General features: G+C 47.5%; 92 protein-coding genes, 2 pseudogenes and 2 riboswitches (2 of these 96 running past the window's edge). Of the genes and pseudogenes, 63 read left to right on the plus strand and 31 right to left on the minus strand.

Annotated features, from left to right (window positions below; all coding sequences use genetic code 11):
* The 7 genes from AB8599_RS08065 to AB8599_RS08095 form a co-directional block, all read right to left on the minus strand.
* Window positions 1–2,193, minus strand: partial view of a DUF4114 domain-containing protein gene (locus AB8599_RS08065; protein WP_407330390.1) — the 5' portion only. It extends 480 nt beyond the left edge of the window; the window shows 2,193 of its 2,673 coding nt (coding positions 1–2,193); it begins with the start codon at window positions 2,191–2,193; its stop codon lies off the left edge, out of view.
* Window positions 2,194–2,218: 25 nt separating this feature from the next.
* Window positions 2,219–2,308, minus strand: a riboswitch (cyclic di-GMP riboswitch).
* 368 nt (window positions 2,309–2,676) lie between these two features.
* Complete coding sequence (locus AB8599_RS08070; protein WP_407330391.1) at window positions 2,677–4,095, minus strand: peptide MFS transporter; 1,419 nt, start codon at window positions 4,093–4,095, stop codon at window positions 2,677–2,679.
* Window positions 4,096–4,387: 292 nt separating this feature from the next.
* Window positions 4,388–5,590, minus strand: a complete 1,203-nt coding sequence (gene emrD / locus AB8599_RS08075; RefSeq protein WP_407330392.1) for a multidrug efflux MFS transporter EmrD — start codon at window positions 5,588–5,590, stop codon at window positions 4,388–4,390.
* A 373-nt stretch (window positions 5,591–5,963) separates the two neighbouring features.
* Entirely contained in the window at window positions 5,964–6,563 is a 600-nt protein-coding gene (ribA, locus tag AB8599_RS08080; RefSeq protein ID WP_407330393.1) for a GTP cyclohydrolase II, read from the minus strand.
* Window positions 6,564–6,709: 146 nt separating this feature from the next.
* On the minus strand, window positions 6,710–7,267 hold the full coding sequence (locus tag AB8599_RS08085; protein WP_407330394.1) for a sugar O-acetyltransferase: 558 nt from the start codon (window positions 7,265–7,267) through the stop codon (window positions 6,710–6,712).
* Between the two features lie 51 nt (window positions 7,268–7,318).
* Window positions 7,319–8,536: a patatin family protein gene (locus AB8599_RS08090; protein WP_407330395.1), complete on the minus strand. Its 1,218-nt coding sequence runs from the start codon at window positions 8,534–8,536 to the stop codon at window positions 7,319–7,321.
* A gap of 86 nt (window positions 8,537–8,622) precedes the next feature.
* Complete coding sequence (locus tag AB8599_RS08095) at window positions 8,623–8,715, minus strand: YnhF family membrane protein (RefSeq protein ID WP_407330396.1); 93 nt, start codon at window positions 8,713–8,715, stop codon at window positions 8,623–8,625.
* A gap of 931 nt (window positions 8,716–9,646) precedes the next feature.
* Here AB8599_RS08095 and AB8599_RS08100 point away from each other — a divergent pair.
* Together AB8599_RS08100 and AB8599_RS08105 are read left to right on the plus strand one after the other, a co-directional pair.
* Complete coding sequence (locus AB8599_RS08100) at window positions 9,647–11,146, plus strand: sodium-dependent transporter (RefSeq protein WP_407330397.1); 1,500 nt, start codon at window positions 9,647–9,649, stop codon at window positions 11,144–11,146.
* The gene (locus AB8599_RS08105) at window positions 11,143–11,241 is read left to right on the plus strand and encodes a MetS family NSS transporter small subunit (protein WP_016958249.1); all 99 of its coding nucleotides are present in this window, start codon (window positions 11,143–11,145) and stop codon (window positions 11,239–11,241) included. Before AB8599_RS08100 ends, AB8599_RS08105 begins: the two co-directional genes overlap by 4 nt.
* A 90-nt stretch (window positions 11,242–11,331) precedes the next feature.
* Here AB8599_RS08105 and AB8599_RS08110 read toward each other — a convergent pair whose 3' ends face one another.
* Window positions 11,332–15,354, minus strand: a complete 4,023-nt coding sequence (locus tag AB8599_RS08110) for a calcium-binding protein (protein ID WP_407330398.1) — start codon at window positions 15,352–15,354, stop codon at window positions 11,332–11,334.
* Window positions 15,355–15,808: 454 nt separating this feature from the next.
* Here AB8599_RS08110 and AB8599_RS08115 point away from each other — a divergent pair, with 454 nt between their 5' ends.
* The 13 genes from AB8599_RS08115 (at window position 15,809) to AB8599_RS08175 (ending at window position 31,063) form a co-directional block, all read left to right on the plus strand.
* Window positions 15,809–16,531 carry a response regulator gene (locus tag AB8599_RS08115; protein WP_407330399.1) on the plus strand — a complete coding sequence of 241 codons (723 nt, stop codon included), beginning with the start codon at window positions 15,809–15,811 and terminating at the stop codon, window positions 16,529–16,531.
* Entirely contained in the window at window positions 16,521–17,963 is a 1,443-nt protein-coding gene (locus tag AB8599_RS08120) for an ATP-binding protein (protein ID WP_407330400.1), read from the plus strand. The genes AB8599_RS08115 and AB8599_RS08120 overlap by 11 nt, the downstream gene beginning before the upstream one ends.
* Window positions 17,960–19,279 carry an ABC transporter substrate-binding protein gene (locus AB8599_RS08125; RefSeq protein WP_407330401.1) on the plus strand — a complete coding sequence of 440 codons (1,320 nt, stop codon included), beginning with the start codon at window positions 17,960–17,962 and terminating at the stop codon, window positions 19,277–19,279. The genes AB8599_RS08120 and AB8599_RS08125 overlap by 4 nt, the downstream gene beginning before the upstream one ends.
* Before the next feature lie 258 nt (window positions 19,280–19,537).
* On the plus strand, window positions 19,538–20,074 hold the full coding sequence (locus AB8599_RS08130) for a hypothetical protein (RefSeq protein WP_407330402.1): 537 nt from the start codon (window positions 19,538–19,540) through the stop codon (window positions 20,072–20,074).
* 164 nt (window positions 20,075–20,238) lie between these two features.
* On the plus strand, window positions 20,239–21,882 hold the full coding sequence (gene panP / locus AB8599_RS08135) for a pyridoxal-dependent aspartate 1-decarboxylase PanP (RefSeq protein WP_407330403.1): 1,644 nt from the start codon (window positions 20,239–20,241) through the stop codon (window positions 21,880–21,882).
* A gap of 148 nt (window positions 21,883–22,030) precedes the next feature.
* Window positions 22,031–23,038 (plus strand): LysR family transcriptional regulator, encoded by a 1,008-nt coding sequence (locus AB8599_RS08140; protein ID WP_407330404.1) that lies wholly within the window; start codon window positions 22,031–22,033, stop codon window positions 23,036–23,038.
* 281 nt (window positions 23,039–23,319) lie between these two features.
* Window positions 23,320–24,690, plus strand: a complete 1,371-nt coding sequence (locus AB8599_RS08145) for a glutamine synthetase family protein (protein WP_407330405.1) — start codon at window positions 23,320–23,322, stop codon at window positions 24,688–24,690.
* Between the two features lie 9 nt (window positions 24,691–24,699).
* Window positions 24,700–26,085, plus strand: coding sequence for an aldehyde dehydrogenase family protein (locus AB8599_RS08150; RefSeq protein ID WP_407330406.1), 1,386 nt, complete (start codon window positions 24,700–24,702; stop codon window positions 26,083–26,085).
* 9 nt (window positions 26,086–26,094) lie between these two features.
* The gene (locus AB8599_RS08155; RefSeq protein ID WP_407330407.1) at window positions 26,095–27,261 is read left to right on the plus strand and encodes an iron-containing alcohol dehydrogenase; all 1,167 of its coding nucleotides are present in this window, start codon (window positions 26,095–26,097) and stop codon (window positions 27,259–27,261) included.
* Between the two features lie 9 nt (window positions 27,262–27,270).
* Window positions 27,271–27,984 carry a glutamine amidotransferase-related protein gene (locus AB8599_RS08160; protein WP_407330408.1) on the plus strand — a complete coding sequence of 238 codons (714 nt, stop codon included), beginning with the start codon at window positions 27,271–27,273 and terminating at the stop codon, window positions 27,982–27,984.
* Window positions 27,985–28,019: 35 nt separating this feature from the next.
* The gene (locus tag AB8599_RS08165) at window positions 28,020–28,607 is read left to right on the plus strand and encodes a TRAP transporter small permease subunit (RefSeq protein ID WP_407330409.1); all 588 of its coding nucleotides are present in this window, start codon (window positions 28,020–28,022) and stop codon (window positions 28,605–28,607) included.
* Complete coding sequence (locus AB8599_RS08170; RefSeq protein WP_407330410.1) at window positions 28,597–29,919, plus strand: TRAP transporter large permease subunit; 1,323 nt, start codon at window positions 28,597–28,599, stop codon at window positions 29,917–29,919. Before AB8599_RS08165 ends, AB8599_RS08170 begins: the two co-directional genes overlap by 11 nt.
* Before the next feature lie 91 nt (window positions 29,920–30,010).
* Entirely contained in the window at window positions 30,011–31,063 is a 1,053-nt protein-coding gene (locus AB8599_RS08175; RefSeq protein ID WP_407330411.1) for a TRAP transporter substrate-binding protein, read from the plus strand.
* 415 nt (window positions 31,064–31,478) lie between these two features.
* On the opposite strand, the gene AB8599_RS08180 is transcribed toward AB8599_RS08175, so the two are convergent.
* Complete coding sequence (locus tag AB8599_RS08180; RefSeq protein WP_407330412.1) at window positions 31,479–31,895, minus strand: hypothetical protein; 417 nt, start codon at window positions 31,893–31,895, stop codon at window positions 31,479–31,481.
* 201 nt (window positions 31,896–32,096) lie between these two features.
* Between AB8599_RS08180 and AB8599_RS08185 the strand changes: the two genes are divergently transcribed.
* Window positions 32,097–33,092 (plus strand): 2-hydroxyacid dehydrogenase, encoded by a 996-nt coding sequence (locus AB8599_RS08185; RefSeq protein ID WP_407330413.1) that lies wholly within the window; start codon window positions 32,097–32,099, stop codon window positions 33,090–33,092.
* 193 nt (window positions 33,093–33,285) lie between these two features.
* Here the strand turns inward: AB8599_RS08185 and AB8599_RS08190 are convergent, their stop codons facing one another.
* Together AB8599_RS08190 and torR are read right to left on the minus strand one after the other, a co-directional pair.
* Window positions 33,286–33,756, minus strand: coding sequence for a DUF2947 domain-containing protein (locus AB8599_RS08190; RefSeq protein ID WP_407330414.1), 471 nt, complete (start codon window positions 33,754–33,756; stop codon window positions 33,286–33,288).
* 24 nt (window positions 33,757–33,780) lie between these two features.
* Window positions 33,781–34,494 (minus strand): two-component system response regulator TorR, encoded by a 714-nt coding sequence (gene torR / locus AB8599_RS08195; protein ID WP_407330415.1) that lies wholly within the window; start codon window positions 34,492–34,494, stop codon window positions 33,781–33,783.
* Between the two features lie 413 nt (window positions 34,495–34,907).
* Here torR and torC point away from each other — a divergent pair, with 413 nt between their 5' ends.
* The 11 genes from torC (at window position 34,908) to AB8599_RS08250 (ending at window position 49,649) form a co-directional block, all read left to right on the plus strand.
* The gene (torC, locus tag AB8599_RS08200) at window positions 34,908–36,071 is read left to right on the plus strand and encodes a pentaheme c-type cytochrome TorC (protein WP_407330416.1); all 1,164 of its coding nucleotides are present in this window, start codon (window positions 34,908–34,910) and stop codon (window positions 36,069–36,071) included.
* Between the two features lie 101 nt (window positions 36,072–36,172).
* A complete protein-coding gene (gene torA / locus AB8599_RS08205; RefSeq protein WP_407330417.1) occupies window positions 36,173–38,701 on the plus strand; it encodes a trimethylamine-N-oxide reductase TorA in 2,529 nt (842 codons plus the stop codon).
* Between the two features lie 99 nt (window positions 38,702–38,800).
* Complete coding sequence (gene torD / locus AB8599_RS08210) at window positions 38,801–39,448, plus strand: molecular chaperone TorD (RefSeq protein WP_407330418.1); 648 nt, start codon at window positions 38,801–38,803, stop codon at window positions 39,446–39,448.
* Window positions 39,449–39,877: 429 nt separating this feature from the next.
* The gene (gene purR, locus AB8599_RS08215) at window positions 39,878–40,888 is read left to right on the plus strand and encodes an HTH-type transcriptional repressor PurR (protein WP_407330419.1); all 1,011 of its coding nucleotides are present in this window, start codon (window positions 39,878–39,880) and stop codon (window positions 40,886–40,888) included.
* Window positions 40,889–41,195: 307 nt separating this feature from the next.
* A riboswitch (cyclic di-GMP riboswitch) is annotated at window positions 41,196–41,294 on the plus strand.
* Between the two features lie 115 nt (window positions 41,295–41,409).
* Window positions 41,410–42,003: a TfoX/Sxy family DNA transformation protein gene (locus AB8599_RS08220; RefSeq protein ID WP_407330420.1), complete on the plus strand. Its 594-nt coding sequence runs from the start codon at window positions 41,410–41,412 to the stop codon at window positions 42,001–42,003.
* Between the two features lie 420 nt (window positions 42,004–42,423).
* Entirely contained in the window at window positions 42,424–42,780 is a 357-nt protein-coding gene (locus AB8599_RS08225; RefSeq protein ID WP_407330421.1) for a hypothetical protein, read from the plus strand.
* A 528-nt stretch (window positions 42,781–43,308) separates the two neighbouring features.
* Entirely contained in the window at window positions 43,309–45,489 is a 2,181-nt protein-coding gene (gene lpdA / locus AB8599_RS08230; RefSeq protein ID WP_407330422.1) for a dihydrolipoyl dehydrogenase, read from the plus strand.
* Between the two features lie 2 nt (window positions 45,490–45,491).
* Window positions 45,492–46,631: an ABC transporter substrate-binding protein gene (locus AB8599_RS08235; protein WP_407330423.1), complete on the plus strand. Its 1,140-nt coding sequence runs from the start codon at window positions 45,492–45,494 to the stop codon at window positions 46,629–46,631.
* 40 nt (window positions 46,632–46,671) lie between these two features.
* Window positions 46,672–48,378 (plus strand): ABC transporter permease, encoded by a 1,707-nt coding sequence (locus AB8599_RS08240; protein WP_407330424.1) that lies wholly within the window; start codon window positions 46,672–46,674, stop codon window positions 48,376–48,378.
* Entirely contained in the window at window positions 48,341–49,039 is a 699-nt protein-coding gene (locus tag AB8599_RS08245; protein WP_407330425.1) for an ATP-binding cassette domain-containing protein, read from the plus strand. Before AB8599_RS08240 ends, AB8599_RS08245 begins: the two co-directional genes overlap by 38 nt.
* Window positions 49,032–49,649: a CDP-alcohol phosphatidyltransferase family protein gene (locus AB8599_RS08250; RefSeq protein ID WP_407330426.1), complete on the plus strand. Its 618-nt coding sequence runs from the start codon at window positions 49,032–49,034 to the stop codon at window positions 49,647–49,649. The genes AB8599_RS08245 and AB8599_RS08250 overlap by 8 nt, the downstream gene beginning before the upstream one ends.
* Window positions 49,650–49,763: 114 nt before the next feature.
* Here the strand turns inward: AB8599_RS08250 and AB8599_RS08255 are convergent, their stop codons facing one another.
* Window positions 49,764–50,624, minus strand: coding sequence for a PA4780 family RIO1-like protein kinase (locus tag AB8599_RS08255; RefSeq protein WP_407330427.1), 861 nt, complete (start codon window positions 50,622–50,624; stop codon window positions 49,764–49,766).
* Between the two features lie 314 nt (window positions 50,625–50,938).
* Here AB8599_RS08255 and AB8599_RS08260 point away from each other — a divergent pair, with 314 nt between their 5' ends.
* Window positions 50,939–51,115, plus strand: a complete 177-nt coding sequence (locus AB8599_RS08260; RefSeq protein WP_407330428.1) for a DUF6435 family protein — start codon at window positions 50,939–50,941, stop codon at window positions 51,113–51,115.
* Window positions 51,116–51,302: 187 nt separating this feature from the next.
* Here the strand turns inward: AB8599_RS08260 and AB8599_RS08265 are convergent, their stop codons facing one another.
* Window positions 51,303–51,449 carry a hypothetical protein gene (locus tag AB8599_RS08265; protein WP_407330430.1) on the minus strand — a complete coding sequence of 49 codons (147 nt, stop codon included), beginning with the start codon at window positions 51,447–51,449 and terminating at the stop codon, window positions 51,303–51,305.
* Window positions 51,450–52,783: 1,334 nt separating this feature from the next.
* On the opposite strand from AB8599_RS08265, the gene AB8599_RS08270 reads away from it, so the two are divergent.
* Window positions 52,784–55,798 carry a hypothetical protein gene (locus AB8599_RS08270; protein WP_407330431.1) on the plus strand — a complete coding sequence of 1,005 codons (3,015 nt, stop codon included), beginning with the start codon at window positions 52,784–52,786 and terminating at the stop codon, window positions 55,796–55,798.
* A gap of 269 nt (window positions 55,799–56,067) precedes the next feature.
* On the opposite strand, the gene AB8599_RS08275 is transcribed toward AB8599_RS08270, so the two are convergent.
* Window positions 56,068–56,487, minus strand: a complete 420-nt coding sequence (locus AB8599_RS08275) for a hypothetical protein (RefSeq protein ID WP_407330432.1) — start codon at window positions 56,485–56,487, stop codon at window positions 56,068–56,070.
* Between the two features lie 457 nt (window positions 56,488–56,944).
* Between AB8599_RS08275 and AB8599_RS08280 the strand changes: the two are divergent.
* The 5 genes and pseudogenes from AB8599_RS08280 to AB8599_RS08300 all read left to right on the plus strand — a co-directional run.
* Window positions 56,945–57,061 (plus strand): annotated as a pseudogene (locus AB8599_RS08280) (alpha-amylase family glycosyl hydrolase); the annotation flags it as partial.
* Window positions 57,062–57,324: 263 nt separating this feature from the next.
* Complete coding sequence (locus tag AB8599_RS08285; RefSeq protein ID WP_407330433.1) at window positions 57,325–57,810, plus strand: hypothetical protein; 486 nt, start codon at window positions 57,325–57,327, stop codon at window positions 57,808–57,810.
* 329 nt (window positions 57,811–58,139) lie between these two features.
* The gene (locus AB8599_RS08290; protein WP_407330434.1) at window positions 58,140–61,199 is read left to right on the plus strand and encodes a hypothetical protein; all 3,060 of its coding nucleotides are present in this window, start codon (window positions 58,140–58,142) and stop codon (window positions 61,197–61,199) included.
* A gap of 181 nt (window positions 61,200–61,380) precedes the next feature.
* Window positions 61,381–62,337, plus strand: a complete 957-nt coding sequence (locus AB8599_RS08295; protein WP_407330435.1) for an AEC family transporter — start codon at window positions 61,381–61,383, stop codon at window positions 62,335–62,337.
* 379 nt (window positions 62,338–62,716) lie between these two features.
* Complete coding sequence (locus AB8599_RS08300) at window positions 62,717–64,915, plus strand: DUF4157 domain-containing protein (protein WP_407330436.1); 2,199 nt, start codon at window positions 62,717–62,719, stop codon at window positions 64,913–64,915.
* Window positions 64,916–64,935: 20 nt separating this feature from the next.
* Here the strand turns inward: AB8599_RS08300 and AB8599_RS08305 are convergent, their stop codons facing one another.
* Window positions 64,936–65,940 (minus strand): LacI family transcriptional regulator, encoded by a 1,005-nt coding sequence (locus AB8599_RS08305; RefSeq protein ID WP_407330437.1) that lies wholly within the window; start codon window positions 65,938–65,940, stop codon window positions 64,936–64,938.
* Between the two features lie 352 nt (window positions 65,941–66,292).
* Here AB8599_RS08305 and AB8599_RS08310 point away from each other — a divergent pair, with 352 nt between their 5' ends.
* The 8 genes from AB8599_RS08310 to AB8599_RS08345 all read left to right on the plus strand — a co-directional run bounded on the left by AB8599_RS08310 (window position 66,293) and on the right by AB8599_RS08345 (window position 74,234).
* The gene (locus AB8599_RS08310; RefSeq protein ID WP_407330438.1) at window positions 66,293–67,333 is read left to right on the plus strand and encodes a sugar ABC transporter substrate-binding protein; all 1,041 of its coding nucleotides are present in this window, start codon (window positions 66,293–66,295) and stop codon (window positions 67,331–67,333) included.
* 86 nt (window positions 67,334–67,419) lie between these two features.
* A complete protein-coding gene (locus AB8599_RS08315; RefSeq protein WP_407330439.1) occupies window positions 67,420–68,226 on the plus strand; it encodes an ATP-binding cassette domain-containing protein in 807 nt (268 codons plus the stop codon).
* A complete protein-coding gene (locus AB8599_RS08320; RefSeq protein ID WP_407330440.1) occupies window positions 68,223–69,479 on the plus strand; it encodes a sugar ABC transporter permease in 1,257 nt (418 codons plus the stop codon). The genes AB8599_RS08315 and AB8599_RS08320 overlap by 4 nt, the downstream gene beginning before the upstream one ends.
* Before the next feature lie 31 nt (window positions 69,480–69,510).
* Window positions 69,511–70,239, plus strand: coding sequence for an SDR family oxidoreductase (locus tag AB8599_RS08325; RefSeq protein WP_407330441.1), 729 nt, complete (start codon window positions 69,511–69,513; stop codon window positions 70,237–70,239).
* A gap of 20 nt (window positions 70,240–70,259) precedes the next feature.
* Window positions 70,260–71,888: an FGGY-family carbohydrate kinase gene (locus AB8599_RS08330; RefSeq protein WP_407330442.1), complete on the plus strand. Its 1,629-nt coding sequence runs from the start codon at window positions 70,260–70,262 to the stop codon at window positions 71,886–71,888.
* 428 nt (window positions 71,889–72,316) lie between these two features.
* Window positions 72,317–72,601, plus strand: coding sequence for a hypothetical protein (locus AB8599_RS08335; protein WP_017004038.1), 285 nt, complete (start codon window positions 72,317–72,319; stop codon window positions 72,599–72,601).
* Between the two features lie 17 nt (window positions 72,602–72,618).
* Window positions 72,619–73,446 (plus strand): DUF692 domain-containing protein, encoded by an 828-nt coding sequence (locus AB8599_RS08340; protein WP_407330443.1) that lies wholly within the window; start codon window positions 72,619–72,621, stop codon window positions 73,444–73,446.
* Window positions 73,443–74,234 (plus strand): putative DNA-binding domain-containing protein, encoded by a 792-nt coding sequence (locus AB8599_RS08345; protein ID WP_407330444.1) that lies wholly within the window; start codon window positions 73,443–73,445, stop codon window positions 74,232–74,234. Before AB8599_RS08340 ends, AB8599_RS08345 begins: the two co-directional genes overlap by 4 nt.
* Window positions 74,235–74,333: 99 nt before the next feature.
* Here AB8599_RS08345 and AB8599_RS08350 read toward each other — a convergent pair whose 3' ends face one another.
* A complete protein-coding gene (locus AB8599_RS08350) occupies window positions 74,334–75,623 on the minus strand; it encodes a DEAD/DEAH box helicase (protein WP_407330445.1) in 1,290 nt (429 codons plus the stop codon).
* A 137-nt stretch (window positions 75,624–75,760) separates the two neighbouring features.
* Here AB8599_RS08350 and AB8599_RS08355 point away from each other — a divergent pair.
* Window positions 75,761–75,973: pseudogene (locus AB8599_RS08355) on the plus strand (type II toxin-antitoxin system RelE/ParE family toxin); the annotation flags it as partial.
* A 47-nt stretch (window positions 75,974–76,020) separates the two neighbouring features.
* Here the strand turns inward: AB8599_RS08355 and AB8599_RS08360 are convergent.
* Complete coding sequence (locus AB8599_RS08360) at window positions 76,021–76,935, minus strand: LysR family transcriptional regulator (protein WP_407330446.1); 915 nt, start codon at window positions 76,933–76,935, stop codon at window positions 76,021–76,023.
* Window positions 76,936–77,081: 146 nt separating this feature from the next.
* On the opposite strand from AB8599_RS08360, the gene AB8599_RS08365 reads away from it, so the two are divergent.
* Window positions 77,082–78,059: an MBL fold metallo-hydrolase gene (locus AB8599_RS08365; RefSeq protein WP_407330447.1), complete on the plus strand. Its 978-nt coding sequence runs from the start codon at window positions 77,082–77,084 to the stop codon at window positions 78,057–78,059.
* Between the two features lie 144 nt (window positions 78,060–78,203).
* Here AB8599_RS08365 and punR read toward each other — a convergent pair whose 3' ends face one another.
* Window positions 78,204–79,106 (minus strand): DNA-binding transcriptional activator PunR, encoded by a 903-nt coding sequence (gene punR / locus AB8599_RS08370; protein ID WP_407330448.1) that lies wholly within the window; start codon window positions 79,104–79,106, stop codon window positions 78,204–78,206.
* Window positions 79,107–79,272: 166 nt separating this feature from the next.
* On the opposite strand from punR, the gene punC reads away from it, so the two are divergent.
* Entirely contained in the window at window positions 79,273–80,484 is a 1,212-nt protein-coding gene (gene punC, locus AB8599_RS08375) for a purine nucleoside transporter PunC (protein ID WP_407330449.1), read from the plus strand.
* A gap of 60 nt (window positions 80,485–80,544) precedes the next feature.
* On the opposite strand, the gene AB8599_RS08380 is transcribed toward punC, so the two are convergent.
* The 6 genes from AB8599_RS08380 to htpX form a co-directional block, all read right to left on the minus strand.
* Window positions 80,545–81,117, minus strand: coding sequence for a class I SAM-dependent DNA methyltransferase (locus AB8599_RS08380; protein ID WP_407330450.1), 573 nt, complete (start codon window positions 81,115–81,117; stop codon window positions 80,545–80,547).
* 196 nt (window positions 81,118–81,313) lie between these two features.
* Window positions 81,314–82,633: a DUF1501 domain-containing protein gene (locus AB8599_RS08385; RefSeq protein WP_407330451.1), complete on the minus strand. Its 1,320-nt coding sequence runs from the start codon at window positions 82,631–82,633 to the stop codon at window positions 81,314–81,316.
* On the minus strand, window positions 82,630–84,156 hold the full coding sequence (locus AB8599_RS08390; protein ID WP_407330452.1) for a DUF1800 family protein: 1,527 nt from the start codon (window positions 84,154–84,156) through the stop codon (window positions 82,630–82,632). Before AB8599_RS08390 ends, AB8599_RS08385 begins: the two co-directional genes overlap by 4 nt.
* Before the next feature lie 629 nt (window positions 84,157–84,785).
* Window positions 84,786–87,086: a penicillin acylase family protein gene (locus AB8599_RS08395; RefSeq protein ID WP_407330453.1), complete on the minus strand. Its 2,301-nt coding sequence runs from the start codon at window positions 87,084–87,086 to the stop codon at window positions 84,786–84,788.
* 199 nt (window positions 87,087–87,285) lie between these two features.
* Window positions 87,286–87,717: a VOC family protein gene (locus AB8599_RS08400; RefSeq protein ID WP_407330454.1), complete on the minus strand. Its 432-nt coding sequence runs from the start codon at window positions 87,715–87,717 to the stop codon at window positions 87,286–87,288.
* A 50-nt stretch (window positions 87,718–87,767) separates the two neighbouring features.
* Entirely contained in the window at window positions 87,768–88,649 is an 882-nt protein-coding gene (htpX, locus tag AB8599_RS08405; RefSeq protein ID WP_407330455.1) for a protease HtpX, read from the minus strand.
* Window positions 88,650–88,930: 281 nt separating this feature from the next.
* Between htpX and AB8599_RS08410 the strand changes: the two genes are divergently transcribed.
* Complete coding sequence (locus tag AB8599_RS08410) at window positions 88,931–89,104, plus strand: hypothetical protein (RefSeq protein ID WP_407330456.1); 174 nt, start codon at window positions 88,931–88,933, stop codon at window positions 89,102–89,104.
* A gap of 119 nt (window positions 89,105–89,223) precedes the next feature.
* Here AB8599_RS08410 and bioD read toward each other — a convergent pair whose 3' ends face one another.
* The 4 genes from bioD to bioB are packed head-to-tail and all read right to left on the minus strand — an operon-like array spanning window position 89,224 to window position 92,978.
* Window positions 89,224–89,904, minus strand: a complete 681-nt coding sequence (gene bioD, locus AB8599_RS08415) for a dethiobiotin synthase (RefSeq protein ID WP_407330457.1) — start codon at window positions 89,902–89,904, stop codon at window positions 89,224–89,226.
* A complete protein-coding gene (gene bioC, locus AB8599_RS08420) occupies window positions 89,897–90,712 on the minus strand; it encodes a malonyl-ACP O-methyltransferase BioC (RefSeq protein ID WP_407330458.1) in 816 nt (271 codons plus the stop codon). The genes bioD and bioC overlap by 8 nt, the downstream gene beginning before the upstream one ends.
* Window positions 90,709–91,911, minus strand: coding sequence for an 8-amino-7-oxononanoate synthase (gene bioF / locus AB8599_RS08425; RefSeq protein WP_407330459.1), 1,203 nt, complete (start codon window positions 91,909–91,911; stop codon window positions 90,709–90,711). Before bioF ends, bioC begins: the two co-directional genes overlap by 4 nt.
* A gap of 14 nt (window positions 91,912–91,925) precedes the next feature.
* Window positions 91,926–92,978, minus strand: a complete 1,053-nt coding sequence (gene bioB, locus AB8599_RS08430; protein ID WP_407330460.1) for a biotin synthase BioB — start codon at window positions 92,976–92,978, stop codon at window positions 91,926–91,928.
* A 126-nt stretch (window positions 92,979–93,104) separates the two neighbouring features.
* Between bioB and bioA the strand changes: the two genes are divergently transcribed.
* The 8 genes from bioA (at window position 93,105) to AB8599_RS08470 (ending at window position 101,345) form a co-directional block, all read left to right on the plus strand.
* Window positions 93,105–94,373: an adenosylmethionine--8-amino-7-oxononanoate transaminase gene (gene bioA / locus AB8599_RS08435; RefSeq protein WP_407330461.1), complete on the plus strand. Its 1,269-nt coding sequence runs from the start codon at window positions 93,105–93,107 to the stop codon at window positions 94,371–94,373.
* Window positions 94,374–94,445: 72 nt separating this feature from the next.
* The gene (locus AB8599_RS08440) at window positions 94,446–95,006 is read left to right on the plus strand and encodes an LON peptidase substrate-binding domain-containing protein (RefSeq protein WP_407330462.1); all 561 of its coding nucleotides are present in this window, start codon (window positions 94,446–94,448) and stop codon (window positions 95,004–95,006) included.
* A 70-nt stretch (window positions 95,007–95,076) separates the two neighbouring features.
* Window positions 95,077–95,709 carry a sigma-70 family RNA polymerase sigma factor gene (locus AB8599_RS08445; protein WP_407330463.1) on the plus strand — a complete coding sequence of 211 codons (633 nt, stop codon included), beginning with the start codon at window positions 95,077–95,079 and terminating at the stop codon, window positions 95,707–95,709.
* Window positions 95,702–96,394 (plus strand): ChrR family anti-sigma-E factor, encoded by a 693-nt coding sequence (locus AB8599_RS08450; RefSeq protein WP_407330464.1) that lies wholly within the window; start codon window positions 95,702–95,704, stop codon window positions 96,392–96,394. Before AB8599_RS08445 ends, AB8599_RS08450 begins: the two co-directional genes overlap by 8 nt.
* Before the next feature lie 332 nt (window positions 96,395–96,726).
* A complete protein-coding gene (sstT, locus tag AB8599_RS08455) occupies window positions 96,727–97,965 on the plus strand; it encodes a serine/threonine transporter SstT (protein ID WP_407330465.1) in 1,239 nt (412 codons plus the stop codon).
* A gap of 292 nt (window positions 97,966–98,257) precedes the next feature.
* Window positions 98,258–98,806 carry an ECF-type riboflavin transporter substrate-binding protein gene (locus AB8599_RS08460; RefSeq protein ID WP_407330466.1) on the plus strand — a complete coding sequence of 183 codons (549 nt, stop codon included), beginning with the start codon at window positions 98,258–98,260 and terminating at the stop codon, window positions 98,804–98,806.
* Window positions 98,807–98,814: 8 nt separating this feature from the next.
* A complete protein-coding gene (locus tag AB8599_RS08465) occupies window positions 98,815–100,509 on the plus strand; it encodes an ABC transporter ATP-binding protein (RefSeq protein WP_407330467.1) in 1,695 nt (564 codons plus the stop codon).
* A complete protein-coding gene (locus AB8599_RS08470; RefSeq protein WP_407330468.1) occupies window positions 100,506–101,345 on the plus strand; it encodes an energy-coupling factor transporter transmembrane component T family protein in 840 nt (279 codons plus the stop codon). The genes AB8599_RS08465 and AB8599_RS08470 overlap by 4 nt, the downstream gene beginning before the upstream one ends.
* A gap of 159 nt (window positions 101,346–101,504) precedes the next feature.
* On the opposite strand, the gene AB8599_RS08475 is transcribed toward AB8599_RS08470, so the two are convergent.
* Window positions 101,505–102,719 carry an ROK family protein gene (locus AB8599_RS08475; RefSeq protein WP_407330469.1) on the minus strand — a complete coding sequence of 405 codons (1,215 nt, stop codon included), beginning with the start codon at window positions 102,717–102,719 and terminating at the stop codon, window positions 101,505–101,507.
* Window positions 102,720–102,977: 258 nt separating this feature from the next.
* Between AB8599_RS08475 and queE the strand changes: the two genes are divergently transcribed.
* Window positions 102,978–103,640: a 7-carboxy-7-deazaguanine synthase QueE gene (gene queE / locus AB8599_RS08480; protein WP_407330470.1), complete on the plus strand. Its 663-nt coding sequence runs from the start codon at window positions 102,978–102,980 to the stop codon at window positions 103,638–103,640.
* A 70-nt stretch (window positions 103,641–103,710) separates the two neighbouring features.
* Here queE and queD read toward each other — a convergent pair whose 3' ends face one another.
* Window positions 103,711–104,073 (minus strand): 6-carboxytetrahydropterin synthase QueD, encoded by a 363-nt coding sequence (queD, locus tag AB8599_RS08485; RefSeq protein ID WP_016959613.1) that lies wholly within the window; start codon window positions 104,071–104,073, stop codon window positions 103,711–103,713.
* A 224-nt stretch (window positions 104,074–104,297) separates the two neighbouring features.
* Here queD and AB8599_RS08490 point away from each other — a divergent pair, with 224 nt between their 5' ends.
* The 3 genes from AB8599_RS08490 to AB8599_RS08500 all read left to right on the plus strand — a co-directional run bounded on the left by AB8599_RS08490 (window position 104,298) and on the right by AB8599_RS08500 (window position 109,233).
* On the plus strand, window positions 104,298–105,917 hold the full coding sequence (locus AB8599_RS08490; protein ID WP_407330471.1) for a methyl-accepting chemotaxis protein: 1,620 nt from the start codon (window positions 104,298–104,300) through the stop codon (window positions 105,915–105,917).
* Between the two features lie 345 nt (window positions 105,918–106,262).
* A complete protein-coding gene (gene asnS, locus AB8599_RS08495) occupies window positions 106,263–107,663 on the plus strand; it encodes an asparagine--tRNA ligase (RefSeq protein WP_407333199.1) in 1,401 nt (466 codons plus the stop codon).
* 376 nt (window positions 107,664–108,039) lie between these two features.
* Window positions 108,040–109,233: an amino acid aminotransferase gene (locus tag AB8599_RS08500; protein ID WP_407330472.1), complete on the plus strand. Its 1,194-nt coding sequence runs from the start codon at window positions 108,040–108,042 to the stop codon at window positions 109,231–109,233.
* A gap of 118 nt (window positions 109,234–109,351) precedes the next feature.
* Here AB8599_RS08500 and folE read toward each other — a convergent pair whose 3' ends face one another.
* Complete coding sequence (gene folE / locus AB8599_RS08505; protein WP_407330473.1) at window positions 109,352–110,008, minus strand: GTP cyclohydrolase I FolE; 657 nt, start codon at window positions 110,006–110,008, stop codon at window positions 109,352–109,354.
* Between the two features lie 221 nt (window positions 110,009–110,229).
* On the opposite strand from folE, the gene moeA reads away from it, so the two are divergent.
* From moeA to pstC, 5 genes are all read left to right on the plus strand, one after another.
* Window positions 110,230–111,465, plus strand: coding sequence for a molybdopterin molybdotransferase MoeA (moeA, locus tag AB8599_RS08510; protein ID WP_407330474.1), 1,236 nt, complete (start codon window positions 110,230–110,232; stop codon window positions 111,463–111,465).
* 76 nt (window positions 111,466–111,541) lie between these two features.
* Entirely contained in the window at window positions 111,542–112,291 is a 750-nt protein-coding gene (gene moeB, locus AB8599_RS08515) for a molybdopterin-synthase adenylyltransferase MoeB (protein WP_407330475.1), read from the plus strand.
* Window positions 112,292–112,423: 132 nt separating this feature from the next.
* On the plus strand, window positions 112,424–114,043 hold the full coding sequence (locus AB8599_RS08520; RefSeq protein ID WP_407330476.1) for a putative bifunctional diguanylate cyclase/phosphodiesterase: 1,620 nt from the start codon (window positions 112,424–112,426) through the stop codon (window positions 114,041–114,043).
* Window positions 114,044–114,291: 248 nt separating this feature from the next.
* Window positions 114,292–115,113 (plus strand): phosphate ABC transporter substrate-binding protein, encoded by an 822-nt coding sequence (locus tag AB8599_RS08525; RefSeq protein WP_407330478.1) that lies wholly within the window; start codon window positions 114,292–114,294, stop codon window positions 115,111–115,113.
* 172 nt (window positions 115,114–115,285) lie between these two features.
* On the plus strand, window positions 115,286–115,343 hold the beginning of the coding sequence (gene pstC / locus AB8599_RS08530; RefSeq protein ID WP_407333200.1) for a phosphate ABC transporter permease subunit PstC. It continues 827 nt past the right edge of the window; only the first 58 of its 885 coding nucleotides appear in the window; its start codon is at window positions 115,286–115,288; the stop codon falls past the right edge of the window.

Here is a 115,343-nt window from a genome sequence, read left to right on the forward strand (position 1 = left end):
GGATTTGTTAACGACTCTGCCAGCAGAATTCGTGACACTCAGGCCAACAAAGTCATCTTCACCGAAGATAAAGACATCGTCACCCGCGCTACCGCGGTATTCATCAACACCTGTACCACCATCGATTTTCACATCGCTGCCAGGGCCGCCATCCAAATAGTCATCACCAGCACCACCATAAAGCTCATCTTTACCTGGACCACCAAAGATTTGGTCGTTACCTTCGCCACCTTCGATGATATCGTCACCATTTTGGCCGTAAAGGATATCGTCACCCACACCGCCCATGATGTGGTCATTGTCATCACCACCGTAAATGGTGTCGTTACCTTCTTCACCATAAATCGTATCGGCATCACTTTCTTCAACGACCTGGGTTGCGCTCACTTTCATCACAACGTCATTAAAGTCTTTGTCGCCAAGGCACCACAGATCTTCCCAGCATGAATTTTCACCAGAATTGATTTCATGATCTTGGCGGTCACCATTTTTACCGGTTTCAGACACATAACCACCAGCAGTCAGGCTACCTTGACCAAACACAGGGCTACCACTGGCAAAGCTCAGCGTAATTTCACCCTCGTTGAAGCCTTTTGTGTCGCCATCTGGAATGATGAATAGGCCGATTTTCGCCGCGCCGTCAACATCGATAACTGCTTGCGCCGCACTATCTAGCTTGGCATTGTCAGCCATCACGAATGCTTTTAACACATTGCCGTTTTCGTCCAGCACATAGTAACCAACACTGTTACTGTATGACGCGCTTGAGGTGATATTAGACAGATCTAACGTAACAGCGTCGCCGTTGCTCACATCCCAGTAACCATCGGCACCACGATCGAGATCAAGTGTTTGGCGACCAATCTGACCGCCATAGATGAGATCATCACCTGTGCCGCCATGAATTTCGTCATCGCCCCATTGACCGTAGATGGTGTCATTACCCGCACCACCGTCAATGTAATCTTCATCATTAGAAATCTGAGTGGTGTCTTCCGAGACAGTGGCGTAATCAATATCATTGATATTGCAGTACGAATTTGGCACCAAAGACAATTGGGTTGAGGCTGTAATTTCTGGCCCTTCCAATTGAAGCAACAAGTTGCCGTTTTCATTCAGATTGTTGTAGTGATGGCCATTACCATCAAGATCAACGTCGATAATCGCAAACTTGTAGACATTGCCTTCGCTATCACAATACTTCAGCGTGTAATCAAGGTTAACGGAATACGTATTGCCATCGATCGTCACTGTTTGCGTCTTGTCGTCGGAATATTCGTTACAGTAGTTGTCGCCGTTTAGCTTTCCATCATCGTCTTGGAAAGTCACTTTGGTTGAACCACCATCAAACGCGAGCTTAGTTGGGAAACAGGAGGTATGGAACTCACCACCAGAAGGCATAGTGAAATCATTCCCCATCTGGAATACGTTTACACATGGGTCAGCATTAAAGTTAGGAGAAGCTGTATTGCCGTAGATAGTATCGTCGCCGTCACCGCCAAACAGTTGATCCTGGCCGTTGTCGCCTTCGATGTAATCGTTACCGCCCTGTCCGTAGACAGTGTCATTTCCATCACCCGCAGTAATGACATCATCGCCACCCACACTTGGGTCTACTGCAGGGTCGGTGATTGATGCGTAATCTAAGCTACTGATGTTGTGATAAGAATTTGGAACCAGAGAAAGCTGAGTGCTACCTGTAATTTCAGGACCATCAAGTTGGATCAGGATTTTGCCGTTCTCACCCACATTGTTGTAGTGATTACCAGACCCGTCTGCATCAATATCAACCACGGCGAAGGTATAAATGTTGCCAGCGGCATCGCAATATTTCAGGCCGTAATCGACATTGACACCAAACTCTTGACCACCAATTTCAACAGTCTGAGATTTGTCGTCAGAATACTCGTTGCACGCGTCATCACCATTGAGTTTTGCATCATCATCGTTAAACGTTACTTGGGTGGCTGAACCAGCGAAATTGAGAGTTGGAGGGAAGTTCCAAGTGTGGAATTCGCCGCTTGTTGCACTAAAGTCATCACCCAAAATGAAAACCGAGCCCGTTGAGCCGTTGCCCGATGAAGAGCCGACATCGCCGTAAATCACATCATCCCCTGCACGACCTTCAATATAGTCATCACCGAGGGTGCCATTGAGTTGATCAACGCCGCCTGTACCTATGATATTCGCCATTATTTATTCCTCTTATTTGCTAGCAAGAGGCAGCACGGCCATCTCTTTCAACGTTAAATCAAAGAGATCCGAAACTTTCCGTCCCCGTCTCACAACAGGTTTGGCTTTTTTCTCCGAATAGGTGTCCTATTGATAGTTTCACGTATGTGAGTATTTAGGTGGGCGCCTACAACATCTCTACCACGACATTCTTAATGCACTTTCTGGATTACGCCTCAGTTACTTCCATGACAGATTGGTAGATCGACTAGTTCGGAGCAAGGCTGGAGGCCGCATTTAATGGGAATATCAGGCCAAGTATTGGCCTTAAATTAACCACCAAGCAGAAAAAGCTGAGACAGCATGAGAAAAGGACGAGCGGAATTTCAGTCTGATGACTGATTTGAGGATGAATGATCCAATATTTGTGACATTTCCCAGTATATGTATGGGAAGGAGGACAGATAGACCATCTAGCAATGACCTATCTGTTCAGCTTAAAGACTACGCGATCATGGCCGGTTTTTCTGTTAACGTTTTGTTTGTTTCTGTCATGGTTTCGTCAATTAGTGCTGACGTACCTTCCGCACCATGCATCCAATTAACAAGCTTGTTCGAGCACAGAATCAGTAACATGCCCGCCACGGCTGACGTGATCGCAATACCACTGAAAATGGCCAACGGACCTGCGTCGCCAACATGGCTTCCAACAAAACCTGCCACGTAGTTTGCCACGGCATTTGCACAGAACCATGTACCCATCATCACCGACATCAACCGCAATGGAGCTAACTTGGTGATCAAAGACAGTCCTATCGGCGACAAACACAGTTCACCAAGTGTATGGAAAAAGTAGGCTCCGACTAACCACCACATTGACGCTTTAATGGACATGTCAGTGCCCTGCTGAAGCGCTGCGCCTATCATGCAAACGAAGCCAAGCGACAAGAAACCCATTGCCATGGCAAATTTAATCGGAGAGCTCGGCTCATTCGCACCGAGTCTGCCCCAAAACATCGCCAATAATGGCGCAAAAACGATGATGAACATTGGATTAAGAGATTGGAACCAAGCGGCTGGCACTTCAAAATTCCCTAGTATTCGATTGGTGTAATCTTGAGAGTAGATGTTCATCAAACCACCGGCTTGCTCAAATCCCGCCCAGAAAATGATCACGAACAGGCTCATCACCACAATGACTTTTAGGCGATCACGTTCTATTTTGGTGAGCGGTTGTTTTTCAATTGAGCCCATCTTACGACGTTGTTCGACTGCCGCAGGCTCAATACCAATCTTACCCAATACGCGGTTAGCAAATAGTAATTGCACCACTAAAGACAGCAACATTCCGACACCAGCACAGAGGAAACCAGCTTTCCATCCATAATGAGTCGATGCCGTACCAGCAATAAGCCCTGCAAGCAGAGAACCCAAGTTGATGCCCATGTAGAAGATGGTGAACGCGCCGTCTCGACGGTTATCCCCCTCTTTATACAGTTGACCAACCATGGTTGAAATATTGGGTTTGAATAAGCCATTCCCCACAATCAAGAAACCCAAACCTACGTAGAAAGCTTGAAGTTCGAACGGGTCTATAACGCTATTTGGCAAGGCAAGTGTGAACTGCCCGATGGCCATCAATGCACCACCAATGATGATTGAACGACGCTGACCGAGAAAGTTATCCGCGAGCCATCCGCCCAATACAGGGGTGAGATAAACTAATCCGGTGTAAATACCGTAGAGATTGAGCGCGTCTTGTGTCGTCCATCCGAGACCGCCGTTGATGGTTTTATCAGTGAGGTAAAGCACCAGAATGGCGCGCATGGCGTAGAAAGAAAAACGTTCCCATAATTCTGTGCCGCACAGAAGGAACAAGCCGCGAGGATGACCAAGCCAATCTGACTGTCTGTTTGAATTCATTGAGTATTTACCGCCTATCTGTTTAACTCAGCGGGATTGAATATGGACCTCCTTTTCCTCTCAGACTCCGCTACAGGGCGTACAGACTGCCCGAATTTGATTTATCTCGCAATTATTTCATGCAAAAAAATCATTTACGTTTGTGTGGTTACTTTTACACAACATTTACGAAGGTCAAAAAAAGCAGGAATCCCATAGGGTGTTCCTGCTTTTTTTCTTGTTACAGACGGTGAAGTCGCTCTGCGAGAAACGCACTGCGTTACTCACGAATGCAGACACATGAACCTGCTGTCTAGGCGGCGAGCGGAAGATCGGGCACCATTTTCTGACGTCGACATAACAACAAGCCTAAGCCTGAGAGCACCGCCATTGTCAGCAAGATCGCACCCAACGAAAACTGGTCGTTGACGTTCATTTTAGCGGCAAGCAAGGTAAAGAAACCCGCGGCCATATTTTGCACGCCCCCTAATACAGCACCAGCGGTGCCCGCATGCCGCGGAAACGGCGACACAGCACCCGTGGTTGCCGCAGGGAACAAGATACCCGCCCCCATAAAGTAAACAAATGCTCCACCAATCAAGGTCTCAATCGTAATAAGACCTTTCAGGCCAGGCAGAAATACGACTAACGCACCAAGCATGAGTAAAACCGAGCCCACCACGAGAGACTTTGTTGCTGACCAACGGCTTTCAATGACACTAGAAAGCCAAGATCCCAGCATAAACCCCGGTAACGGAAGCACGAACAACAGACTCACTGTGGTGGCACTTAGCCCAAGTGTACTGCCAAGTAATACCCCAGCTGCCGCTTCAAAAACGGCAATGCCAGAAAACACCGCAATCAAACAAATCAGATAGCCCTGAAACTGACGGTTACTCATAACATGATGGTAGCTTTTCATCACCGAATCACGGCGACGAACCTCTGGTGGCAACGTTTCTTGGAAGTAGACCGACATGATGAGATACACCACTGCGGCCAGTACAAACAAGAATACATAACTCGCTTGCCACTGGAAGTGAACACTCAAGAAGCCACCCAGCACAGGGGCAATCAGTGGGGAGAAAATCAACCCGACACTGACCAAGCTATTTGCTCGATGTAAACGACTGCCTTCGAAGCAATCTCGGGTTAAGGTGCGCGCCATGGCTCCACCGCTGCCAATACCAGCCCCTTGAATCACACTACCCAGAAGGAAAAGTTCGAATGACGGCGCTGCAAGCGTCACTGCAGTACCAACGAGATAGATGCCAAGACCCGTCAATATAATCGGTTTACGACCAAAGCGATCAGACAATGGACCATAGATGAACTGAGACAGGCCATAAGGGATCAAATAGCACGCCATGACTGCTTGAAGCATTGCAGGCGACACTTGAAAGTCTTCCGCCATTAAAGCCATAGACGGAATGTACATGGTTTGTGTCATCTGACCGACCGCAGCCAGAATGATGATCATCAGTAAAACTTTTGAAATAGGCGTTGTCGCAGACATCACCAACACTCCCCAAAGCAAGCAAAATAAACAAGTTTCTTTTATGCGAAGCGGCGATTTAAGAAGAGACTATTTCACCCGAGTTAACCCAGATTTAAGAGAATACGGTTGCCGACGCTAATTTTGGCAGATAGTAGTGGCGGGAGCGGAATGAAACAACATAAAAAGCGAGTTTCACACACGATAAGAAATCATAGAAAGGATTAGTTTTACTAATGCTTTTATTTTGTCAGCGATGGGCAATATAGCGTTGGGCAGAATCTGACCAAACTCTGTGCAAAAAAAAGCAGCGCCATGCGCTGCTTATTCAAACAAATCCATATACCCGATATATCAATTCACTATTCGGTCATTGTCATTTTCATTAAGCTGCTTAATCAATGGACAGCTTGTGGTGACCGTGTGAAACCTTCGCTTTCAGGTATTTTTTATTGCCATCTTTCAAGTGAGCTTGCGTACCCACAACCGCTTCAAGAGTGATACCGTATTCTTGTATCTCTTTAATCTTTTTCGGGTTGTTGGTAATTAGGCGGACTGTTGTCGAGTCCAACGCCTTTAGCATATCCGCAGCGTCTTCAAAGCTTCTTAAATCATCCGGGAAACCAAGATGATTATTGGCTTGATATGTGTCCATGCCTTGGCTTTGCAGCTCATAGGCATCTAATTTATTGTAAAGCCCGATGCCACGACCTTCTTGGCGGAGATACAGCAAGATACCGCCCTGCTCACCCATTTTCTGGATGGTTTCTTCAAGTTGTTCGCCACAATCGCAGCGTGAAGAATGGAAGACATCGCCAGTAAGACACTCTGAGTGCATTCTGACCAGAGGCGCACTTTGCTGCCGATCAGCGCTATTGAAGATAATCGCGACGTGCTCTTGATCCGAGTTCAGTCCCTCAAATGACAGGATTTCAGCAGGGATATTGCTCCCAACACCAACATTCAAAAAGACTCTTGCTCTAATTTTTGCCATCGACTGTAATTCTCTGTTTTTGTTCGGTGTTAGCCGAATATGTACTGCCCTATACTGCATCACCATCATCCTAGAATTGTTATAATGTAACACTTCAAATGGTGAGGCGGGCAATCGTACCAGAACTCCTACTCACTGCCAACATCTCAGCGCAAGCGCCGAATTACGGCAGCTGGGTTACCAGCAACCACAGCAAAAGGTTCTATATCACCATCAACCACGGAACCTGCTTCAACCACAACACCCTCACCGATCGAAACACCCGCTTTGATGACACTGTTACCACCAATAACGACGTTATTACCAATGATTATAGGCAATGATATTTCATGCTCTCCGTTTTGCACATCAAGCGGCAGTAAGCTTTGGGTGATTGAGTAAATACCAACGCTTGGGCCAATCAGTACATTGTTTCCTATTTCAATATGACCGCTATCAATCAGTGTGCTGTTTGGGCCAATGGCAACATTGTTTCCGATATGAATGTTCATTCCATACGTGCAGGTAAATGGCGCTTCAACGACGAGGCCCTTACCTCGTTTCGCAAATAACTTGGTCACGACCATGTCTTGTGCATCGGTGTCGGCAGGATCAATGCTATTGAGTTGTTGGCAAAGCCTGCGAGAGGCATAACGAAACTGAGTGAGCTCAAGATCAGCTGGGCTATAGGGTTTACCCTGCTGCATTTTTTCAAATTCGGTCAACGTATCTTCCTTGATATCCGCATTACGGCTGATTTTGTTCCCTTTGTAACCTTAGCTTGTGACCGTGGAAACATCATTAAGGACTGACGCATACTCATCAATAAAACGGCGCCCTGCCACCAACCCATCTTGATAATCATGCTCTAGCTGAAATGGCTTGCTCAACAATGCACTGCTTGAAAGTGGTGCGCTCGGGTGGATCTGAATCAGTTCCGCGCGATGAGGCGGATTGGACATAAACTGAATGGCATCTTGATAGCTATGGAAATGCTTCGTCATCATTTCCAGCATATCGCTATTCACCTTTTGTCCGGACATGGCATGTAAACGATAGATCGCATCACCGCCGTAGAGCCATCTACCGCCGTTTTTGTACGCAGTTTTTGGCATCATTTCTTTGAGCTTCGCCCAGATAGGTTCATGTGAATTATCTTTATATCTTTGCTTCAATTCTTCCAAGCGTAAAGAAAGTTGCTGATGAAACTCCGATAAGCGCTCAAACCGGTCATCCATGCTAAGACGCGTGAGATACTCCGGCAGCCTTGTTTCTACCCGGCTACGAATATTTTCAATGAAAGTAGAGCTGATGTGCGTTTTGTCATGAGCAACGGGTTCTGTTCTTATCACGATAATGACATCTGCACCGCGGTTGAACGCTTCTCTCGCGGGAATGGCCCCACTAACACCGCCATCAACATAATATTGATCACTAATTTGCACACTAGACGGGTACAACATAGGAATGGCACAGGTGGCTTTCAATACGTCGATCCAATCATCTTCAAAAAGACGAAAGTAATCGGGTTCTAGCGTTTTCGTATTGGTGACGCAAGCATAGGCATGTCGGTTTGCTAACACAGCCTTCGCTCTCTCGAACGCTAAGCCACTGGGGTGTGTTGGCCCCATGATCTCAAGCGCCCAGTCTAGGTCCATAAACTGTTGTCTTCGGACATATTTGAGTAAGTTGAAAAAGCGATCTTGAGTGGTGTACTCGGTAATAAAGCGATGGCCAAAGCCACGCTGTCGAGTGAGATAAGAAGAGATGTTCAAAGCACCGGCAGAGGTACCGATATAGATTTCGAAGGGATCAAAGCCTGCATCTAGAAAGCTATCAAGGACACCTGCCGTGTAGATACCACGCTGACCACCACCCTGAGCAACAAGAGCAATACGTTTCTTGCGGCCAACTGTGGCCGTAGAGGGGGGACGAATTACATCCATCGAAGACGGAAAAGACGTCTGCAAATCAGTGTCTTTGGGGCTCTGCACAATAACCTCTACAAACAGGCTTAATCAGGTATACGTATTGTACCTACGGCCAATCACACAGAGCCAACTATTTATGGAACTAACCGCTATGAAAACACGATTGCTACAGTAGCAAAAGTGATAATACCGCTAAGTGCCACAAATGCAGTGACGAGTGCAATTTTCAGGTTTGTATCCATTTTACGGCTCCTTGCGAAATTAATCTGGCAACACATGCTTTACACATATTTAATGTAAGGAGTTTAACAGCGCAAGCCAGAATATTCACAACTCCATCTCTGATCGTCTTTCGTATAAGGCTTTCGTTTCATTTTGTGACACAAAGCAAAGCCCTTCACAGACGGGAATAATCAGCATTATCCGCTAACAACCGCCCCATTAAATGACACATTTTGAAATACTCACCCACCTGCATATTTACTTCATTCATGTGACTAAAATGGACTGTATCCTGTGTTAATCTTTGATAAAAACTCAATATAAATACCACCATTCAGATAACATTTCTTTAACTATTCACAATGGTTAATCTTGGAAAATGTATAGATTTTTATCGCTATTATTTAGATAGTTATAGAGTGAACAATATGGGCAAAAATCATTCAGCCACATCAATATCTCTTAAAAATCCCTAGTCTAACCTTGTCATTTGGCCAAAAACTTGCAATTTCGATCCAAACCTCAATTTTTGGTTAAATTTAAACCAATCAAATCACTTTACCAAATAACAACTTTCCACTAACACCAATCAACACAACAGTGTAATGAACTGCCAATGTCATGTTTATATCGTCAATCAACCTAACACACTCCACCTCATTGGAATGATCGGGAGCATATCAGCACAAACATAAAAGATATGCGCTATTGATTTACCTATTACCAATGCTTAGTCTGCCAATAACCTCACTAATAGATGATTATCTTGTCTTTGGTGGAGGGAACAGTTTACAAACACAAGATCGTTGAGACACACCTGCTTGTGGTGCCTTGGGATAATAAACAAGACAAACCATGCCACACCGGCAAGCAACACACCTCCGCATGCTGTCATTCAAAAAGCGATGCATGGGAGATAGGGAAAGGTGTTTTCAACAACAAGGAGATGTTATGAAAAGAGAACAATGGGGTTCACGCGCAGGCTTTATTCTTGCGGCAGTGGGCTCTGCAATCGGACTGGGAAACATTTGGCGTTTCCCGTATATGGCTTATGAAAACGGCGGCGGCGCATTCTTTGTTCCTTACCTTTTTGCGATGCTGACTGCTGGTATTCCCTTTATGATCATGGAGTTTGGTCTTGGCCATAAACTTCGCGGTTCTGCTCCTGTCGTATTTTCAAAGCTAAACACTAAGTTTGAATGGCTAGGCTGGTTTCAAGTCGGTATTGCCGCCACTATCGCGGTGTATTACGTGGCAGTTATCGGTTGGGCCATGTCTTACGTTGGCTTTGCATTCGACCAAAGCTGGGGCACGGATACCAATGCCTTCTTCTTTAGTGAGTACCTAAAACTGGGTGACAATTCGCCGAGTAGCCTAGGTGACTGGCAATTGCACATTGCCTTGCCAATGGCGCTGGCTTGGGCGATCACCTTTGCGGCTGTATTCACAGGCGTGAAAGGCGGTATCGAACGTGCTAGCAAGATCATGATGCCTTTGCTGTTCGTGATGGTTCTGTTACTGGTTCTGCGCGTTGCGTTCCTGCCAGGTGCGGTAGACGGCTTAAACTACTTGTTTACCCCAGACTTCAGCAAATTGACTGACACCAAAGTTTGGTCAGCGGCATACGGCCAGATCTTCTTCACACTGTCTGTTGGTTTCGCCATCATGTTGGCGTACTCAAGCTACCTGCCGAAGAAGTCTGACGTAACAAACAATGCGTTCATGACTGTTCTGATCAACTGTGGTTTCTCCATCCTTGCGGGTGTACTGATCTTCTCTATTCTTGGCTACATGGCGCTTGAACAAGGGAAAGCCGTGACCGAAGTCGTCAGCGGTGGTGTGGGTTTGGCGTTCGTGACATTGCCACAAGCGATTAACCTGTTACCGGCTCCTTACATTCTTGGCCCTGTGTTCTTCCTGGCGCTGGTTGTAGCGGGTCTTAGCTCGCACATCTCTATCATTGAAGCGGTGACCTCTGCCATCATTGATAAACTCAACGTTAGCCGTAAAGTCGCAGCCTCTGCGGTATGTGGTATCGGTGCGGTTATTTCCATGGCGTTTGCAACCAACGGCGGTCTGTTGCTGCTGGATCTGGTCGATTACTTCATGAATAACGTGGCGTTGTTGGCAAGTTGCTTGATTGAGCTGGTGATTATCGGCTGGTTGGTGAAAGTCTCCGACATCCGCGCTTACGTTAATAAGGTATCTGAGTTCTCTGTGGGCGCATGGCTAGAAGTGTGTGTTCGCTTTGTTAGCCCACTGATGCTGGCTTGGATCGTTGGTACAAACCTTGTGAACACGTTCAACGAAGGTTACGGCGGTTACGCACAAAGCGACCTACTGACGTTGGGTTGGGGATTAACGGCGGCACTGGTTGCTGTTGGTGTCATCATCAATATCGTTTCTTCGCCTGCTAAAAATTCAGCAGAAGCACAGGAGGCTAACGCATGACAACAGGTGCAATCATTATGATGCTGATAGGTTTTGGCATCACTTGGGGTGGCGCTGCATGGTGCATTCGTATCGCCATGAAAGCGGACAAGTAACCCCCTCTTAAAAACAAACCCCGGCAGCCTAGCCGGGGTTTTTATTTGTGTCACTATCTCGCTGAACACTTTATTGTTCAGCAGACATATCTAGAAGCTGTTAATGAGGATCTTATTCTCTTCCAGCATATTACTGATCACATCTTGTCCTGTTGAATTCACTGGCATGTCGAACGCATCAGCCAAATCAGCTACCGACAAATTGCTGAAAGTGATTTGTTGATCAACATCTTCACCGTTCGATGCGAGAGACAATGTTGCTTCGTTTTCCTCGTTATTTTCCAAGGCAACAAGGTAACTGCTGAGGTCTTCGCTTTCGATGGTATCGAGTAAGTCACTGAAATCGAGCAGGTCGAGAGACGGCGAATAATCCTTGATGACATCAACAGTCCCCTCACCCCCATCTTGTTTGAGGAAGACGAAGGTATCTGATCCTTCACCACCATACATGCTGTCAGATCCCGCCCCCCCCGAAATCAGGTCGTTGCCCAGGCCACCATCAATTATATCGTTACCTGCCAAACCATTAATCTCATTGTCATCGCTGTTACCCACCAGCAAGTTGCTGCCAGCAGTACCGTCGATGACGGCGTCAAATGCGAGGTCATTGAGGACATCGTCTGCGTCTTCTCCCGCCACGATATCGAAGGTCGCGTCTGTCATATCACCAATATCGTTTTCCAGTTTCAGATCGAAGTGCTCCAGCGCTTCTTCTGCTACGGCACTAGAATTGAGATGGTAGGCGTATTCACCTTCAATGTGACGAGGGTCGTCTTTACCAAACACAGTCAACTCACCATGCTCAGTTTGAATCACGACCGTTGAATCTGACACTTCATAAACGGTGCTATCAAGTTGTATGGATTTAATATGCCAGTGGCCAATCGTATTGTCTTCACTCAGCAGACTACCTGTTGCAAGGAAACTGCCGTCAAGCTGCGCGACAACAGCTTGCTCTTCAACTGCAAGCACACCGTCGACACTGAGCATTTCAGCAAAGTCTTCATCGCTGACAAACTCGATGTTACTTTCGGTGATGTCTTCCACATCGACGTTTTCCAGTCGAAGCGAATAATCACCAATGGTAAGCACGGTATCCGCCCCATCTTGAGCCAAGCCAAGCGCTGCAAGTGACAGCATGCCAATTGAACGAGGTATAACGATTTTGTCATCTCTCGCACTGAAATCGACAACCGTATCATTACCCTTGCCGTCATAGGCGACGACGTTATTGCCGCTGCCTAACTGGATGGCGTTGTTTCCTTCACCACCATAAGCGATATCACTGCCGCTACTGCCAGACAGAACGTCATTGCCGTCACCACCTAGCATCAAGTCGTCACCGCTACCGCCATTAATATCGTCATTACCGCGACCACCGACCAGTGTGTCATTGTCATTAGCGCCAGACAACTTATCGTTGCCATCACCGCCAAAAACAACATCGTCACCTTCACTGCCTGACAAGATATCATCACCTTTGCCACCTTTGACGATGTCGTTGCCAACACCACCGTAAGCAATGTCGTTACCATCTCCACCGGAGATATTGTCGCTTCCTTCCGCGCCGTAGAGCTTGTCATCACCAAGGCCGCCTTTCAGTGTATCGTTTCCTTCACCGCCTTGGAGTTCATCATTGCCACGCCCCCCTAACAAGACATCGTTACCTTCATCACCGTGAATAACGTCATTGCCTCTACCGCCATTTAACGTGTCATTGCCTTCGCCGCCGTCCAATTCATCTGCGCCTTTACCACCAAAAAGCATATCGTCGCCGGATTCGCCAATCAGCAGATCATTACCTAAACCGCCATAGAGGGCATCGTCGCCTGTACCACCTTTCAATTCATCGTTGCCACGGCCACCGTTTAACACATCATCACCAGCATCACCTTTCAGGTAATCACTGCCTTTACCTCCATAAATAGCATCATCGTCAGCACCACCAAAGATCCGGTCAGCGCCGAGGCCACCGTATAGCTGGTCATTGCCGCTACCGCCGTAAACCTCGTCGTTGCCCTGTCCTCCACGGGCAATGTCATCGCCGCTACCGCCTTGAAGCACATCTTTACCTTTGCCGCCATTCAATGTGTCTTTACCATCGCCGCCATAAAGTGCGTCAGCACCTAGGCCACCCTTGAGGAAGTCGTTGCCGAGGCCGCCTTGCAATTCGTCGTTACCACGACCACCGACAAGCAGATCATCCCCAATGCCACCATTCAGGTAATCCGCACCGCGACCGCCGTTTAAAGTGTCATTACCCGTTTCGCCGAAAATAAGGTCATTGCCATTACCACCACTGATAACATCCGCATTGCCAGTGAATTCATAAACAATGCCATCGACCTGGACGGTTTCGTATATTTCAGTAATCGAAATGCCGTCGATGAGAGCGCCGTAGCTGTCCGATTTACCTTCACCTTGCAGCGTAACGGTAATGTTCTCTGTGCCAACTGGCACAACAAATAAGGCGTCGTAAGACACAAAGCTCGCATTTGACTGCGTATTATCAAAATATTGGTTATAAATGACATTGCCACCTTGATCGGTGATCGTCACAGAGAAGGGACTGGTTTCGGTGTCGCCGCCTTTATAGCGATTGGCATAGTCAAAACTCAACTCAAGGGGGATTTCATCATTTTGAGCAATGGATTCAACATTGATTGTCTGCTGCACCGTTGCGTTCTTATTGGTATCTAACTCCATCACCGTGTTGGTGTTGTCATTAGATGGCCCGCCGCCGAAACCGCCTTGTTGCAGTTCCATTTTAACGTTATCTGGCGTACTCCAACCTGCAACGTCTCCATCATTGAACAAACCCCATTTGGCGCCTGCATTGTCACCCCACGCTTCAAAGTCACCATTGAATACTAGATTGTCTCCGCGGGTAGCGTTACCACTGCTGTCGCCATTGTCGCCATAAAGAACGTCATTACCTCTGCCACCGTTCAGCGTGTCGTTGCCGTCGCCACCTTTCATTTCATCTTTGCCATTACCACCGAACAACGCATCATCGCCAGCATCACCTTTGATGTAATCACTACCGTTTCCGCCTCTTACGGTGTCATTGTCGTCACCGCCAAACAGGCGATCTGCACCATTGCCACCATTCAGAATGTCGTCGCCTTGAGCGCCATAAATCTCATCTTGCCCTTTACCACCTGACAAGGTGTCATCGCCATTGCCGCCTTGAAGTAAATCGTTACCTCGACCGCCATTTAAGGTGTCATTACCGTCACCACCAAAAAGGCTATCCGCGCCACGTCCACCGAAGAGTTGATCGTCACCCGTGCCGCCTTGTAATTCGTCACTTCCCCGTCCGCCCTTGAGAACGTCATCACCTGAACCGCCGTTCAGGAGATCATCACCACGTTGTCCAAGCAGCGTATCATCGCCTTCTTCGCCATAAACAACGTCATCACCATCGCCAGCTTTTATGGTGTCGTTGTCCGTGCTAACAACCGCTTGGATAGCGGAAACATCAAACAGAACATCATCATAATCGCGGTCGCCTAAGCCCCATAAGTCTTCCCATCCCGATGTTTCACCATCAAATCGCTCGTGGTCTCCACCATCGCCATTAAGTTCTGAATTGGATACAAAGACATTGGCGCTAACGCCATCTTGAACAACTTGAGGGGGGCTAGAAACAAGATCGAGTTCGACCAATCCGTTGTCAAAGCCAAGGTTGTAGCCATTAGGGACGAGAAACATACCGACAGCATCAGCGTTTAAAGCAGGTGTGATTGTCACCGAAGCGCTTGATACTTCTTTGACATTATCAGCCAAAATTTGTGCTTCAAGTACGAGCCCATTTTCGTCGAGCACGTAGTAACCTATACTACTTTTGAAACCCGCCGAGCTTGCAATACTGCTTAACTCAAGCTTGATGGGCCCATCGCCTTGAATGCTGAATAGGCTGCTGTCATTCGCATGTGATAGCTGAACGTCAGCTGGGGAAGGCGCAGTGTCACTGCCGTTACCCATCACGACATCGTCACCACCACCAGCAGTGATCACGTCATCACCCAAGCCACCATAGATCTTATCGTTGAGCGCAGAGCCTGCAATCACGTCATCAGATTGCGTACCGTAAACAATCTCATCTGCCATTAAAATCACCTAGAGTCATTAACCTTTTTTCCTTGGTTAAAACTTAGACGTAATAGATCGATGCTCCAAATATGCAATATGAGTCTCATTTATGGAATGCGATAACATAAAGAGGCAACTGAAAGTAAGCGTTCTAATTGATTGAAATATTACAAGTAATTTTGAGCAATCTGATGTGTATTGCGAATAGGTCGAATATGACCAGAAATAAAAAATGTTAAAAATATTTTTACGTCGGTTAAAAAATGGGCAAAAGCTTATTTTTGCTAGGCAGCTAGCCATTAAATCTGCCCGTAAAGTCTGCGATTTTTCAGAGCCCATCACCGTTCAGTCATTCATCAAGCCTAATTTGTTTCGTCACTAACTCCTTAATTTGCGCGTTTCGCGCTAGCACTCCCCCTTATTCTCTAAGATAATACGTGGCTTACGCAGAAGAATAAGAGGTACACCTTCAATGGTTAATCAGAAGCGGATCCTAGTGGTGGATGACGATTTAGAAATCCGCGAACTGCTTCAGGAATACTTGTCCAAATCCGGTTATAGCGTCACAACGGCGCAAAACGGACAAGAAATGAAAGCCAAGCTTGCTGTGCAGTATCCCGACCTTATTCTTCTCGATGTCATGCTACCGGGTGACGACGGCTTTACGCTGTGTAAATACGTTCGACAGGATTCCAGTGTCCCGATCATTATGCTGACGGCGGTATCTGATGAAATGGATCAGATCATTGGGCTAGAGCTCGGGGCGGACGATTACATTGCCAAGCCGTTTAGTCCGAGGCAGCTTATCGCGCGAATTCGTGCCTTGCTTCGCCGCACACAGCAGCTACAAGAAACCACCATGTCGAAGCCAAAAGCAATTCGCTTTGCACAATGGCGACTTGACCCTGTCAGTCAACGTCTCAACCATCAAGTCACAGGGCAAGATGTGGAAATGACATCTGCCGATTTTGCACTGCTGATGCTGTTTATCGAAAACCCACACACCATGCTGGATCGCAATGCCATTTCTAATGCAACGCGAGGCCGAGAAGCGCAGCCGCAAGAGCGCGGGATTGATGTGCAAGTCAGTCGTCTTCGCCAACGTCTAAAAGACAACGGTCGTCAATCCACCATCATCAAAACGGTTCGCGGTAACGGCTACATTTTCGTTGCAGATATCACCTATGAATCTTAAACAGTATTTCTGGCCGCGTTCGCTACTCTCGCGAACGCTCATCTTAACGGTTCTGTCGGTGATACTCGCGCAGAGCATTGCCAGCTTCTATTGGTATACCCAGTCTAAACAGCGCGAAGTCGATGGTCTAAAAGCCGCGTCAGAAAGCATGGCGCAGATGTTTGCCTCCACCACCACATTTTTTCAGTCTCTGCCTGTCGAGTACCGTCATATCGCTCTCGATCAGCTCCGAAACATGGGAGGCGCGCGCTTCTTCGTATCGTTTAATACGGAAGAGATCCGCATTGAGCCCGTTGAGGAAAGCTTTGCTAAACGCGAAGCCGTCAAAACCATTGAAGATGTATTGCGAAAAGAACTACCAACGGTCGATGCGATTCATGTTGAATTCTCTCGCCCTGAAACGCTTCGCGTGCTGAATAACAGTTTGTTGCTCTCCGATCTCCCCAAATCGTGGGCACATCATACCTTGAGCATGGAGCCGCTTAATCCGCCGATTTTGGTGGTACAAATTGAGCTCACCAAAGATCAATGGGTGTACATCGCCGCCGTGTTACCTGCGCCGTATATCACGCTCGAAAATGACTTAGTCAACGCCGATCAAATCGTGTTTCTGTTTGCGATCACTACCCTACTGCTCGTGTTCACCTTTACGCTTATCCGCAATCAAACCCGCCCACTTAAACGCTTGGCACAAGCGGCAAACCGTCTGAGCACTGACATAGAACAACCAGAATTAGTAGAAGAAGGCGCAAGCGAAATCACAACTGTGACCCGCGCATTTAACTTGATGCAAAAACGCCTGCAACGTTATATGCATGACCGAGAAAAGTTATTCGGCGCAATTTCTCACGATTTAAAAACCCCAATCACACGGCTACGTCTGCGCGCAGAGTTGATTGATGATGAAGTGCAAGCGGCCAAAATCAACAAAGATTTGGATGAACTCGAAATCATGGTGAAAGGCGCACTACAAACGGTGAAAGACACTGACATCCATGAGAACGTTACCCAAATCGATGTATTGAAAATTATCACTAGCATTGCCGAAATCCACAATCAACAACGCCAACGTGTGATTATTCGTGGCGAACAGAAACAGCCCTTCAGTTGCAAACCGCTCGCGTTCAAGCGCTGTTTAACTAACCTTATCGACAACGGGGTGAAATATGGCGATGAAGTCGTTGTCTACGTTCATGACAGTGACAATTCACTCGACATCACCTTGCTCGACAACGGACCCGGCATTCCAGATGAATTTCTGAAAAAGGTATTTGACCCGTACTTCCGGTTGCATACCGACCTTCATGGCACAGGACTCGGCCTTGGCATTGCCAAAAATATCATTCGTGCACACGGCGGCGAGTTAATCTTGTCTAATCGCGCCAGTGGCGGACTTCAAATTGATATCGCGTTCCCGAAGGTAGACCAATGAAACTTGTGCTTTTCACACTCGCATTAAGTCTCGCTTTACCCGTTGCCGCAGAAAGCATTGGCGATCAACATCCCATCTTTGACGGCGCAAACCGTCCCGAAAACATCAATAAAACAGGTGACAGCAGCAACGAAGTGGAGGTCCTTCACTGGTGGACAAGTGGCGGTGAAGCGCTGTCAGTGAATGCGCTGAAAGAGATGATGGAAGAAAAAGGTCACAAATGGAAAGATTTTGCTGTGGCGGGACGTGCCGGTGAAAGCGCGATCAACACACTTCGAATTCGCGCGTTGTCGGGAAACCCTCCGGATGTGGCACAAATCAAAGGCCCAGAGATTCAAGAGTGGGGAACACTGGGCTTTCTTACCAACATAGATGATGTGGCTGAAGAGCAACGCTGGAGTGAACTCGTTCCCGCACGCGTATCTGATTACTTAAAAGTCGATGGTCACTACGTTGCTGCCCCGTTCAACATTCACCGCGTCAATTGGCTTTGGGCAAACCCTGAAGTATTTGCCAAAGCCGGTGCTAAGCTGCCCCAAACGCTGGACGATTTTTTTGTCGCCGCGGAAAAAATCAAAGCGGCAGGTTTCATTCCACTGGCGTTAGGCAGCGAAGCATGGCAAGAGACCACTTTGTTTGAATCCATTGCCTTAGCGGTGATGGGAACCGATGATTTTCGCAAGGCATTTACTGAGCACAACTCCGATCTACTTACTGGCGAAAAAATGCGAGAAACCCTGCTAACGCTCCGTCGCATGAAGCTTTACACCGACGCCGATAGCCCGGGAAGAAATTGGAGCGATACCACGTCACTGGTCATCGAAGGCAAAGCCGCCATGCAAATGATGGGGGACTGGGCGAAAGGTGAATTTCTCGCAGCCAAAAAGGTGTTCGGCAAAGATTATGTATGTATACCGGCTCCCGGCACTGCCAATCAATTTTCCTTTAATATCGACAGTTTTGTGTTTTTCAAAAACAGTGATCCACAGAAAACGGCATCACAGAAGGAGCTCGCAAAGCTGATTCTAGATCCTGGTTTTCAGCGAGAATTCAACCGAAGCAAAGGATCTATTCCTGTGCGTGTTGATATAGACATGACCAGCTTCGATCCCTGCGCACAAGATGCTATGCAAGCTTTTCTCCGTGCAGCCACAACCGACAACTTGGTCGCCAGTTTGTCGCACAATATGGCGATTGGCCGCGCTTCTCAAGTGGCGCTGTTTGATGTAATTTCACGCTACTACAATAACGATGAAGTCGATATCGATGAAACGATGCGTCATATTCGTGCAGCCGTATTAGCTGACAAACTGTAATGTTTTACGCGAACGTTTCAGACTACATCTAGCTCACACATACTCCGTCGTAAGCTCGCGAGGATATAAACAGATGACGACACACAATAAATGAGCTGTGTCAGCAAACCACAAGCCCTGCCAACGATTGAGCGAGCATTGAAATTTTCTCGATGAAACATGCACCTTGAGGAAATTTGGGTATACCATTACCATGACAACAATAAAAATAAGCCGTTCTTCAACGGCTATTACCTTCGATTAAAAAGGATTTGCGAAATGAGTCGTTCAGCCCTGCTTCTTTTAGCTACTCTTCTTCCTGGAATCGCTGTCGCCAAGGACATCAATCAAATCGATCCATTATGCGCCACTCAGAAATATCATAACTATGTGAACGCTTCGATTGCGTGGTATGAGAGCCTGGTTGATCTGACGATAGAAAAAGATCCTAAGCTAGATGATGTCGCAAATTGGTTCCTCGAAGGCCGTCGCAATCACTTCATGTTGAATGATGCAGCCTTTGATTATTATGTAGAAAATGACCCAAGCAAGCTCAACTTTGACGCGCCGGTAGAATCTTGGTTGAACCTCACCCAAGAAGACATCAAAACACTGAGTAATTCATCAGGTGTACTGGCAGACGCCGCGAAAAAAGTGTTCGAATTCCGCCAAGGACAAGCACACCAAGGTAACTATGACCTTCGTTCTGCATTGGCAGATTTGCTCAGCCATCCCAAAGAAATTGAAGTGCCACTGAATCGCTACAACAGCGAAATGACACAGTTAGCTCAGACTCATTGTGATAAGCAGTCTTAGTCACACCCGATTTTTTAAGGCAGTTCAACGCGAACTGCCTCTTTATGCCCCGCGACGTGAGCAATCCCCGAAACATTGTCTTATCGGAACGCTGTATTGCAGTGTTGCCATCTCGCTCAACGTCGTGTAAACCCGGTCAATCATTCTTCGAGTAAGCATTTCAGATGGTCACTGATACCAAGAAGGCGGAAGCGTCATTAGAAAGCCTTCACCGCATTTTTACTGTGCCAGAAGCACCCCATTCCACGTTAGGCACGATAGAGCAAGCGATCTCGCAGAACCTCAACCGTTTCTTGCAAGATCACATCATTGCTACTGACTACTCGCTCAGTGACATAGAAAAAGATTTCTGCGATGCCAGTGTGCCGGAGCAACCCTCGTTCGTTTCCGACCACACAGAATTTCTGCTAGAAAAGTTGGTCGCGCAGTCGGTGCACACCTCGTCACCTCGCTTTATTGGCCACATGACATCAGCACTCCCCTATTTCCTGATGCCATTGTCTAAGATCATGATTGCACTCAATCAAAACACGGTGAAAATTGAAACCTCCAAGGCATTTACTCCCCTAGAACGCCAAGTTCTAGGTATGCTGCATAACTTGATCTATCAAGGTGACGACGCTTTCTACAACAACTGGATGCACAGCGCTGAACACTCGTTAGGCGCATTTTGTTCTGGCGGAACGATTGCCAACATCACCGCGCTTTGGGTGGCCCGAAACGCCGCACTCAAAGCTCAAGGCGATTTCAAAGGTGTTGCGGAAGAAGGGCTTTTCCGTGCAATGAAGCATTATGGTTACAACGATCTGGCGATTATCGTGTCAGAACGTGGTCACTATTCACTGAAAAAATCAGCGGACGTTTTAGGCATTGGCCGCGAATCACTGATCGCTATCCCAACTGATGAAAACAACCGTATCCGGATCGATAAATTGGAAGAAACGGTTGCGGCGCTGAAAGCCAAAAACATCAAACCCTTTGCACTTGTGGGCGTGGCAGGAACAACAGAAACAGGCAATATCGACCCATTAGACGCTATGGCGGACATTGCTGAGCGTGAAGGCATGCATTTTCACGTTGATGCAGCATGGGGCGGTGCGAGCTTACTGTCGAACAATCAACGTCCAAAATTGAAAGGCATTGAGCGCGCGGATTCCGTCACCATAGACGCGCACAAGCAAATGTACGTGCCTATGGGCGCAGGCATGGTGATATTCAAAGACCCCTCGTTGGTGTCTGCCATTGAACACCATGCCGATTACATCTTACGCAAAGGCTCAAAAGACCTCGGCAGCCACACCTTAGAGGGCTCTCGCGGTGGCATGGCAATGCTGTTATTTGCTAGTTTGAATATTATTGGCCGCCAAGGCTATGAACTGCTGATCGACCAAAGCGTTGAAAAAGCGAGCTACTTCGCTAACTTGATCGCTGAGCAGCCCGATTTTGAAGTGATCAGCGAACCTGAGCTGTGTTTGCTCACCTACCGGTATGTCCCCCAAGACGTCCGCCGAGCTTTTGCTATGGCGACGCCCGCTCAAAAAGAAGCCATTCACGAACAACTTAACGATCTGACGGTTTTCATTCAAAAACGACAACGTGAAGCGGGACAGAATTTTGTGTCGCGTACCACTTTAAAACCGGATCACCTTGACCGACGCCCTACTCATGTATTTCGTGTGGTCTTGGCCAACCCGCTCACCACAAAAGCAATCTTACAAGACGTGCTTGATGAACAGCGCGAAATCGCCAAACAAAGCACCCTCGCCTACCCAGAACTCATCACGATGGTGGAGCGTATTCTTGGTTAATATTGTCGTCGTTTTCAGATACTGACACACTGCCAATTGAATCTAGCCGCCTTGCGCGGCTTTTTCATTTTTGCGATAGCTAACTCACTGAAAAAACACCTTGCTTTCGCCTTGATTGCTACGCTTATACCCAGAAGCACGACAAGGAATGAGTCACACAGGAGAAGTGAAGATGCAGCCACTGGGGTTTGATTTAAAGGCACTGGATGTATTTGTGACAACAGCCAAAAGCGGCAACATGACAGCGGCCGCATCACAGCTTAGCCTTTCACAATCAGCGGTATCACAAATACTGGCGAACCTTGAAACTAACCTTGGTATAAAGCTGCTTGATCGCAGTGTACGTCCGGTGGAACTCACGGTCGCGGGGCGCTACTTTTATGATCAATCGGTACACCTTTTAGAACAGGCGTACAAAACCCAGCATGAAGTCACCAAAGGCAGTTTTGATAGGCTGCATTTGGTCAGAATCGCCATGGTTGATTCACTCGCCGCCACGGTCGGACATCCTTTGATAGAAGTCATCAAAAAGCACACCGAGAACTGGACCATGATGACGGGCTATTCACATCTCCACCAGCAAGGGCTGCTGAGTCGCAGCATTGATATTATTATTTCTGATGATGTGCTTCAAAAACAAGATAACCTCAGACGCTGCCAAATCCTCAAAGAACCCTTCGTTCTAGTCATACCCCGTCATTTCCACGAAAGATTCCCAGACCTATGTACTTCATTGCCCGCCTTGAGCAAGCATTTAGACATGGTGCGATACAGCGAACAAAGCCTTATTAGTCAATCCATTGAGACCTATCTGCATCAGCAGGGGTTAGATGTGCCCGATCGTATGCAACTCGACAACACGTATGCGGTTTTGTCCGCTGTGGCGCAAGGCTTGGGCTGGGCACTCACCACCCCGCTGTGCTTGATGCAGGGTGAACTTTTCAAACAACAAATCTCCTGTTTGCCACTACCCGAAAAAGACACATTTTTCAGATATCTGACACTCATTGCACGTCGCAACGAATTGGGAAATCTGCCTGAAACATTAGCAGATGACAGCTGCAAAATACTTCGCCAACACTATTTGGCCAAAATTCGCCAAGATCACCCCTGGCTGGATGGAAGAATCCGCATTGGTCGTTACTCTTCCGTCTAACGATACCCCCTACTATTAACACTGCTTATAGTACTACCTTAACTAACGTGATTGTTGTGGCAGTTTCTTTGCATCCTCTCCTACCTTAATTTCATTAGTCCGTTACCGAACACCAGACTCTGAACGTAAAGCCTGTGCTTCTGAACGGCTCAACTATCGTTGATCAGTACACGTTTTTAATCAGTCGGCAGCTGCTCAATGAAACGGAGTGATTTATCGAAGAGATGCAGCGATTTATCGAGCTGTTCGGCAAGCATACGATTGAAAAAATAGGAGCGGGAATGGAAGCGCGCGAAGTAAAAACAATGGCGGATGCAAAACGCATTGTTGAAGAAAGAAAACTCACTCATGTCAAAGTGGGACTTTTTGATAACGATGGCGTCATGCGCGGCAAGTATATGTCTAAAGAAAAGTTTTTCTCTTCACTGGACGGCGGTTTCGCGTTTTGCGATGTGGTTTTAGGCTGGGATGTGAAAGACCAGCTTTATGACAACGTGAAATTTACAGGCTGGCACACAGGATACCCAGACGCGCCTGCGCGGATCTTGCCAGAGACCTGCCGTGAAGTGCTCGACGAAGATGGCATGGTGTTATTTATCGCCGAATTTTCGGGCGCGGCTGAAGCAGTGTGCCCTCGCGCGACCCTAAGACGCGTATTGGATAAAGCTGAAGAGATGGGCTTTGACGCTTACGCCGCACTCGAATACGAATTCTTTATCTTTGATGAAACCCCTCAGTCAGTACGAGAAAAAGGCTATCGAAACCTGAAAACCATCACGCCAGATTGGTTCGGCTATTCAATGATCCGTAACTCAACCTACTCAGGGTTGTATAAAGCCATTCTCGCCATGAGTGAATCCATGGATTTCCCCATTGAAGGCATTCACTCTGAAACGGGCCCCGGCGTGATTGAAGCGGCGTTAGCTTATGACTCTGCTCTGAATGCCGCCGACAAAGCAGCATTATTCAAAACTTACATGAAGGTGCTCGCGCAAAAGAACGACATGATGGCGACCTTCATGGCCAAATGGAGTAATGATTATCCCGGCCAAAGCGGACACATCCACATTTCACTGCGAGACAAGGCAAGCGGAAAAAACGCCTTTTATGCGCCAGATGCCGAACTCAACATGAGCGATATCCAGCGCCACTTTTTGGCAGGCCAGCAACGTCTCATGCCACAGTTTCTTTGTATGATTGCCCCCTCCGTTAACAGCTACTCACGCATGATCCCCGGATTTTGGGCACCAACAGATGCAACGTGGGGCGTCGAAAATCGCACCACTTCGCTTCGTGTTATTCCCGGTTCCGAAAAATCTCAACGTATTGAATATCGTTTGGGCGCAGCCGACGCCAACCCATACCTCGCCCTTGCTGCGGCGCTGGCTTCTGGTCTTTATGGTATTGAACACAAACTCGAACCGTATGATCGCATCATCGGCAATGCGTATGAAATGACACACCCACAGGAGCTTCAACTGCCGCGCACCCTGTGGGAAGCCGCACAATCTTTCAAGCAATCAGATGCCGCCAAAGCCATTTTAGGCGAGGCGTTTGTTGAACACTTTGCCGCATCACGTGAATGGGAAGAAAGAGAATTCCGCAAGCACGTGACGGATTGGGAATTAGACCGTTACTTCGAAATTATCTAGGTGCTGAACATGGAACGTTTTCATACAATTACACCCATTGATGGCAGTGTTTATGTCGAGCGTCCTTACGCGACACCTGCTCATATCAACGAGACCTTGGAAAAAGCGCAAACCACACAAAAGCACTGGCAATCGTTGCCGTTAGAAGCCCGACAAGCCATTTGTCATAAAGCCGTCCAATGCTTCGTGGCAAACCAAGATGCTATTGCAGAAGAAATTACTTGGATGATGGGTCGGCCCATTGCCTATACCAAAGGCGAAGTGGCTGGTTTTGAAGAACGCGCTATGCACATGATCAAGATTGCACCCGACGCGCTAGCGCCGATCATGCTCCCCGAAAAACAAGGGTTTCGTCGCTATATTCAACGTGTTCCTCTTGGCACTGTCTTCGTGATTGCGCCTTGGAATTACCCCTATCTCACCGCGGTGAATGCAATTGTGCCTGCGTTACTGGCGGGCAATACCGTTGTGCTCAAGCATTCAGCACAAACACCACTTTGCGCAGAGCGTATGGTCGCCGCTTTTATAGAAGCAGGCATTCCCGAGGGCGTGTTCCAATATTTGCACCTTTCACATGCTGATACCGAAACCGTCATGCAGCAAGAAAGCATTCGTCACATTGCATTTACTGGCTCAGTACCGGGCGGCAAAGTGGTCGAACGCGCAGTGGCGGGAAGGTTTATCAGTACAGGGCTTGAACTGGGTGGCAAAGATCCCGCTTATATTCGCCACGACGCCGATATCAAAAATGCGGTAGACACCGTAATTGATGGCGCTTTCTTTAATTCAGGCCAATCATGCTGTGGCATGGAGCGCTTGTACGTTCATGAAAGTGTTTTTGACGATGTGGTCAGCCAATCCATCGATCTGGTTAAACAGTATCAGCTTGGCCGCCCCGATAACCCAAAAACCAACCTAGGGCCACTTGTCAGAACAGCATCGGCAGATTTTGTGCGCGGACAAACAGCCGAAGCCATTGCCCAAGGTGCGAAAGGGCTAATTGACGCAGCGGGCTTCCCGGCTGACCAATTGGGTACCCCCTATCTTGCCCCTCAGCTGCTCATTAACGTTAATCATTCAATGCGTGTCATGACGGAAGAAACCTTTGGGCCATTGCTTGGCATACAAAAAGTCAAAAACGATGAAGATGCGATTCGCTTAATGAATGACAGTGAATTTGGCTTAACGGCTGCCATTTTTACCCAAGACGAAACGCGTGGTGAACAACTGGCAGATCACGTTGATGCTGGCACTGTATTCCTGAATCGCTGCGACTATCTTGACCCCGCACTTGCGTGGGTTGGCGTGAAAAACAGCGGTCGTGGCTGCACACTGTCGCAAATCGGCTTCGAGCAGCTGACGCGTCCCAAATCTTTCCACTTCAAACGCATTTAGGAGCACGCCATGAGCATTTCTTCTTGGAATTACCCCACAGCGATGGTGACGGGGGAAGGTGCCATCGCCCAATTGCCCGATGCTTGTCAAAATCTGGGGATTCGTCGGCCTTTATTGGTCACCGACCCCGGTATTGCAGCTTTGCCCATGACAAAACAGATCATCGAACTGTGCCAACAATCAGGCGTCGAGCCAACGCTGTTTAGCCATGTACAAGGCAACCCAACAGGTCAGAATGTTGAAGACGGTAATCACGCCTTTGTAGATGGTAAGCATGACGGTGTGATTGCTCTTGGTGGTGGTTCAGCCCTTGATTGTGCCAAAGCGATTGCCTTGTCGGCACAACAATCACGTTCCTTGTGGGATTTTGAGGACGTGGGCGACAACTGGACGCTTGCCAATGAAGACAAAATTGCCCCTGTGATTGCTATTCCTACCACTGCGGGTACGGGTTCAGAGGTGGGTCGCGCATCCGTGATCACCAATGAGCAAGAAAAGCGCAAAATTATCATCTTCCATCCGGCGATGGTGCCGCAAAAAGTCATCCTCGATCCTGCATTAACCGTTGGGCTTCCTGCCCACATCACGGCTGCCACTGGCATGGATGCCCTATCACACAACCTTGAAGCATTATGTTCGCCGTTTTATCACCCAATGGCGGAAGGGATTGCGATTGAAGGCATTCGATTAGTCAAAAACTATTTACCTATCGCGGTTGAGAACGGCGCAGACATCGAAGCGCGTACTCAAATGCTTGTTGCATCCAGCATGGGTGCAACCGCCTTTCAAAAAGGATTAGGCGCGATGCATGCTATCGCACATAGCCTTGGCGCGCTTTATAACAGCCACCATGGTTTGCTTAACGCCATTTTGATGCCCTATGTGCTTAATGCCAACCGTGACCAGATTGAAGAGAAAATGACGCGACTGGCTCACTACCTTGATCTCGACATCCAAGGTTCGGGCACAGATGCCGTCTTGAGTTGGGTATTGGCACTCAGAAAATCGGTCGGCATCCCGCATACCTTGAGTGAAATTGGCATCACTGAGTCCGATGCGGAATTAGTCGGCAACATGGCGCTGCATGACCCATCAGCAAGCGGCAACCCTATTTCATTTACCGCCGCGCAATACAGCCAGTTGTTCTCAGATGCTGTGAATGGAAAAGGCGTATAGCGAGGAATTATGCAGGTAGGCATTTTAGTTTGTGATGATGTAAAGGCCGAACTTCAGCCAGTACATAACAACTACCCGGACATGTTTGCCGCGATTTTACTACGCGCAGACCCCAGTCTTTCGCTGCAGTTTTATCGTGTTATTGATGGTGAATACCCAAACAACATTGATGACTGCGATGGCTACATCATCTCCGGTAGTCGTTATAGCGTTTATGACGACTTGCCGTGGATAAAGACCTTTGAAGCCTTTGTTCGTACCCTTTTTGCGCAAGGAAAGCCAACGGTGGGTATTTGTTTTGGTCATCAAATGATGGCCAGAGCATTAGGCGGAGAAGTCGCACGTTCTGATCGCGGTTGGGGCGTCGGTATTGCCACCAGCGAGCTAAAAACTAAACCAGACTGGATTGAAACCGACACCAAGGATTTTTCCTTGGTGGTCAGCCATCAAGATCAAGTTATCTCTTTGCCTGAACAAGGAAAGAACCTTGCAGGGAATGAATTTTGCCCAATCGGCATGTTCACGGTGGACAATCACTTTCTTGCCATTCAAGGCCACCCAGAATTCAGTCGTGCCTATTCTTTCGACCTCATGGAAGCAAGGCGAGACCGCATTCCCGAAGCTGTCATCGATAATGGTCAGGCGTCACTGACCCAGCTCCCCGACAGCGACAATGTCACCAAATGGCTACTGAACTTCTTGCGCCAAGCGGCGATCAATTAACCCAGTGGCTGATCACCCTCATAAGGACATGATTCATGGACTCTACACGCGAAGATTCCGATGACACGCTAGCGTATCTTCCTTCACCGTTAGCGAGCTATGTGAGATGGGTGGAATCGATCAACTACCACGTGGGTCGGTTCGCCATGTATCTGATTTTCCTGATGCTCGGTATTCTGGTCTATTCATCTGTCACCAAAACCTTTTTCTTCCCCTCCCTTTGGACACTTGAAATGGCGCAGTTTGTGATGGTGGCGTATTACATGCTGGGCGGCCCCTATTCCATGCAGTTAAACAGCCATGTACGGATGGATTTGCTCTATGGAAGCTGGTCACCTCGCACCAAAACACTGGTGGACTGTGTGACCGTTTTGTTTCTCCTCCTCTATCTCGGTATTTTGCTTTATGGCGGCATATCCAGCACAACCTACGCGTTGGAATATACCGAGCGCAGCTACTCCGCATGGCGGCCCTATATGTCCCCCATCAAGATCATCATGTGCGTGAGTATTTTCCTCATGATTCTTCAAGCAACCGCGGTGATGCTCAAAGACATTGCCAAACTGCGTGCCCCCCATAGGCCGCCAACAGATCCTAAGAAGGAGACGCACGATGAGCTATGAATTAATCGCATTGCTGATGTTTTCTTCCATGATGCTGATGCTGCTCACCGGTCAACGCGTGTTCGCGGCCATTGGGTCTGTCGCGGTTATCGCTGCGCTATTTCTTTGGGGCGATGGCGGCTCTGAAATCGCCTTTGGCGCCGCCATGAAGCTCATGAAGTGGTATCCGCTCCTCACGTTGCCACTGTTCATCTACATGGGCTACATGTTGTCAGAGTCCGGTATTGCTGAAGATCTCTATAAAATGTTTCACGTATGGATGGGGCCTATCCACGGCGGGCTGGCAATCGGCACTATTTTGTTGATGGTCGCTATTTCCGCCATGAATGGCCTCAGTGTGGCCGGTATGGCCATCGGTGCCAGTATCGCACTCCCTGAATTGTTGCGGCGGGGCTATGACAAAATCATGGTCACCGGCGTGATTCAAGCCGGCAGTTCACTCGGTATTCTTGTGCCGCCCAGTGTGGTGCTAGTGCTGTACGGCATGATTGCGAGGCAACCCGTTGGGCAGCTTTGGCTAGCAGGCGTTTTCCCGGGCTTACTCATGGCTGCCATGTTCGTGTTGTACATCGTAATCCGCTGCAAACTTCAGCCCCAACTTGGCCCTGCGCTTTCAGAAGAAGAACGCAACGTGCCGATGGCAGAAAAACTCAAGTTACTCCGGGCTGGCATATTGCCTTTGGCCATCTTTTTCTCTATGACGGGATTGTTCTTGATGGGCGTCACCAGTTTGGTAGAGAGCTCTGCAGTGGGGGCGCTGTCAGCCACTGTCGCCGCCATTATCAAGCGTCGAATGACGAAAGAAGTCATGGAAAACACGCTGCGTAAAACCCTCGCCATTAGCTGCATGTTTATGTGGATTATTCTCGCCGCGCTATGTTTTGGTGCCGTATTTGACGGCCTAGGCGCAGTGAAAGCCATTGAGGGTTTATTTGTTGAAAGGATGGGGCTGACACCGTGGGAAATTCTTATCCTGATGCAGCTTTCATATCTCATCATGGGCACGTTCCTTGATGACACCGCCATGCTGGTGATTGTCGCGCCGCTCTACGTGCCTCTGGTGAAACTACTCGGCTTCGATTTGATTTGGTATGGCGTGCTTTACACCATCACTTGTCAGATTGCCTACATGACGCCGCCATTTGGCTACAACCTCTTTTTAATGCGGGCAATGGCGCCTCCAGAGGTATCTCTAACCGATATATATCGTTCCATTGTTCCGTTTGTACTGATCATGATGTGCGCGTTAGTCATTGTGATGATTTTCCCGCAGGTGGCCTTGTGGCTGCCGGAATGGCATTACAGCCGGTAACAGAAACAAGTTCTAAACTCAAAAGTGAGACAAGCAATATGTCACCGAAAACTCAATAACATTTAACTTAGACGTGAAAAAGGACACCACTATGAGCAATAGACGCGATTTCCTAAAAAAAGCCGGGATTGTTGGTGCAGGTAGTGCCACAGCAATATTGGGTGCACCTGCGGTTGTTTCCGCCAAGGAGCCGATTCGTTGGCGCTTGCAAACCTATGCAGGACCAGCACTGGCTGAACACGTTATCAAACCCGCAGTGGATGCTTTTAACATTGCGGCCAATGGCGAAATGGTGATCGAGTTGTATTTCGCCGACCAGCTTGTCCCGACAGGCGAGTTGTTCCGCGCAATGCAAAAAGGAACCATCGACGCCGTTCAAAGTGACGATGACTCGATCGCCGCACCGGTCGACATAGCAGTATTTGGCGGCTATTTTCCTTTCGCTACCCGTTACAGCCTTGATGTGCCGGTATTGTTTGAAGAATATGGCTTGAAGGAAATTTGGAAAGAAGCCTACGACGAAGTCAAAGGCGTGACATGGCTGAGTGCAGGTTCTTGGGATCCGTGCCATTTTGCCACCGTTGAGCCAATCAATAGTCTCGCGGATCTCAAAGGCAAACGGATTTTCACCTTCCCAACAGCAGGCCGCTTCCTAGCACGATTTGGCGTCATTCCGGTCACCCTGCCTTGGGAGGATGTCGAGGTGGCGGTACAAACGGGCGAACTTGACGGCATTGCCTGGTCCGGCATTACCGAAGATTACACTGTAGGCTGGGCTGATGTGACCAACTACTTCTTAACCAACAACATTTCAGGTGCATGGTGTGGCTCGTTTTTCGCTAACTCCGAACGTTGGGATGCCCTGCCAGAACATTTGAAAATCCTGTTCAACATGATGATGGACACGTCCCACTACTATCGTCAGCACTGGTACTGGGGCGGCGAAGCTAAACTCCGCACCCAAGGCACCAAAATGCAGCTCACCACGATTCCAGACGAAGAGTGGCGACAAGTGGAACTTGAAGCTTATAAGTTCTGGGATGAAGTGGCAGAAACCAGCCCACGTAACAAACGCGTGGTCGAGATCTTCAAAGAGTATGCGGGTGTGATGGAGAAGGCTGGGAAGCCGTATCGCTATTCTTAATTTAAGGTATTGAGCAAAAAAGCGGCTGATGATTGCCGCTTTTTCTTTGCCTTCTGCGTCGATACGGAAAATCACAAACCGCAGAAATGAAAAAAACCAGCGTCAATAGGCCAATACCGACACTGGTTTTCCTCGAGTTTTTGCTGGCGGCTTTAGAGTTCCGCCCTCTCATTTATTTCCTTCAGTTTATAAAACCAAAACAGAACGAAATGAAAGTCTTTGTGGTTCAGAATCAGTCGATAAGTGGCGGCCTGCATTACTGACTGATTTTGAACACAGGGCTAATTTAGTACCTGATGAATAAGAAAACTGTGAGGTCAATAATAAAGTTCCCTTAACTATTAGAAGGATACACTAAAAATGCGACACACCTAAAAGGATGGGCACAATATCACACTTAAAAAGCGTTCCAGAACTATCCAGATGTCGCAAAATTGGTGGCACATTCCGCCTGCCCAAGCACATAAACCCGCCTTTCACGAATATCTCTTCGTGTTTCATTCCAGTTTTGAATAACGGCAGCACGATCCGCGCCTCGACCGACGTCGTTGAACATATATCGATCAACGGTGTGGTTGAATGCCTCAAGATCCATTTTTTCTTGGTACACCACACCCATGTATTCGAATGCGCGCGCTTTTTCTTTTGAACTGCCCACCACGGTAAATCGCTGCAAGATATCCAGCGCGGCTTCGTATTGGCAGTCAATGATTTGCTGCTCAGTGGACAAGAGCTTGCCATGTACGCCGTACGTCGGCACATATGTGCAGCCAACCATTATTAGTCCGCCCATCGCTAACAGACCTTTTGAAGCCCCGAATACCCATTTCATGCTAAGTCCTTTTGCTTATTCATCTTTCACCTGCGGCAATGATTTAAACTTTAGCAAATTCCGCGCCAGAAGCAGCCCGCATCTGCCCACTCAGATTGTCGCTAATTGACTGAAATCCCACTATCGAACATTGAAGAGATGACGTGGGTCAGCCATGGTTTCTAAAAGGCATATCGCGAATAGCAAAGAGAGAGTATTACCATGAAAGTGGCTGTTTTTAGTTCCAAATCATATGACAGGCAGTCATTCGATACATGGAACGAAAATTTTCATCATGAAATCAACTACTTTGATTTTAGGTTAACCACACAAACTGCCCAACTTCTCGCCGGATTTGATGCCATCTGCGCCTTTGTGAACGACGATTTAAATGCAGAAATATTGAAAGAACTGGTGAAGCACGGCGTAAAAGTCATCGCCATGCGTTGTGCGGGTTTTGACAAAGTCGACCTGACCGCTGCTAAATTGCTTGGCTTGCAAGTCGTCCGTGTGCCCGCCTATTCCCCTGAATCCATTGCTGAGCATACCGTAGGCTTAATGTTGAGCCTTAACCGTCATATCCATCGCGCCTACCAACGCACACGAGATGCTAACTTTAATCTTGAAGGACTCACGGGCTTTAACTTTCATAACCGTACCGTTGGCGTGGTCGGCACCGGAAAAATCGGCATTGCTACGTTACGCATTCTCAAAGGGTTAGGGATGAAACTGCTAGTTCATGATCCGTTTGAAAACCCAGAAGCCATTGCGCTTGGCGCAACCTATGTGTCGTTAGATGACCTCTACCATGCGGCGGATGTTATTACCCTGCACTGCCCGTTAACAAAAGAAAACTTCCACATGCTGGACCATAAGGCGTTTGCGAAAATGCGTGATGGCGTGATGATCATCAATACCAGTCGCGGTGGCTTATTGAACTCAAAAGACGCCATTGAGGGACTGAAAAGCCGCAGAATTGGTTTTCTGGGCATAGATGTGTACGAAAATGAACAAGATCTGTTTTTCGAAGACAAATCAAATGACGTGATTCAGGATGATATATTCCGTCGCTTATCTGCCTGCCACAACGTCTTGTTCACAGGTCATCAAGCATTCCTAACCGAAGAAGCGTTGGGCAATATCGCGGAAACCACTTTGTCCAATCTGGCACATTTCGAACGAGGAGAGCGATCAGGCAATGAGATTATTGAGTATTAACCAAAGCGGCTAATCATATAATCGTCCATACCCAAACAACCTCAAGATGCTTGGGTATCATTATCAATCGGCGCATATGATTTAGCAGTCAGTGATTCGCCTTCGTAGAAACTAAAAAAGCAGAAGCATTACTGCTTCTGCTTTTTCACGCCATTCACTGACGCAGGCAACAAAGGCCACAGGTTGACGGAAACTAGGGTCTAGTGCCGAGTTTCGCCATACTATTTTGTTCAAACATCGCCACTTGCTTGTTCTTGCGACCGATCAGCAAAGGCTTGTCATCGTAGAACAGGAAGTTCTTCCAATATTTCTTAAACACGCTCCAGCGTGTTTCGATAACGTTATTTTTTTCGTAGCAGAAGTACACCACCACGTTATCTTCCCATGGAAAATGTGCAAGGAACGCATCAGGAAGGTCCGCTTCCTCTTCCCATGGCAGTTGCCAATTCACGGTGTTTTCCCACACACTCTGCGCCGTTGCCCAATCACCTTTTCCAAAATGGTCAGGAGTAGGACTTTCATTACTGACAAAATCACGCCACAACTGCGCGCCACGCGCTTCCGTCATGGGTTTTATTTCGGCGTAGTCTTCTTCCGCGACAGGCATTGACTGATGGGTGAAAATCCACTTACGTTTGTATTCTTCAAAGGGAATGTAATTCATAGCTCTCTCATATCGCAGAAGCGTTTATCGCCCAGCGAACATGTAACCTTCACCATGCACAGTGATAAACAACTGTGGCTTCTTGGGCTCTACTTCGATTTTGTTTCTTAAACGGCGAACCAACACATCAACGGTTCTGTCATTTGGCGCATCAACTCGGTGACTAATCAGGTTCAATATGCGCTCTCGGCTTAGCACTCGATTAGGGTTGGCGGTAAACGCCACCAGCATTTCATACTCAGCCTTGGTCAATTTTACCGCGCCATCTTCTTTGCTAAGTGCACGGCGATCGATGTCGAATGTCCAGCCGTTAAAGTTGACGATTTTATCATTTTCTAGCGGTAAACTCTCTTCGAGAATAGCGGTACGACAGCGAGATATCCGCCAAAGCAGATTTCTGACTCTCACGAGGAGCTCTCTTAGTTCCAGCGGCTTGGTGCAATAGTCATCAGCGCCCATTTCTAAACCCACGATGCGATCAATACTGTCGGTACGCGCCGTGACTAAAATGATACCCACGTCGGATTTGCTACGAAGATCTCGCGTAAGCATTAATCCATCTTCACCCGGTAAGTTGATGTCCAATAGAACAAGGTCAACATGCCGTTCATTCATAATCTTGTGCATTTCCCTGCCGTCAGTGGCCTGACTGACACTATATCCTTGTTTTTCGAAGTATCCGCCTACCATAGTGCGGGTAACCACTTCGTCATCTACGACCAGTATGTGATAACTCAATGCTGTCCTGTTCACAAATCGTCACGAAGGCGTGCACTCTAGCAGCAAAAATAACGCCAAAATTGATTTACCTCATGGTTTATGCATTTTTTTACAATCTCAATCCACCACCAATTCAACATGTTTGTTTTAAATTTTGCGAGTTACCTGTCATTTTCTGCATGTTTAGCACATTTAGAAGCACAGAGTCCCCACATTACTAAAACCAAACCCCTGCTGTTCACAATCTTTCACATCACGATCGAAGCTATTCATTTTGGTGCGTAACCATATTCACATCCAATCGTTACTATGCCCCACTCGAAATAACGCATCAAAAACACGTAGCTACAGTGCGCGGGTTTGCTTTCCCAACTCGGTTCAGGGAATGGCCCATCACTAACTACAAGAACATTATGGGTGTATCCATTTTTATGAAAAAGCTATTGCAGAAGCTGATGAAGCCAAGTCGCAAGTATCCAATCATTGCGCTGGTGCTGGTCGGTGCCGTCATTGCGGTCGCAGGTGTGGTCACGATGAACAAAACCTTTGAGGTGTTCTCGACCACGGAATTCTGTACGTCATGTCACACCATGCAGCAGAACTATGAAGAATATAAACAGTCGATCCACTTCAGCAATGCGAAGGGTATTCGTGCTGAATGCGTTGACTGTCACCAGCCGAAAGATTTCGCGGGTAAAGTCATGCGTAAAATGGGCGCAGTGACAGATCTATATCACCACTTTATCACTGGCAAAATCGATACCCCTGAACAGTTTGAAGAGCATCGCCTCGAACTTGCCCAGAAAGTCTGGGATCGCATGGCTGACGAGAACTACAAAACCTGTACGACTTGTCACTCTTACGACGCAATGGATCACAGCAAGCAATCGGTTAAAGCGATGAAAGAGATGATCCCTGCTGCAAAAGAAAACATGGCGTGTGTTGAGTGTCACAAGGGTATTGCCCATGAACTGCCAAACATGGCAGGCGGTTTCCGCAAAACATTCGAAACCCTCGCAGCGTCTGCTGTTGCCCCCGCTGGCGCGAAAAAACTTTACTCGCTGGAGGAGAAGAGCCTATTCGCTGGCGCAGATGCCAATGGCAAAGTGGAAGGCCAACTGCTGCCTGCTTCTGAAGTTGAAGTGATCGGTGAAGAAGGCGACATGCTGAAAGTGCGCATTCAAGGCTGGATTGAAACCAACGGTAAAGGCCGCGTGATGACCGAGTACATGGGCAAACGTGTGTTCAAAGCAACAGTACGTGGTGACGTAAAAGCCACTGAAACCGTGATTTCAGAAGAAGTTGATGCTGCAACCAATATTGCTTGGAAACAAGTTGCGGTAAATGCCTACATCACCAAAGACGGCATGCTAGAGAGCATTCAACCTGTTTGGGATTACGCTTCAGAAATGTACTCGTCTTCTTGTAACTCTTGTCACGCGGCACCGGCTCCAGGCCACTTCACAGCAAACGGCTGGATTTCAAGCCTGAAGGCGATGAGCGCTTATTACCGCTTGAGCAAAACCGAAGAGCGTACTCTGCTGAAATATCTGCAGAACCATGGTAGCGACACCGGCGGTGCTGGCGCGCACTAATCGGTAAGGACTGTCCACGAACAAGTCCGCAATCAAGAACAAATAATGGACAGGTGTTTCGGCACCTGTCCAACCAACTTTTAAAGAATAAGGATTCCTACATGGCGACTGAAAAACTACAAGGCATTACCCGCCGTCGTTTTCTCTCTGGCATGTTAACCGCCAGTGCAGGTGCTGTTATCGGCGGAAGCTTGCTGGCGCCGCGCTCAGCGATGGCCGCAACTGACGTAAAGACCACGTTCACTGGCGAGGTGATTCACGGTTCTCACTGGGGTGCTTTCCGCGCCAAAGTAGAAAACGGCATCTGGATTGACACCGTACCGTTTGAACACGACCCACACCCAACCGCAATGCTTAACGCGGTTCGCGAAGTGGTCTACAACCCTTCTCGCGTGAAGTACCCAATGGTACGTATCGATTGGCTGAAGCACGGCTGGAAATCTGACACGACACAACGCGGTGACAACCGTTTTGTTCGTGTGCCATGGTCTCAGGCTCTTGATTTCTTCCATCACGAGCTTGAGCGTGTTCAGAACACCTATGGCCCAAGTGCACTGTACGCAGGCAATACTGGCTGGCAATCAGTCGGTAAACTGAACGTTGCGGGCACCATGATGCACCGTGGTATTGGCTTGCATGGCACCTTCTTAGCGAAGATGGGTGACTACTCAACGGGTTCTGCGCAGGTTGTTCTGCCTTACGTAGCTGGCGCAATGGAAGTTTACGAGCAGCAAACATCGTGGCCTGTCGTTCTGGAAAACGCGAAAACTATCGTGATCTGGGGCAACGACCCGGTTAAGAACCTGCAAGTTGGCTGGCAGATCCCAGACCACAGCGTCTACGGTTACTACCAGCAACTGGCTGACAAAGTGAAAGCAGGCGAAATCAACGTTATTCACGTTGACCCTGTGAAAACCTCTTCTTACAAATTCTTCGGTGGCAAGCAGATTGCGGTTAACCCACAAACTGACGTGCCTTTGATGTTAGCGATAGCACACACCCTGTATACCGAGAAGCTGCACGATGAGCAGTTCTTGGCTGACTACACCACAGGTTTCGACAAGTTCCTGCCTTACCTATTGGGTGAGAAAGACGGCGTGGCGAAAACCCCAGAATGGGCAGAGAAAATCTGTGGCATTCAAGCTGATGAAATCCGCGAACTCGCACGTATCATGGCAAGTGGTCGTACACAGATCATGGCGGGTTGGTGTTTGCAGCGCATGCAGCACGGTGAGCAATATGCATGGATGATCGTCGTGGTGTCGGCAATGCTGGGACAAATTGGTCTACCTGGTGGTGGTTTCGGCTTCGGCTGGCACTATAATGATGCTGGTACTGTCACTTCCGCAGGCCCGCTGATGTCTGGCTTCAACTCAGTAACAGGCGTTGAACCTATCCACAACGGTAGCTACAACGGTTACTCTAATTTCATCCCGATTGCGCGCATTGTTGACTGCCTTGAAAACCCAGGCGAGACCATTGATTTCAATGGCCAAAAAGTCAAATTCCCGCACATCAAGATGGCCATTTCTTGTGGTAGTAACCTGTTCCACCAGCACCAAGATCGTAACCGAATGATCAAGGCATGGCGTAACTTGGAAACCTACGTGTCTATTGACCATCAGTGGACTGCGAGCTGCCGTTTTGCTGATATCGTTCTGCCTGCAACGACAACTTACGAGCGTAACGACATCGAGTCATTCGGTAACCACTCAAACAAAGGCATTATTGCGATGAAACAAATCGTAGAGCCAATGTTTGAAGCGAAAGACGATTTCGATATCTTCCGCGAGCTGTGCACCCGTTTTGATCGCGAAGAAGCCTTCACCGGTGGCAAAACCAAAATGGAATGGATCGAAGAGATCTATAACGGTGCACGCCTGCAAGGCCGTGGTATTGGCGTTCGCATGCCAAACTTCGTTAAATTCTGGGAAGAAGAACAGTTTATTGCCTTCCCTCAAGGTACCGAGTGGGTTCGTCACCAAGCATTCCGTAATGAACCTGATCTTGAGCCATTGGGCACAGCATCAGGTCTGATCGAGATTTACTGTAAGACAATCGCAGACATGGGTTACGACGACTGTCAGGGTCACCCTATGTGGTTCGAAAAAGTCGAGCGTAGCCATGGCGGTCCTAAGTCAAATAGCTACCCGCTACATATGCAAAGCTGTCACCCTAACTACCGTCTGCACTCACAATTGTGTTCGTCAGATTCGTTCCGTGACACTTACGCTGTCGCGGGTCGTGAGCCTTGCTACATCAACTCTGCTGACGCAAAAGCACGTGGCATTGTTTCTGGTGATGTGGTTCGTGTATTCAACGAACGTGGTCAGGTCCTTGCGGGCGCCGTCGTGACTGACGACTATAAAGCTGGCGTATGTCGTATTGAAGAAGGTGCTTGGTATGCGCCACTTGAAGGCGGCAAGCCGGGTACACTTTGTACTTACGGCGATCCAAACGTCCTGACTGTAGACATTGGTACTTCTAAGCTAGCGCAAGCAACCTCTGCGCATACCGCGCTGGTTGAAATTGAGAAGTACACGGGTGAAGCGCCAGCAGTAACAGGCTTCAGCGGCCCTATCGAAATTGACGATGTAAACCCACTGTTCCCGGCGATGGATATCGCATAAGAGACAGTGTGAAGAAAAAGGGCAGCTTAGCTGCCCTTTTTTACTCTATGTTAGATACACTTACTAACACGCTTCGTTTCTCTAACTATCGGGATGACAATGCAAGAATTTATTGCCATTAACGAACAACGCGCCGAATTTTACTGGTGGATGTCTTCTTTATTTGCTAACGAATTGACGCAAGAAGACCTCAATAATTATCACGGCGCAGACATGGGTAATTACTTTTCATCGTTAGCGATGACTCAAGAATTAAAAGCGCCGATCGCCGACTTTCGCAATGCACTCGCCGCGCTAAAACTTCGCGAAGATGCGCAGCTCGAGCTAGCGGCTGATTTCTGCGGTTTATTCCTCAGCACGCCCAAAACAGGCGCATTACCTTATGCGTCTATTTATATCGGTGAAACCGGTCTGTTGAACGATAAGCCCGCGCAAGAAATGGGTCAATGGATGGAAAAGTACGGCATTGCTCAACGTAAAGATTTCAATGAACCGTTTGACCATCTAGCGGTTGTGCTCGATTTCATGGGCAACCTCGTGATGTTAGCCAACAAGGAAACCGAGGAAGACCGACAAGAAGCTATGATGCAAGAACAACAAGCATTTTTGGAAACCATGGTGATGCCTTGGCTAGGCAACTTTCAAAAGGCGCTTAACCAATTCGATCAATTCGGTTTTTATAAAGCCGCTGGTGCATTGCTAACCGCATTTATGACATTGGATCTTTTATTCCTGAAAGGCGAATAAACCCGTTTCCCAAAGAGAACATGAAGCCGGGCAAGCCCGGTTTTTTCTTTTTTGAGCACGAAAACCGGAAAAAACCTGCTATTTCCCAAGCTTGATACGCTTCAAGCTTATGCGAGTCGCTTCAATTGATTAATTGCGGGCGCGGTCATGAGCCAGTAAACTGTGAACGCAAGCGATTGGCATTGAGACGTTTCTGTAATTTTGCAAACACCTAGTCAAAATGCCACGCACAGTAACCCCCCCTAACTACCACACTTGATGGAAAGCAAGTTGCTGGCAGTGTCGAGAAAGCATGACGACAAGGGGCTGAGAGTCAGTCTCTCCACCTTTTTAAAACGAATCCATTACGCCGCTTAGCATAGCGGCGTAAACATATTGAGCAGCCTCTATTTTTCAAGCTGCGAATGAAAACGATAAGAAGATTACCCAATGGCAACAATTAAAGATGTCGCACGCATGGCTGGTGTATCTACGACAACCGTTTCACACGTGATCAATAAAACACGTTTTGTCGCAGAAAACACAACCAAGAAAGTATGGGCCGCAGTCGACGACTTAAACTATGCGCCGAGTGCCGTTGCGCGCAGCTTGAAATGCAATTCAACACGCACTATCGGCATGCTGGTGACCAAATCTACCAACCCATTCTTTGCGGAAGTGGTTCATGGCGTTGAAGAATACTGCTATCGAGAAGGTTACACGCTGATCTTATGCAACACCGAAGGTAACCTTGCGAAACAACGCGACTACTTGCGCATGTTGGCAGAGAAGCGCGTTGATGGTCTTTTAGTGATGTGTTCAGACCTGAATGAAGAACTCTTGACGCTGTTGGAGAAAAAGAAAGATCTGCCAATGGTTGTGATGGACTGGGGCACTCAGCACGTGCATACAGACTGCATTCAAGACAATGCGGAAATGGGCGGCTACATTGCAACCAAACACTTCATTGATAACGGCCACACTAAAATTGGCTGTATTTCAGGCCAACTAGATAAGCTGACTTGCCAGACTCGACTAGAAGGCTTCAGAAAAGCGTTGTCAGAAGCAGGTCTTGAAGAGAATCCAAATTGGATTGTTGAAGCTGACTTCGAATGTGACTCTGCCGTTGAAGCTGCTAACATGATTTTGGCTCAGGAAGATCGACCAACGGCGGTGTTCTGTTTCAACGACATTATGGCACTGGCTGCCATCAGTACCTTTCGTCAGGCTGGCTTAGACATTCCTAATGATATATCCATCATTGGCTATGACAATATCGATTTAGCCGCATTTTTCTCTCCGCCACTCACCACCATCCACCAGCCGAAAAATCGACTGGGCAAGACGGCGATCAAATTACTGTTGGAGCGTTTAGCTAACAAAGAAAACCAACAACAAATCTTCGTGATGCAGCCGGAATTAATTGTTCGCAGTTCGGTGAAAAATCTGCGCTCAGAATAACATTTCTCTAAAATCCTCAACACTAAAAAGCTCGGAAATAACCATCTGGGCTTTTTCTTTTCTGGCAAGTTTTCCGACACTTTCAAACACATTTTTGCGACTAACCTCTTAAACACCAAATTGTCTAGTTTTCTAGTGCTACCCTTTATCCCAGTCGGAAAACGACCAATTTGGTCAAAAATGTTTCTATTACAAAGACAACCGAATATTTTCAACCACATCAATAGGATCCTATCTGAACCAAGATCACATTTTTTGAGACCAGCAATAACGACAAAATGATGCGATTCAGTTAATCTAAACGCCGTTAAGAAAAAGGCAAACCACCGCGAAAGCGTGGGACGCAAAGCTTCCGGCCTCTCAACACTGAATTCAATTTCGTGTTAGTGGTAGCGGAGCTACCGATGACGTTAGCATTTCCATATCGGATTCTTCCGGTTGGTTGACAATTCTCTGAATTAGCTTTGCTACGTTGCTCCTTGACCATTCATCCAGGAACGTATTGATTGAGAATAAGTCACATGGATAAACCTACACTAAAAAACACACTAAAATTCTTCGAATGTCTGGGCAAAATCAAATCTCGATCCATGTTTGGGGGGTTTGGCATATTTTGCGATGAGACAATGTTCGCACTGGTCGTCACCGATCAGCTTCACCTTCGTGCCGGTCAAGCGAATGAAGCTGAATTCAAGAAACTAACGATGACGCCTTACGTCTACAAAAAGCGCGGTTTCCCTGTCGTGACTAAGTACTATGCTGTGCCGGACAATTGGTGGGAGCAACCTGACGAGTTGATGGCTTATGCCACCACCGCCCTCGCCATCGCTAGAGACGATCAGCAAGAAAAGAAGACTGCGGCGCCAACGCGTATCAAAGATTTGCCGAACCTACGACTTGCCACAGAACGAATGCTAAAAAAAGCAGGTATCGATTCTGTAGAGCAGTTGCACACTGAAGGCGCCGTGAAAGCCTATCAAGCGTTGCAGAAGTCGCATCAAGACTCGCTAAGTCTTGAGTTACTTTGGGCGTTAGAGGGCGCAATTGAAGGCAAACATTGGTCGGTAATTACTCCTCAACGCCGTGATGAGCTTCTGCAGACGCTACGTCAGTAATTAAAACAAACACATTACCCAACGCTCAGTCGGTATTCGCTCTGTTTCCCCTAGATTTTCCGACTGGGCAGTTCTACAACTGCTATGCCCCTATCTCTTTTACCTTTTCGTTGTTATCTCTCTGATTAAGCACTAATCGCACTTCATACCGTATTCAGTATCAAAAATTCATATTGCCTTGAATGAAACCTTGCTTTTATACCGACTAAACCGAAAAGTACATCATGTTCCATTGCTTATTTGGTGCGGGACGAGTTGACTTTTGAGACAAAAATACACCTTTTTTGAGGTTTCTCTTTTAAACAGCCTCAAACCACTCACAAACCTCTTATTGTGACACTTGTCACATTAATGAGCCAAAATGCACTCAGTTGATTATCAGTTACCCCAAATCTGAGCTAAGCCAAAAAGAGAATATAGATGAATGGCAACAATGAGATGCATTACAGCAAGCCGTTTCCCGACCAAATAGACAGGATTTTTCGTGATCACTTTCGTAAGTGGCCACGCCGATTTAAGTGGGCAGTATTTTTCTGCTTCTTACTGCCGATCTCGTTTTACGCGGCCCTTGCAAAGGGTATGTTTGCCCCCTCTTTTCTCACCATTTTGGTGATCTTCTTCTTCAGTATTAACGCAACAGTGATTATCTGGGGCCTGAGGATGAACAGTGTCGCACAGCGTTATTGGCACCGTAACTACCACATCGGCGGAGCAACAACCCTCGCCATGGTTCCATTAGCGTTACTAGCCATTCAGTATTCCACCTATTGCCTTTAGCCCTTTAGCCCTTTAGCCCTTTAGCCCTTTAGCCCTTTAGCTTAAAAGCGTCCCCTCGATAACTTGGCTTTTCAGTGCCAGCCCCCCACTTCTTTAATATTATCAACGTGTTGAAATTCTTGAACGCTAGCGTTTAGACCCGGACAACTTCACGATGCGTATTCGACAAAATTCGTCCTATGTAGGCAGATCGAGTGCATTCATGTACCCAGTAAATCCATATTACTTATTGAGTTACCGTACACTGTGTTCTGTTCGCAAAGAGACAATACCGCTGTAACATCGAAAAAATTAATGATGCATGCAATTAAACCCATCGCATTCGGGTCTCTATCACCAAGAAAAATCATCAAGCAGCAAGAAGGTCGTTATCGATGAGTGCAAGAGCTATGCTCGGTCACAGAGTTGGGAAATAATTGCGTCATTTCATAAAGATAAAGCGTTCTTTTTGAATCCAGACGCAAACTTTTGCCATAGTTAACGTACGTAATCGCTGTGTTAAACAACGTTATTGAGAAAGGATTTCAGATGAACAAAAAGAAGTTGGGCATTATCTTCGTCATAGCAGCCATATTTGTGACTTGGTTTGCCTTTGATCTAGGTGCGCTATTCACACTCGAAAATGCCAAAGCACAGCATGAAGCACTGAAAGATACGATTTCACAAAACTTTCTTACGGCCAGTTTGGTTTACTTCTTGGTGTACATCACCATGACCGCCCTCTCACTGCCAGGCGCGGCAATCGCTACGTTACTTGGAGCCGCTTTATTTGGTTTTTGGTGGGCGCTACTGCTGGTCTCTTTCGCCAGTTCGATTGGCGCAACACTGGCGTTTTTAGTGAGCCGTTTCTTGTTGAAAGATTCTATTCAGAACAAGTTTGGCAGCAAGCTTTCAACCATTAACGAAGGCATCAAAAATGATGGTCCTTTCTACTTGCTGACACTTCGTTTAATTCCTGTTTTTCCATTTTTCATTATCAACCTGCTGATGGGGCTAACCCCTATCCGCACTCTGACATTTTATGTTGTCAGCCAAATCGGCATGTTGCCGGGCACAGCGGTTTACATCAACGCAGGTACACAGCTAGCCCAAATTGATTCATTGAGTGGCATTGTGTCCCCTGGTGTATTGCTGTCGTTAGTGCTGCTCGGTTTATTCCCAATTATTGCAAAGGTCATTATGAACTTTATTCAAAAACGCCGTGTGTACGCGAAATGGCAAAAGCCCGTCACCTTTGACCGCAACCTGATTGCCATTGGCGCGGGAGCTGGCGGTTTGGTCACGACCTATATCGGCGCAGCAGTTAAAGCCAAAGTTACCTTGATTGAAAAACACAAAATGGGCGGCGACTGCTTAAACACGGGTTGTGTTCCATCCAAAGCTTTGATTCGTGCAGGTCATTCGGTGCACGAGATCAAACGCGCAAATGAGTTTGGGGTGAATGCGGGTGAACCGACGGTCGATTTCAAGCAAGTGATGAGCCGCGTGCATCAAGTGATCGCTGATATCGAACCGCATGATTCTGTCGAGCGTTATTCCAAACTGGGCGTGGAATGTATTCAGGGCGAAGCAAAAATTCTTTCACCGTGGGAAGTTGAGGTAAACGGCGAACGCTTGACCACAAGAAACATTGTTATCGCAACGGGTGCTCGGCCTCTCGTTCCGGGCATCCCAGGCCTACAAGAGGTGAACTATTTGACCTCTGACAATGTGTGGGAGCTACAAGAACTGCCTAAGAAACTACTGGTACTCGGCGGTGGACCTATCGGTGCGGAGCTGGCACAAAGCTTCTCTCGCCTCGGCTCGAACGTCACCTTGGTAGAAATGGCTGATCAACTGCTTATTCGTGAAGACGCGGACGCTGCAGAGTTAGTGGTTAAAGGTCTAACGGAAGATGGTGTCAATATTCTTCTTGGGCACAAAGCGACCCGCTTTGAGAAAGATGGCGACAGGCAACGTGCTTATCTTGATAAGAACGGCGAAGAAGTGGTGGTTGAATTTGACCACGTCATGCTCGCGCTTGGCCGCGTTGCAAACACCAAAGGCTTTGGCCTTGAAGACATTGGCGTTGAACTTAGCGAGCGCGGTACCGTCAAGGTGAACGATTATCTGCAAACCAATTACCCCAACATTTTTGCAGTGGGTGATGTTGCAGGTCCATTCCAGCTAACTCACGCTGCGGGTCACCAAGCATGGTATGCCGCAGTGAATGCTCTGTTCGGTGACTTTAAGAAATTTAAAGCCGATTACTCGGTCATGCCTGCAGCCACCTACACCGCCCCCGAAGTGGCACGTGTTGGTATTAACGAAAAAGAAGCCATTGCCCAAGGGATTGATTATGAGATTGCCCACTACGGCATTGACGATTTGGATCGCGCCATTGCTGACGGTGAAGATCACGGTTTCATCAAGGTGATCACCCCGAAAGGCAAGGACAAAATTCTTGGCGCGACCATTGTCGGTTCACATGCTGGCGACTTGCTCGCAGAATTTACCCTTGCGATGCGACATGGTCTTGGTTTGAACAAGATCCTTGGTACGGTTCACCCTTACCCAACCATGAGTGAAGCCACCAAATACACGGCAGGCGTATGGAAACAAAACAATGCGCCACAAGGTTTGCTAGCATGGGTCGAAAAATTCCACGCTTGGATGCGTAATGAGCCTAAAAACAACCGCGCTGAACCAATGATTAAGGAAGATAAATAACCATGAACTACACATCAATCGTCACTGCATGTGCACTCGCATTTAGCTCGGCCAGCTTTGCCACTGACCCATCTAACTGGGAACAGATTGAGAAAGACGCTAAAGGACAAACGGTTTACTTCAACGCATGGGGCGGTAGCCAAGAGATTAATGCGTATTTGCGATGGGCAGGTGATGAGCTTGAGCAGCGTTACGGTGTCACACTTGAGCATGTTAAAGTGTCTGACATTGCTGAAACCGTCAATCGCTTAGTCGCAGAAAAAGCCGCAGGTAAAACCGAAGGCGGCAGTGTCGACATGGTTTGGATCAACGGTGAAAACTTCAAATCTATGAAGTCCAACGGTTTGTTGTTTGGCCCCTTTACTGAGCAACTCCCTAATTGGACGCTGGTCGACAAAACACTACCGGTAAAAGAAGATTTCACCGAACCGACAGAGGGCTTAGAAGCCCCTTGGGGTGTTGGGCAGCTCGTGTTTATCCATGATGAGAAAATGCTGGCGAATCCACCTACCTCATTTGTCGAAATGCTGAGTCTGGCAAAAGCCAACCCGGGGAAAGTCACCTATCCAAAACCACCTCAATTTCATGGTACAAGCTTTCTAAAAGCGGCCTTGCTTGAGCTGGCCACCGATAGCACCCCGCTGTATCAACCCGTTGATGAAAAGGGTTTTGACGCTATCACAGCGCCACTATGGGCCTACCTAGACGAACTTCACCCTGTTGCGTGGCGTAACGGAAAACAATTCCCTGCTGGCAGTGCAGAAACCATGCAGTTGCTGGATGATCGAGAATTACTGCTTGCTATCACCTTCAACCCAAATGCAGCAGAAACGGCGATTAAAAACGGTACCCTCGCCCCATCGGCAAAAACCTTTGCCTTTGATAGCGGTGCACTGTCAAACATTCACTTTATGGGTATCCCATGGAATGCCAATGCCAAGGAAGGTGCACTGGTTGCGATTAACTTCTTGATGAGTGAAGAAGCACAGTCTCGCAAAGCAAACAGTGACATCTGGGGCGATCCAGCGGTTGTTACGCTAACCAGTGTTGGCAGCAAGCCATTGTTCAAGTCCCAGCCTGAACCGCACCCAAGCTGGCAAGTCGCGCTAGAAAAAGCATGGCTTGAGCGTTACGGTCAGTAACGACAATGTGCCAAACATTATCAATTGCTAAGGGGTAAACATGTTACGTCTGCTGTATCTGATGACGCTGACAGTGTGTTGTTTACCCTTAATTCCAGGGCTAGGTGGCGTGTTGCTTTCTGCCACCAGCTATCTTCCCGTTTTAGGGTTAACCGAACCCAATCTTGATGGCTGGCATGCCATGATGGCTTGGCCGGGCAGCGGGAAAGCCCTGCAACTCACGTTATTTACTGGCGTGACCGCGACCTTGTTAGCGATACTCATTACCTTTCTGATTTTGCAGCGTTGCTGGGGGACATCAGGATGGGGCCGAATTGAAAAATGGCTATCGCCTCTACTTGCCATGCCCCACGTCGCTTTTGCCATTGGCTTTGCCCTCACCTTCGCCCCTTCTGGTTGGTTGTTTCGTTTCTTCGCACTGTTTACGCAAGAAACAACGCCCTACACATGGTCATTAGTGCAAGACAGCAATGGCATTGGTTTGATCATCGCACTCGCCATCAAAGAGGTTCCGTTTCTGCTATTGATGAGCCTGTCGGTACTACGCCAAATGCAGGTCGATCGCTTGCTCGCAGCGTCGCAAAGCTTAGGCTATAACCGAAGCGCAGCGTGGCTAAAAGTGGTATTGCCTCAATGGCTACCCAAAATGCGCTTCCCGATCTACGCCGTGTTGGCTTACGGCTTGTCGGTGGTTGATGTTGCTATGATCCTTGGCCCTTCTTCACCGTCTACGTTCGCTGTGTTGGTGTGGCAATGGTTCAATGACCCCGACCTACTAGAACTCCCCCGCGCAGCCGCAGGGGCGATTACGCTGTTTATATTGTGCTTTGGCACGTTGTCTATATATCGGCTGCTAGAGTTCATATTGATTTTCGGCTGGCAAAACTGGCAATTTAGCGGCAGCAAAACGTTTCATCTACCCGGTAAGCATTTTTTCAAGCTTGTCGCTGTGCTGCCCTTTTTGATGATCCCTATTTTGCTGGTGTGGTCTTTTGCATTGCGCTGGCGCTTTCCGGAAATTTGGCCGACACGTCTTAGCACGCGCTTTTGGGAACAAGAAGCGTCGAACTTATTCGCGCTCGCGGCAAACAGCCTGATCCTTGGTTTAATCTCTGCCACCGTCGCGCTCATCTTTACGGTTGGTTGCTTGGAGTATCGCGACAAATACCATAAATCATTACCACAGCTCGTCATTGCCATTCCCATGTTGATCCCTCAGTTGTCTATCTTGTTTGGTATTCAAATCGCGATCTACATGCTGCCGGGGCAATGGCATGTGCCTGCTACAATTTGGGCACACATTCTGTTTGCCTTCCCCTATGTGTACTTAGCGTTAGATGGTCCATGGCGGTCGTTCGATCAGCGATTAACCCAAACAGCCAGAAGCTTAGGTCACAGCCCAACCAGAGCGTGGTGGTCTGTCAAATTACCGATTGTATTACCAGCCATCTTGCTCGCATGGGCTGTGGGCTTAAGCGTCAGTTTCGCGCAATACTTACCTACACAACTTTTGGGTGCGGGACGTATCACCACCTTAACCACAGAGGCCGTTAGCCTCGCCAGTGGACAAGATCGCCGCATCAGTGCGGTTTATGGCTTAATTCAAGCTTTTCTGCCACTCGTATTTTTTGGCCTTGCACTCGCTGCCAGCCGATTCGCCGACCCTCGTCGTCGCCTTGCAAAGCAAGAACAAACAAGAGACACAATCAATGAGTTTGTCCGTACAAAACCTGACTATAAAATCTAAGCAATCCACATTGCTTCAAGCCATGTCTTTTGACGTCGAGAACGGCGACATTCTCTCGATCATGGGCCCAAGTGGGTGCGGTAAATCAACGTTACTCAGCGCCGTTGCAGGCCATCTTTCACCTGAATTCAGTTGTCAGGGCGATATTCGCGTTAACGACAAAAGCATTTTGGCTTTGCCCGCGGAAAAGCGCGCCGTCGGTATTCTGTTTCAAGATGACCTGCTTTTCCCGCACCTCAGCGTGTGGCAGAACTTGGCGTTTGGTTTACCTGATACCATGAGCGCCACAGAGAAAAAAGAACGCGCCCTCGCGACGCTAGAAGAAATCGAACTGGGAGATATCGCCTTCAAAGCGCCCGACCAGATTTCCGGCGGTCAACGCGCGCGAATCAGCCTAATGCGTACTCTGCTATCACACCCAAAAGTTATCCTGCTGGATGAGCCTTTCAGCAAACTCGACAAACCGCTTCGCAAATCGTTTCGCGCCTTCGTGTTTAAACAAATTAAGAATAGAAACATCGCGGCAGTGATGGTCACGCACGATGAAGATGATGTACCTATGGAAAGCACATTGCTGAATTGGCCCGTTGCGCCTGAAAACGCACCGTCTACATCATCCCATCGCGTTGGCTTCCTTCGACCGGAGCAAAAACATGCTTGATCGTTATGCCATTACCCTTATTCGCTGGCCTCTCAAACAAGCCGCCAAGCTGCCTGACAAGATTGGCCTAACCGCCAATCAAGTTACCGTATCCGGCTTTCTGATCGGCATGCTAGCACTCCCCGCTATTGCGATGGAGCACTATTGGTTAGGGCTTTTGTTTATTGTGCTAAACCGGATATTTGATGGGCTCGATGGTGCGCTAGCGCGTCGCAAAGGCATTACCGATGCAGGCGGGTTTCTTGATATCACGCTCGATTTTCTGTTTTATTCCATGATCCCGTTTGCATTCGCCTTGGCAAACCCTGAGCAAAACGCTGTCGCCGCTACTTTTCTTGTTTTTTCGTTTATGGGAACAGGTTCGAGCTTTCTGGCGTTTGCCATCATGGCGAGCAAGCGAAACATCGAAAACCCCGTTTATAAAAGCAAATCGCTTTATTACATTGGTGGGCTAACTGAAGGCACAGAAACCATTGCGTGCTTCGTTCTGTTTTGTCTTTTCCCGAGCTATTTTGCGGAAATTGCTTGGACGTTTGGTGCCCTCTGTTGGGTAACAACAGCGACCCGAATTTGGGCGGGTTACAACACGCTAAACGCGCGTGCTGATTAAGCAAAAAAATAGCTGTCTCAAAGAACACATCACTTTGGTGATCATGCTTTGACTAGCAGAAAAAATGACCAGCACAAAGGCTGGTCTATTAAATATTCAAAACAGAGAAAAAGATTACTCTTGGTCAGATTCCGCTTCCAGCCGACGCTCTTTTCGTAATCTCGCTTCTTCCATCACAGCATTAATTTCGGCCATCAAACCATCAACGTCGGCGTCCTCGCCATCGTCTTCATATACACCCGTTAACTCGGTATTTGGCGTGAGATCGCCAGCTTCATACAAAGCCCACATCTCTTTCGCGTATTGCGTACCGATAAGCTCAGGCGCATATTGGCCATAGTAGTTCGTCATGTTATTCACATCACGTTCTAGCATCCATTTCGCATTGTTGTTTGCTGATGCGTCAACTGCTTGTGGCAAGTCAATAATGACAGGCCCAATATGATCAACCAGCACATTAAATTCCGATAAATCACCATGAATAATGCCTTCACAAAGCATACGAACAACATCTTGGATCACGGTACCGTGATCCCTCAACGCTTGCTCTTTCGATAAGGTGACATCATTCAGGCGTGGTGCAACGCTGCCTTGGTCATCAGTGACCAGTTCCATCAATAGCACGCCGTCAATGCAACCGTACGGCGTAGGAACACGAACACCTGCTGCGGACAGTGCATACAGCGCATCCACTTCTGCGTTTTGCCATACTTTTTCTGCTTCTTCTCGGCCAAATTTAGAGCCTTTAGACATCGCCCTCTCACGGCGACTATCACGGACTTTGCGTCCTTCACGATACGCGGCGGCTTTCTTGAAGCTACGCTGATCGATCTCTTTATACACCTTGGCGCAGCAAATGTTTCCGTTGCTTGAAACAACAAAAACGTCAGCTTCTTTGCCACTCATTAGCTGAGAAATCACTTCATCAACCATGCCATCCTCAACCAATGGCAATAATCTTGTCGGTATCTTCATTCCACCTTCGTACGTGAATAACCCCGTAAACATGCTTTTCACTTGGGGCGACAGTGATTGAGGCACAATAGTGGGACAGACGAAAGAAGTAAAGAACCAACACCAATCAAGCGCAATTAGACGTTTAAAATACCCAATATACCCAAACATAAAAACACCATTCATCGATGACGCGTGCCATTTGCCCAATTAGCCAATCACATTCATCAAACCGTCGCATTGCGATGCATATCATGACTACACTGATCGTAAGGTGATCTTGTTAGGGATGGCAGACGTAGCCACTCTTAATCATGCAAGGAAAAAGTGTACCTATGTTTTCACTATTTAAAAAAGACCCAACAAAAAAACTACGTGTAAAGTACAACGCGACCTTAGAACGCGCCATGCAGGCCCAACGCAACGGAGACATGCATTCTTACGCATTTATTACGTCTGAAGCAGAAGCACTTTGGAAAGAAATTGAACGCATTGAAAGCGAAACCAAGTAGTTGTCGTTCATTTTATGCTGTGTCGTTTTAGGTCGCTTTCTACCCTGTTGAGGACTTAATGGTTTTCGCAGACATTTCAGGTTTATAAAACGCACGTAAAAACCGAGGTTTGTGTCGTACTCGGTTTTCCCTATTGTCTAACTGCTATTTCTGCTTCCACTCACTCGTTCTCAGAGCGGGCTGCGAATTAGATACCAACCAAAGACTTTTTGAGTGCTTCAATGTATTGAACGCCAAGGTTTGTGCTCACCCAACTAAACCCATCTTCTTCGAATCGAGGAAATATGTGCAAGTGATAATGCCCAAGATCGTTAAACACCCCATTATTCTGCATGAAGGTAATACCATCAGCTGAATACAAGTCCTCGATGCGTTGGTAGAAGTCTTATGCCACACGTTGAATTTCTTCGTTTACCTGTTCAGGTAATTCAATAAACGTTTGGTAAGGTAATAGCGGGGACATAGACGAATAGCGGGAACAGGCACTTTAAGAAAAGCACAATATTATCAATTCCATGTGATTAGCGCCTTCAAGCTCAAAGACACCGAGCAAAGATGAATGCTTGGTGTTAGATCGATACCCTTCTATGTCTCAGTGTCCCCATTAAGTCATTGGCTATTTTGTCTGATAATCTGAAATTACTCCTATTTACAGTGCTCTATGTCCTTACTGTTTGGATAGGCGTCACTGTGGGCAACACGTTGTTTAATGGGTTTGAGGCGGTATTGGCGGCATTTGGCACTGGACTTTTCGTTGGCTTTTGTTTGTATCAGCGAAAAGACCCACTCAAGTTTTACACCAAATCTGATGATGACAGGCACTTTTTTAGAAGACAAAAACCGCATTTGTACGCATGCCTATTCCTTCTTTTCATAGGATCGCTTTCTCTCTACACACCAACAAGTGAACCATTTGAAGTCATTGTCCCCATTGAAGATAAGCGCACGAGCGTATTCAGTAGAGGGCAATCGCACATATTGCACTTGAAGCATGAATCGTTTGGCACGCTCAGAATGGCAGTACCAAAACGAATATGGACAGCACAGGATCAAGGCGACTTGATGCTGATAGCATAAATTCAACTATCCACGTATCAAACGAACAATTGTCGACAGGTTTTAAATGCACGTTGCGGGACGTACCAAGAAACATCGTTTCGTTGCTTAGTGTTCACAAGGATGAATATTCGTGAAGAAGTACATTTCTCCAACCACTAATGAATCCTTAGTTCGGTTCTTGGTTCAACATCATCGAGCCGAAGAAGTAATCAGCACTTCGAACTGGATAGCCCCCAACAAGCGTATTGAACTCTTCCTCGATGACGAAGGGGCGCTTTTTTGTCCAATTCGACGATGATTCGTCGATATGTTCTCGTCTCACTCAACCGTTAACCATCATCAAACTGTAAAAACAAAGCCCGTACCTCTCTCACACAATGTTGCATAAGCGCCCTACTCACCATACGCCCCTTTTTTTACTTTATTTTGTGAACTTAAGTGGCGCTGACCCACGCTTGTCTAACAGATAGGACAGATTTCATCCCCTTCTTTGCTTCTAATACGCGCAGTGGCACACAACAAATATTAGCCACTTTTTCAGGGCCAATGTCCGCGTCGGTTACAAAAACGCATTCAAAACCATGCGGTAAACATTATTTGGAGAAAGGTATGGAAATCAACCAAGATCTATCTGAGCCAAATTCACTCTCACTGACGTTCGATGAGCAGCAGAACGACGTCATTAGCGCGGCCTCAACAACCCATGCTACTTCAGACATAATCGGCACTGACCAAAACGACATCCTGCATGGAGACGATAGCAACAACCGAATCTATGGGCTGGATTACAACGACACACTCTATGGCCATGGTGGCGATGACGAGCTTTATGGTGGTTCGCGCTCTGATACGCTGTACGGTGGTGATGGTAACGACAAACTCTACGGCATGACCGATACCGCCCCCACCAGCCCATACTATGGATTTAATCGTCTCTATGGCGAGAGCGGAAACGATGAGCTCTATGGCAGTTTAGGAATTGATCATCTCTACGGCGGCCTGCACAACGATGTGCTTTACGGCGACCAAGGCAATGACAGTTTGTATGGTGAACAAGGCCACGATACCTTGCATGGCGGAGACGGTGCAGATCGCTTATATGGCGACGGAGGCAATGACACGCTCCATGGTGAAGATGGCATTGACAAGCTTTATGGTGGCGCTGGCGACGATTTTCTTTCCGGCGGTGAAGGCAACGATGAGATCTCTGGCGATGCTGGAGACGACCAGCTTGAGGGGGATTCAGGTGATGACGAGCTCACTGGCGGCGCTGGCAATGACATCCTAAATGGCGGTGATGGCGATGATACCCTCCTTGCCAATGTAGGAAATGATACCCTATATGGTGGCGAAGGTAACGATAAGCTTTATGGTAACGAAGGCGACGACACGCTCAATGGTCAAAACGGTAATGACACGCTCTTCGGCGACCAAGGCGATGACACACTCTTCGGTGGGAATGGCAATAATTCGCTAGATGGTGGCTCTGGCTATGATCGCGCTTATGGCGCTTCCGGTGACGATACGATCATTGACAGCGAACTGGCCATCGGTGCCGGTGGCAAGGATATTATTTTCGCCAATGCACACACTGCCGATGTTGCCATTGGCGGCGCAGGCAATGATTGGGTTGAAGGCTTTGGCGGTGACCTGGTTAGTGGCGGAAGCGGTAATGATGTGCTGGTGAGCTTTGGTAAAAACGACACGTTGCAAGGTGGCACAGGCGATGACGTTTTACTTATCGAAGGCTCGACTGCAGACAGCACACGTCTTTTCGGCGGCGCGGGTGACGATTACTTGTCAGGAAATGGCAAAGACCAGCTTCTGATTGGCGGAAGCGGCGCAGATATATTTCATTTTGGGCATTCGATTTTACGCAGCGAAGATGTCATCCCTAATGAGACCCCTTCCATTGGTCATGACCGCATTGTTGATTTTGAAATAGGTGTCGATACCATCAGCATCGACACAAGCCTCGCTAACAGCATTGACGATCTGATCATCGAGCAGCATGGCATCACAACACGTATAACCCTGTCAGATGGCTCGACCATTATTCTAAACAAGGTCCAAGCGACCGATCTCAGTACTTCAGATTTTGCTTTTACGAGCGCAAACACCTACTCAGACAGACTTGGTGATTGGCAGAGTTATGCCGATAGCTACTGGCGCTTTTCTACTGCTTCGAACAACGACACCATCAACATAAAGAAAATCGGTAACAATACGAATAACGCTGAATACTTCGATGGCGGTGCGGGTGATGACACCCTAACGTCCAGGGGCGGTAACGACATATTGGCGGGTGGAGATGGTAATGACACTTTCGAACTACGACAAGAAATCCGTTTTTCTAGCACCGATACCTCTACTGATATTCAAACTGTGCAGATTGAAGATTTCACCGTTGGCACAGACACATTGACCATCTCCTTTAACTCTTACAATCTAAGCGGCTTTGATTTATCGATGATTACCGCGAAGCAAGTAGGCTCTGCAGCTGTATTAGAACTTAATGAATATTTCCAGGTTGTCCTGAAAAATTTCGACGCTACCTCGTTTGAAAGCGAGCAAGTTTCCTATGTCATTCGTGGCAACAATGGCAACGAAACGTTACTTGGCGATGATGCAAATAACACAATTTCAGGAGAAATAGGCAACGACATCATCGAAGGTAACGGCGGTGACGACACACTCGATGGCGGCGCAGGCAACGACGCAGTTTCTGGTGGAAACGGTAACGATAAACTCTGGGGAGGAGGAGGTAGTGACACGCTATTCGGTAACGAGGGTAACGATAAACTCTATGCCGAGGGCGGCAACGACCAACTAGACGGCGGCGCGGGTGATGATCTGCTCGTTGCAGAAATTGGCAACAATATACTCACGGGTGGTTCAGGTGAAGATACGTTTAAAGCCGGAGACTATGAAAAAAATGGCAGTCAAAATAGCCAATATCACAATACAGTGACTGACTTTGAAATAGATAAAGACAGTGTGGAAATCACTCATGCGCTAGATAGTTTGAGTCTTCATCACCTCGATGATGATGGGATCTATAGCGTGAGCGACTTCTTTTCACAAGTCGGCAGTGACGTGCTGATAGAAGGTTCTCGCCAAGCTTCAGTCACGCTAGAAAACATCAATCTCGCCGATCTCAATGGTGGCCAATTTCACTTCACGTTGATTGGTCGCAACAGCGCCGATCACATTGTGGGGGGCGATGGCAATGACACCCTTATTGGCCGAAAAGGCAATGACACACTAGAAGGTGGAGCTGGAAACGACTGGCTTGAAGGTGGCGTTGGCTTCGACACGCTGACAGGCGGTCAAGGCGCGGACACCTTTGTTGTTGATGATGATCAGGTTGATTTCAGCATCGTAGAAACGGATACGATTTCCGATTTCGAAGTTGGCATCGATAAGGTACTTTTCTCTCATTACAATGCCGATAAAATTGATTTTGATGATTTCATCGTCACACAGCAAGGCAGCGACACCCTAGTACAACTGATCCGTCCGTACTCGATTGACGAAAGAGAATACGTTGATGACTACGTGAATGTCTTGTTTAAAAACACCAATGTGTCTGATATCACTGCGGATGACTTTGTCTTTGTGTAAAGCGGGTCTTTAATTCACTCGGCGACTTAACGAAGCCCTCCGGCCATGTTGACTGCTGACGCTTCATCAAGCATCTAGGGTTAGAGTCTGCCGAATGAATTGATAGCTTCGCTCAAGTAGGGAAAGGAACAATGATTGGTACTGAGCCAACCATTAAAGCCGTCCTGACTTTGCTCGGGCGAAAGCTTCTGTGTAGATTTCGGGATACCTACATCTACGAGTAAGGCGCCACCAACCAGCCATTTATCAAAAACCACCTCTCCGGTGATTTATTCAACGATAAAAGTTTCCGCATACCCTAAATTTTCTTTTAGAAAGTCTACTGGTCCTTCAAACGTGACTAAATGTATGTTACCACCCTGCTTCTTACCTTGTATAACATAAGCGACTGATTTATGGGTGCCATTATTATAGTCTCCGTAAATTTGAAGACAGTGATATCCATTAATATCGATGCTCGCCCCTGCTATATTTTGCACACCTTGCGCCTCCCAATTACTCGCAATGGAATTTGTAGCTGATTCTAATGTGTGATTTTCATCTTGAAATATATTGATAGTGAATATTGAAGCGCCATCTGAATATTGGAAATCCTGAGCGATCCCTTCAGACACTGCATCGTGAAATTTCATGAACGTTTCCGGCAAATAAATATACCCTGCCTTTGAACCACCCACCTTTTTTGTCATTACAATATCCCTTTCACTTTTAATGATTGCATTGACTTTATCACCATTTCCAGCATTGCTCGACTCTTGCCCTACACACCCTGTCGCCGTTGTGAGAAAGACAAATAAAGCAAGCGAACTTAAATATCGACTTATGTTTTTAAAACATGTTTTAGAGAAACATGATTGTATTTTTCATACTAATGGACACCTTACTTAATAATCAATATCACTAGTTTAGAAGCATTCTTTTTGTTTCTAATTCAGCGATAATTCTTTCCTCTCTCTTATACTCCTTCGCTAAAGAGAGTGACAAATCTGCGGCAACAACGGGGACAGGCACTCTTAGAAAAGCACAATGTTATCAGTTGCATGTATTCAGTGCCCTCATGCTCAAAGACGCTTAGTAAAGATGAATGGTTGCCTTTTGAACGATATCCTTTTCATATTGTTTGATTGCCAACCATTTTGATTACTAATGACTAAACCCCGTTCATCTCTCATCAGTATCGACGCAACCCCTTACTACCTCTGTGTTTCACGTTGTGTTCGGCGATCATTTCTTTGTGGGTATGATGAACAAGCCCAGCAATCCCCTTAGCAACGTTTTCCAAGCAATGGCAGCTAGAATCTATAAACTGTGAATCACTCCGTATGCCTCTAATACAAAAGGCTAATTGGCACGAGATACTGTTACCATCACTTTAAATATTTATGTATCGGACGAACAATTGAAGGTAAGCCACACATGTATGGAAGCGAGAGTAAGAGGGCATTTTTTAATCAGTGCAAGAAACTGACCATACTCCAATACGCCACCTTCGGTAAAAATGCTATTCGTAGAAATGGGATATTGAATTGCTAAAACAATGGATAAAATTACTAAGCGCTTTCATATTAGGCGCAGCATTTTGCTTTACCATTGGATTGTATTACGTCAGTGATATCCTAGACCGTGACAAAGAACTTGTTTCAAGAATGGCTCAAGGCCAACTGGATTTATCCAGATACTCTTATAGTAATGAAGCAAATGAAATCATAAAAGTATCTAACGCCCTCGCCCTTGAATCGTCTTGTAATGTAGCACTTTCGTCAAATATACCCGAATCACTCTCTTTAACTAGCTTATTCCTGGGTACTATTACACACCAAACAACGAAGACGCATGAACAATCTATTGCCACTGCGCTCATCGTACAAAGTCACCTCAAGGATGGTGGAATGGCCGACGCCTCCGACTCACTTCTTGTCGCAATGAAAAGCTACTGTGAAGAAAACCTAAACATTTTCATGAGCTGTGAAAAAATAAATGAAAGCTTGCCTAGCTTTAAGCCCAGTTGTTGATAAAACGCAGCATTAACGATTGGTCGATATGCCTCTCGTCTTACTCAACCATTAACCATCATCAAACTAAAAAAACAAAGCTCGCTCCTCTCTCTCAATGTCGCTGAAGCGCCCTACTACCCATATGCCTCTTTTTTTACTTTATTTTGTGAACTTAAGTGGCGTAGACCGACGCTTGTCCAACAGATAGGACAGATTTCATCCCCTTCTTTGCTTCTAATACGCGCAGTGGCACACAACAAATATTAGCCACTTTTTCAGGGCCAATGTCCGCGTCGGTTACAAAAACGCATTCAAAACCATGCGGTAAACATTATTTGGAGAAAGGTATGGAAATCAACGATCAAGATCTATCTGAGCCAAATTCACTCTCACTGACGTTCGATGAGCAGCAGAACGACGTCATTAATGCGGCCTCAACAACCCGTGCTACTTCAGACATTATCGGCACTGACCAAAACGACATCCTGCATGGAGACGATAACAACAACCGAATCTATGGGCTGGATTACAACGACACACTCTATGGCCATGGTGGCGATGACGAGCTTTATGGTGGTTCGCGCTCTGATACGCTGTACGGTGGTGATGGTAACGACAAACTCTACGGCATGACCGATACCGCCCCTACTGGCCCTTACTATGGATTTAATCGTCTCTATGGCGAGAGCGGAAACGATGAACTCTATGGCAGTTTAGGGATTGATTACCTATACGGCGGCCTGGACAACGATGTCCTTTACGGCGATCAAGGAAATGATCGTCTGGATGGTGATCAAGGCCACGATATCTTGTATGGCGGAGAAGGCGCAGATAATCTGTATGGTGACGGTGGCGATGACACGCTCCATGGTGAAGAGGGAACTGACAAGCTTAATGGTGGCGCTGGCGACGATTTTCTTTCCGGCGGTGAAGGCGATGATAAGATCTCTGGCGATGCTGGAAACGACCAGCTTGAGGGGGATTCAGGTGATGACGAGCTCATTGGCGGCGCTGGCAATGACATACTCAATGGCGGTGATGGCGATGATACCCTCCTTGCCAATGAAGGCAACGACACCCTATATGGTGGCGAAGGTAACGATAAGCTTTATGGTAACGAAGGCGACGACACGCTCAATGGTCAAAACGGTAATGACACGCTCTTCGGCGACCAAGGCGATGACACACTCTTCGGTGGGAATGGCAATAATTTACTAGATGGTGGCTCTGGCTATGATCGCGCTTATGGCGCTTCCGGTGACGATACGATCATTGACAGCGAACTGGCCATCGGTGCCGGTGGCAAAGATATTATTTTCGCCAATGCACACACTGCCGATGTTGCCATTGGCGGCGCAGGCAATGATTGGGTTGAAGGCTTTGGCGGTGACCTAGTTAGTGGCGGAAGCGGTAATGATGTGCTGGTGAGCTTTGGTAAAAACGACACGTTGCAAGGTGGCACAGGCGATGACGTTTTACTTATCGAAGGCTCGACTGCAGACAGCACACGTCTTTTCGGCGGCGCGGGTGACGATTACTTATCAGGAAATGGCAAAGACCAGCTTCTGATTGGCGGAAGCGGCGCAGATATATTTCATTTTGGGCACTCGCTTTTACGCAGCGAAGATGTCACCCCCAATGAGACCCCTTCCATTGGTCACGACCGCATTGTTGATTTTGAAATAGGTGTCGACACCATCAGCATTGATCAGAACCTCGCCGACAGCATTGACGATCTGATCATCGAGCAGCATGGCATCACAACGCGTATAACCCTGTCAGATGGCGGTACCATCATTCTAAATAACGTCCAGGCGACAGAGCTCAGTGCATCAAATTTTGCTTTTACAAGCGCAAACACCTACTCAAACAGACTTGGCGATTGGCAGAGCTATGTCGATAGCTACTGGGGCTTTTCTACAAGAGCGCACCCTGACCAGTATTGGCATGACGACACCAACAACATCAAGAAGATCGGTAACAACGATAACAATGTATTGCAAGGCAGTTCGCGTACCGCAGAATACTACGATGGCGGTGCAGGTAATGACACCCTAACCTCTACCGGAGGTAACGATATTTTGGTTGGTGGAGAAGGGCGTGACTCCTTTGAATTGCAACAAGAATACCGTTACACCTACAACGTCACCTCTACGGATATACAAATTACCCAGATTGAAGATTTCACACTTGGTGAAGACAAATTAACCATCACCTTTAACTCTTACAATCTAAGCGGCTTTGACTTATCAGCACTTACTGCGAAGCAAGTAGGCTCAGCGGCCGTATTAGAACTTAATGAATACTTCCAGGTTATCCTGAAAAATTTCGACGCTTCCACGCTTGAAAGCGAACAAGTTTCCTATGTCATTCGTGGCAACAATGGCAATGAAACGTTAATTGGCGATGATGCAGATAACACAATCTCAGGAGCAAATGGCAACGACATCATGGAAGGTGATGGCGGTGACGACACACTCAATGGAGACGCAGGCAACGACACGGTTTCCGGAGGCAAGGGTAACGATCAACTCTGGGGAGGAGGAGGTAGTGACACGCTATTCGGTAACGAGGGTAACGATAAGCTCTATGCCGACGGTGGCAACGACCAACTAGACGGCGGCGCGGGTGATGATCTGCTCGTTGCATACATTGGCAACAATATACTCACGGGTGGTTCAGGTGAAGATACGTTTAAAGCCGGAAACTATGCAAGTTATAGCGTTCAAAATAGCCAATATCACAACACAGTGACTGACTTTGAAATAGATAACGACAGTGTGGAAATCACTCATCTGCTAGATAGTTTGAGTCTTCATCACCTCGACGATGATGGGATCTTTAGCGTAAGCGACTTCTTTTCACAAGTTGGCAGTGACGTGCTGATAGAAGGCTCTAGCCGAGCATCAGTCACCCTAGAAAACATGAATCTCGCCGATCTCAATGGTGGCCAATTTCACTTCACGTTGATTGGTCGCACCGGTGCCGATCACATTGTGGGGGGCGATGGCAATGACACGCTTATTGGCCGACAAGGCAATGACACACTAGAAGGTGGATCTGGAAACGACTGGCTGGAAGGTGGCGTTGGCTTCGACACGCTGACAGGCGGTCAAGGCGCTGACACCTTTGTTGTTGATGATGATCAGGTTGATTTCAGCATCGTAGAAACGGATACGATTTCCGATTTCGAAGTTGGCATCGATAAGGTACTTTTCTCTCATTACAATGCCGATAAAATTGATTTTGATGATTTCATCGTCACACAGCAAGGCAGCGACACCCTAGTACAACTGATCCGTCCGTACTCGGTTGGCGGGAGAGAATACGTTGATGACTATGTGAATGTTTTATTTAAAAACACCAATGTATCTGATATCACTGCAGATGACTTTGTCTTTGTGTAGAGCGGGTATTAAATCACACAGCAGCTTACCGAAGCCCTCCGACCAAGTTGACTGCTGACGCTGTAAATTAGCTTATCAATTCAACCTCCCTGCTTGAGGGAGGTTGAACTGCTTCCCAATAATGTGTGATTTCATTGTATGATGACAAAAGGTTTCCTTTTCTTTCGTTATGGATGCGCTCATGGGAGACGCTCTACACCAATTGCAATTCTCGGTATCTATCACCGGCCCTATCTGCTTAATGCTGATACTCGGGGTGGTGTTTAAACGCATCGGCCTTATCAACGACAACTTCATCGAAGTCGGTTCAAAGCTCGTTTTTCAGGTGACCCTTCCGACCATGCTGTTTTTAAGTATTGTCGTGTCTGAACATGATTTCTCTGCCGCAAGTGGGTTTGTAAATTACGGCATTATCGCCAGCATCCTGTTTTTTATCTTTGCCTATCTCTCGGTCAAATTGGTCTTCAAAGACTCCCCCCACCAAGGCGTGATTATTCAAGGCAGTTACCGTGCCAACACCGGTATCATCGGCATCGCTTTTGTGGCGAACGCGTATGGTTCGCAAGGCGTCGCATTGGCAGCCTTGTATGTGGCGGTGACGACGTTTATCTATAACGTGCAAGCGGTTATCTGCCTTTCACCTAAAGGGGCTGCGTCTGGCGCACAAACCGCGAAATTGATGTTTCGCACCCTGACCAAAAACCCGCTTATCATCTCAATTCTTTCTGGCATGGCGTTTTATATGCTTTCCATCCCTGTGCCCGACGTGGTGGTTGATGCCGGAAACTACTTGGCGAAAATGACGCTTCCTTTGGCACTGTTATGTACGGGTGCCTCGCTTAATTTTAGCTTGATGAAAAAAGAGAAAGGACCGTCGTGGTTTGCCAGTAGCTACAAGCTGATTGTTGCGCCGCTACTCATTACTTTAGGGGCTTATTTGGTTGGCTTTAGAGGTATTGAATTAGGCATTTTATTCTTTATGAATGCCTCTCCTGTCGCGGCAGCCAGCTATGTCATGGTGCGCTCAATGGGTGGGAATGCCGAACTGGCCGCTAACATGATTGCATTTACCACGGTGCTTTCTGCTGTGACATGTACTGTGGGTATTGTCGTTCTCAAGGCGCATGGATTGATATAGCGAGAGGATAGCGACGATAGCTGAGACAGAGACTTAAATATTCAGAGAAAATAATAACCGTATCAGTTCCACTATCCTGTTTTGTCTGGCTCAAAGACGTCACCTCAACATCCTGCATTAACGGTTGGTCGATATTTTTTTCGTAGCACTCAACCGTAAACCATCATCAAACGAAATGATAAAGCCCGCACATCTCATATCTGTATTGATGCAACGCCCAATCACAACACCACAAAAGCCCACATAAAAGACATGCTATTTTAGTGCATGGCATATCCTTAAATAGCCATTTCCTTTACAGGCGATTTGGGTGCCAATTTTTGCTCAAAAAACACAATCAGAACCGCACAGCGATCATAGATCGCCACAAAGGAGCCAAATGCTCCCTCAGTCTTCGCGCGCTGTTTCTTCTCAATCTATACATTCTCGCGCTATCACAACGACGCAGCGGCCAATCACCCAACACAGGGCAATGCCTTTGCTCTCCCCTTCCACTCCCGAAACATCAAGCATGTTCAGCGGTCGTCAATCGACATCAGACTATGAAAAAGAGGCTGACCACATTGCCGAGAACACGATGCGCATGTCACCGTCATTCAGCATGCCCCGCGATGAAGCGCCCGATCCATCTCGGCAAAACGGTCATCTGTCGTCGTTCACATCAGGAGGCGTTGCCATACCCAACACAACAAGGGATTTCTTTGAATCTCGTATGGGACGAGATTTGAGCAAAGTGAAAATTCATCAAAACAGCACCGCTGATTTGGCGACGCGCGCGATTGGCGCAAAAGCCTTTGCCATTGAAGATCATGTTTGGTTGAGTTCAAAAGTAGAAACTCAACCAAACATGACGCTCGCGCATGAACTGGCTCATGTTCTCCAATGGCAATCAGGCGCGCCATCGACCATTCGTGCTGACATTTTCGACAAGTCATTAACGCAGCAACTTTTGATGTCAGATTTTGAAGGTCTGGATGTGGAGACCGTCGAAAGGTTGCTTGAAGCCATGCTCGTTTATATCGAAAACTTTCCAGAGGGATCGATTGATCGCCAAGCATTACAAGAAAATCTCGACATGGCATCACAAGCGCTGGCAAGAATGACAACGTCAGAACCTGAACCTGAACCGACACCCGCAGAACGTCGAGCACGAAGACGACGCTTGGAAACACCAGATCCAGATACGATGCGTCGTGATATTCAACGCATCATGAATTTGGTTCAAGAAACGCACGTTAGCGACGGAGAAGAAGCGCAAATTCTCGTGATTATTGAACGCTACACCTCGTCACAATATCGCTTTGAGTTGTTCTTACGCGCTTTAGATAATCGCCATTACTATGCGGGTGCTTTTGGTGGATACAAATTCCGCAGTGGTGTTACCGCTGTTTCTCGTGAGCTCGAAGGACCGAGATGGCGTCGCTTTCGCCAACTACTTCGTACTCACAGCCGCAGTTATCGAGATTTTGAGCCTCCGGAGGAGCTCACATTCGGACAAAGCTTTTGGACGGATTTGTCCGAAGGCCAGATTAGAGACCAAATTTTCGCGTATTTTCATGGCATGGGACAAGCTGGCGTCGCCATGGCAACATCATTTATCGATATGGTAAGAGACCCCGTCGGCTTTATTCGCAGTATTGGGGAGCTACCCCAAACCATTTCTACCTTCTGGCGAAATAGACGCCAAATTCTGAACACCTTTATGTCCGCGTCACCGGAAGAGCAAGCACGCTACATTGGGCGGCTATTTGGCGAAGCTGAGATCTTTTTAGCGACAATGGGCTCGGGAACGACCACTGCCCCCGCTCGCGCAACGAGAGTGTTAGCACCGATTCCCGCTGAAGCGGTGGTTGCGTCAGGCCGAGGGGCTGCAGCGATGAGTGGCAGTGGTGGCATGGCATTAGATCTTGGTCGACTAGGGCCATTTGCTCAACAAGGCATGCAGATGACAGCCCATTCTGCACAACTTGGCAGCGGCAATGGTGCAGTGCAAGAAGTGGCAGAAGAAGCAGGATCGTCATCTGGGTCTTCTGGCTCAGGGTCTACTCGCACGAGACGCAGCCCTGAACCCGACGCTCCCCAAAACTTAACCCCTGATGAAGTAAGGCGTCTTGAGATTTTGGAAGAATTTGCCGATGCGCAATCGACTCATCGCAGACCAGATGTTGCCCCTGAAGGCACGCGAGCAACAGGCACAACCACAAGGCCTAGAACCCGATCTCTTTCTGATGCCGACGTGCTTGCAGCGAACCTTGAACGAACAGTGGCGACAAGGCCGCCCGGTCATCACGCGCATCACATGATCCCCAAAGGCATGCGAGAAGCAGGACCTGCAAGAGAGATTCTTGAACGGTTCAATATCGGCATTAACTCCGAAAGAAACGGCGTATGGCTAGCGTCGGAATATGGTGTTCCCAACGTCAGTACAGGCCAAATCCACTCTTCGATCCACACAAGACGATATGTTCGATGGCTCAATGAGCAACTCATCCAAGCCTCTCATGGCGGAAGAGCGGGTGTGTTAGACGCCCTCGCGAGCATAAGAAGCCAAATTCTCAACGGAAGCGTGCCATTGTGATCTTTGGCAACCGAAAAAACTCACGCACCAAACACCCTCAGCTTACAAGGCACTTTAATCAGCTCTGTCGTTGATTCTGTTTTACCTATCAGATCAAACACATTGGCGAGCATGGTTTCGACATCTTGTTCTACCATGCCGACGTTGCCAGGAAGAAATGAACCGAACGGGTCCCAGTCAAAACAGCCATAGCGAATCATTGCGCCACCGTCGGGCAAGCTACTTTGCCAACTGACCACACCTTCGAGCGAAATGGTTGAATTGACGAACAAGCCCGTCGCGCCTGTGGGTTGAAAGTTTGCCAACAGCTGTTCTGCTTTCTTGGCGGAATAGCCCTCTGCCATCACGTAGTCGTCTGGTACAGCAATACCGCGTTCGCGCTGCGCGGCGAGAAAACCTTCAAGACGCGCTGCCGTGTTGTGATCGGTAAGTCGCCCACCAACAAAACGTAGTGGCCCAACCCAACCAAGTTCTCTCTCACAGCGATCCAAAATCAACTGCGTCAGCTCAAACGCCCCTGCATAGTTATCAGAAATCACGGACGCCGTTTTGCTGCCGGGCAAATCCATATTGATGGATTGCACGCCAACGGCATGACAGAAATCTGAGATGCGATCGGGGTCTGTTGCGCCTGTGGAGATCAAGCATTCTACTTGATACGACACCAACTCTTTTGCACCATCGAATTCCAAATCAGGGTTTCGTTGCGTACAAGTCACAATGGGGACAAGACCACGAGAGCGCGCCATTGATTCAAATTTCTCTGCAATATCTCCGAAATAGCGGTTGTCATATTTGGGCACAATCATTCCAATGATATTTGAGCGTTCACGCCGCAGCAGGCTGGCTTGAGTATTCACCGTATACCCTTCTTCTTCGGCCAGTTTTAGCACGCGCTCAGCAAGTTTGGTGCTGATCCTTCTCTTTTTCCACGTACCGTTGAGCACGGCGCTGACCGAACTTGGTGAAGCGCCTATGCGGGTCGCTAAATCATAGATGGTTGTTCGTTTCGTCTCTTTTTTCATTCTGTTCTTATTCGTCACAGTAAGGTGAGAAAACGGCTCAACTCTGAGAAAAACAAACCATGAAGGTTAAATTTCACGCCTAGTTGTTAACGAGATGTTGACGCAGTTTAAACCATGGTGCAAAGATGCACAATCGATTGAGCAGCTTGTCAATGTCCGTTGAGAAGCCGTGCAATATCGACAGTGCAGAAGGTTTTGTACTTCGAAAACATCTTCTTTCTCGTTTAGTTGATCGCTTAGTTAAGGAATCGCTGGGCTAATTAATCGAATAAGAGGTTCCGAGTAGTTGGTGATTGTTTATGCAACCACCCTCAAAAAGCTCCTGCGCATATTCAGCATTACGGAGGATAAAATGACCAAGTTAAATAAGATAGCCGCACTTTCTAGTGTCGCAGCAACCCTGTTTACTTCTGCCGCCATCGCTCAAACTGTGGCTTTCCTAATGCCAGACCAAGCATCTACCCGATATGAAGAACACGATTGGCCAGGCTTTAAAACTGCCATGAACGAACTTTGTCCCGACTGTAAACTCATTTATCAAAACGGCAACGCCGATGTGGCACTGCAACAACAACAGTTCAACTCAGTGATTGCGCAAGGTGCTGAAGTGATCGTGCTCGATCCTGTCGATTCTTCTGCCGCTGCTGCGTTGGTGCAAATCGCCAAATCTCAGGGCGTCAAAGTTATCGCATACGACCGCCCTATCCCCGATTATCCGGCTGATTTCTACGTGTCATTTGACAACGAAGGCATCGGTTACGCTATTGCACAATCTTTGGTCGACCAACTCAAACAATCCGGCGTTCCTGATGGTGCTGGTGTGCTACAGATCAACGGTTCACCAACTGATGCTGCTGCGGGTTTAATCCGTGATGGCATCGACCGTGCGCTAGATGCATCGCCATACGTTACCCTGTCAGAATTTGATACGCCAGATTGGGCGCCACCAAAAGCGCAAGAATGGACTGCGGGTCAAATCACGCGATTTGGTGACAAAATCACGGGTATTGTCGCGGCTAACGACGGCACAGGGGGTGGCGCGATTGCTGCACTGAAAGCCGCGGGTGTGAACCCCCTTCCTCCTGTAACAGGTAACGATGCCACCATCGCAGCTCTGCAATTGATTATCGCGGGCGATCAATACAACACCATTTCAAAACCTTCTGAAATTGTTGCTGCCGCTGCTGCTGAAGTCGCTGTTACCTTGTTGAATGGTGACACGCCAAAAGCTGAAATGTCGCTCTACAACACCCCTTCGCAGCTGTTTGTCCCTGCTGTTGTGACACAAGCGAACATCAAAAAAGAAATCTTTGATGCGGGTATTCAATCGCCAAGTGATGTCTGTACAGCGGAATACGCTGCCGCCTGCGCGAAGCTTGGCATCACGCCTTAGCGTTTATCACACCATCGTTTTCATCATCACACATGCCGCCGCCAGAACGTTGGCGGCGCGCTCTCATTACTTAGGTGGAGAAGAGCATGGAGCAGTCACATTCAATCGCGAGTCGCGGAGAGTTACTCCTTAATCTTAGTGGCGTATGCAAGCAATTTGGCGCGGTTACTGCGCTGGAAAACATCGATCTTGATGTCCATGCTGGCGAAGTCGTCGCCTTGGTTGGCGATAATGGCGCGGGCAAATCTACACTGGTGAAAGTCTTGGCGGGCGTACACCAGCCCACTTCTGGCACCATCAAATATCTGGGTAAAGAAGTGTCATTAGATACCCCAGGAAAAGCCTTGGAGCTTGGCATTGCCACGGTTTTTCAGGACTTGGCGCTGTGTGAAAACCTCGATGTGGTTTCCAACCTTTTTCTCGGACACGAAGTGTCTCCGTGGTGCATGGACGAAGTGCAAATGGAAGTGCGTGCGTGGACGCTGTTGCAAGAGTTGGCGGCGCGTATTCCATCTGTTCGCGAACCCGTCGCCTCGTTGTCTGGCGGTCAACGACAAACCGTCGCCATTGCCCGTTCACTGTTGCTAGACCCTCAAATCATCATGTTGGATGAACCTACCGCCGCATTGGGCGTTGCACAGACTGCTGAAGTGTTAAACCTGATAGAACGTGTTCGCGACCGTGGACACGGCGTTATCTTGATTTCCCATAACATGGATGATGTTCGCGCCGTTGCCGATCGCATCGTCGTGTTAAGGCTTGGCAAAAACAATGGCGTTTTCACCGCAGAAACGTCTCATCAGGAACTCGTGGCGGCAATCACTGGGGCCAGTGAAAATTCCGTGTCCCGTCGTGAAGCCAAAATAGCGGCTGCTGAGGAGGACATCTCATGAGTAACAATGAACACTCTAATGCACCGCTACCCAAGTTTGACCGTGCAGATTCTCGTGTCCGCTATGACAGTGGCATCGCGGGTGCGTTTCGCGGGTTTATCGATCGTGTACGCTCTGGTGACTTAGGCATGCTGCCAGTTGTTATCGGCCTTGTGTTAATTTCGGCAGTGTTCACCACGCTGAATCCGGTCTTTATTGCCCCGAACAACTTGGTTAATTTGCTGTTTGATGCCGCCGCAGTGGGCTTGATTTCGTTGGGTGTAGTTTGCGTGCTGTTGCTGGGCGAAATCGACCTCTCGATTGGTTCGATGAGCGGATTATCCTCCGCGCTCATTGGCGTACTTTGGGTAAACGCGGGTTTTGCGTTGCCGATTGCCATCTTCGCCTCGCTGTTAACGGGCGCAGCCGTAGGCGCAATCTATAGTTTTCTGCGTAATCGTTTCGATATGCCGAGCTTTGTTGCCACCTTATCAGGCTTGCTCGCGCTGCTCGGTTTCCAGCTTTATATTCTTGGGCCAACAGGCTCGATCAACTTGCCCTTTACCTCGCCATTGGTGCGTTTTGGTCAAATCATGATCATGCCTGGTTGGTTTTCCTATTTGCTCGCATTAACACCGGGTCTGGTGATCATTGTTAGCGCGCTGCGCAACAACAAAAGCCGCGTCGCCGCCAATTTGTCATCGGCGGGCATGAGTGTTCCGCTGCTCAAAGCGGCAGTGCTGACAGTATGTTTGGTCTTTGCTGTGTTCTACCTCGAACTTGGCCGAGGCGTACCATGGATGTTTGGTGTGTTCGTGTTGTTTGTGGTGATCCTCGACTACGCGCTCACACGCACCAAGTGGGGACGCTCTATGTTTGCGGTGGGCGGAAACGCAGAAGCGGCAAGGCGCTCAGGCATCAAGGTGCAACAAATTCGCATGTCGGCGTTCATTGTCTGCTCAACCTTTGCGGCACTGGGTGGCGTTTTCGCGGCTTCTCGCCTCGCATCTGCCAGCCAACAAGCAGGCACTGGCGATGTCAATCTTAATGCCATTGCGGCGGCGGTCATCGGCGGTACATCGTTGTTTGGTGGTCGTGGTTCTGCTTGGTCAGCCTTGCTGGGCGTACTTGTTATCATGGCGATTTCAAACGGGTTAACCCTGCTCAATCTGAGTTCATCCCTACGTTACATGATCACGGGTGCGGTACTCGCCATTGCAGTTATCGTCGACTCACTCGCCCGTAAATCCCGTGCGAGCCACGGTCGCGCCTAAACGCCTAAACAGAGTCAGAAAAGGATTGAACATGAATAATCTTTTAGTCAACAAAACTGCTGCTATTACTGGCGCAGCCTCCGGAATTGGTCTGGCTTGCGCAACAATTTTAATTGAGCAAGGCGCGCGCGTTGTTCTGATTGATCGCGCAGAAAACAGGCTCAACGCGCTTTGTGAAGAGTTGGGTGAGAACGCAATACCGCTTGTGGTGGATTTATTTGATAGCGCTCAAGTGTCTGCACTGGGCGATCGCATTCACGCACTGGTTGGCGATCTCGATATTTTCCATGCTAATGCCGGCGCTTATGTCGGCGGAGCTGCTGCCGAAGGCGACCCAGATGAATGGGATCGCGTACTCAACCTCAATATCAATGCGGCATTTCGCAGCGTTCGTGCTGTTTTGCCTGCCATGATAGCGCGTAAATCTGGTGACATACTCTTTACCAGTTCTGTGGCTGGCGTTGTACCTGTTGTATGGGAGCCGATTTACACCGCCTCGAAATTTGCGGTTCAGGCGTTCGTGCATTCCACACGCCGTCAGGTGTCTGAACACGGCATTCGCATGGGCGCCGTGCTTCCGGGGCCAGTGGTCACCGCATTACTGGATGATTGGCCAAAAGAGAAGATGGAAGAAGCCTTAGCCAACGGCTCACTCATGCAACCACGAGAAGTCGCAGAGGCGGTTTTATTCATGTTGACGCGACCACCCGGCGTGGTGGTTCGAGACATGGTCATCTTGCCTAACAGCGTTGATTTGTAACGCGAGCGGAGGCTAATACCATGACCGAATCAACTCATACCCCGCAGTACGTTTTAGGTATTGATGTGGGCACAGGCAGCGCACGTGCCGGCATTTTTTCTACCGATGGGCACTTGATCGGCACAGATAAGTGCGATATCCAGATCTTCAAAGATGAAGGCAACATCGTCGAGCAATCCAGCAACGACATTTGGCAAGCCGTTGTCACCGCCGTGCGCGGCGCAATATCCACCTCGGGCATTGCTGCTGAACAGCTTGTTGGCATTGGCTTTGACGCGACGTGTTCGTTAGTGGTGCTCGGCAAAGACGGTGAACCTTTGCCTGTTGGCGACCCTTCCCTGCCTGAACGCAATATCATGGTGTGGATGGATCACCGCGCGCTGGAACAAGCAGATCGCATCAATGGCATTGGTCATCGCGTGCTTGATTATGTCGGCGGTCGAATTTCACCGGAAATGGAAACCCCTAAGCTGCTTTGGTTGAAAGAACAGCGCCCTGACGTGTTTGAAAAAGCATGGCAATTTATGGACTTAACCGATTTCTTAACGTGGCGAGCAACGGGCGATCTGGCACGCTCTGTCTGCACTTTAACCTGCAAATGGACTTACATGGCTCATGAGGATTCATGGGATAGAAGCTATTTCGACGCCATCGGGCTTAGTGCATTGTCTGATGAAGGGTTTAGACGCATTGGCACTCACGTGGTGTCAGCAGGAACGCCTTTAGGAAACGGACTCAGTAAAGAAGCAGCTAAAGCGCTTGGATTGTGTGAAGGAACGCCCGTCGCCGCGGGTTTGATCGACGCTCATGCAGGCGGAATCGGCTCGATTGGTGTTAAAGACGGTGGGGGCGCAACCGCAAACCTCGCTTATGTGTTTGGCACATCGTCTTGCACCATGACCTCTACCCAACAAGCTGTATTTGTTCCGGGCGTTTGGGGTCCCTACTATTCTGCGATGGTGCCTCAGCTTTGGCTTAACGAGGGCGGTCAATCTGCCGCCGGTGCCGCCATAGAGGCATTGTTGGCGTTTCACCCCTACAAAACCTCGGCAGAGAAACGCGCCGTACAATCTGGGCTATCTCTTGTCGAATGGCTTATTGAACAAGCCGAGCAACGATTAGGTGGTGAATCAAATTCAGCTGCACTCGCAAAGGGGCTGCATGTCGTTCCTGAGTTTCTCGGCAATCGCGCGCCCCTTGCCGACCCACACACCCGCGCCGTGATCTCAGGCTTAGGGTTAGAAAATGGACTCAATAGCTTGATTGCACTTTATGTCGCCGGTCTTTGTGGCATTGGTTATGGGCTTCGCCAAATCATCGAAGCACAAGATCAAGCAGGTGCGAAGATTGAACGTATTGTGATAAGCGGAGGAGCAGGAAGAAGCGATTTTGTCCGTCAACTGTTGGCCGATACCACAGGCCGTGAAGTGACCGCGCCAGCGACGGAAGAACCTGTTTTGCTCGGTTCTGCCATTCTCGGCAGCGTCGCCGCTGGCATTCACGCAGATATACCAGCTGCCATGGCAAGCATGTCGCACTTCACCGCGCACTTCACCCCTCAAAAAGGCGCGATTCAAACACTTCACTATCAACGGTTTGAAACGTTTAATGCACTTCAAGAAATAGCGCGTAAATCAGTGAGTTTCTGATTTCACACCTATTTAAAAGAAAACCCCATCACGCATCCGCTTTTCACAAAAAATTTAAATTGGCAGCTAGGCAGATTAAGTATATTCAATAAATCTCCTAGCCTTGCCTTCAATACTCCATTCTCACTTTAGAGGCCAAAAAATTTGAATGAAATTTTCATCTATTCAAAAGCATCTTCCCCGAAATTAACATGAAAATATTTCTCATTTAAAAACATGAGTTTGAATTTTTTTCTTACTTTTTTTCGCCTTCATTGAAATAAAACCCAAGCACCATAGGTCTTTTTTCAGGAACTCGAAATAGACTTCATTATTCTATTTAAAGAGATTCAGCATACGGTAAAACATAGGTGGCAGTACTCCTATTTAATTCATTTTAAAACACACTATTGCCTACCGACTCATACAAATATATTGGAGAAATACGCATGGATAAGATTCAAAAGAGCGCCACATTTGCTTCTGTTGCACTAGCATTGGCAATGAGCACCAGCGCATTTGCAGCTGAATCACCTGCCGGTAGCTCAGGCGCTGCAATTGGCGCGGGTGATAAAGTTCACTGCTATGGCGTTCACTCTTGCAAAGGTAACTCTGATTGTAAAACAGCAGAAAACGCGTGTAAGGGACAAAACAACTGTGCAGGCCACGGCTTCAAAGGCATGAAAGCAAAAGAATGCCTAGATGCTGGCGGCACCATCTCTGATATCAAATAATCGGTTGGAGAAGAGTTATGACTTCGAGCTTTGGTCTGGGACTACGCACTCAGCATTACAACGATTTTCTGACTGCACCTCAGCCGGTTGATTGGCTTGAAGTCATCTCTGACAACTACATGGTCAACGGCGGAAAGCCGTTGGCTATGCTTGACCGCATTCGTGCCAATTACCCCATGGCAATGCACGGCGTATCCATGTCCATTGGTTCAGTGAATGGTCTGGACAAAGAATACCTCAACAAACTTAAAACCCTTGAACAACGCATTGAACCCATGTGGGTGTCTGATCATCTGTGTTGGAGTGGCGTTCATGGGCGAAAACTACATGATTTGATGCCATTGCCCTTCACGCAAGAAGCATTAGATGTCGTCGTTCGGAACATTCATCACGCTCAGGACGTTTTGCAGCGCCCGCTCGTTTTAGAAAATGTGTCCAGCTACGTCGAATTCACCGCATCTGAAATGACTGAGTGGGAATTCCTTTCAGCAATAAGCCAAACCACCGGTTGCAAACTGTTGCTCGACATTAATAATATTTATGTCAGTGCATTTAATCACGGCTTCTCTTCAACTGATTTCATTAATGGCATTCCGGTTGGCAGTGTTCAACAATTTCATTTGGCCGGTCATTTAAACAATGAAGATCATTTAATTGACACTCATGACCATCCCGTTTGTGATGGCGTTTGGATGTTATATGAACAAGCCCTAAAACGCTTTGGCGAGACGCCAACGATGATCGAACGTGATGACAATATTCCGCCACTCGCAGAATTGATTGAAGAATTAAATATTGCCCGATCTATCGCGAATGACGTATTGAATAAAAAAGGTGTCGCATGACTCTGTTAGATATTCAAAACAGCTTTCAGCGCGTGGTCTTAGATGAGCAATGCGCTGATGCCAATTGGGTTAACCAAGCTGCACAGCGTTTACCCTCTAAAGAGCGCTTGGCGATTTATCACAACGCCTACCGCGTAAGGCTGATCGACGTACTGAGAGACACCTTCGGGCATACCGTCACCTATCTAGGTGATGAATGGTTTAATCAACTCGCTGCTCGTTATGTGCAAAACCATACCTCGATTTACAACAACATTGGATTGTACGGCGAAGAGTTTCCGCAATATTTGGCAGAGCAACTCGCTGCTGATTTGGAGGTAGCAGAGCTCGCCAACTTAGATTGGACATTACGCCGCGCCTTTGATGGCACAGACAGCGCAATAATGACATTGGAATACTTGCAGCATATTGCCAGTGACAATCCTGAAAACGGCAGTCTTCGCGCGGTGCCGACGCTCAGCATCATTACACTCCACTTCAATACGCTCGATATCTGGCATGCCATCGATCAAGACGGAACACCGCCGATGGTTGAACCGCTACCACAGTCTGTTGATGTTTTGATTTGGCGAAAAGGCCATTCACCGCACTTTAGAAGTCTCTCACCCATCGAGTCTGAGGCCATTGGTTATGTGCGCGCTGGCGAGACATTAAATGACATTGGTGCGAAATTGATAGACAACTTCCCAGATGAGGATGTTTCAACGCTGTTTGGACACATGCTTCTTCGCTGGATCAACGATGAAGTGTTGGCGATTCCTTCTTTCCTCGAGCCAACAACCGACTAAATCAATATGCAGAGCACTCCAAACAAAAAAGCCACCCGAATGGCTCGGATGGCTTTGTTTTTCTCAGGTCGCGACTTGTAGCTACCTGGCTTTATTCGACTATTTTCTCAACCAAACATCTTCTGGAATAAACGATTGTTTTTTGCGCTTCTTCTTGCCTGTACCTTCAGGCTTAGCCATCGGTTTTTCCACCGCCGCTAACGCTTCAATCGCAGCTTCATCGACTTCAAAGCCTTCCACTTGTTCTCGCTCTAAACGAATTTTGTTCTTCTTCTCGATGATATTGAAATGGTGATAATCGTCATAATCAATAAGCGAGATCGCCAAACCCACCTCACCGGCACGGCCACTTCGACCAATACGGTGCATGTAATCTGATGGGCTTCGTGGCAAATCAAAGTTAATCACCACTGGCAGCTTTTCAATATCAAGACCACGCGCGGCAATATCCGTCGCGATAAGCACGTCAATATCGCCAGATTTAAACCCTTCAAGTACGTTAGTACGTGCGCTTTGGCCTTTATCACCATGGAAGACTTCTGCGGTAATACCACGCTTAGCAAGTTTGTCCGCCAAGTGTTCACAAGCCTTCTTGGCATTGACGAAAATCAGCGCTTGTCGCCATTGATGCTCGTGAATCAAATGCGCTAAAACTGCCGTTTTTTCACCCTTGTTCACGGTAAACACACGCTGAACTAAGGTACTTGCATCGGCACTTTGTACTTGAATTTCAACAGGGTCGTTCAGTAACGCTTGCGTTAATGTCTGTACTTGCTCTGGGAACGTCGCTGAAAACAGCATGGTCTGCTTTTTCTTCGGCAACATCGCCAATAATGCTGATAGTTCCTCGGTAAAGCCAAGGCTTAACATGCGGTCTGCTTCATCAAGCACAAGGGTTTGAACCCTATCAAGCTTAATGGCATTGCTCGAAATCAAATCCAGCAAGCGACCTGGTGTTGCCACCAAAATATCTGTGCCACCGCGTAACGCGAGCATTTGGGTATTTGCAGAGACACCACCAAAAACAGCCACGGTTTTAATAGCACCGTTAAAATGCACTGCATAAGATTTGATGCTGTCAGCAACTTGCTTCGCCAATTCGCGAGTCGGTACCAAGATCAGCCCACTCACAAAGTTTCCTTTGCTGCTCGATGACTTGCCAGCACTTTGTTGCTCGAAAAGCTGCTGTAACATTGGCAAAGCAAACGTGGCAGTTTTACCCGAGCCAGTATTCGCACCTGCAATCAGGTCACGCCCCGCTAACACACTTGGAATAGCTTGCGCTTGAATCGGCGTCGGCTGCTGGTACTCCAGCTCCGTTAGTCGCGCTAACAAAGGTGAAATAAGGCCAAGATCTGCAAAGTTGGTAGGCGTTGTGACTGTAGTCATGAATAGAAACGGCTCAAGCTATGAAATAGCCCGCCATTTTACGGCATTTGTCCCCCACTCAGTTAGTGATATTGATCAAACTTTGCCTGAGGTGGCGATGACAAAAGCCAAGCGGGACAAACTTCTATCAGTAAGAGTGGGTAAATGAGGTTTTCAACAAGACAGAATTACTGGGAAATACGCCAGAAATGGGGCGTTTCGTTCCGGAAACCCCGTATAAAAATTACCGAGAAATCATTTTTGGGCACTACCGTATCATTTACAGCTTAAGCCACGAGATTCGAATTTTAACAATTAGGCATTGTCGTCAGATTTTAGGGGAAGATGATATTCAACCCACTGTTAAGTGAGTGTAATGAGCCTAATCTTCATTGTTAAAATTCCCTTCCAATCTATTCTAATACTCGCCTTTATCCCAATACGGAATACCATCAAATCGCTCGGCAAGAAAATCAATAAACGTTCTTACACGGCGCGATAAGTGGCGGGTCTGTGGGTACACCGCATAGGCGTTGATATTTCTGAACGCGCAACCCGGTAACACTGCGACCACAGTGCCATTGTTGATTTTCTCTTGTGCAACAAAGGTGGGGAGATGCGCAATGCCAAGACCATTTTCAACCGCCGTTATTAAGTATTCGCCGCTACTGGATTTCAATACCGGATTGATCTTCACTTTCTGCGATTTCCCGTCTGGCATCTCAATGTTCCAATGACCGACATCTTTGCTCAGGCTGTAAACTAGGCAGTGGTGATCAGACAGATCTGAAACGTTCGTCGGTGTGCCGTGCTGCTTTAAATAGTCTGGGCTGGCACACAGTACGTGTTTAATCGTGGCGAGTTTGCGCGCAAGTAAGGTTGAATCTGGCAGTTCGGCAATGCGAATAGCAAGGTCATAACCGTCTTCAATCAAGGAAACTTGGCGGTCATTGAAGTCGAGTTCAAACTCAACATTTGGGTGCAGTTTCAAAAAGTCATTGATGGCAGCGCCCATGTGCAACACCCCAAAGGTGGAGGGCATGGCGACTTTTAATGGCCCTTTCAGCACGCAATGTGCCTCTGATGTGGCATCTTCCGCTTCTCGAATATCTTCAAGAATTCGCAGGCAATGTTCATAAAAAGCCAAACCCGTTTCGGTCGGTCTCATGCTTCGCGTGGTACGATGGAAAAGCTGCGCATTGAGATGATTTTCCAACTCTTTTAGCCGACGACTTACCGCTGACTTTGCAAGATTCATGCGATCAGCAGCGCCACTGATGCTGCCTGCATCAACGACCCGCACGAAAGTTTCCATGTTCGCGAACTTATCCATCCTGCCCTACCGTTATATTCATCATTCTTTTGATTGTTCTCAATTAGAGAACACTAATTTACTCAAAGTAGCGTTTATTATCCACCCTAGCATTCATAGACTGAATGTGAATTTCAAGGAAGTAGTTAACGAGATAGGATCACATGATGAAAAAAACAATGATTGCGGCTTCAATTGCCGTGACAACCTCGCTCTCAAACTTTGCCGTCACCGCAAACGAACCTGTTTGGGACGCAAACAAAATCCAACTTATTGCAGAGAAACTGGATAACGGCGTTTACGCTTATTACCCTTCTGACGCCAAGGAACTCGAAGTACAAGGTTTGCCTGTTGCCACCAGTGGTGGGTTTATCGTGGGTGAAAAAGGCGTGCTGATTATCGACACCATGCTCAATGAGCGCTTGAACAAACAAGTTCAGGGAATGGTAAAGAAAGAGGCGGATAAGCCCATTATTTATGCGGTGAATACCAGTTTCCATGGTGATCACTCGTACGGGAATATGTATTTGCCGAAAGAGACGCGCATCATTCAACATGAAGTTGCGCAGAATTACATCCAAACGCATTTTGAACACGACACTCAGTTCATGATGCATAACTTCGGCAAAGGTCGCGGAATTGAAGAAGTGGTTCCGACCAAAGCTGACATTCTTGTGGGTAATGGCGGCAACATCGAGATCGATTTAGGCGGTAAGAAAGTCGAAATTATCGATTTCGGCTTTGCACAAACAGGCGGCGATCTGTTTGTTTGGGAGCCTGAATCAAAAACGCTATGGTCAGGTAACCCGATTATTACCGTGAAGCCTTCCCTACCATGGTTGCTTGATGGTCACTTGCTGGAAACGCTAGATTCTCTGAAGAAAGTCATGGCATTCCTGCCGGAAAACGCAACGGTTGTACCGGGTCATGGTTCGCCAATGAAGCGTGCCGATATTCAATGGCATGTCGATTATCTTCAAACCATTAAAGATCAGGTTCAAGCGGCAATTGATGAAGGTTTAACACTGAAAGAAACCGTTGCCAAAGTTCAGATGCCTGAGTTTAGCGGCTACGCTCTTTACGGCTGGGTTCACCCAAGCCTGAATGTGCCGGCAGCTTACAAAGATTTGACGGCGACTAAATAACGCCTTTCTTTTGTTTTCAGCCACTATTCGCGACCTAATGCAGCGAACAGTGGCTGATTGCTTAGTGCGTCTCAACAGAAAGTACTTTCATAGGCCTTTTATACCCAAACAACCTCAAGATGCTTAGGTATATTGACAAAGAAATCACTCCAACCACTCGCGATGGGCTTTCTCCGCATCACCGAGGTAATCTAAGATCCAATTCACGGCGGGATTTTCTTTGTCAGTTCGCCATGCAATACAGCACGGACTTTTTGCGGGTGGCTCGACCAGGGTCTTTTCTATTAATTCACCCGTTTCTAGATAGGGCTGCGCCATATGTGAAGGCATAGCACCAATACCTAAACCTGACCGGAAACATTGAATCGCACTGTGCCAATTAGGTACGGTGAGCCGTCGTTGGTTATCCAACAACCAAGTGGCCCGTTTAGGTAAAATTCGAGAAGTGTCTTCAAGACAAATGGCCGGATAGCCACGCAGCTGTTCATTTCGTAGCGGTTCGCTTTCTCTGGCTAAAGGGTGGTCTTTGGATACCACAAACCGCCAAGTCAGGATCCCCATATCGCGATAACTGAGGTTTCCGCTAACCGGCACAGCCGCCGTCGCGCCGATGGCGATGTCTGCTCTGTCGTAGGCCAATGCATCCCACACGCCGTTAAACACTTCCATAGTAAGCAACAATTCCACGTCAGGGAACGCATCATAAAAATCACGCACCAATGAATCCACGCGATCTTCACGCACCACGTTATCTAACGCCAAGGAAACGCTTCGTGTCCAGCCATTGGCGACACGTTGTGTTTGATCGCGGATCTCGTCCATACGCTTCATCAAGTCACGCGCTTCAACAACGAAAAACTCGCCCGCTGGCGTTAAACGAACGGCACGGTGCAATCGCTCAAATAAATTCACAGCAAGTTTGTCTTCCATTTGTCGAATAGTGTAACTCACCGCACTTGGCACCTTGTGTAGCTCTTCAGCTGCAGCCGAGAAACTGCCGCGCCGAGCAACGGCATCGACCACCTGAAGATCTTGATAAGAAAACATATATTCTGCCTTTGAGCCTGACACTGTTGTTTATCGACCAATTCACTCGGCACTTCACATCAATTTTTTTGAAAGCACTGGCGAAATTTTAGCGTTTCACAGCGCTTTTCGCTACCGCTACACTTCGTAACCAAGTAAATCCGAGAATAATGAACGGACAAGTGAAATGAAAAATTCTGTTCCAATGACAACAATGATTTGGTTTGCGGCTTTGAGCATGCTCGGCTTCCTCGCGACCGACATGTACCTACCCGCTTTTGAAAATATCCGCCTTGAGATGGGTACATCACAATCTATGATCGGCCTGTCGCTGACCGTATTCCTACTGGGTATGGCGCTTGGGCAGATTGTTTATGGCCCAATGTCTGACCGTATTGGCCGAATTAAAGTGCTCGTTGGCGGTATGACACTGTTTAGTGTGGCAACCATCGCCTGCTTTATGGCAGACAGCATTGAAGTCTTCCTTGCTGCGCGTTTTGTGCAAGCACTGGGCGCATGTAGTGCGTCTGTGATTTGGCAAGCCGTGGTGATTGACCGCTACGATAGCAAAACATCACAACGTGTGTTCGCCACCATCATGCCATTGGTTGCTTTGTCTCCGGCACTTGCGCCTCTGCTAGGTGCAGGCCTTGAAGCACAGTTCGGCTGGCGCAGCATTTTCATCGTGTTGGTTGGCTTAGGTGCATTGTTGGTGTTCACTACGCTGCGCCAAGAAGAAAGCGCGCCAGTGGTAAACAGCGATGAAAAAATCACCACCAAGCTGATTGGCGACTACAAACACATCATCAGCTCGCGCAAGTTTATCGGTAACATGCTGGTATTTGCTGGCTGTTCGGCAGCATTCTTTGCATGGCTGACAGGCTCGCCGTTTGTAATGACTGAGATGGGTTACAGCGGTGCTGACATCGGCATGAGCTATGTACCACAAACTATCGCGTTTATCGTGGGTGGTTACAGCTGCCGTGCTCTACTGAATAAATTCGACGGGTCAGTACTTCTGCCTTGGTTTGTGGGTCTATTCATCGCCAGTGTTGCAGTTATCTTCGCGATATCTTGGCAGACAGACGTGACTAACATTTGGCCTGTGCTGATCCCGTTCTGCTTCTTGGCAGCGGCAAACGGCGCAATCTACCCTATCGTGGTAAACAAAGCGCTAGAAGAGTTCAAACATTGCAGTGCAACGGCAGCAGGTTTGTTGAACTTCCTGCAAACCATGATTTGTTTTGTCGCGAGCGGCATTGTGTCTGCATTGGCTGTGAGCGGATTGTTAACTGTGTCTGCCGTGATGATGGGTGCAGCAGCAAGTGTAGGTCTTGGTCTGGCTCTTAGCTGGAGTGGTAACCGCACAACGTTCGAAGACAACGCACAAGCGGCGTAATTGTTCTCAAGCTACCTTGACTATTCAAACCAGAAACCGCCTTTGAGGCGGTTTCTTCGTTTAATCGATGCGCTGTCCCACTGCCATCAATACTCGCATGTCGCCCATGCTGAATGGGTGAGAAGTAGAAACAAGGTTTAACCCTGCATGAGTGTAGGCTTCTTCAATCTCACTAGGCATAAAGCCTGCGCCCGAACTTTCACTCTTTTCCCAATCCCATTGTACTAACAATCCATTGTTCGCCAACAGCATCGCCAGCAGCGCTATGGTTTCTGGATAGTCAGGCACGAACGCCAACGCTGAAGATGCGACAATAAGATCAAAACGTTCACCCGACTGACGGCGCTCTCGAACAAAAACTTCATCGACTACCCCAACTATTGCATGAACGTTAGATAACCCTTTCTGCGCCAATACACCAACCATCTTGGGAGCAGGGTCAATCGCTGTAATCAACGCCGCATCAAGTGATAACTTCTCGGTCAGCAATCCCGTTCCACAACCAAAATCCAGAACAGTGAGCCCTTTTGTTTTAGTGACCTCACCCAAGGAAAGGAAAGCTTTTTCAGAATAGGCGATAACCGCTTCGTTGCTGTCCCACTCTGCCGCCATATTGTCCCAGCTGTCACTCATGCTCTATTCCCTAATGCGCTGTGAGTAGTGGGAAAATTCTAAGGTAATTCTGCTTTCCCCGCTACAAATGTGTATCGAGTTAGCGCTTTACTGAGCGTTTTGTCCACTCTCCTACCCGTGCTATTTCGCTAAGCACAAATACATCGGCATAAAAAAGCCAGAACACTAGGTTCTGGCTTTTTATATCGGATAGATTTTACACTATGCGCTCTGCCTTCATTGGGCCACCAAACTTAACAAGTGAAGGGAATACGGTATTCAGTGCACCGTTACTTAATCCCAGCCACTTCACCATATAAGCAGCATATTGTTCGTGAGCAATGGCGGGGATCAGCCTCCCATCGCCGTTGTCATCTTTACCGTTTCGTGTGAAGTCTGGATATGTACCGAAACACTGATTCCCTGCGGCGTTACCACCAAATATGAACTGCCCACCACCCCAACCATGATCTGAGCCTTTACGCGCGTTGTCGTGCATACTGCGGCCAAACTCTGACATGGTGAAAGTCATGACGTTGTCGGTCAACCCTTCGTCATCTAATGCTGTGTAGAAGCCAGCAATCGCCTCAGAAAATTCCTTCATCAACTCATCTTGTCGGCGCACTTGATTATCATGGGTATCAAATCCGCCAATAGAGACGTAAAACACCTGACGGTTATGTCCCAGCATTTGCGCCGCATCGATCATCTGCTTAATGGCGCGAAGCTGACTTCCCAGGTTTGATGCTGGAATACGTTGATCTTGCGGAATTGACTCGATTATTGGCTCCATTTGCTGCTGAGCGTCAACGGCCTGTTTAACCATATCTGCATACCCTGCCACTAGCGGCGAATCATAGTGTTGGGTTGCCATGGTTTCATAACTGGTGCGAATGACAGCACTGCTCAACGCTTGAAGCTCTTCAAAACCATTTTTATTCACAAACATTTTGTCGGAATTAAAGCTATCGAGCAGCGTATTTGGCCCCGTGTAAAAGCTGTTTGGAATACCAGACATGTCACGCATCAGGACGTCCATTGACATACCTAGCCAACCTTGCCCACTGTAACGATCCCCTTGCCAACTGTGTTGCCACACTTCTTGTTGCTTATTGTGCGCAAACAAATACGGTGGCAATTCAGCTTTCCCGCTTGCAATGTCTTCTTTTTGGGTGGGCTCAAGCAATGGTCCTACATTCATCGCTAGGCTCACTTTGCCCTTTTGGAACATAGGCATAAGCGGCTTTAGTGATTTATGCAGTCCAAACTCAACATCATTTTTGTCTTGAATATTGGTGGCGATAATGTCACGTCGTGAAACAGCGATTCCCTGACGCGATGAAGCGTACTTGTTGTAGTTGTTGCTATCCATTGGAAGCACTTGATGGAAAAAATCATTGCCCCCATTTAAGAACACACATACCAACGCTTTATAATCTTCCGCATCTTCGGCAATGGCGCTGAAACTCATCGGGACGGATGCCGTCGCGCCCACTGCGCCGACGGATTGGATAAAGTGGCGTCGAGTCAGTTTCATGCGCGATTCTCCTGAACGTGAAAATACGGGGAAGCCAAAGCGATAAATAGCAGACGTTGCACCCATTTGCCGGGGTGAAGATCGATCCCGTTATAGTGTTCTCTTAACACGTGCTTTAGCGGCTCAGGCATGCTCCCATTGAAAAATCGTTGAGAAACCTCTTGCGTAAAGCCATCAATATCTTTGTTTTGAATAAGTAACTTTAAACTTTCAACATTAATATAAAGCTGTTTTTTTAATGGCTTATTCGTATCTTGAAGATTCAGCCTTAAAATGCCATAAATGAAATTATGTACATAAATAACATGAGACCAATCAACTATTTGTAGCTCTGGCGCGACCAAATTGTTATCAGCAACCACACCTTTAGGGGCGTAGTCCGGCAAATAGAAATTAAATACAGATGGAGAGCCTAGCGGATACTGATTGCAGGTTTTCAGATAGATCAGATCAGATTCAACCAATCCACTACCGCCGCCAGGTTGTACATCGAGCGCGCGATAAATGTATACCAACGAGAGCCAAGGCTCTCTGACTTTACTCATTGACTGGGGTGGCGCTGTGTAAACCTCATTATCCGTTAAAATTGCCCATACAACGGCTTTCAAATCACCGGTTTCACCTTGGCCGTTGTCAACAAACACTTCTGCTACGCGCCGAACATAATCTGAAGTGGGATTAGAGGTCACCAGTTTTTGAATCAAATTCTTGCAGATATTCGGGGCAGTGGATGGGTGATGAAGCAGCAATTCCATCACTTGATCCATTTCTTGAGCGGCTGGTACGCCTTTCACAAAACGATGGCCAAGTATGTGTTTTTCTCCACGATCATGATCGCTTTCATTGGCGGTCATCTGTGTGATCAGATTCGAATCAGTATGATTCCACCCTGTGAACACACGGGCTAGCTCTTGAATATCTTTTTCGTCATAGCAAGGTTTGGGCGAACCATCGCTTCCCAAGATGAAACTGCCATCAATCGCGCGCTGATAAAGCCCAATAGAGAAGAGTTGAAGAATTTCTCTGGCATAGTTTTCGTCTGGGCGACGTCCTGTAGCAGGATCCCCCATTTGATTCCCTACCATGGTTAGGTATTGCCCCATGACAGGAGATAAAGAAACATCCTTGAGCAAATCTCGGTAGTTTCCAAACGCATGCTTGCAGAGTAAATCGTTATAGTTCGCAACAGCAGGTGTTTGGTTGATCAATGTCGCATCTTGATCTGATGCAACAAAAATCTGAGTCAGCGCATAAGCAACACGCTGTCTTAACTGATCATCGGCATAGAACGCGATGTCCAACCAAGCGCGAATACGGGTAGAACGCGACGGCATCTTTCCATAGCCTTGCGCCTTAAACTGTTTTTCACACTGTAACAAATGAGACGTTATTGGAAGGCTGACTTGTTCGTCAAACCAAGCTTTAGCCCGTTTATCAATCATCGCATGTGCTTCGCCGTTTTTAGGACCAAATGTCGTCAGATCCAGCCAACGCGAGGCATGCTGAAAAGAATCAAATTGCATATCAAATACCCTAAATTTGGTTGGGCATTCATGATGCTTAGTATTGTTACTAAGTATCACCTTTGAATCACCCGAATCGCAAACAAGAATATTCATACTTTAGACTCTTAAATACTGTTATGACTGAATTATTGGTCATTACTCTAAGTAATAGTTTCAGTCTCACTAATGGTTCGATGCATATATTGATTATTTACAGCAACTTATGATCGGAATATTTTTCACCCCATAAAAAAGACACTATGTGTAAATTTAATATGTATCTTTATGAATACAGTGAAAATAAATAATCATCGGTACTGTAAAGTTATTAATCACTTAGTCATGAAGACGGGTATTTTACGCGCTAACGGACTTTTTATCTTCAAGGAAACGTTAAAATCAAAATTTTAGCGACAGCGACACTTTTTCGTTTTGAGGTTGCTCGGCTATACCCAATCAAGCTCAAAATGCAGGATTCAGAGCCTCTCATCTTGTTCAACTTGAGGAGGGAAACAGAAGGAATGGCCATCCCTTTCAAGGCATTTCGACAATAAAGTGGATGAGATGAGAGGTTCCCAAAGGGCAAGTTTTGTTGAACAAGCATCTTGAGCTTGATTGGATATATACGGCTTAGGGAGGAGAAAATCTTACGAACTGGGGCTGAAAACGATTTGATAATGTGGCTGTGCCGGAAGTAGTGGCGTAGATATTTTCTCTACATAAGCATCGAAACCTGAGCGATAGAAAGGTGAAAGCGGATGGCCACTCTGCCCCCCTGGCAAGGTCAAAATGCCATTGATTTCATCTCCAGGCTGAACAATTAGGCGCTGTGACGCACCAAATGCTTTTCCTTGAACTGCAGGCATGTATCGATCTCCAAAGGCTTCAGCTTTGGGCATGTCTAGCAATTTGCTTAAGGTGGGAATTTGCAGACTAAATGGATGTTGAACATTGAGCGTGTTGATGTCTCCCCAGCGCAGGGCTTGAAGCGAGCCATCCACATGCCCTGTTGTTTGAACCATAAGTTCATCTCGCATGGTGACATACGTGTCGTTGAAAAATGCATTCCAATCTAGGCTTTCTGCAGGCAGCCAACTAGCCGGTTGTTCATTAACCAATTGCCACAATGCAGGTTCTAACTGCCTTTCTAGTAGCCCCAAACTAAGACCATTTTCAGCTAACTTCGTTTCTAACGGTGAAAACAGCCTGTCCATCAAAGCATCACGATATTTTCTTACTAACGTGTATCCGACTGAGTCGGCACAAGCACAGCGCTGCCAGTTTTCCACTGCCAGTATATCGTCTTGAAAACGATCAGAATTTTTCTGCAAAGCGGCAAGCAGAAAAGCGTGCCATCTATCCAAAAAGAAGGCTTCGTTATCTAACTGAATACGATAGAAGTCTTCGGGATAAAATTCATCTTTCTCGAACAAACGTTGTTTGATTTGCGCACTTCTCGCACCCAATGCATAACCGCCATTGCCAAACCGAGCGTCTTGTTTGGTGCTTACAACTCGGCTGTTCCCCGTCCAGATCATCGAAGGCTTAGGGTTGATAATAAATGGCACGTCTTGCGCTTGTTGACGCCATGCTTCGTCATATTCGGCGGTTGGTAACGGTGTTTGAGTAGGTTTTCGTCGATCTGGTATTGCACCTGTTGCTTGCCAACCTATATTGCCATGTTTGTCAGCAACCACCATATTTTGCACTGGAATGCCTGTTTCTTTGCTGACGTTCAATGCTGAATCTACCGTCTTTACAGTTTCCAGATTTAGGAGATTCAAATTCACAGCGTATTCTTGATGTGCGACCCATGAAAGTGCAAATTTTTTCCCATCAATCGATCTCACAGGGCCAAACTCGCTCATTTCAATCAAGTATTTATGCGCACCTTCTTTTGTGGGAATGCTTTCTGATATCAGAGCCGTTTTGTCATTTTCACCTAATTCGTACCAATCGGTGGTATCCAAATAACCATTTGTGAAACCCCATGCAATGTGTCCGTTTGAACCGACTACAATCGCTGGCGCACCAGGTAAGGTCACACCGGTGATTTGCTTGTCCTCACCGTTTTCTTTGTAGTTAAGCTGAGCGCGATACCAAATGATGGGCACGGTAATACCAAGGTGCATATCATCAGACAACATGGCGCGACCATCACGGGTTAATTCGCCCCCTACCGCCCAGTTGTTACTGCCGATGACCGCTGACTCATCAATGTCTTGCATCGCTGCCGTGATAACGGCGTCAGCCGAAAGTGAGGGTATGGGTTCGTTTTTGAGCGGGAAGCGACTGCCATCCAGTGCGGCTTGATACTGACTAGGTTGACTCAGAAAGCCCACCATATCAGCCCCGAAGTATTCTTCGACTGCGCCAATGGTGAGATCTCGATTAAGGCTTCGCCCTTGTAAATCAAGATACATGCTAAATATCGAAAGCAGTGAATCTTCCGGCAACCAAGGCTGACGTTCTGATTGTGTCAATACGTATTCAAACGATGGAAAGGTCATTTGTGCGAGGGCATCGTTGACACCTTGCGCATAGGCATCAAGCTGCTTTTTTTGCTCAGCAGGCAAGCGGCTCACTATGTCACGGCTGCGCTGGCGAAATTGGTGAAAGCGCGTGTTTTCATCTCGTAGCAATGCCGCTTCACCAAAAAGCTGCGCTAACTCGCCAGCTGCGTTCCGCCTGAGTAAATCCATTTGAAAGAAGCGATCTTGACCGTGAGCATAGCCTAATGCATAGGAAGCATCTGTGCGGTTTTCGGCAATGATAATGGCCGTGCCGAGTTCATCTCGCTGCAAGTAAGCCGTGGATGATACAGGGGCCGACTTGGAAACGCCGGACAACGCGGGCAGGCTCAATGCAAGTCCACCATAAACCAATGCGGTTACCAATAACGCGAATAGGATTGCAGTGATAAAAAGAAATTTGATTACTTTAAACATGCCCTTCCCTGGCTGTTTACGCCGTCATCAATACAAGGCCTCGGCATTGCGCATGTAGACGTCGAAATCTATCGCATAAAGTGATTTCCAATGTTATCGCGAGCCAATGATGTATTGTTCAAAAATCGAGCTTATTTGTAATGCAGATCGACAAAAGAAAGCGCACATTCCGCAACTGGTCTTGCCTCATTCGTGTTTACTAATGGCTATGAAGACCAATTCTGTTCCCCTCGCTATCTTCGATATGTGCATAGAGACCAAATTCACCAATGGACGTTTTCTGCGTCAAAATAGCGCTGCCGGAAACACGCGCTAACACTTCATCGATATTTTCAACGCTGAAGTAAATCAGCGTTGCTGATGCCCCAGGCTTGCATTCATCGCTGATTATAAGCGACCCTGTTGCGCCATAAGCACTGCCTTCTTCAACGGGAAACCACGCCATTTGAGTGCCGTCTATTTCCTGTCGATTTAGCTCAATACCCAAGGTTTTTTCGTAGAAGCTAATTGCTCGCTCCATGTTTGTCACTGCAATTTCAAACCATCCAACCGGATTCATATTGACCTCGACACTTTCTTCCCAACCTTCTATCAAACTAGCCGAAGAAACACGATCCTGAGCCGAAAACAAAAACGCCTCCAATAAATGAAGGCGTTTTAGCAAAGCTAAGACATTTGATGTTACAGGTGATCACCGCGACGCAGCGCATCGATACGCTTGTCGAGCGGAGGGTGAGTCATGAAAAATTCGCTCAACGATTTTTTACCGTTGATACCGAATGCCATCATAGATCCTTCCAAACGGCTCTCATGGCTGACTTTCAGTCTTTCTAGTGCAGCAATCATCTTCTCTTTACCGACCAGTTTCGCAGACCCTGCGTCGGCTTTAAATTCACGATGACGGCTAAACCACATGGTCAAGATACTCGCCAACATACCGAAGACAATTTCGAGCACTGAAGATACCAAGAAGTACACCATGAAGCTGCCGCCACCTTCGCCTTCTTCGTTATTGTTGTTCATACCACTAATGGCACCAGCAATTAAGCGAGAGATAAAGATAACAAAGGTGTTCACGACACCTTGCATCAGCGTCATGGTGATCATGTCACCATTAGCCACGTGGCTGATTTCATGGGCTAACACAGCTTCTGCTTCGTCACGCGTCATGTTTTGTAGCAGACCACTTGATACTGCCACCAATGACGCATCACGTTTTGCACCAGTCGCAAATGCGTTAATGTCATCTGAGTAGTAAATGGCCACGGTTGGCATGCCAATACCTACTTGTTGAGCCTGACGGCTCACGGTATTCATTAGCCAGTGCTCGGTTTCGTTGCGAGGGTGTTCAATCACTTGCCCACCCACTGAACGCAGCGCCATCGATTTCGACATGAATAGCGAAATCAGTGAACCACCAAAACCGAACAGTGCGGCCATAACTAGCAAGCCTGATAGGCTGCCAGGTTGCATGCCAGTCACGGCATATACGATATTTAAAACGATGCTGAATACAAACAGCACCGCGAGGTTGGTCAGCAAAAATAAAGCTATGCGTTTCATTACTAGTTTTGTCTCCGAAGGATTGAAGCGCTATTGGTGTGATAGTAGGGTCAAACTGTGGAAAAACAAGCCTATGTAGCAATTTGTAACGTAAATTATTGTAACTCGCAAATTGTGCTAATTTTAAACAGTATGATGAACGGTCTAGTTTGTAATACAGATTAGACTTTGGTCGAGTTGAAATGTAGGCGCATCAGGAATACTGTGTCGTAAAAGGTGAGCGTGTCATGAGGCACGTTTAGGTGCTCCAACGTGGAGTGCAGTTCTAAGGAGAGGGAACCATGGCTGACAAAGAAAATTATCGTGTTGCAATCGATATCCTTTGTTGTCACTTAGGTATGAGCTTTGATGAGGCATGTACTGAGTTAGGTCTCGCTGACGACGAGAATCAAAAACTGAAACAGGTATCAGATGTTCAGCAATCGCTGATGGGCCTGCTTCAAGACGACAAGTAAGTCACCAACGCAATTAATTTGTAAGATGCTGCCATTTATTGGCATATACGAACATTTAAAAAGCCAGCACAATGCTGGCTTTTTTCGGTTTGGCGTTTACAGATGACAGATTGTGGCGCTTACAACCCCAAAGGTGCAATGTCGATGTAGCCACTCAAATCACGAGATTTGATCGCTGGCATGTAAGGGATCTCGCCCAACTTCGGTACATTGAGATGATGCTCAAGCGTTTTAACAATATCCGCATAGTGCTCAGTGCCTGGGTTCACGCGATTAGCCACCCAACCTACGATCTCCAACCCATCGCGACGAACCGCTTCGGCCGTCAAGTATGCATGATTTAAACAGCCCAGCTTTATACCGACGACGAGGATAACCGGCAGCTTTTCCTGACTAACCCAATCGGCCAAGGTGCTGTCATAGCTCACAGGCACGCGCCAACCACCAGCACCTTCAACTAAGGTAAAATCCGCTTTGGCTTGAATATGTTTTAGGCCTTGGCTAAGCACGGCGAAATTCACACTCGTGTTTTCCAACTCAGCAGCGATATGAGGCGAACAAGCAGCATGAAGCAAGCACGGGTTAACTTCTGAGTAAGTCACATCAACCGTGGTGCACTCGCGCAGGCGAATGGCATCCGAATTCATAGGGCCTTGCTCTGTTTCTTTGCTACCTGCTGCAACAGGTTTGTAGCCTACCACGGTGTGGCCCGCTTTCGACACAGCTTGCATGATTGCCATCGAAGCAACCGTTTTGCCCACTTCTGTGTCTGTACCTGTCACGAAAAAGCTTTTAGTCATTATGTATCGCTCCGAAGCAAACTTGATATGTGGCGGGGACGAAACCATCTGACAACTGGAATTCACGATAGCGATTTTCCAATTGAACAAAAGCCCGTTTACCCACTAGCCCCGCTTCTCTCCCCTCTGATAGATGTGTTGCGCCAATACCTTTTAGATCTTTCATTAGCGCAAATGCAGAGGGGTATCTTTCTATTAACGTTTTGCATTCTATGCAGTGATTCACGCTGCCAGCTTGCGCGAGCGCAAGGTTTACCTGCTTTGGCGTGAGAAATGTGTTCACATGTTGACGTGAATCAACTTGACTCCACGCCTGTTTTAACTCGAACAATGAGCCGTCAAGCAAGGTTGAAAACAAGATTGTGCCACCTGGCTTTACTACGCGCTTCATTTCCCGCAATGGCACAGACAGATCTTTGCACCATTGCAGCGCCAAAGAGGTGAATACCACATCCACACTGTTGTCTGCGAGCGGCAGTGATTCGGCATCGCCTGACACATACTCCAAGGTATCACCGCAACGGACTCTTGCCTGTTCTAACATTTGTTCGGACAGATCCAGCGCGATAACTTGCGCGCCTTGCTTCGCGATTTGCTCACTGAAATATCCGGTCCCACAGCCTAGATCGATTACGGTCTTTTCTTGCCAATCCGGCAACTGTGACATCAATTCACGACCAACACGACGCTGAAACGCAGCACTTTGGTCATAGGTAGCAGCAGCGCGGCTGAATGCATCTTTTATTGCGTTTTTTTCCTCACACCGAGCGAGCGAGACGTCGAGATGTAACGATACAGCTTGGCTCATGCGCCCTCCTCAATACAGCGACGGAGTGAAGCGGCGAGATCGCTGACCTGCGCTTCTGATTGGTTAACTGATAGCGTAATGCGAAGACGGGCTGTATTTGCTGGCACGGTGGGCGGACGAATCGCTCCCGTCAAAAAGCCCTTCAGTTTCAGCCCCGAAGCGACGGTTTGCATCCGTTCAACCGAACCCAATACGACAGGTTTAATCGGTGTGACGGTATTGATCACTTCTGGATAATCAGCCAATGCTGAATGAAAACACGCTGACAACGCAGCAAGTTTATCCCTGCGCCATGACTGTGACTTCACCATAGAAAGGGTGTGATACAGGGCATAAGCCTGTGCAGGCGGCATTGCTGTGGAGTAAACATAGTGACGAGCAAACTGCGTAAGGTACTGATGAACAGACTTACTACACATGACCGCAGCCCCCATCATGCCAAACGCTTTACCAAAGGTGACAATCAAGATATCTGGCTTCACGTTAGCAATGTGTGCGCTTCCCTGCCCTTCCTCACCCAGCACACCAATGCCATGTGCATCGTCAACCATCAGCCATGCGTCGTTCGCTTCACAACGGGATTTGATATCAGCCAATGGCGACAGATCGCCGTCCATGCTGAAAACGCCTTCCGTTACCACAACACGCGCTGGTGCATTGGCATTCGAACGCAATAACGATTCCAGCTTTTCCATGCTGTTGTGGGTAAACCGCTGCATTTTCGCTTCTGACAACATGCCCGCCTCCATTAAGGATGCGTGGTTCAGTTTGTCTTGCAGCAATACATCGTTTTTCTCAAGCAACGAAAAGACCACGGCTTGATTGGCAGAGAAGCCGCTGTTGAAAAGAATTGCCTGATCAAACCCTAACCAGTCACAAAGCGCATGTTCAAGGTTTTGGTGAGCATGGGTAAACCCCGTCACCAAAGGCGAAGCAGTGCTTCCTGCGCCATATTTCGTCAACCCTTCCTGCCACGCCGCAATCACGCTAGGGTCTTGCGCCAACCCCAAGTAGTCATTGCCGGAAAAGTTGAGGTACGACAGATTGTCACCGTCAACGAGCTTTCCATCTTTATGATGGAAAGCATTGACCGTTCGCAAAAGATGTTGCTGTCGACGCGCATCGAGTTTTTGCTCAATACGACGTTGGAGCTGGCTAGATGGACGCTGACTTCTTTCAGGCCTTGATTCTACGGGCATGATTGAGACGCGCCTTAAACGTTAGCTTCGTAAAATAGATCGTCTTTACCCGGACGCGAAGCAACGCGCTCTGCCACTTGTGACAACAAGGTTTCTTCTTGAATTTCATCGGGTTTTTGAACGGCTTGCTCTCGGTTGATCCCCAGTTTCTTGAAAAGCTGCATATCGGCATCTTCGTCAGGATTTGGAGTCGTCAGCAATTTACAGCCATAAAAGATTGAATTTGCACCTGCCATAAAGCACAGCGTTTGCATCTGCTCATTCATGTTTTCACGACCCGCAGAGAGACGAACTGCCGATTGCGGCATGATGATACGAGCAACAGCGATAATGCGAACAAAATCAAACGGGTCTACATCTTCCACTTCTTCAAGCGGCGTACCCTTCACTTTAACCAGCATGTTAATCGGCACACTTTCTGGGTGGTGCGGTAAATTCGCTAACTCCACCAGCAAACCTGCACGGTCACGGGCATTTTCACCCAAACCAATGATGCCACCGGAACATACTTTCATGCCCGCATCACGCACATGGGAAAGAGTGTCTAAGCGATCTTGATAAGTACGCGTGGTAATCACGTTGCCATAGTATTCTGGCGAAGTATCAAGATTGTGGTTGTAATAATCTAACCCAGCACCCGCAAGTTCACCCGCTTGGTCTGGCGTCAACATGCCGAGCGTCATACAGGTTTCAAGTCCCATGCCCTTCACGCCTTGGATCATTTCTTTTAGATAAGGCATGTCACGGGCTTTGGGGTTTTTCCATGCCGCGCCCATGCAAAAACGTGTCGCGCCTGAATGCTTCGCTTTCTCGGCGGCTTCAAGAACACGTTCTACTTCCAATAAACGTTCTTTTTCAACGTCCGTACGATAATGCGCACTCTGCGGGCAGTATTTACAGTCTTCCGGACATGCGCCCGTTTTGATTGAAAGCAGCGTACTCACTTGTACATGGTTTGCCGTTTGGTACTGCCTGTGAACCTGCTGCGCTTCAAACATCAGATCCATAAAAGGTTTTTCAAAAAGGGCCTGCACTTCCTCGACAGTCCAGTTATGGCGTACTTCCACCTGTAATACCTCAAATTGATTAATCGAAAACTTGTTCAGTCTAAAGTCGACCTTTACAATGTCAACAGTGGTTAAAGCTCAAGGTTTACAAGTGAGCACTAATTGTACAACTGGATGTAACGATACATGGATATAATCTTTGACCGTGACCATATTTGGCACCCATACACCTCAACCCTAAACCCGCTAACTTGTTACCCCGTTTCCCGCGCGGAAGGCATGTACTTGTATTTAGATGACGGCACGCCACTTTTGGATGGCATGTCCTCATGGTGGGCTGCGATTCACGGCTACAACCATCCAGCACTCAATAAAGCAGTCACTGATCAACTGGGTAAAATGTCGCACGTGATGTTTGGCGGGATAACACATGATCCCGCGATCAATCTGTGCAAAAAATTGGTTGAAATGACCCCCGCACCACTCGAAAAAGTTTTCCTGTGCGATTCAGGCTCTATTTCAGTCGAAGTCGCACTCAAGATGGCGTTGCAATACTGGCACGCTAAAGGCCAACCAAAATCAACGTTTTTGACGCTACGCCATGGTTATCACGGTGACAGCTTCGCAGCCATGTCGGTGACTGATCCCGATAATTCGATGCATAAGCTTTATAAAGGCTTTCTTCCTGAACACATATTCGCCGACTCCCCTGAGTGCGGATTTTATGATGAGTGGAACGAAGCGGACATCAGCGATTTCAAACACAAGCTCGAGACCAATCTCGATTCCATTGCCGCGGTTATCTTAGAGCCTATCGTGCAAGGTGCTGGGGGAATGCGGATTTATCACCCCACTTACCTCAAGCGTGTGCGTGAATTGTGCGATGAGCACGACGTATTGTTGATCTGTGATGAAATCGCAACCGGCTTCGGGCGAACTGGAAAATTGTTTGCCGTCGAGCACGCCGGTATTTCGCCGGACATCATGTGTTTGGGCAAAGCGCTAACCGGGGGCTATATGACCATGGCGGCAACTATTGCCACTAAGCATGTCGCCGATACCGTGTGCAGCGGCGAAGCTGGGTGTTTTATGCATGGCCCAACATTTATGGGTAACCCTCTCGCTAGCGCTGCTGCCAACGCCAGTCTTCAACTGTTGATCGACACGCCGTGGCAGGAAAAGGTATTAGGAATAGAAAAGCACCTGTCACACATGCTCCCTGAACTCTGTGCGCTAGATTGTGTTAAAGATGTCCGTTGGTTAGGCGCGATCGGTGTGGTGGAAACGCACCAAAGTGTGAACGTCGAAACCATTCAAAAACACTTTGTTGAATCAGGGGTTTGGATTCGTCCGTTTGGCCGATTGGTGTACATCATGCCGCCATATGACATGAACGATGTTCAATTACGGCAACTTGTTGATGCGATTAAACATGCCCTAATGACACAAATGTAGATGAAGTCGGTGGCAGAGTGATCGGCAACGCTTATCACCCCGTAAATTTATCTATGATTTATGGAGGTACAAATGCAATTAGGTCTATTCCCACTGCCACTTTTTCTCTTGCCCGGAGGCGTCACTCAGTTACGCATATTCGAGCCGCGTTATGTCAGGCTTGTCAAAGAGTCGATGAAAGAAAATCGTGGCTTTGTGTTGGCGATGAAAGAAGGCGACGCCATTTGTACCTTCGGCACCCACGTCAATATCATTGATTTTGAAACCCTGCCCGATGGCTTGCTCGGTGTAACAATAAAAGGGACAGCGCGCGTCAAACTGTCCAACATTGTTCAGGAGAAAGACGGGCTGTGGCTTGGCGATGCAGAGCGACTGCCAGATTGGCGAAGCAGTGAAGAAGAGCCTGGCTTTCTGGGGGATGCATTGGCAGCACTTTTTGACGCCCATCCTGAACATGCCAACCAATATCGTGATGAACGTCACTTCGAAGATCTCAATTGGGTCTGTCAGCGCTGGCTAGAAGTTTTACCTCTAGCGAACAATCAAAGACAGTGGTTTATTGCCCAAAATGACCTCGAAGAAGCCAAGCAATTTATCGGTGTGCTTCTTAATGAAGAAATTTCGTCAGAATAGTGATCCATTCAATGACGCGAGTCGTTTCTTAAATAATGACTTTATTTGGCAATTTTAGGATTCAATCGTCATGGAATTGGTCGAAGACACTTATACTACGAAATCTTTAAAACGTCAGAGCAGTACAACAAGCATGTCAGCACTCTCTCCAGAAAATTTGGCTGAGCTACTTCACCGTGTCGCACACGACAGGGATCAAGCTGCATATGCAGTTTTATTCAAGCATTTTGCCCCAAAGGTTAAATCTTACGGCATGCGTCATTTAAGAGCCGATGGTCAAGCATTGGAACTGGTACAAGAAACAATGTTACTAGTTTGGCGTAAAGCTCACCTCTATAACGGTGATAAAGGTGCAGCGTCCACGTGGATTTTCACCATTATGCGTAATGTCAGTTTCGACATGTTGCGAAAAGTGAAAAGTAATCGCGAGGACTGCTTAAGTGGCGATATTTGGCCACTCATTGAAGGCGAATCTGGCGATCAAGAAGAGGATGCGCTTCACAATCAACTTCAAGCACAGCTCTTCTCATACATCGATCTCTTGCCTGACCTTCAAAAACAGGTCGTGCAAGGGGTATATATCAAACAATTGACGCACCAAGAGTTGGCCGATCAACTCAATGTGCCCCTAGGCACAATTAAGTCGCGTTTACGTTTAGGTTTACAAAAGCTGCGTACCCATTTGGAGGTGAATGATGATTAAGTATCATCCTGCAGACGATCTTCTATATGCTCACGCCGCTGGAAGTCTTCCTGCGTCCATGTCTATTGCCGTTGCTGCACACAGTGAAATGTGTGAGGCCTGCGCGAAAAAATTGGCCTTGTTTGAAAACCAAATTGCGGATGAAGCGTTTGGCCTTGCTGAGGCTTCTGAAACACCTTTAGATTCTGACAACTTGTTAACAGCGGCTGACAATGATGAATTTGCAGGCATGCTTACTGCAATAATGAATGATGAACAAATGCCAAGTACGCCTATCTCGCCGTCACCGAAATCTGACATTGATGTCGCTGGCGAGCGATATACCCTGCCAACAGCGCTACGCCGCTATCACCATCTTGGCTGGAGCAGCGTAGGAGCGTTAAGTCGTGCTCGTTTACCCTTGAATGAAGGTGACACACGGGCAAGTTTGCTTCACATCGGGATGAATGGTGGTGTGCCAAGTCACACGCACAAAGGCACTGAAGTCACCTTGTTGCTGAGTGGACACTTTGAAGACGAACATGATAGCTACGTTCCTGGTGACTTCATTATTCTAGACAGTAGTGATCACCACACCCCGCAAACCCATGATGGCTGTTTGTGTTACACAGTTGCTGATGCACCTCTTCACTTTACGAAAGGCGTCAGCCAGCTGCTGAACGCAGTAGGACACGTAATTTACTGATATATAAACAAAATGACATTGGGTTTGCGAACCTTGTCAACCATAATCAAGCCCAATACAAGGCGCCTCAATTGAGGCGCTTTTCTTTTGCATTTCACAATATATATACACTTTTTATACGATATTTTACATTGTTGATTATATTTTGTGCGCTATAAAATCAGGCAACTTAGATCTATGTGTATATTATGTGTTAATTATCACTTTACAGACCACTCATTCAGCTGATTTAATCCAACCGCTAACTAAGCGTTAACAGCTTTTACTCAATACGCCATCGCTAATTCAGCTTTGGGGCAGTTTGGGTTATACACACAGTGAAGTGAGATGAAATGAAACAAACAAAATCCCCACTGACAAGAGTCACCAACTCAAGTCTGGTCGTTCAGATCTTGATAGGTATTATCACAGGTGTTGCTCTAGCAAGCTTTTCGCCAGACAGTGCCAAGGCCGTTGGTTTTCTTGGTAGTCTTTTCGTCAGCGCACTGAAAGCTGTCGCTCCTATTTTGGTTTTTGTATTGGTTGCCGCATCAATTGCCAACCAGCGCAAAGGCCAGCACACGCATCTGCGTCCTATTGTTACCCTGTACCTCATTGGTACTTTTGTCGCCTCAATTACCGCGGTGACCATGAGTTTCTTGTTCCCAACGGTGCTAACGCTAACATCATCAGATGCCGCCATTGCACCACCTGAAGGTATTGCTCAAGTCATTACCACTCTGCTATTCAATGTGGTCGATAACCCTATCAATGCATTGATGACCGGTAACTTTATCGGCATCCTAGCTTGGGCTATCGGCTTGGGTATCGCTTTGCATCATGCCTCAGACACAACCAAAACCGTGTTTGGTGACGTGGCCGAAAGCGTGTCTTCTATCGTGCGTTTCATCATTAAACTGGCCCCTATCGGTATTTTTGGCTTGGTTGCCAATACCTTCGCAGAAACGGGTTTCGAAGCACTGATTGGCTATGCGCATCTGCTAGGCGTACTGTTGGGTAGCATGGCATTTATCGCCTTAGTGGTTAATCCGATCATTGTTTACGTAAAAACACGCACCAACCCTTACCCATTGGTGTTCCAATGCCTACGTGAAAGCGGTGTAACAGCATTCTTTACCCGCAGCTCAGCGGCAAATATTCCAGTCAACATGCAACTGTGTAACAAGCTAAAACTGGATGAAGACACATACTCTGTTTCTATCCCGCTGGGTGCGACGATCAACATGGGTGGTGCGGCGATTACGATTACCGTATTGACGCTGGCAGCCGTTCATACCTTAGGTATTCAAGTTGATCTGGCGACGGCGATTCTATTGAGCGTTGTTGCAGCTGTGTCGGCATGCGGGGCCTCTGGTGTTGCGGGCGGTTCACTACTTCTGATCCCACTGGCGTGTAACCTTTTCGGCATTCCAAACGACATTGCAATGCAAGTTGTCGCGGTTGGTTTCATCATCGGTGTGGTACAAGACTCCGCTGAAACGGCATTGAACAGCTCAACCGATGTGGTGTTCACCGCGGCGGCATGTCGCGCTGCTGAACGCGAAGCGATGCAAGAAAAAATCGCCAAATAAGTTATTCGTATGCTCAAGGACAAAGGCGCTTCGGCGCCTTTTTCGTTTTCTCGTTTCCTTCTATTTTCAAAAACCATCTTGAACATTCCCGCAATCCCATTTTTGATCGCACAAGCATTAACCGATCTGTCTATCATGGTTTACACAGCGTTGTAGACGTCTAGACTGATAGCTTTCTTTTAGTGAACGTTATCCTATATAATCCCGCCTCATTTTTGTGAACCTTCTCTACAAAAGCATTTAAATGTGTGCCGGGCTATCAATGTAGACATTCCGACACCAAGGGTTATCTATGAACTTTTCAGCGAAAACTGTCGTCATCATTGCGATTGGTGCGGCACTTTATGGTATTGGGGGCTTGCCCATGTTTGGTATTCCCGTGTTTGCCAATACAACGCTAAAACCAGCAATGGCTATACTCGCGCTCTTTTCTGTCCTTTTCGGCCCTGTCGTTGGTTTTTTCGTGGGCTTCATTGGCCACTGGGTCACTGACTTATTTGCGGGTTGGGGGGTGTGGCTAACGTGGGTGTTAGGCTCAGGGATAGTCGGTATGATGATCGGCTTTTTCCCAATTCTGACCAAAAAACGCCTAAAGTACGGACGATTTCCGACTTTTGATATCGTCCTATTCTCACTGCTCGCCTTGCTGGGCAATGTTGTGGGCTATGGCTGTTCCGCGTTTCTCGATACGGTATTGTACGCCGAACCTTTTACCAAGGTTTTCATTCAGCTATGCATTATCGCCGCAGGCAACGCCCTGCTGGTGACTGTTGTTGGTTATTTCATTCTGCAGTCCGTTGCCAAACGCAACAGCCAGTACCGTAATCTGACCGAGGCCTGATCCGCACCATGACCATTGAATTCAAAAACGTTAGCTTTCGTTATGATGCGCTGGTAAACCCGACGCTGAAAGGCATCAATCTCCGCATCGAAAAAGGCGAGAAAGTACTGATTATCGGGCCAAGTGGCAGCGGAAAATCTACGCTAGGCCAGTGTATTAATGGCTTGATCCCTCATGCTATTGAAGGCGAAATTTCAGGTTCGCTGAGCCTCAATGGCACTGAAATTCGCGACATGAAACTCACGCAATACAACGAGTTGGTTGGCACGGTATTGCAAGACACCGACAGCCAATTTGTCGGCTTAACCGTGGGTGAAGATATTGCTTTCGCGTTAGAAAACCAATGCGTATCCGTAGCTGACATGTACCCAGTGGTTAAGGCAACCGCCAAAATGGTGGATTTAGATGCCCTACTAAATCATGCGCCTCACGATCTCTCTGGGGGTCAAAAACAGCGTGTGTCTTTGGCGGGTATATTGGTTGATGACGTCGATGTGCTTCTGTTTGATGAACCGCTAGCGGCGCTGGACCCAAAAACGGGCAAACGTACCATTGAAATCATCGATCAATTGCACCGTGATACCGGTAAAACAATCATCATCATCGAGCATCGACTCGAAGATGTGCTGACCCATGCGGTTGACCGCGTGATCTTGATGGATAACGGGACTATCGTTGCCGATACCACGCCTAATGCGCTGATGATGTCTGGATTACTTGAACAACATGGCATTCGCCAACCTCTGTATTTCTCTGCGCTTAAACACGCAGGGTGCACATTGAGCGAAACAGACAGTCCTGCTTATCTCTCTACGCTGCCTGTTGAAAAATTCGCCTCTCAATTGCAGCTATGGGCTGGCGATTATGTGCCATCTACACCAGCTTCCGAAACCACACCGCTGTTGAGTATCGAAGGATTGACCTATTCGTACGATGGCGAGAAGAACGCGCTTGAAGATGTCACGTTTTCCGTTAATCGCGGCGAGATCGTCTCTGTTCTCGGTAAAAACGGATCGGGCAAGTCGACAATTACCAAGCTAGTGATGGGCGTACTCGAACCAGATGCTGGCATGATTCGTTTTGACGGTGAAGATTTCAGTGATCTGTCCATTTTTGAGCGCAGCAAGAAAGTCGGCGTGGTCATGCAAAACCCAAATCATATGATTTCTCACCATATGATCATGGAAGAAGTGACCTTTGGCCTCAGAAACCTCGGCCTTAGTGAAGCGGAAATCGAGAAACGTGCACTAGATGTTCTCGAACTTTGTGGCTTGAGCAAATACCGTCACTGGCCCGTTGATGCATTGAGCTATGGTCAGAAAAAACGCGTCACCATCGCTTCGATTTTGGTAATGGAACCGGAACTGCTGATCTTAGATGAGCCGACAGCAGGTCAAGATTACCGTAACTACAGCACCATGCTGTCTTTCATACAGCGCTTGAACAAAGAACGCGGCATCACCGTAATGATCATCTCTCACGATATGCATTTGGTGCTTGAATACACCTCTCGTTCTATCGTAATTGCTGACAGCAAGTTAATTGCTGACGCGCCAATGACATCGGTATTCAGCCAACCGCAGTTACTGGACCAGGCCAACCTCGCCACCACCAGCCTTTACCAACTTGCAGACCGCGTCGGTATTCGCGACATTGACGGATTTATGCAGCAATTTATTCAAACAGAGAGCAACGCCAAATGAAAGCCTCGAAGATGAAGTTTGGTATCAACTATATCGATACGAAATCCCCCCTTCACGCGCTGAATGGCATCACCAAGTTTGCTTTGTTCATGGCGTGGGTGACAGTTGTTCTCACCACTTTTGACCTGCGTATCATTGTTGGCATGGTGGCAATCGGATTGGCATTGCTGAAGATGACAGACGTGGCTTTCCGTGTCTATAAACCGCTGTTATTGGGCACCTTGAGTGTTCTAAGCATGAACGCAGTATTCATGTTTCTGGTCGCCCCACAGCAGGGGGCTGAGTGGATAGGCACAACGACTGAACTATTGAAGTTACCGGGTAACTATTCGCTAACACAAGAAACCCTCTTTTACTTGGTCACAGTGACACTGAAATATTTCAGCATGTTCCCTATCGCACTGGTGTTTGTGTTTACGACTCACCCAACAGAGTTTGCATCTAGCCTTAACCGCATTGGCGTGCCGTACAAAATTGCCTATGCCGTTAGCCTGACACTACGCTACCTGCCTGAAGTGAAAAATGACTTCGTGAATATCATGCATGCCCAACAAGCACGTGGTGTGGATTTTTCAAAGAATGCACCACTCATGGCGCGCTTTAAAGGTGTGGCGAAAATTTTGATCCCGCTTATTTTTTCTAGCCTTGACCGTGCTGATGAAATTTCCAACGCGATGACATTGCGTGGTTTTGGTCGCAACAAATCGCGCACTTGGTACAACTATCGCCCATTGACGAACAAAGACTGGCTCGCTCTGGCTGTGATTGCTGTGGTGGTGGGGCTGGCGATATACAAACGCTCCGTTGAAACAGCCACCATCTGGTATCCGTTCTAACGCTGGATTTAACACGCACGGTATTTGATACAAAACGTGTCGATACAAAAGTGATTAATACTAAAAAGGAGCGTCCACACGCTCCTTTTCTGCTTATAGTTCTGTTTATAGTTCTACTTATGGTTCTGTATTTATAGTCTATTTTCGCACATCTCAGCTTTAGCCTTCCAACACCTTCATCAGTAAGTAGCCGTCATACATGGCTCGCTTCACCAACGCAGCCCCTGGCATCGTTGCTTGCGTATAGAAATAACTCTCTTCTAGCATGAGATTTTCACAGTAATGTGGAAGTGACTGATTGAGTATTCTTTCCATGATGGCAGGATAGAGCACAGATTTTGCTCGATTGAATTCACCACCAATCAACACTCGCTGCGGATTAAACAGGTTCACCACAATCGCAATGGCTTGCCCAAGGTTATGACCCAAATCAGTGATCACGTTGACCGCCACACCATCGCCTGCCACCGCTGCATCGCAAATGCTATCAATGGTGAGAGGTTTATCTTGAAGAACACTCGGATGGCCCTGATCAAGCATTAATTGCGTGTCTTCCAACACGGCGTGTAAGCTTGCCACCGTTTCCAAGCACCCGTTATTGCCACAAAAACAGCGCTTACCAAACGGCTTGATTTGAATGTGGCCCAACTCGCCAATATTGCCTACCTGCCCTTCTAAAACGGTTCCGTCAATCATAATGCCCGCACCGACACCATGATGAATCGAAATAAGCACGGCATTGTCGACATCGCGAGCGTTGCCAAACAATTTCTCAGCCAATGCCCATGACCGTGTGTCATTGCCGATAAACACAGGCAAACCCGTAGCTCTGTGAATCGCTGCCCCCAATGGCATGTTGTGAACATCATAATGGGGCATTTGAATAACGATGCCTTGGGTGCTATTTACAAGACCCGGCAAAGTAACCGCAATCGAGGTGACACGATCGACAACGTTGGAATGTTTTGAGAAGAATTGATTAATGTGCTGCTGAATAAGCTCAATCAGCAAATCCTGATCAAGCACATGAATGTCATGGCGCTCTTCAACCAGAATCTCGCCGCCCAATTCGTGCAGGGCCAATGTCAGGTAGCCACGCCCAAGGCGTATGGAAAGAAATTGCCATCCTTCATTATCAAGCACCAATCCAATCGCGGGACGCCCGCGACTTGCTTGCTCGCCATACTCGGCTTCTTTGACTAAGTGAGCATCAATTAACTCACGCGTAATTTTCGTGATACTTGCAGGTGCTAACTGACTGCGTTTAGATAGCTCAATTCGGGAGATAGGCCCAAGTTGGTCGATCAGCTTATATACCGCTCCAGCATTGTTACGCTTAATGTGATCTATGTGTCCTGGCTGGGCGAGAATCATCCCAATTTCCCTTTAAAATTCATTAACAGTGAATTTTTTTACTTTGCGAAGTAATTGTGAAGCGCCATGGTTGGATGTCGTGATACACGTCACGACCTATTTGATTTATCGCAATGACAATTGCATCAGACGCCAAAAATCAAAGAGTTAAAGGTATTTCATTCTGTAACCTATGTTTCTGTCTATTTCTCCCCAAGACAGCTGGAAGCGAAACTGCCATAATCTCGCCCCTCACAAAACTCTGACTGTAAAAGCCGTATGTACAACGTCAACGAAATATTCGAAACCATTCAAGGAGAAGGCACGTTCACAGGCGTACCTTCGGTCTTTGTTCGCCTTCAAGGTTGCCCTGTGGGTTGCCCTTGGTGCGATACACGCCAAACATGGGATACCCTCCCAAACGATGAACGAGATTTCGGTGCTGTCATTGCTAAAACAGGCGACAGTCCAACATGGGCATCAGCCTCTTCCGAGGAAATCCTTGCGCATCTGACGAAGAATTATACGGCAAAGCACGTTGTGATTACTGGCGGTGAGCCTTGCATATTTGATCTATTTCCCCTAACAACGCGACTTGAATCAGCGGGTTACCGCTGTCAAATCGAGACCAGCGGGACATATGCGGTTAACGCGAGCTCAGACACTTGGGTAACAGTGTCGCCGAAAATTAACATGCGCGGTAAACTGCCCGTGTTAACTGAAGCACTGGAACGCGCCAATGAAATCAAGCATCCCGTAGGAACAGAATCAGACATCGAAAAGCTCGATGCACTGCTGACAGGGATTGATTTGGCAGGAAAAGAAGTCGCACTGCAACCAATCAGCCAAAAGCCAAGAGCAACAGCACTTTGCATTGAAACCTGTATTCGCCGCAACTGGCGCTTGTCTATTCAGACACACAAGTATCTCGATATTGCCTAGCTGACGACTAACCTGCTAAATCAAAACATAAAAAAAGGGCCATCAGGCCCTTTTTTCACGCAATGAAAAATTACTCACCCGTATAAATACAACCTGCTGTACAGGTCTCTTTGATCATCACTTTGCTCAAACAAGGCAATGACGGTTTAAGCTGATCCCAAATCCATTTCGCCAGCACTTCACTAGTAGGGTTTTCTAACCCTTCGATGTCATTCAAGTAATAGTGATCCAGACGGTCGTAAATAGGCTTAAAGGCTTCCTTAATTTCAGAAAAATCAATCACCCAGCCCGTATACGGATCCACTTCACCTGCAACATAGAGACGCACGAGGAAAGAGTGGCCATGCAAACGACCACATTTGTGACCTTCCGGCACGTGAGGTAGGTGGTGGGCGGCTTCAAACATGAATTCTTTAAACAGCTCGGTGTGCATTATGTGCGTTCCTGTGATCGAGAGTTGTATCTTGCGCGGCGATGCTACTCAATATTTGCGCCAAGCTCAAATTGAATCATCGTCAATTCGTTTCATGATGTTTGCGAGAAACAACAAAACAATTGTGTCGCAACAATCACACAATAACATTAAGGAAAAGACCTATTCACAATCCTGAAGCTAAACTATTGATAACTTTAACCACACGGATGTAATTCTTAACAATGCGCCTACCAATTGCTGCCAAATTGCTCATCGTCCTGCTGGTCATTTTTTCGGTTGTACTGGCTGTTTCTCTGGCTTATCAAAATCACCACCAAAAAGCGCTGGTGACTGAGATTGTGGGTGAACAAACACTCGATAAAGCCAGTAACTACTTTGACAGCTTAAACATGATGATGTTGACAGGGACGATTCATCAAAAAGATGCCCTCAAGCAGAAAGTGTTGGCACAAAACGGTATTGAAGACGCACGCGTGATTCGGGCAGAAGGCATCACCGCCATTTTTGGCCCAGGAAACCCCGATCAAGCAATTGAAGATCTGTTCGACCAACGCGCCATCAAGGGTGAAACCATTATAGAGACCGTTGAGCGTGACTATGGCACTGGCATTGTGGTCGCCCTTCCCATGAAAGCCAGCACCAGTTATCGCGGCACTAACTGTACTCAGTGTCACATTGTTCCAGAGGGGACGGTATTAGGTGTCGTTCGGCTTGAATATAACCTTTCCGATTTATATCAAACTATCAATAAAGACATGCTATTTACTGCTGTCATTATGTCGATCATCACCTTGGTAGGCTTTGCCCTGACATTTAGTTTTATCCGTATCAGCCTAGTCTCGCCACTCAAACGCATTTCCTTCTTCATGCGACAATGTAGTGATGAGAAAAACCTAAGCCAACGACTTGCCATTTCCCGTCATGATGAAATAGGCCAACTCGCTGCAAGTTGCGATAACTTGCTCGATAGCTTCTCGGACAGTCTCAACCAAGTGAAAAATACGGCATCAACATTGCTAAACGAAGCCACGGTGTTAACCAAGGTGTCGAGTGAAACGAACATCCTCGTTGCAAACCAACGCCAAGAAACCCAAGAGATGTCGATGGCCATTGATGAAGTGCAACGGCACCAACATATTGTCGAAGAGAAAACCACGGAGGCATCTGAACTGAGCCAAGGTCTAGCACAGAGCGCCCAGCAAGGAACTGGGATTGCCAATGTTGCCGCCGAACAAATCCAACAGCTAGTGCGTGAAATTGAACAAGTCCGACAACAGATCCTTTCCGTCAATCAACAGAGTAAGGACGTAAACAGTATTCTTGAAGTGATCCGAGCGATAGCAGAACAAACCAACCTGCTGGCATTAAACGCTGCCATAGAAGCCGCCCGAGCTGGTGAGCAAGGACGAGGGTTCGCAGTGGTCGCAGATGAAGTTCGAAGCCTTGCTAGTCGCACACATGATGCAACGGGCGATATTCAGCAGATTATTGAGCAACTGACTACGGATGCTGAGCGCTCTGCCACTGCCATTGAAAGCACTTGTGAAACAACCACTGAGCGTGCAGATACTGTTTTACAATTGTCGCAATCACTGGCGCAAATCGCAGACGAGATCCTTATCGTGAACAACAATGCCAAAGAAATCAGTGTCGATACGGTTCATCAAGCCGAGATGGCAGACGCGCTACGCGTGCAAGTAGTGACGATTCAAACTCATGCGGAAGAGACGTCCGTCAATGCCAACCAAACCCAGAGTATCAGCAGCAACTTACGACAACTCGCGGGAGAGCTTGAACATTTGATCGACCAGTTCCAACTTGAGGGCGGTCGCAAATATTAACAGGACACCGCTTACTGGTTCGCTCACAGTAAGCAAATCATCTGAATTTAAAGGGGCCGCGCACTTGAGATACAGCGAGCATATTCTCGAAAATGCTTAGTATCGGGCGTGGCGCTCCTCTTAATTAATTCAGCTCCCCTCATTTCGTACATTTCTTCGACACAAATCGTCAATAGAAACCTGTTTTTGCGTCTATTTTCCTTAAATCAATATTGATGAGACGCGATGAAGCCTACATCTTGAGGTCACTCGGGTATAGATGTAAACTTGCCGGCTAAAGTTCGAATTATCCTAGCCTGATGACCCGATTCCTCAGGCATTATTCAACGGAGTTAGATGCAAATTATGAACTATATGCCTGTAGCAGACGTCCTGCGCGGCAAAACGGCAGTAGACACAGAAGTCACTGTCCGTGGTTGGATCCGCACCCGTCGTGATTCAAAAGCCGGTATCTCTTTCCTCGCCATTTATGACGGCTCTTGTTTTGATCCAATTCAGGCAGTTGTTTCTAATGAGCTGAATAATTACAAAGAAGATGTACTGCGTCTTACCACAGGCTGCTCTGTCGAAGTTACTGGTAAAGTTGTTGAAAGCCCAGGACAAGGCCAAGCGTTTGAACTGCAAGCAACTGACGTCAAAGTGGTTGGTTGGGTTGAAGATGCAGAAACTTATCCAATGGCGAAAACTCGTCACTCTATTGAGTACTTGCGTGAAGTGGCTCACCTGCGTCCGCGTACGAACGTGATCGGTTCTGTTTCACGTGTACGTAACTGTCTGGCTCAAGCTATTCACCGCTTTTACCACGAGCAAGGTTACTTCTGGGTTTCAGCACCACTCATCACTGCGTCTGATGCAGAAGGTGCAGGTGAAATGTTCCGCGTGTCTACGCTGGACCTGGAAAACCTGCCACGCACAGACGAAGGCAAGGTTGATTTCAACGAAGATTTCTTCGGCAAAGAAACCTTCCTAACCGTTTCTGGTCAGTTGAATGCTGAAGCGTATGCTTGTGCCCTGAGCAAGGTTTACACCTTCGGCCCAACATTCCGCGCAGAAAACTCAAACACCAGCCGCCACCTAGCGGAGTTCTGGATGGTTGAGCCTGAAGTGGCTTTCGCTGATCTGGATGACGTGGCTAAACTGGCTGAAGACATGCTGAAGTATGTGTTCAAAGCTGTACTTGAAGAGCGTCGTGATGACCTTGAGTTCTTTGCTCAACGCATCGACAAGGAAGCAATCACTCGTCTTGAGAAGTTTGTCGATTCTGATTTCGCTCAGGTTGATTACACCGATGCAATCGAGATCTTGCTTCAATCAGGCCAAACGTTCGAAAACCCAGTTGAATGGGGCATCGACCTTGCTTCTGAGCACGAGCGTTTCCTTGCTGAGAAGCACTTCCAAGCACCTGTTATCGTGAAGAACTACCCGAAAGACATCAAAGCGTTCTACATGCGCTTGAATGATGACGGTAAGACGGTGGCTGCAATGGACGTTCTTGCACCTGGCATTGGTGAAATCATTGGCGGTGCACAGCGTGAAGAGCGTTTAGACGTTCTTGACGCACGTATGCGTGCAATGAACATCGACCCTGAGCACATGAGCTGGTATCGCGATCTGCGCCGCTACGGCACCGTACCACACGCTGGTTTCGGTCTAGGCTTTGAGCGTTTGGTGTCTTACGTGACAGGCATGGGTAACGTCCGTGACGTGATTCCATTCCCACGCACACCACGTAGCGCAAACTTCTAATTTCACCTCAAGGTGCAATTTGAACAAAATAGAAAAGGTCGCTTTGGCGGCCTTTTTTCTTGTCTATTTTCATCATGATGCGCAATGCTTTGCACTAACTTGAAAATCTGTTTCACCCAATTTCACAGTTAACACGGCGATCATTCCATTTTCTTTTCATACCCCGTCACCGCCGCAACCTTTGTCTGTTCCATATTCCCTGCTTGTGATCTTCCCTTTCCTCTTCAAAATAAAGTCAATGAAATAGGGCGTTAGCCGCAACGAAGGGACTTAACGGAAATTAAGTCAAGAAAATCACCAAATTTCCGTTTTATTACCACTATTCAAAATGGTATAAACAAGACAGTTTCCTTTAACAACGCCATGGATGAAGAAGATGTTTGAAAAAATTGCCGCAGCTCCCGCCGACCCTATTCTAGGACTTACTGAAGAATTCAAAGCAGATACTCGCGCCGAGAAAATTAACTTGGGCGTAGGCATTTACAAGAATGAAGCTGGCAACACGCCTGTTCTAGCAACCGTAAAGAAAGCCGAAGCGTTTCTACTTGAAAACGAAACCACCAAGTCTTACCTAAGCATTCCAGGTACGCCAGAATACGGTCTTGCTGTTCAAAAACTGCTGTTCGGCAACGATGCAACCATTATTGCAGACAAACGTGCTCAAACGGCTCAAGCGCCGGGTGGCACGGGTGCACTTCGTGTGGCTGCTGAATTTATCAAACGTCAACTTGGTGATGTCAAAGTATGGGTAAGCAACCCAACGTGGGCGAACCACAATGGCGTATTTGCGGCCGCTGGCTTGGAAGTGGCGTCATATGGCTACTACAACGCTGAAACCAAAGACATGGATTTTGCTGCCATGCTGGCCGATCTAAAAACAGCCAATGCTGGCGATATTGTTCTTCTGCACGGCTGCTGTCACAACCCAACGGGTATTGACCCAGATGCAGCACAATGGCAACAATTGGCAGCGCTTTGTAATGAGAAAAACCTTCTGCCAATGTTCGACTTTGCTTACCAAGGTTTCGCATCAGGCGTTGAAGAAGATGCTGCGGGCCTTCGCATTTTTGCTGACTCGTGTACTGAGTTGCTTGTTGCAAGTTCGTTCTCGAAGAACTTTGGCTTGTACAACGAACGTGTGGGCGCATTCACCATCGTTGGTAAAACTGCCGCCGAAACAGCAACTGCATTCAGCCAAGTGAAAAGCATTGCGCGCGTGATCTACTCTAACCCGCCAGCACATGGTGCCGCTGTTGTAACAGCAATTTTGAATGACGCAGCCTTGCGTGCTGAATGGGAACAAGAAGTGGCCGATATGCGTGTTCGTATTCAAGCAATGCGTGAGCTGTTTGTGACCACGCTGAAAGAAGAAGGCGTTGACCGTGACTTTAGCTTTATCGAACGTCAGAACGGCATGTTCTCGTTCTCCGGTCTCACCAAAGACCAGGTTGCTCGCTTGAAAGAAGAATTTGCGGTATACATCGTAGGTTCTGGCCGTATCAGCGTTGCTGGTATGACGCGCTCAAACATGGGCCCGCTGTGTAAAGCTATCGCTGCTGTGTTGAAGTAATCAACCACCTTTCGGCTAGTAATTTACAGCCAAAAAAAAAGCGCCTTTCGGCGCTTTTTTTGTAATTTTCGCTTTAACATCAGGCGTTAAACTCGCGCCCAGTGTCAATCAGGCCGGCTTACTGAATGCCGTGTAAGAACTCAGCGCGAGTGGCTGCATTCTGCTTGAAAATTCCGCCTAACGCCGTTGTCGTTGTCACGCTAGTCGCATCCATCACTCCGCGAGCTTTCACGCAGTAGTGAGTGGCATTCATATGCACGGCAACATTGTCTGTTTCCAGCAAGGTTTGCAACGCCACAAGAATCTGGCGGGTCAAACGCTCTTGAACTTGAGGACGCTGTGCAAAGAAGCGAACAATGCGGTTAATTTTTGAAAGCCCGATAATTTTACTCTTTGGCAAATAAGCCACAGTACACTTACCGTCAATCGTAACAAGATGATGCTCACAGGTACTCGTGAGTGTAATGTCTTTGACTCTGACCATTTCATCACAGCCCATCTTATTTTCAATCACTGTGATTTTTGGAAAGTTCGCGTAATCCAAGCCTGAAAACACCTCATCAACGTACATTTTTGCAATGCGCGCTGGTGTTTCTGTCAGACTGTCATCTTCGAGATCGAGATCGATAACAGACAAGATTTCACGCATGTGATATTCAATACGCTCTTTTTTCTCTTCCGCGGTCATCGAAGTGCCCGACTGCATTGGTGTCTCAATGCCGCGTGCTATAAGCGCTTCGCGGACGCGTTTGGCTGAATCGCTTAATGCTGTCATAGAAAATCCTTGGGTCGTTGCAATGTTGTTATCTTAGTTATTACCCGTCTTTTAAAGACAAGGATCATTTTGTCTCAGATTTTTGAAGCATAGCGTTTATAGTAAAACAATTACACCTCGAAATGCGTGTGGGCATTAGTTTCAATACTCAAAGTTTGCGATAATGCCCACCTTCATCTACGTATTGAGCATGTTTCGCTCAAAACTACTGAGAGTTCATTATGGGTTGCTGCGACACGCCTGGTTTAATGCCAGTTTCTACGGCTATCGACATTCTTCTGGAAAACACGACGCCACTAACACAAACCGATAATGTGTCACTGGTTGACGCTCAAAACCGCATTACGGCTGAAGACATTCGCTCCCCCATCAATGTACCGCCATTTGCTAACTCAGCAATGGATGGTTACGCCGTTCGCTGCGCCGACCTTAACAACAGCATGACGCTGCCGCTTGCGGGGAAATCCTTTGCCGGCATCCCTTTTGAAGGCGAATGGCCAATCGGCTCATGCATTCGCATCATGACCGGTGCTGAAGTCCCACAAGGTGCTGATGCGGTTATTATGCAGGAGCAAACTACGGTTGATGGCGACAATATTACCTTTACCCACACCGCGGAGCCGCAACAAAATATCCGCCCTATCGGTAATGATGTTGAAGCTGGTGATATCGTCATTCCCAAGGGCACTCTGCTCACGCCCCGTGAAGTCCCCATGCTTGCTACACTCGGCATTGCCACCGTGTCCGTCATGCGCAAACCTAAAGTAGCGTTCTTTTCTACCGGTGACGAGTTACGCCAAGTTGGCGAACCGCTCGGTAAAGGGGAAATTTACGACAGCAATCGCTATACCATTCGCGCCATGCTCGAAAAAATGCACTGTGAAGCCGTTGATCTAGGTGTCGTACCCGATTGTCCAGATCAGTTACGTGATGCCTTTTTGAAAGCCGCCAGCGAAGCTGACGTCATTGTCACTTCAGGGGGGGTTAGCGTGGGCGAAGCAGACTACACCAAAGACATTTTGGATCAGGAAGGTGACGTCGGATTTTGGAAGATTGCCATTAAACCCGGTAAGCCTTTTGCGTTTGGTAAAGTCAAAAACGCCTTATTCTGTGGCCTACCCGGCAACCCTGTTTCAGTGCTCGTTACCTTACATGTGTTAGTTCAACCGCTGCTTGCCAAACTTGCAGGCCACACACAATGGCAACCGACCATCACTTTAAGCGCTAAAGCTGAAACGCGATTCAGAAAATCGCCTGGTCGCACTGATTACCAACGCGCCGTTTATCGAATTAATGAGCAAGGCGAGTTGGTTGTCGCGACGACCGGTAATCAAGGTTCGGGCGCGTTTAGTTCGTTATCAGTGGCAAACTGTTTCGCGGTATTAGAACAAGATCGCGGACATATTGACGTGGGTGAAACGGTCACTGTCGAACCATTCAGCGCCGTTCTGAACTAGAACACAATTAATCGTCTCGAATACGTGTTCAACAGACATCATTTTTACAACGTAATTTCTAAAACATAGGCATAGCGTGGACATTCTCTCTCCGGAAGAAGAGCTCAGATATAACCGTCAAATTATACTGAGACAGTTTGATTTTGATGGTCAAGAAGCCTTAAAGCAAAGCCGTGTGCTGGTGCTTGGCGCTGGCGGTTTAGGATGTGCAGCCACTCAGTATCTCGCAGCTGCGGGTGTGGGTGCACTCACCTTGATTGATGACGACCGCGTAGAACTGTCCAACTTGCAACGTCAGGTGCTGCACAATGACAGCACCGTTGGCAAGTTAAAGGTCGAGTCGGCCGCCAAAGCACTGCGTCAACTCAACCCTCATGTGGTGGTTAAAACGGTCGCGAAACGCCTTGATGACGAAGCGTTGCAACTGCTCATTGAGCAGCACAGCATTGTTATTGATTGCTCAGACAACGTCGCAACACGAAACCAACTCAATCAACTGTGTTTCTGCACTAAAACACCACTGATCAGCGGTGCAGCCATTCGCTTAGAAGGACAAGTGGCAGTCTTCACTTACGGTGAAAGCGAGCCTTGCTATCGCTGCCTCAGTGCGCTGTTTGGCGAACAAGCACTAAGCTGCGTTGAAGCGGGCATCCTCTCCCCCGTCGTCGGTATCATTGGCGCCACACAAGCCCTTGAAGCGATAAAGGTTTTATCCAGTTTTTCTGCGGCACCGACGGGTAAAGTCATGCTATATGATGCGTTAAGCAGTGAATGGCGCACCTTCTCTTTGCCCAAGAGTCCAAATTGCAGTGTCTGCAATGCTTAACAGTCTGTCTTGAGTGAGTGACACCACTCTCATCTTCGCAATTTTCTACTACAATAAGGAAGGCCTTTGCTAATCGAGCGTCAAGCCATAGCAGAGTGAACTTCCTCATTCAGTGGGCACATTGCAGCTACGATGATAAAAACGCTTTCTATTGTCCTCGTGATCCTTGGCATGCTCGCCCTTATTTCGGCGTTGAGATCATCGATCTCCCTCTATCGCAGAGATAGACGACCCGCCACATTCAGCTTTGTGCCTGTCATGCTCGGTTTTGTGCTTGGCTATGTAAGCTACGCCGCGTTTATCGCCATGAAATCCGACATCATTCTGATCGAATTTATCGTCTCCGTGGTATTTTTTGGCGGGGGCATCTTTTGCGTCATGATATTTGGTGTAGTGTCTTCAAGCATGGAGCGCATTGCCTTTGCTGAATTTCAACAGCACCACAACGAATCCCATGACCCTCTGACCGGTCTGCCAAACCGTCGATTTCTTCTGAGCACCATTAATCAGCACATCTCCGACTATGAAGCCTCACAGCAACGATTTGCCATTTTAATTATTGATATCAATAATTTCAGTAACCTCAATGAAGTGTTTAGCCACCAGAAGGGCGAAATTTTATTGGCACAATTTTCTGCAAGACTTAAGGAATTCGTGGATGACGAGTTGTTTCTCGCCAGAACCAACGGAAACCGCTTCACTCTGGTGATGACAAACCCTGAATCCACCAACATTGCTGCTTATATTGAGCGTGTTCAGTCATACCTTGATCACCCGTTGACCATTAATGACCATGACATGAACCTGACCAACACCGTCGGTGTGGCCTTGTTCCCCGAACACGGTTCGAATGCGGAAGAGATATTAAAGCGGGCAGAAATTTCCATGTACAGTGCGAAGCGAATTCAGGCGCCTTATGCCATCTATGAGCCATCCGCTTCGACACATTTTTATGATCAATCAGAGTTGGCCGCTATGCTGCATAATGCGCTAGCAACCATGGACTTTGAACTCTACTTTCAGCCAGTCATGAACGTGCATAATCCGCATCAAACGACGTTTGAAGCACTCATTAGATGGACGTTAGGAGACGGATATTGCGTGCGTCCTGATGATTTCATTCCCATTGCGGAACAAACCAATGCCATCAAGCAAATTTCTCATTGGGTACTTGAAACCACGGTGGCTCAATTGGCTGTTTGGCAGCAGCAATCCATTACACCTCAAGTGCAAGTCAACTTGTCGGTCAAAGATTTGGAAGACGAAAACCTCGAACCCTATCTCGCTGGTTTGATAAAAAAATACAACATCAATCCAGCGCAATTGACCCTTGAACTCACAGAAACCAGCATGATGCAAAACCCAGCCAAAGCGAGAGTCGTGCTAGAGAAGATTAAGAAGCTAGGCGTCTACTTAAGCATCGATGATTTTGGTACTGGCTTCTCTTCACTGTCTATTCTGAGCAACATGCCCATTGATGAAATCAAGATTGACCGCAGTTTTGTGACAGACTTACTCTATAGCAGTAACCACGAAGCTATTGTGCGTTCTACCATATACCTTGCTCACAGTTTGGATTGCCGCGTCGTGGCTGAAGGGGTGGAAACCGAAGCGTTAGGACAATATCTGATGTCCATCGGCTGCGACAAAATTCAAGGTTACTGGTACGGTCGCCCAATGAACCTCGCTCAAACTGATGCATGGCTAAACGAATCAAGCATTATCCAGCCCAAGGTTTCCAGCCAAAACTGATATCGCTTCATCACGGTGTTTGTCTGCTCCATCACGGTGTTTAAAACCGCCTAACTGACTCGCTCACTCCCATGCCTGAACCCTGCCTTGCATCAATCGCTCACAAATCAATCTATTCAAAAGCAAAACACCTGCCTCGTAATTAATGCTTCAAATAAGTGAAACATCACTGTCATATAACTTTCTTAAAGTTGCCGCGTCGACACAAACTTCGTCTTAAAGAAAAGCAACGACTAAGGAAAGCTAGAATGAAATCAACCATTTTCACTGCATTGTGTGTCGCTGGCGCACTGATGGCTAACACGGCTTCTGCGCAAGACACGATTACAGTGTCAGGTTCTACCTCTGTGACCGAAGTGATGGAAGTACTGGCTGAAACGTATCAAGCGCAGAACAGCAACACCTTTATTGAAGTGCAAGGCACGGGTTCTTCGGCTGGGGTGAAAGCCGCAAAAAATGGCACTTCAATGTTTGGTATGGCATCACGCGCACTGAAAGATTCCGAGAAAGAACCATCCCTTAAAGAGACCGTGATTGCGCGTGATGGTATCGCCGTTGTGGTGAACAATTCGAATCCTCTTGTTGACCTCACAATTGAACAAATCGCAAAAATTTACCGCGGCGACGTAAAAAATTGGTCGGAAGTTGGCGGTGAAAACAAACCCATCGTTGTTGTCACTCGCGACACCGCATCAGGCACTCGCGGCGCGTTTGAAGACATCATGAGCTTGAAGCGCAATATCAACGGTATGAAGGTCTCCGCCATTTCCCAGCGAGCACAAGTGGGCAACGGTAACGGCGTCGTTAAAACCATTGTGGCTAACAATCCTTTCGCCATCGGCTATATCTCTCTGGGCTCAATTGATGCCTCATTGAAAGCCGTCAAAGTAAACGGCGTAGAAGCAACCTCAGAGGCCGTTGCTGCCGGACACTACAAAGTTGCCCGTCCCTTTCTGGTGTTGAGCAAAACAGGTGAGGCATCACCTGCAGCAGAAAACTTCCTCAAGTGGGTCGTATCTGCTGACGGCCAGAAAATCGTATCAAACCAGGGTTATGTAGCAGTTCAATAAATCATTCACTGTTTGCCTACCCCTAAATTTGAATAACGTCCTGTTGGCCTGACGCACTTGTCAGGCCTTATTAAAAATACTTCCTAACTGCCATTGTTGGCATCATGGAGTGAGCATGACCACCGCAAACCAACACGTTATCGACCTTCAACCCACCAGCATAAAAAATAACATGAGCAATGTTGGCAAACTGGGTAAACGTAAGAACCAAGACTGGCGCGAAGCGTTTT

The sequence above is a fragment of the Enterovibrio litoreus genome (assembly GCF_045679545.1).
GTDB lineage: Bacteria > Pseudomonadota > Gammaproteobacteria > Enterobacterales > Vibrionaceae > Enterovibrio.

Coding starts and splice junctions, on each gene's coding strand:
- AB8599_RS08290 (WP_407330434.1), top strand. CDS start 58,140: ATGGAAATCAACGATCAAGATCTATCTGAGCCAAATTCACTCTCACTG.
- folE (WP_407330473.1), bottom strand. CDS start 110,008: ATGACAGCATTAAGCGATTCAGCCAAACGCGTCCGCGAAGCGCTTATA.
- htpX (WP_407330455.1), bottom strand. CDS start 88,649: ATGAAACGCATAGCTTTATTTTTGCTGACCAACCTCGCGGTGCTGTTT.
- AB8599_RS08440 (WP_407330462.1), top strand. CDS start 94,446: ATGCAATTAGGTCTATTCCCACTGCCACTTTTTCTCTTGCCCGGAGGC.
- ribA (WP_407330393.1), bottom strand. CDS start 6,563: ATGGCAAAAATTAGAGCAAGAGTCTTTTTGAATGTTGGTGTTGGGAGC.
- AB8599_RS08460 (WP_407330466.1), top strand. CDS start 98,258: ATGAACTTTTCAGCGAAAACTGTCGTCATCATTGCGATTGGTGCGGCA.
- AB8599_RS08160 (WP_407330408.1), top strand. CDS start 27,271: ATGCAGGTAGGCATTTTAGTTTGTGATGATGTAAAGGCCGAACTTCAG.
- AB8599_RS08120 (WP_407330400.1), top strand. CDS start 16,521: ATGAATCTTAAACAGTATTTCTGGCCGCGTTCGCTACTCTCGCGAACG.
- AB8599_RS08150 (WP_407330406.1), top strand. CDS start 24,700: ATGGAACGTTTTCATACAATTACACCCATTGATGGCAGTGTTTATGTC.
- AB8599_RS08130 (WP_407330402.1), top strand. CDS start 19,538: ATGAGTCGTTCAGCCCTGCTTCTTTTAGCTACTCTTCTTCCTGGAATC.
- AB8599_RS08450 (WP_407330464.1), top strand. CDS start 95,702: ATGATTAAGTATCATCCTGCAGACGATCTTCTATATGCTCACGCCGCT.
- queD (WP_016959613.1), bottom strand. CDS start 104,073: ATGCACACCGAGCTGTTTAAAGAATTCATGTTTGAAGCCGCCCACCAC.
- AB8599_RS08225 (WP_407330421.1), top strand. CDS start 42,424: ATGAATGGCAACAATGAGATGCATTACAGCAAGCCGTTTCCCGACCAA.
- torD (WP_407330418.1), top strand. CDS start 38,801: ATGCAAGAATTTATTGCCATTAACGAACAACGCGCCGAATTTTACTGG.
- AB8599_RS08395 (WP_407330453.1), bottom strand. CDS start 87,086: ATGTTTAAAGTAATCAAATTTCTTTTTATCACTGCAATCCTATTCGCG.
- AB8599_RS08140 (WP_407330404.1), top strand. CDS start 22,031: ATGAGTCACACAGGAGAAGTGAAGATGCAGCCACTGGGGTTTGATTTA.
- AB8599_RS08310 (WP_407330438.1), top strand. CDS start 66,293: ATGACCAAGTTAAATAAGATAGCCGCACTTTCTAGTGTCGCAGCAACC.
- AB8599_RS08380 (WP_407330450.1), bottom strand. CDS start 81,117: ATGAGTGACAGCTGGGACAATATGGCGGCAGAGTGGGACAGCAACGAA.
- AB8599_RS08250 (WP_407330426.1), top strand. CDS start 49,032: ATGCTTGATCGTTATGCCATTACCCTTATTCGCTGGCCTCTCAAACAA.
- AB8599_RS08410 (WP_407330456.1), top strand. CDS start 88,931: ATGGCTGACAAAGAAAATTATCGTGTTGCAATCGATATCCTTTGTTGT.
- AB8599_RS08110 (WP_407330398.1), bottom strand. CDS start 15,354: ATGGCAGATGAGATTGTTTACGGTACGCAATCTGATGACGTGATTGCA.
- AB8599_RS08465 (WP_407330467.1), top strand. CDS start 98,815: ATGACCATTGAATTCAAAAACGTTAGCTTTCGTTATGATGCGCTGGTA.
- AB8599_RS08245 (WP_407330425.1), top strand. CDS start 48,341: ATGAGTTTGTCCGTACAAAACCTGACTATAAAATCTAAGCAATCCACA.
- purR (WP_407330419.1), top strand. CDS start 39,878: ATGGCAACAATTAAAGATGTCGCACGCATGGCTGGTGTATCTACGACA.
- punR (WP_407330448.1), bottom strand. CDS start 79,106: ATGTTTTCTTATCAAGATCTTCAGGTGGTCGATGCCGTTGCTCGGCGC.
- AB8599_RS08275 (WP_407330432.1), bottom strand. CDS start 56,487: ATGACAAAAAAGGTGGGTGGTTCAAAGGCAGGGTATATTTATTTGCCG.
- AB8599_RS08105 (WP_016958249.1), top strand. CDS start 11,143: ATGACAACAGGTGCAATCATTATGATGCTGATAGGTTTTGGCATCACT.
- torA (WP_407330417.1), top strand. CDS start 36,173: ATGGCGACTGAAAAACTACAAGGCATTACCCGCCGTCGTTTTCTCTCT.
- AB8599_RS08445 (WP_407330463.1), top strand. CDS start 95,077: ATGGAATTGGTCGAAGACACTTATACTACGAAATCTTTAAAACGTCAG.
- AB8599_RS08170 (WP_407330410.1), top strand. CDS start 28,597: ATGAGCTATGAATTAATCGCATTGCTGATGTTTTCTTCCATGATGCTG.
- AB8599_RS08165 (WP_407330409.1), top strand. CDS start 28,020: ATGGACTCTACACGCGAAGATTCCGATGACACGCTAGCGTATCTTCCT.
- AB8599_RS08270 (WP_407330431.1), top strand. CDS start 52,784: ATGGAAATCAACCAAGATCTATCTGAGCCAAATTCACTCTCACTGACG.
- AB8599_RS08185 (WP_407330413.1), top strand. CDS start 32,097: ATGAAAGTGGCTGTTTTTAGTTCCAAATCATATGACAGGCAGTCATTC.
- AB8599_RS08235 (WP_407330423.1), top strand. CDS start 45,492: ATGAACTACACATCAATCGTCACTGCATGTGCACTCGCATTTAGCTCG.
- bioC (WP_407330458.1), bottom strand. CDS start 90,712: ATGAGCCAAGCTGTATCGTTACATCTCGACGTCTCGCTCGCTCGGTGT.
- AB8599_RS08145 (WP_407330405.1), top strand. CDS start 23,320: ATGGAAGCGCGCGAAGTAAAAACAATGGCGGATGCAAAACGCATTGTT.
- AB8599_RS08255 (WP_407330427.1), bottom strand. CDS start 50,624: ATGAAGATACCGACAAGATTATTGCCATTGGTTGAGGATGGCATGGTT.
- AB8599_RS08330 (WP_407330442.1), top strand. CDS start 70,260: ATGACCGAATCAACTCATACCCCGCAGTACGTTTTAGGTATTGATGTG.
- AB8599_RS08300 (WP_407330436.1), top strand. CDS start 62,717: ATGCTCCCTCAGTCTTCGCGCGCTGTTTCTTCTCAATCTATACATTCT.
- AB8599_RS08320 (WP_407330440.1), top strand. CDS start 68,223: ATGAGTAACAATGAACACTCTAATGCACCGCTACCCAAGTTTGACCGT.
- AB8599_RS08220 (WP_407330420.1), top strand. CDS start 41,410: ATGGATAAACCTACACTAAAAAACACACTAAAATTCTTCGAATGTCTG.
- bioA (WP_407330461.1), top strand. CDS start 93,105: ATGGATATAATCTTTGACCGTGACCATATTTGGCACCCATACACCTCA.
- AB8599_RS08470 (WP_407330468.1), top strand. CDS start 100,506: ATGAAAGCCTCGAAGATGAAGTTTGGTATCAACTATATCGATACGAAA.
- AB8599_RS08240 (WP_407330424.1), top strand. CDS start 46,672: ATGTTACGTCTGCTGTATCTGATGACGCTGACAGTGTGTTGTTTACCC.
- bioD (WP_407330457.1), bottom strand. CDS start 89,904: ATGACTAAAAGCTTTTTCGTGACAGGTACAGACACAGAAGTGGGCAAA.
- moeA (WP_407330474.1), top strand. CDS start 110,230: ATGGGTTGCTGCGACACGCCTGGTTTAATGCCAGTTTCTACGGCTATC.
- AB8599_RS08325 (WP_407330441.1), top strand. CDS start 69,511: ATGAATAATCTTTTAGTCAACAAAACTGCTGCTATTACTGGCGCAGCC.
- AB8599_RS08390 (WP_407330452.1), bottom strand. CDS start 84,156: ATGCAATTTGATTCTTTTCAGCATGCCTCGCGTTGGCTGGATCTGACG.
- AB8599_RS08525 (WP_407330478.1), top strand. CDS start 114,292: ATGAAATCAACCATTTTCACTGCATTGTGTGTCGCTGGCGCACTGATG.
- AB8599_RS08490 (WP_407330471.1), top strand. CDS start 104,298: ATGCGCCTACCAATTGCTGCCAAATTGCTCATCGTCCTGCTGGTCATT.
- AB8599_RS08335 (WP_017004038.1), top strand. CDS start 72,317: ATGGATAAGATTCAAAAGAGCGCCACATTTGCTTCTGTTGCACTAGCA.
- AB8599_RS08175 (WP_407330411.1), top strand. CDS start 30,011: ATGAGCAATAGACGCGATTTCCTAAAAAAAGCCGGGATTGTTGGTGCA.
- sstT (WP_407330465.1), top strand. CDS start 96,727: ATGAAACAAACAAAATCCCCACTGACAAGAGTCACCAACTCAAGTCTG.
- punC (WP_407330449.1), top strand. CDS start 79,273: ATGAAAAATTCTGTTCCAATGACAACAATGATTTGGTTTGCGGCTTTG.
- AB8599_RS08265 (WP_407330430.1), bottom strand. CDS start 51,449: ATGCAGAATAATGGGGTGTTTAACGATCTTGGGCATTATCACTTGCAC.
- AB8599_RS08070 (WP_407330391.1), bottom strand. CDS start 4,095: ATGAATTCAAACAGACAGTCAGATTGGCTTGGTCATCCTCGCGGCTTG.
- queE (WP_407330470.1), top strand. CDS start 102,978: ATGTACAACGTCAACGAAATATTCGAAACCATTCAAGGAGAAGGCACG.
- AB8599_RS08155 (WP_407330407.1), top strand. CDS start 26,095: ATGAGCATTTCTTCTTGGAATTACCCCACAGCGATGGTGACGGGGGAA.
- lpdA (WP_407330422.1), top strand. CDS start 43,309: ATGAACAAAAAGAAGTTGGGCATTATCTTCGTCATAGCAGCCATATTT.
- AB8599_RS08475 (WP_407330469.1), bottom strand. CDS start 102,719: ATGATTCTCGCCCAGCCAGGACACATAGATCACATTAAGCGTAACAAT.
- AB8599_RS08340 (WP_407330443.1), top strand. CDS start 72,619: ATGACTTCGAGCTTTGGTCTGGGACTACGCACTCAGCATTACAACGAT.
- AB8599_RS08260 (WP_407330428.1), top strand. CDS start 50,939: ATGTTTTCACTATTTAAAAAAGACCCAACAAAAAAACTACGTGTAAAG.
- panP (WP_407330403.1), top strand. CDS start 20,239: ATGGTCACTGATACCAAGAAGGCGGAAGCGTCATTAGAAAGCCTTCAC.
- AB8599_RS08100 (WP_407330397.1), top strand. CDS start 9,647: ATGAAAAGAGAACAATGGGGTTCACGCGCAGGCTTTATTCTTGCGGCA.
- bioF (WP_407330459.1), bottom strand. CDS start 91,911: ATGCCCGTAGAATCAAGGCCTGAAAGAAGTCAGCGTCCATCTAGCCAG.
- emrD (WP_407330392.1), bottom strand. CDS start 5,590: ATGTCTGCGACAACGCCTATTTCAAAAGTTTTACTGATGATCATCATT.
- AB8599_RS08295 (WP_407330435.1), top strand. CDS start 61,381: ATGGGAGACGCTCTACACCAATTGCAATTCTCGGTATCTATCACCGGC.
- asnS (WP_407333199.1), top strand. CDS start 106,263: ATGAACTATATGCCTGTAGCAGACGTCCTGCGCGGCAAAACGGCAGTA.
- AB8599_RS08360 (WP_407330446.1), bottom strand. CDS start 76,935: ATGGATAAGTTCGCGAACATGGAAACTTTCGTGCGGGTCGTTGATGCA.
- AB8599_RS08520 (WP_407330476.1), top strand. CDS start 112,424: ATGATAAAAACGCTTTCTATTGTCCTCGTGATCCTTGGCATGCTCGCC.
- AB8599_RS08190 (WP_407330414.1), bottom strand. CDS start 33,756: ATGAATTACATTCCCTTTGAAGAATACAAACGTAAGTGGATTTTCACC.
- AB8599_RS08125 (WP_407330401.1), top strand. CDS start 17,960: ATGAAACTTGTGCTTTTCACACTCGCATTAAGTCTCGCTTTACCCGTT.
- torC (WP_407330416.1), top strand. CDS start 34,908: ATGAAAAAGCTATTGCAGAAGCTGATGAAGCCAAGTCGCAAGTATCCA.
- AB8599_RS08115 (WP_407330399.1), top strand. CDS start 15,809: ATGGTTAATCAGAAGCGGATCCTAGTGGTGGATGACGATTTAGAAATC.
- AB8599_RS08385 (WP_407330451.1), bottom strand. CDS start 82,633: ATGAAACTGACTCGACGCCACTTTATCCAATCCGTCGGCGCAGTGGGC.
- AB8599_RS08350 (WP_407330445.1), bottom strand. CDS start 75,623: ATGACTACAGTCACAACGCCTACCAACTTTGCAGATCTTGGCCTTATT.
- AB8599_RS08500 (WP_407330472.1), top strand. CDS start 108,040: ATGTTTGAAAAAATTGCCGCAGCTCCCGCCGACCCTATTCTAGGACTT.
- AB8599_RS08345 (WP_407330444.1), top strand. CDS start 73,443: ATGACTCTGTTAGATATTCAAAACAGCTTTCAGCGCGTGGTCTTAGAT.
- AB8599_RS08180 (WP_407330412.1), bottom strand. CDS start 31,895: ATGAAATGGGTATTCGGGGCTTCAAAAGGTCTGTTAGCGATGGGCGGA.
- AB8599_RS08315 (WP_407330439.1), top strand. CDS start 67,420: ATGGAGCAGTCACATTCAATCGCGAGTCGCGGAGAGTTACTCCTTAAT.
- AB8599_RS08365 (WP_407330447.1), top strand. CDS start 77,082: ATGAAAAAAACAATGATTGCGGCTTCAATTGCCGTGACAACCTCGCTC.
- AB8599_RS08095 (WP_407330396.1), bottom strand. CDS start 8,715: ATGGATACAAACCTGAAAATTGCACTCGTCACTGCATTTGTGGCACTT.
- AB8599_RS08305 (WP_407330437.1), bottom strand. CDS start 65,940: ATGAAAAAAGAGACGAAACGAACAACCATCTATGATTTAGCGACCCGC.